103 protein-coding genes and 1 pseudogene (2 of these 104 cut by a window edge) are annotated in these 115,343 nt (G+C 72.7%); 75 read left to right on the top strand and 29 right to left on the bottom strand.

All coding sequences use genetic code 11. The annotated features are described in order from the left end of the window. On the top strand, positions 1–438 hold the final stretch of the coding sequence (locus tag DQE82_RS01565) for a serine hydrolase (protein ID WP_064447025.1). Its footprint begins 498 nt before the window's first position; the window shows 438 of its 936 coding nt (coding positions 499–936); its start codon lies beyond the left edge, outside the window; its stop codon occupies positions 436–438. Between the two features lie 83 nt (positions 439–521). Here DQE82_RS01565 and DQE82_RS01560 read toward each other — a convergent pair whose 3' ends face one another. Further along, positions 522–1,460, bottom strand: coding sequence for a hypothetical protein (locus DQE82_RS01560; protein WP_064447026.1), 939 nt, complete (start codon positions 1,458–1,460; stop codon positions 522–524). A gap of 249 nt (positions 1,461–1,709) precedes the next feature. Between DQE82_RS01560 and rsmD the strand changes: the two genes are divergently transcribed. The 9 genes from rsmD (at position 1,710) to DQE82_RS01515 (ending at position 9,434) form a co-directional block, all read left to right on the top strand. Further along, a complete protein-coding gene (gene rsmD / locus DQE82_RS01555; protein WP_064447027.1) occupies positions 1,710–2,273 on the top strand; it encodes a 16S rRNA (guanine(966)-N(2))-methyltransferase RsmD in 564 nt (187 codons plus the stop codon). After that, positions 2,270–2,746 carry a pantetheine-phosphate adenylyltransferase gene (gene coaD, locus DQE82_RS01550; protein ID WP_043325944.1) on the top strand — a complete coding sequence of 159 codons (477 nt, stop codon included), beginning with the start codon at positions 2,270–2,272 and terminating at the stop codon, positions 2,744–2,746. Before rsmD ends, coaD begins: the two co-directional genes overlap by 4 nt. A 141-nt stretch (positions 2,747–2,887) precedes the next feature. Next, entirely contained in the window at positions 2,888–3,385 is a 498-nt protein-coding gene (locus DQE82_RS01545) for a hypothetical protein (protein ID WP_043325943.1), read from the top strand. Positions 3,386–3,508: 123 nt separating this feature from the next. Beyond that, on the top strand, positions 3,509–4,072 hold the full coding sequence (locus tag DQE82_RS01540) for a DUF177 domain-containing protein (RefSeq protein ID WP_043325942.1): 564 nt from the start codon (positions 3,509–3,511) through the stop codon (positions 4,070–4,072). A gap of 5 nt (positions 4,073–4,077) precedes the next feature. Next, entirely contained in the window at positions 4,078–4,251 is a 174-nt protein-coding gene (gene rpmF / locus DQE82_RS01535; protein ID WP_030500827.1) for a 50S ribosomal protein L32, read from the top strand. Positions 4,252–4,383: 132 nt separating this feature from the next. Then, complete coding sequence (locus DQE82_RS01530; protein ID WP_176722757.1) at positions 4,384–5,343, top strand: phosphate acyltransferase PlsX; 960 nt, start codon at positions 4,384–4,386, stop codon at positions 5,341–5,343. Next, positions 5,340–6,128, top strand: a complete 789-nt coding sequence (gene rnc, locus DQE82_RS01525; protein ID WP_043325941.1) for a ribonuclease III — start codon at positions 5,340–5,342, stop codon at positions 6,126–6,128. Before DQE82_RS01530 ends, rnc begins: the two co-directional genes overlap by 4 nt. Next, entirely contained in the window at positions 6,121–6,978 is an 858-nt protein-coding gene (gene mutM, locus DQE82_RS01520; protein WP_113971825.1) for a bifunctional DNA-formamidopyrimidine glycosylase/DNA-(apurinic or apyrimidinic site) lyase, read from the top strand. Before rnc ends, mutM begins: the two co-directional genes overlap by 8 nt. 239 nt (positions 6,979–7,217) lie before the next feature. Beyond that, entirely contained in the window at positions 7,218–9,434 is a 2,217-nt protein-coding gene (locus tag DQE82_RS01515; RefSeq protein ID WP_113971824.1) for an MMPL family transporter, read from the top strand. Positions 9,435–9,659: 225 nt separating this feature from the next. Here DQE82_RS01515 and DQE82_RS01510 read toward each other — a convergent pair whose 3' ends face one another. Both DQE82_RS01510 and DQE82_RS01505 read right to left on the bottom strand, forming a co-directional pair. Next, positions 9,660–10,529: an endo alpha-1,4 polygalactosaminidase gene (locus DQE82_RS01510; RefSeq protein WP_113971823.1), complete on the bottom strand. Its 870-nt coding sequence runs from the start codon at positions 10,527–10,529 to the stop codon at positions 9,660–9,662. Between the two features lie 77 nt (positions 10,530–10,606). After that, the gene (locus DQE82_RS01505) at positions 10,607–11,791 is read right to left on the bottom strand and encodes a CAP domain-containing protein (protein ID WP_113971822.1); all 1,185 of its coding nucleotides are present in this window, start codon (positions 11,789–11,791) and stop codon (positions 10,607–10,609) included. Between the two features lie 373 nt (positions 11,792–12,164). On the opposite strand from DQE82_RS01505, the gene DQE82_RS01500 reads away from it, so the two are divergent. From DQE82_RS01500 to DQE82_RS01490, 3 genes are all read left to right on the top strand, one after another. Then, positions 12,165–12,359, top strand: a complete 195-nt coding sequence (locus tag DQE82_RS01500; RefSeq protein WP_013284566.1) for a hypothetical protein — start codon at positions 12,165–12,167, stop codon at positions 12,357–12,359. A 315-nt stretch (positions 12,360–12,674) separates the two neighbouring features. Next, complete coding sequence (gene smc / locus DQE82_RS01495; protein ID WP_113971821.1) at positions 12,675–16,274, top strand: chromosome segregation protein SMC; 3,600 nt, start codon at positions 12,675–12,677, stop codon at positions 16,272–16,274. After that, positions 16,271–16,888: an HAD-IA family hydrolase gene (locus DQE82_RS01490; RefSeq protein WP_043325934.1), complete on the top strand. Its 618-nt coding sequence runs from the start codon at positions 16,271–16,273 to the stop codon at positions 16,886–16,888. Before smc ends, DQE82_RS01490 begins: the two co-directional genes overlap by 4 nt. A 6-nt stretch (positions 16,889–16,894) precedes the next feature. Here the strand turns inward: DQE82_RS01490 and DQE82_RS01485 are convergent, their stop codons facing one another. The 5 genes from DQE82_RS01485 to DQE82_RS01465 all read right to left on the bottom strand — a co-directional run bounded on the left by DQE82_RS01485 (position 16,895) and on the right by DQE82_RS01465 (position 21,827). Beyond that, on the bottom strand, positions 16,895–17,422 hold the full coding sequence (locus DQE82_RS01485; protein WP_064447034.1) for a DinB family protein: 528 nt from the start codon (positions 17,420–17,422) through the stop codon (positions 16,895–16,897). A 62-nt stretch (positions 17,423–17,484) separates the two neighbouring features. Further along, a complete protein-coding gene (locus DQE82_RS01480; RefSeq protein WP_043325931.1) occupies positions 17,485–17,973 on the bottom strand; it encodes a universal stress protein in 489 nt (162 codons plus the stop codon). A gap of 2 nt (positions 17,974–17,975) precedes the next feature. Next, positions 17,976–19,565: an MDR family MFS transporter gene (locus tag DQE82_RS01475; RefSeq protein WP_069088753.1), complete on the bottom strand. Its 1,590-nt coding sequence runs from the start codon at positions 19,563–19,565 to the stop codon at positions 17,976–17,978. A 110-nt stretch (positions 19,566–19,675) separates the two neighbouring features. Next, complete coding sequence (locus tag DQE82_RS01470) at positions 19,676–20,101, bottom strand: MarR family winged helix-turn-helix transcriptional regulator (RefSeq protein ID WP_043325928.1); 426 nt, start codon at positions 20,099–20,101, stop codon at positions 19,676–19,678. A gap of 13 nt (positions 20,102–20,114) precedes the next feature. Then, positions 20,115–21,827 carry an alkaline phosphatase D family protein gene (locus DQE82_RS01465; RefSeq protein ID WP_069088767.1) on the bottom strand — a complete coding sequence of 571 codons (1,713 nt, stop codon included), beginning with the start codon at positions 21,825–21,827 and terminating at the stop codon, positions 20,115–20,117. Positions 21,828–21,975: 148 nt separating this feature from the next. Between DQE82_RS01465 and ftsY the strand changes: the two genes are divergently transcribed. From ftsY to DQE82_RS01425, 8 genes are all read left to right on the top strand, one after another. Further along, complete coding sequence (gene ftsY / locus DQE82_RS01460) at positions 21,976–23,157, top strand: signal recognition particle-docking protein FtsY (RefSeq protein ID WP_043325927.1); 1,182 nt, start codon at positions 21,976–21,978, stop codon at positions 23,155–23,157. 8 nt (positions 23,158–23,165) lie between these two features. After that, positions 23,166–24,029: an aminoglycoside phosphotransferase family protein gene (locus DQE82_RS01455; RefSeq protein WP_174537508.1), complete on the top strand. Its 864-nt coding sequence runs from the start codon at positions 23,166–23,168 to the stop codon at positions 24,027–24,029. A 227-nt stretch (positions 24,030–24,256) separates the two neighbouring features. Beyond that, positions 24,257–25,552, top strand: coding sequence for an ammonium transporter (locus DQE82_RS01450; RefSeq protein ID WP_231915538.1), 1,296 nt, complete (start codon positions 24,257–24,259; stop codon positions 25,550–25,552). Positions 25,553–25,577: 25 nt separating this feature from the next. Next, positions 25,578–25,916, top strand: a complete 339-nt coding sequence (locus DQE82_RS01445) for a P-II family nitrogen regulator (RefSeq protein WP_174537509.1) — start codon at positions 25,578–25,580, stop codon at positions 25,914–25,916. 17 nt (positions 25,917–25,933) lie between these two features. Continuing rightward, positions 25,934–28,198: a [protein-PII] uridylyltransferase gene (locus DQE82_RS01440; RefSeq protein WP_113971820.1), complete on the top strand. Its 2,265-nt coding sequence runs from the start codon at positions 25,934–25,936 to the stop codon at positions 28,196–28,198. A gap of 186 nt (positions 28,199–28,384) precedes the next feature. Then, positions 28,385–29,938 (top strand): signal recognition particle protein, encoded by a 1,554-nt coding sequence (gene ffh / locus DQE82_RS01435; protein ID WP_043325921.1) that lies wholly within the window; start codon positions 28,385–28,387, stop codon positions 29,936–29,938. Positions 29,939–30,004: 66 nt separating this feature from the next. Continuing rightward, positions 30,005–30,586 carry a Uma2 family endonuclease gene (locus DQE82_RS01430; RefSeq protein WP_113971819.1) on the top strand — a complete coding sequence of 194 codons (582 nt, stop codon included), beginning with the start codon at positions 30,005–30,007 and terminating at the stop codon, positions 30,584–30,586. 18 nt (positions 30,587–30,604) lie between these two features. Further along, complete coding sequence (locus DQE82_RS01425; protein WP_113971818.1) at positions 30,605–31,684, top strand: amidohydrolase family protein; 1,080 nt, start codon at positions 30,605–30,607, stop codon at positions 31,682–31,684. Between the two features lie 36 nt (positions 31,685–31,720). Here the strand turns inward: DQE82_RS01425 and DQE82_RS01420 are convergent, their stop codons facing one another. Then, positions 31,721–32,296 (bottom strand): TetR/AcrR family transcriptional regulator, encoded by a 576-nt coding sequence (locus DQE82_RS01420; RefSeq protein WP_064447041.1) that lies wholly within the window; start codon positions 32,294–32,296, stop codon positions 31,721–31,723. A 92-nt stretch (positions 32,297–32,388) separates the two neighbouring features. Here DQE82_RS01420 and proS point away from each other — a divergent pair, with 92 nt between their 5' ends. From proS to DQE82_RS01360, 12 genes are all read left to right on the top strand, one after another. Next, entirely contained in the window at positions 32,389–33,795 is a 1,407-nt protein-coding gene (gene proS / locus DQE82_RS01415; RefSeq protein ID WP_113971817.1) for a proline--tRNA ligase, read from the top strand. A gap of 76 nt (positions 33,796–33,871) precedes the next feature. After that, a complete protein-coding gene (locus DQE82_RS01410) occupies positions 33,872–34,519 on the top strand; it encodes a DUF402 domain-containing protein (RefSeq protein WP_043330560.1) in 648 nt (215 codons plus the stop codon). Positions 34,520–34,761: 242 nt separating this feature from the next. Further along, complete coding sequence (rpsP, locus tag DQE82_RS01405; RefSeq protein ID WP_113971816.1) at positions 34,762–35,217, top strand: 30S ribosomal protein S16; 456 nt, start codon at positions 34,762–34,764, stop codon at positions 35,215–35,217. Next, the gene (locus tag DQE82_RS01400; protein WP_199495906.1) at positions 35,192–35,452 is read left to right on the top strand and encodes an RNA-binding protein; all 261 of its coding nucleotides are present in this window, start codon (positions 35,192–35,194) and stop codon (positions 35,450–35,452) included. The genes rpsP and DQE82_RS01400 overlap by 26 nt, the downstream gene beginning before the upstream one ends. Then, a complete protein-coding gene (rimM, locus tag DQE82_RS01395; RefSeq protein WP_043325915.1) occupies positions 35,452–35,991 on the top strand; it encodes a ribosome maturation factor RimM in 540 nt (179 codons plus the stop codon). Before DQE82_RS01400 ends, rimM begins: the two co-directional genes overlap by 1 nt. A gap of 27 nt (positions 35,992–36,018) precedes the next feature. Next, on the top strand, positions 36,019–36,807 hold the full coding sequence (trmD, locus tag DQE82_RS01390) for a tRNA (guanosine(37)-N1)-methyltransferase TrmD (protein ID WP_043325913.1): 789 nt from the start codon (positions 36,019–36,021) through the stop codon (positions 36,805–36,807). 143 nt (positions 36,808–36,950) lie between these two features. Beyond that, positions 36,951–37,310 (top strand): 50S ribosomal protein L19, encoded by a 360-nt coding sequence (gene rplS, locus DQE82_RS01385; RefSeq protein ID WP_013284591.1) that lies wholly within the window; start codon positions 36,951–36,953, stop codon positions 37,308–37,310. Positions 37,311–37,478: 168 nt separating this feature from the next. Beyond that, positions 37,479–38,363 (top strand): signal peptidase I, encoded by an 885-nt coding sequence (gene lepB / locus DQE82_RS01380; RefSeq protein ID WP_043325911.1) that lies wholly within the window; start codon positions 37,479–37,481, stop codon positions 38,361–38,363. Then, positions 38,360–38,992, top strand: coding sequence for a signal peptidase I (gene lepB / locus DQE82_RS01375; protein ID WP_043325910.1), 633 nt, complete (start codon positions 38,360–38,362; stop codon positions 38,990–38,992). Before lepB (DQE82_RS01380) ends, lepB (DQE82_RS01375) begins: the two co-directional genes overlap by 4 nt. Positions 38,993–39,082: 90 nt before the next feature. Then, positions 39,083–39,550, top strand: a complete 468-nt coding sequence (locus tag DQE82_RS01370) for an NUDIX hydrolase (protein WP_113971815.1) — start codon at positions 39,083–39,085, stop codon at positions 39,548–39,550. Next, positions 39,544–40,419: a ribonuclease HII gene (locus DQE82_RS01365; RefSeq protein ID WP_064447045.1), complete on the top strand. Its 876-nt coding sequence runs from the start codon at positions 39,544–39,546 to the stop codon at positions 40,417–40,419. The genes DQE82_RS01370 and DQE82_RS01365 overlap by 7 nt, the downstream gene beginning before the upstream one ends. Beyond that, a complete protein-coding gene (locus DQE82_RS01360; protein ID WP_011905215.1) occupies positions 40,416–40,739 on the top strand; it encodes a DUF2469 domain-containing protein in 324 nt (107 codons plus the stop codon). The genes DQE82_RS01365 and DQE82_RS01360 overlap by 4 nt, the downstream gene beginning before the upstream one ends. A 24-nt stretch (positions 40,740–40,763) precedes the next feature. Here DQE82_RS01360 and DQE82_RS01355 read toward each other — a convergent pair whose 3' ends face one another. Together DQE82_RS01355 and DQE82_RS01350 are read right to left on the bottom strand one after the other, a co-directional pair. Next, a complete protein-coding gene (locus DQE82_RS01355; protein ID WP_113971814.1) occupies positions 40,764–41,870 on the bottom strand; it encodes a sulfite oxidase in 1,107 nt (368 codons plus the stop codon). Then, entirely contained in the window at positions 41,867–42,526 is a 660-nt protein-coding gene (locus tag DQE82_RS01350) for a bifunctional 2-polyprenyl-6-hydroxyphenol methylase/3-demethylubiquinol 3-O-methyltransferase UbiG (protein WP_113971813.1), read from the bottom strand. Before DQE82_RS01350 ends, DQE82_RS01355 begins: the two co-directional genes overlap by 4 nt. A 194-nt stretch (positions 42,527–42,720) precedes the next feature. Here DQE82_RS01350 and DQE82_RS01345 point away from each other — a divergent pair. After that, positions 42,721–43,257 (top strand): annotated as a pseudogene (locus DQE82_RS01345) (murein hydrolase activator EnvC); the annotation flags it as partial. 57 nt (positions 43,258–43,314) lie between these two features. Here DQE82_RS01345 and DQE82_RS01340 read toward each other — a convergent pair. Both DQE82_RS01340 and DQE82_RS01335 read right to left on the bottom strand, forming a co-directional pair. Next, positions 43,315–44,496, bottom strand: a complete 1,182-nt coding sequence (locus tag DQE82_RS01340) for an aminotransferase class V-fold PLP-dependent enzyme (protein ID WP_104113924.1) — start codon at positions 44,494–44,496, stop codon at positions 43,315–43,317. Between the two features lie 49 nt (positions 44,497–44,545). Next, on the bottom strand, positions 44,546–45,472 hold the full coding sequence (locus DQE82_RS01335; protein ID WP_199495954.1) for a tyrosine recombinase XerC: 927 nt from the start codon (positions 45,470–45,472) through the stop codon (positions 44,546–44,548). Between the two features lie 426 nt (positions 45,473–45,898). On the opposite strand from DQE82_RS01335, the gene DQE82_RS01330 reads away from it, so the two are divergent. Then, positions 45,899–46,240, top strand: coding sequence for a hypothetical protein (locus tag DQE82_RS01330; protein WP_043325899.1), 342 nt, complete (start codon positions 45,899–45,901; stop codon positions 46,238–46,240). A 33-nt stretch (positions 46,241–46,273) separates the two neighbouring features. Here the strand turns inward: DQE82_RS01330 and DQE82_RS01325 are convergent, their stop codons facing one another. The 4 genes from DQE82_RS01325 to DQE82_RS01310 all read right to left on the bottom strand — a co-directional run bounded on the left by DQE82_RS01325 (position 46,274) and on the right by DQE82_RS01310 (position 49,977). Continuing rightward, positions 46,274–46,660, bottom strand: a complete 387-nt coding sequence (locus DQE82_RS01325) for a hypothetical protein (protein ID WP_064447049.1) — start codon at positions 46,658–46,660, stop codon at positions 46,274–46,276. A gap of 260 nt (positions 46,661–46,920) precedes the next feature. Beyond that, on the bottom strand, positions 46,921–48,186 hold the full coding sequence (locus tag DQE82_RS01320) for a DNA-processing protein DprA (protein WP_370446782.1): 1,266 nt from the start codon (positions 48,184–48,186) through the stop codon (positions 46,921–46,923). After that, on the bottom strand, positions 48,096–49,616 hold the full coding sequence (locus DQE82_RS01315; protein ID WP_113971810.1) for a YifB family Mg chelatase-like AAA ATPase: 1,521 nt from the start codon (positions 49,614–49,616) through the stop codon (positions 48,096–48,098). Before DQE82_RS01315 ends, DQE82_RS01320 begins: the two co-directional genes overlap by 91 nt. Before the next feature lies 1 nt (position 49,617). Then, positions 49,618–49,977 (bottom strand): YraN family protein, encoded by a 360-nt coding sequence (locus DQE82_RS01310; protein ID WP_069088764.1) that lies wholly within the window; start codon positions 49,975–49,977, stop codon positions 49,618–49,620. Positions 49,978–50,220: 243 nt separating this feature from the next. On the opposite strand from DQE82_RS01310, the gene DQE82_RS01305 reads away from it, so the two are divergent. From DQE82_RS01305 to DQE82_RS01260, 11 genes are all read left to right on the top strand, one after another. Beyond that, positions 50,221–50,721, top strand: coding sequence for a hypothetical protein (locus DQE82_RS01305; protein ID WP_147265112.1), 501 nt, complete (start codon positions 50,221–50,223; stop codon positions 50,719–50,721). Between the two features lie 133 nt (positions 50,722–50,854). Beyond that, on the top strand, positions 50,855–61,612 hold the full coding sequence (locus tag DQE82_RS01300; protein WP_147265111.1) for a LamG-like jellyroll fold domain-containing protein: 10,758 nt from the start codon (positions 50,855–50,857) through the stop codon (positions 61,610–61,612). A 32-nt stretch (positions 61,613–61,644) separates the two neighbouring features. Further along, positions 61,645–61,977 carry a hypothetical protein gene (locus tag DQE82_RS30485; RefSeq protein WP_158559959.1) on the top strand — a complete coding sequence of 111 codons (333 nt, stop codon included), beginning with the start codon at positions 61,645–61,647 and terminating at the stop codon, positions 61,975–61,977. 289 nt (positions 61,978–62,266) lie between these two features. Continuing rightward, a complete protein-coding gene (locus DQE82_RS01295; protein ID WP_113971807.1) occupies positions 62,267–63,331 on the top strand; it encodes a hypothetical protein in 1,065 nt (354 codons plus the stop codon). Between the two features lie 323 nt (positions 63,332–63,654). Continuing rightward, positions 63,655–64,506, top strand: a complete 852-nt coding sequence (gene rpsB / locus DQE82_RS01290) for a 30S ribosomal protein S2 (protein WP_043325892.1) — start codon at positions 63,655–63,657, stop codon at positions 64,504–64,506. Between the two features lie 130 nt (positions 64,507–64,636). Continuing rightward, complete coding sequence (gene tsf / locus DQE82_RS01285) at positions 64,637–65,464, top strand: translation elongation factor Ts (RefSeq protein WP_064447054.1); 828 nt, start codon at positions 64,637–64,639, stop codon at positions 65,462–65,464. 191 nt (positions 65,465–65,655) lie between these two features. After that, positions 65,656–66,390: a UMP kinase gene (gene pyrH / locus DQE82_RS01280; protein ID WP_174533616.1), complete on the top strand. Its 735-nt coding sequence runs from the start codon at positions 65,656–65,658 to the stop codon at positions 66,388–66,390. Positions 66,391–66,477: 87 nt separating this feature from the next. After that, positions 66,478–67,035: a ribosome recycling factor gene (gene frr / locus DQE82_RS01275; RefSeq protein WP_043325889.1), complete on the top strand. Its 558-nt coding sequence runs from the start codon at positions 66,478–66,480 to the stop codon at positions 67,033–67,035. Between the two features lie 251 nt (positions 67,036–67,286). Continuing rightward, complete coding sequence (locus tag DQE82_RS01270) at positions 67,287–68,609, top strand: phosphatidate cytidylyltransferase (RefSeq protein ID WP_104113932.1); 1,323 nt, start codon at positions 67,287–67,289, stop codon at positions 68,607–68,609. A gap of 104 nt (positions 68,610–68,713) precedes the next feature. After that, complete coding sequence (rlmN, locus tag DQE82_RS01265; protein WP_104113933.1) at positions 68,714–69,859, top strand: 23S rRNA (adenine(2503)-C(2))-methyltransferase RlmN; 1,146 nt, start codon at positions 68,714–68,716, stop codon at positions 69,857–69,859. 22 nt (positions 69,860–69,881) lie between these two features. Beyond that, complete coding sequence (locus DQE82_RS01260) at positions 69,882–71,072, top strand: DivIVA domain-containing protein (protein ID WP_069089228.1); 1,191 nt, start codon at positions 69,882–69,884, stop codon at positions 71,070–71,072. Between the two features lie 69 nt (positions 71,073–71,141). Here DQE82_RS01260 and DQE82_RS01255 read toward each other — a convergent pair whose 3' ends face one another. After that, the gene (locus DQE82_RS01255; RefSeq protein WP_082931019.1) at positions 71,142–71,366 is read right to left on the bottom strand and encodes a hypothetical protein; all 225 of its coding nucleotides are present in this window, start codon (positions 71,364–71,366) and stop codon (positions 71,142–71,144) included. A 247-nt stretch (positions 71,367–71,613) separates the two neighbouring features. On the opposite strand from DQE82_RS01255, the gene DQE82_RS01250 reads away from it, so the two are divergent. After that, the gene (locus tag DQE82_RS01250; protein ID WP_113971806.1) at positions 71,614–73,182 is read left to right on the top strand and encodes a Rieske 2Fe-2S domain-containing protein; all 1,569 of its coding nucleotides are present in this window, start codon (positions 71,614–71,616) and stop codon (positions 73,180–73,182) included. Positions 73,183–73,289: 107 nt separating this feature from the next. Then, on the top strand, positions 73,290–73,928 hold the full coding sequence (locus DQE82_RS01245) for a TMEM175 family protein (RefSeq protein WP_199495952.1): 639 nt from the start codon (positions 73,290–73,292) through the stop codon (positions 73,926–73,928). Between the two features lie 56 nt (positions 73,929–73,984). On the opposite strand, the gene DQE82_RS01240 is transcribed toward DQE82_RS01245, so the two are convergent. Next, a complete protein-coding gene (locus tag DQE82_RS01240) occupies positions 73,985–75,595 on the bottom strand; it encodes an NAD(P)/FAD-dependent oxidoreductase (RefSeq protein ID WP_113971804.1) in 1,611 nt (536 codons plus the stop codon). Positions 75,596–75,661: 66 nt separating this feature from the next. Between DQE82_RS01240 and DQE82_RS01235 the strand changes: the two genes are divergently transcribed. Together DQE82_RS01235 and DQE82_RS01230 are read left to right on the top strand one after the other, a co-directional pair. Next, positions 75,662–76,081 (top strand): 50S ribosomal protein L7/L12, encoded by a 420-nt coding sequence (locus DQE82_RS01235; RefSeq protein WP_043325875.1) that lies wholly within the window; start codon positions 75,662–75,664, stop codon positions 76,079–76,081. Positions 76,082–76,185: 104 nt separating this feature from the next. Beyond that, positions 76,186–77,355 carry an alkaline phosphatase PhoX gene (locus DQE82_RS01230; RefSeq protein ID WP_113971803.1) on the top strand — a complete coding sequence of 390 codons (1,170 nt, stop codon included), beginning with the start codon at positions 76,186–76,188 and terminating at the stop codon, positions 77,353–77,355. Between the two features lie 9 nt (positions 77,356–77,364). Here DQE82_RS01230 and DQE82_RS01225 read toward each other — a convergent pair whose 3' ends face one another. After that, positions 77,365–78,207: a YhjD/YihY/BrkB family envelope integrity protein gene (locus DQE82_RS01225; protein WP_043325870.1), complete on the bottom strand. Its 843-nt coding sequence runs from the start codon at positions 78,205–78,207 to the stop codon at positions 77,365–77,367. A 51-nt stretch (positions 78,208–78,258) separates the two neighbouring features. Here DQE82_RS01225 and DQE82_RS01220 point away from each other — a divergent pair, with 51 nt between their 5' ends. The 5 genes from DQE82_RS01220 (at position 78,259) to ispG (ending at position 83,893) form a co-directional block, all read left to right on the top strand. Next, positions 78,259–78,804: a GNAT family N-acetyltransferase gene (locus tag DQE82_RS01220; RefSeq protein WP_043325869.1), complete on the top strand. Its 546-nt coding sequence runs from the start codon at positions 78,259–78,261 to the stop codon at positions 78,802–78,804. Positions 78,805–78,866: 62 nt separating this feature from the next. Next, complete coding sequence (locus tag DQE82_RS01215; RefSeq protein ID WP_113971802.1) at positions 78,867–80,120, top strand: PP2C family protein-serine/threonine phosphatase; 1,254 nt, start codon at positions 78,867–78,869, stop codon at positions 80,118–80,120. A gap of 129 nt (positions 80,121–80,249) precedes the next feature. Continuing rightward, positions 80,250–81,464: a 1-deoxy-D-xylulose-5-phosphate reductoisomerase gene (dxr, locus tag DQE82_RS01210; protein WP_113971801.1), complete on the top strand. Its 1,215-nt coding sequence runs from the start codon at positions 80,250–80,252 to the stop codon at positions 81,462–81,464. Continuing rightward, positions 81,461–82,708, top strand: a complete 1,248-nt coding sequence (locus DQE82_RS01205) for an RIP metalloprotease (protein WP_030504229.1) — start codon at positions 81,461–81,463, stop codon at positions 82,706–82,708. Before dxr ends, DQE82_RS01205 begins: the two co-directional genes overlap by 4 nt. A gap of 9 nt (positions 82,709–82,717) precedes the next feature. Further along, positions 82,718–83,893: a flavodoxin-dependent (E)-4-hydroxy-3-methylbut-2-enyl-diphosphate synthase gene (gene ispG / locus DQE82_RS01200; RefSeq protein WP_030504228.1), complete on the top strand. Its 1,176-nt coding sequence runs from the start codon at positions 82,718–82,720 to the stop codon at positions 83,891–83,893. Positions 83,894–83,950: 57 nt separating this feature from the next. Here ispG and DQE82_RS01195 read toward each other — a convergent pair whose 3' ends face one another. Beyond that, positions 83,951–84,625 carry a helix-turn-helix domain-containing protein gene (locus DQE82_RS01195; protein WP_043325864.1) on the bottom strand — a complete coding sequence of 225 codons (675 nt, stop codon included), beginning with the start codon at positions 84,623–84,625 and terminating at the stop codon, positions 83,951–83,953. A 129-nt stretch (positions 84,626–84,754) separates the two neighbouring features. On the opposite strand from DQE82_RS01195, the gene DQE82_RS01190 reads away from it, so the two are divergent. After that, a complete protein-coding gene (locus tag DQE82_RS01190; protein ID WP_113971800.1) occupies positions 84,755–85,573 on the top strand; it encodes a class I SAM-dependent methyltransferase in 819 nt (272 codons plus the stop codon). 48 nt (positions 85,574–85,621) lie between these two features. Here the strand turns inward: DQE82_RS01190 and DQE82_RS01185 are convergent, their stop codons facing one another. After that, on the bottom strand, positions 85,622–86,209 hold the full coding sequence (locus tag DQE82_RS01185; protein WP_113971799.1) for a PadR family transcriptional regulator: 588 nt from the start codon (positions 86,207–86,209) through the stop codon (positions 85,622–85,624). 121 nt (positions 86,210–86,330) lie between these two features. Between DQE82_RS01185 and DQE82_RS01180 the strand changes: the two genes are divergently transcribed. The 6 genes from DQE82_RS01180 to DQE82_RS01155 all read left to right on the top strand — a co-directional run bounded on the left by DQE82_RS01180 (position 86,331) and on the right by DQE82_RS01155 (position 95,610). Beyond that, positions 86,331–87,557, top strand: a complete 1,227-nt coding sequence (locus DQE82_RS01180; protein ID WP_113971798.1) for an MFS transporter — start codon at positions 86,331–86,333, stop codon at positions 87,555–87,557. A 76-nt stretch (positions 87,558–87,633) separates the two neighbouring features. Next, positions 87,634–88,473, top strand: coding sequence for a DUF4081 domain-containing GNAT family N-acetyltransferase (locus DQE82_RS01175; RefSeq protein ID WP_043325861.1), 840 nt, complete (start codon positions 87,634–87,636; stop codon positions 88,471–88,473). Between the two features lie 93 nt (positions 88,474–88,566). Next, positions 88,567–89,283, top strand: coding sequence for an ATP-binding cassette domain-containing protein (locus DQE82_RS01170; protein ID WP_113971797.1), 717 nt, complete (start codon positions 88,567–88,569; stop codon positions 89,281–89,283). Further along, positions 89,280–91,430, top strand: coding sequence for a YhgE/Pip domain-containing protein (locus tag DQE82_RS01165; RefSeq protein ID WP_113971796.1), 2,151 nt, complete (start codon positions 89,280–89,282; stop codon positions 91,428–91,430). Before DQE82_RS01170 ends, DQE82_RS01165 begins: the two co-directional genes overlap by 4 nt. Before the next feature lie 10 nt (positions 91,431–91,440). Further along, positions 91,441–92,034 (top strand): TetR/AcrR family transcriptional regulator, encoded by a 594-nt coding sequence (locus DQE82_RS01160; protein WP_113971795.1) that lies wholly within the window; start codon positions 91,441–91,443, stop codon positions 92,032–92,034. A gap of 90 nt (positions 92,035–92,124) precedes the next feature. Then, complete coding sequence (locus DQE82_RS01155) at positions 92,125–95,610, top strand: ABC transporter ATP-binding protein (RefSeq protein WP_113971794.1); 3,486 nt, start codon at positions 92,125–92,127, stop codon at positions 95,608–95,610. A gap of 82 nt (positions 95,611–95,692) precedes the next feature. Here the strand turns inward: DQE82_RS01155 and DQE82_RS01150 are convergent, their stop codons facing one another. From DQE82_RS01150 to DQE82_RS01135, 4 genes are all read right to left on the bottom strand, one after another. Beyond that, positions 95,693–96,760, bottom strand: a complete 1,068-nt coding sequence (locus tag DQE82_RS01150; RefSeq protein ID WP_113971793.1) for an NADH:flavin oxidoreductase/NADH oxidase — start codon at positions 96,758–96,760, stop codon at positions 95,693–95,695. A 72-nt stretch (positions 96,761–96,832) separates the two neighbouring features. Next, entirely contained in the window at positions 96,833–98,113 is a 1,281-nt protein-coding gene (locus DQE82_RS01145; RefSeq protein ID WP_181373726.1) for a dicarboxylate/amino acid:cation symporter, read from the bottom strand. Between the two features lie 136 nt (positions 98,114–98,249). Continuing rightward, entirely contained in the window at positions 98,250–98,918 is a 669-nt protein-coding gene (locus DQE82_RS01140; RefSeq protein WP_043325855.1) for a DUF998 domain-containing protein, read from the bottom strand. Beyond that, a complete protein-coding gene (locus DQE82_RS01135; RefSeq protein WP_043325853.1) occupies positions 98,911–99,876 on the bottom strand; it encodes a glutathione S-transferase family protein in 966 nt (321 codons plus the stop codon). The genes DQE82_RS01140 and DQE82_RS01135 overlap by 8 nt, the downstream gene beginning before the upstream one ends. An 87-nt stretch (positions 99,877–99,963) precedes the next feature. Between DQE82_RS01135 and pcaF the strand changes: the two genes are divergently transcribed. The 6 genes from pcaF (at position 99,964) to DQE82_RS01105 (ending at position 107,094) form a co-directional block, all read left to right on the top strand. After that, positions 99,964–101,169 carry a 3-oxoadipyl-CoA thiolase gene (gene pcaF, locus DQE82_RS01130; protein ID WP_113971791.1) on the top strand — a complete coding sequence of 402 codons (1,206 nt, stop codon included), beginning with the start codon at positions 99,964–99,966 and terminating at the stop codon, positions 101,167–101,169. Positions 101,170–101,284: 115 nt separating this feature from the next. After that, positions 101,285–102,103, top strand: a complete 819-nt coding sequence (locus tag DQE82_RS01125; RefSeq protein ID WP_113972339.1) for an SAM-dependent methyltransferase — start codon at positions 101,285–101,287, stop codon at positions 102,101–102,103. A gap of 4 nt (positions 102,104–102,107) precedes the next feature. Further along, positions 102,108–104,258, top strand: coding sequence for a bifunctional diguanylate cyclase/phosphodiesterase (locus DQE82_RS01120; RefSeq protein WP_043325850.1), 2,151 nt, complete (start codon positions 102,108–102,110; stop codon positions 104,256–104,258). A gap of 90 nt (positions 104,259–104,348) precedes the next feature. Further along, positions 104,349–104,849: a DUF456 domain-containing protein gene (locus DQE82_RS01115; protein ID WP_043325848.1), complete on the top strand. Its 501-nt coding sequence runs from the start codon at positions 104,349–104,351 to the stop codon at positions 104,847–104,849. Positions 104,850–105,111: 262 nt separating this feature from the next. Next, positions 105,112–106,686: an amino acid permease gene (locus DQE82_RS01110; RefSeq protein ID WP_113971790.1), complete on the top strand. Its 1,575-nt coding sequence runs from the start codon at positions 105,112–105,114 to the stop codon at positions 106,684–106,686. 30 nt (positions 106,687–106,716) lie between these two features. Further along, positions 106,717–107,094 (top strand): nuclear transport factor 2 family protein, encoded by a 378-nt coding sequence (locus DQE82_RS01105; RefSeq protein ID WP_064447071.1) that lies wholly within the window; start codon positions 106,717–106,719, stop codon positions 107,092–107,094. Between the two features lie 13 nt (positions 107,095–107,107). On the opposite strand, the gene DQE82_RS01100 is transcribed toward DQE82_RS01105, so the two are convergent. Both DQE82_RS01100 and DQE82_RS01095 read right to left on the bottom strand, forming a co-directional pair. Continuing rightward, on the bottom strand, positions 107,108–107,308 hold the full coding sequence (locus DQE82_RS01100) for a DUF397 domain-containing protein (protein WP_113971789.1): 201 nt from the start codon (positions 107,306–107,308) through the stop codon (positions 107,108–107,110). Next, the gene (locus tag DQE82_RS01095; RefSeq protein ID WP_051611197.1) at positions 107,295–108,044 is read right to left on the bottom strand and encodes a helix-turn-helix transcriptional regulator; all 750 of its coding nucleotides are present in this window, start codon (positions 108,042–108,044) and stop codon (positions 107,295–107,297) included. Before DQE82_RS01095 ends, DQE82_RS01100 begins: the two co-directional genes overlap by 14 nt. A 452-nt stretch (positions 108,045–108,496) precedes the next feature. On the opposite strand from DQE82_RS01095, the gene DQE82_RS01085 reads away from it, so the two are divergent. Both DQE82_RS01085 and DQE82_RS01080 read left to right on the top strand, forming a co-directional pair. Further along, positions 108,497–108,790, top strand: coding sequence for a hypothetical protein (locus tag DQE82_RS01085; protein WP_233514559.1), 294 nt, complete (start codon positions 108,497–108,499; stop codon positions 108,788–108,790). Continuing rightward, entirely contained in the window at positions 108,790–109,038 is a 249-nt protein-coding gene (locus DQE82_RS01080) for a flavin reductase (RefSeq protein ID WP_113971787.1), read from the top strand. The genes DQE82_RS01085 and DQE82_RS01080 overlap by 1 nt, the downstream gene beginning before the upstream one ends. A 31-nt stretch (positions 109,039–109,069) precedes the next feature. Here DQE82_RS01080 and DQE82_RS01075 read toward each other — a convergent pair whose 3' ends face one another. Continuing rightward, positions 109,070–110,242 carry a sorbosone dehydrogenase family protein gene (locus tag DQE82_RS01075; RefSeq protein WP_064447073.1) on the bottom strand — a complete coding sequence of 391 codons (1,173 nt, stop codon included), beginning with the start codon at positions 110,240–110,242 and terminating at the stop codon, positions 109,070–109,072. Positions 110,243–110,328: 86 nt separating this feature from the next. On the opposite strand from DQE82_RS01075, the gene DQE82_RS01070 reads away from it, so the two are divergent. From DQE82_RS01070 to DQE82_RS01050, 5 genes are all read left to right on the top strand, one after another. Next, entirely contained in the window at positions 110,329–111,693 is a 1,365-nt protein-coding gene (locus DQE82_RS01070; RefSeq protein ID WP_113971786.1) for a glutamine synthetase family protein, read from the top strand. A gap of 155 nt (positions 111,694–111,848) precedes the next feature. Next, positions 111,849–113,195 (top strand): aldehyde dehydrogenase, encoded by a 1,347-nt coding sequence (locus DQE82_RS01065; RefSeq protein ID WP_370446781.1) that lies wholly within the window; start codon positions 111,849–111,851, stop codon positions 113,193–113,195. Between the two features lie 5 nt (positions 113,196–113,200). After that, positions 113,201–113,968 carry a 3-oxoacyl-ACP reductase gene (locus tag DQE82_RS01060; protein WP_043330553.1) on the top strand — a complete coding sequence of 256 codons (768 nt, stop codon included), beginning with the start codon at positions 113,201–113,203 and terminating at the stop codon, positions 113,966–113,968. Then, positions 113,965–114,675 carry a gamma-glutamyl-gamma-aminobutyrate hydrolase family protein gene (locus tag DQE82_RS01055; RefSeq protein ID WP_043325834.1) on the top strand — a complete coding sequence of 237 codons (711 nt, stop codon included), beginning with the start codon at positions 113,965–113,967 and terminating at the stop codon, positions 114,673–114,675. The genes DQE82_RS01060 and DQE82_RS01055 overlap by 4 nt, the downstream gene beginning before the upstream one ends. A gap of 204 nt (positions 114,676–114,879) precedes the next feature. Continuing rightward, positions 114,880–115,343, top strand: partial view of a SpoIIE family protein phosphatase gene (locus DQE82_RS01050; RefSeq protein WP_113971784.1) — the 5' portion only. 3,205 nt of this gene lie beyond the right edge of the window; only the first 464 of its 3,669 coding nucleotides appear in the window; its start codon is at positions 114,880–114,882; the stop codon falls past the right edge of the window.

Raw genomic sequence — 115,343 nt, 5'->3', positions numbered from 1 at the left:
GCGCCGCTGGGCATGACCGGCAGCTTCGCCGGTTCCGGCGAGGGGCGGCCGGACGTGGCGACCGGGCACGAGGGCGGCCGGGCGGTGCCGTCCTGGGACCTCGCGACCGTGAGCATGGGCGCTGGTGACGTCTGGTGCACCGGGGCGGACCTGCTCACCTGGCTCGACGTACCGCGCCGGGGGCGGCTGCTCGCCAGGGCCTCGGTGGCGGCGATGACCGCGCCGCACGCGCCCACCGGACGGCCCGACGAGGCGTACGGCTACGGGTTCTTCGTCGGCCCGCTGGCCGGCCGGCGGGCGCTGCACCACTCCGGGGACAACGGTGGCTACAAGGCGTTCGCCGCCTGGCTGCCCGACTCCGACGAGCGGCTCGTCCTGCTGACCAACCAGGCCGAGGTCGACCCGGTCGCGGTCACGTCGGTGCTCGACGCGGTCTGACCGCCCGCGCGCCCTGTACCGGACCCGCGGCAGGCACGGCGAGGGCGCGCCGACCGGGTGGTCGACGCGCCCTCGGGTGCGGATCAGGCGGTGAAGCGGATCCGGCGGCGACGGGTCACCACGAACAGCACCGCGCCGGCGGTGAGCAGCAGCGCGGCGCCGCCGACGATGGCGCCGGCGGCCGGGCCGGTGACGGGCAGGCCGCCACCCTGGCCGGAGCAGTCGTCCGGCTGGGTGTACGGGATGGTCTCGGCGTCCTCGACCACGTCGTACTTCACGGTGACCTTGAGACCCGGGTAGGCGTCGAACTCGACCGAGCTGGTCTTGCCCGGCTCGGACGCGAGCGTCCTGGTGACGCCCTTCTCGGTGGTCAGCGTGGCGGTGAACGGCGCGCCCTGGGCCGGGTTCTCCACGACGAACGTCATCGAGTCGCAGTCCTGGTCCAGCTTGAAGATCGGCTCCGCCGGCGGGGCGGACGGCGACGGCGGGGTGGACGGGCTCGGCGGGAGGGACGCCGACGGCGTCGGGGTCGGCGAGGCCGGCGTGCTCGGCGTGGGCGTGGGACTCGGCGGCGTGCTGGGCGACGGCGACGGGCTCGGCGTCACGCAGTCGCGGGCCGGGCGGGCCGTCACGGTCCGCTCGCCCTCGTGCGACTTGCGGCCCCGGTCCCAGTGCGCCCCGACGGTCAGCTTCAGCTCCGGAATCGCGCCGGCGAACGTGTGGGTCTGGGTGCCGGTGAGCGTGCCCTTGCCGGCCGGCTTCAGCTCGGCGCCGACCGCCAGGTCCCCGCTGACCGGGCCGGGCACTGTGGACACGAGCTTGGTGATGCGGCCGGAGATGTCGGTCTCACTGCTGGTCACGGACCAGGTGACGGTGACCGCGCCGTTCGGGGTGGCGCAGTAGCTGCCGGACGGCTCGGGGTGGTGGGCGGCGGCCGGGCCGGCGACGGTGGCGACGCCCGCGAGGCCGAGCAGCGTGCCGGCGGTGAGGGCGGCGGCACGCCGGAGGTGGAGACGATTCACGCCTGCTCCTGACGAGGGGGAGGATGGGAGAGACCGGGCGGAGGGGCCGGAGCCGCGCGTCCGTCCGGCAATCGGGCCAGACCCTAGCGAGATCGACAGTGCGGGCGTTACCGAGATCGACGGGTCGTAAAGGGTCCGTTATGAATCCGAGATCATTGATGTACGTCGAGTCACCCGGCGTCACCTCGGGTGCTCGATCCACCTCGGCGCGCGGGTCGCGTAGCGTCGGGGCATGCGCAGGGAGCGACGGTGACCCGGATCGTGGCCGGCACGCTCGGCGGGCGGCGGATCGCCGCGCCGCCCGGCGCCGGCACCCGGCCCACCTCCGACCGGGTCCGGGAGGCGCTGTTCAGCGCCGTGCACTCGCACGTCGACCTGGACGGGGCACGTTTCGCCGACCTGTACGCCGGTTCCGGCGCGGTCGGCCTGGAGGCGCTGTCCCGGGGCGCCGCGCACGTGCTGCTCGTCGAGTCCGACGCGCGTGCCGCCCGGGTGATCCGGGACAACATCGCCGCGCTCCGGGCCGCTCCCGCCGCGCGTCTGGTCACCGGCAAGGTCGCCACCGTGCTGGCCGCCGGTCCGGCCGACGGCCCGTACGACGTGGTCTTCGCCGATCCGCCGTACGCGGTGCCGGACGCCGAGATCACCGCGATGCTGGCGGCGCTGGTCGACGGCGGCTGGCTCGCCCCGGACGCCCTGGTGATCGTCGAGCGGTCCAGCCGTTCCGGATCGGTCACGTGGGTGGAAGGTGTCACTCCGGAGCGCAGCAGACGTTACGGCGAGACCACTCTTTGGTACGGTCGCCGATCATGAGACGTGCGGTCTGCCCGGGCTCGTTCGACCCGGTCACCAACGGTCACCTCGACATCATCGGCCGGGCGAGCCGGCTGTTCGACGAGGTGATCGTCGGGGTGCTGGTCAACCAGTCGAAGCAGGGCCTGTTCACGGTCGAGGAGCGGATCGACATGCTCCACGAGGTCACCGCCTCGTACGACAACGTCCGGGTCGAGTCGTTCCGCGGTCTACTCGTCGACTTCTGCCGGGCGCAGCAGGCGAGTGTGCTGATCAAGGGCCTGCGGGCGGTGAGCGACTTCGACTACGAGCTGCAGATGGCCCAGATGAACATCGGCCTGGCCGGCGTGGAGACGTTGTTCATGCCGACCAACCCGCTCTACTCGTTCATCTCGTCCAGCCTGATCAAGGACGTGGCGAAGTGGGGCGGCGACGTCTCCGCCCACGTCCCCGACCTGGTCCGGGAGCAGCTGGCCACCCGCCTCCGCCCCTGACCCTCCGCCGGGGGTGGGCGACGCGCCGGGTGGGGCGGGTGGGGCGTGGGTGGCTCGGGCGCGACATGATGTGTGCAGCGCCGAAGCCGGGCGCAGGCCGCATCATGGAGGGCGGCCGACGAAGACAGGAGTGAGGTACCGGTGGACCCGCTCGATCGCATCGACGAACTGATCGCCATGGTGGAGCAGGCCCGCTCCGTCCCGATGTCGCGCAACAACTGCATGGTCGACCGGGGCGAGATGATCGCCGCGCTCGACGAGTTGCGCGCGGAGCTTCCCGCCGACCTGCGCCGGGCCGCCGCGCTGCTGGAGGAGCGGGACAAGATCATGGAGGCCGGCAAGCGCGAGGCCGACCGGATCATCAGCGAGGGTGAGGCGGAACACGCCCGGCTGGTCTCGGTCAACGAGATCACCGTCTCGGCCGAGCACGAGGGCGCGCGGATCATCGCCGAGGCGCGGGCCGAGGCGCAGCGCCTCCGCGAGGAGGTGGACGACTACGTCGACACCGCGCTGGCGAACTTCGAGCAGTTCCTCACCCGGGCGCTCGCCTCGATAGAGCGCGGCCGGGACAAGATGCACGCGCTGCGCGAGATCGGCACCTTCGCCGGGGACGAGCCGGACCGCCCGCTACCCTTCTGAGCGGCGCGCGGGCCGGTCGCCGACAGCCGGCTGCCGCCGAGCCGGAGGTCCGCCCCCGGTTCGACGGTCCGCCGCCAGGCAGGTAACCTTCTTTGTCGGCCTCTCATCGGCCGGAGTCTGACTATGCCCAAACACTCGCCAAGCACACTCGACCCCAGGTCGCCGCTGGTCCTCGACACGAGGGAACTGCCGCGCCGACCTGGCGCGTTGCGTACGCACAAGCGGGTCGTGCCGGCACCGGCGGACCTCGGCGTGGAGTTGATCAGTGTGCCGGAGGGCGCGGACCTCGACCTCGACCTGAGGTTGGAGTCGGTGTCCGAGGGCGTGCTCGTCTCCGGGACCGTCACCGGTCCCGTCAAGGGCGAGTGCGGCCGCTGCCTGCGCGAGATCGACGAATCGTTGGCCGTGACGATCCAGGAGCTGTACGCGTACGAGAACAGCACCACGGACGACACGACCGATGAGGACGAGGTGGGCCGGATGCAGGGCGATCTGATCGACCTGGAGCCGGCGTTGCGGGACGCGGTGGTGCTGGCGCTGCCGACGAACCCGCTCTGCCGGGAGGACTGCCCAGGCCTGTGCCCCGACTGCGGGGTGCACTGGGACGATCTGCCGGCCGATCACAGCCATCAGCAGGTCGACCCGCGTTGGGCGAGCCTGACGCAACTGACCCGTACAGAGGAGTAAGAACCGTGGCCGTCCCCAAGCGCAAGATGTCGCGCAGCAACACCCGCGCCCGCCGGGCGAACTGGAAGGCCTCGGCGGTGGCGACCGTGGCCTGCCCGCAGTGCAAGTCGGCCAAGCTGCCGCACGCCGCCTGCTCCGTCTGCGGCACCTACAACGGCCGTCAGGTCCTCGAGGTCTGACGCGGACGCCGAGTGACGTCCCCGACCACCGGTCGGGTGACGCGCGCACCAAGGCTCACGCCCGGTGCCCCGGCTCCCTCCACCGCCGACCGGCCCCCGGCCGGCGGGCCGGCGGAGCCGGGCACCGCGCGGATCGCCGTCGACCTCCTCGGCGGGGACGATGCTCCCGCCGTCGTGGTTGACGGCGCTCTGCGAGCGGTACGCACTGATCCCGCCCTGCACCTGATGCTCGTCGGCCCGATCGAGGTGGCCGGCGAGCTGATCGGTGCGCTCGACCCGGCGCAGCGAGCCCGGGTCACGGTCCGCCCGGTGCGGACCGCCGTCGGCATGGCCGACCATCCCACCGCCGCCCGCGGCGAGAGCACGGTACGCACGGCCGTGCAGGCCGTCCGCGACGGCCTCGCCGACGCCGTGGTCTCCGCCGGCTCGACCGGCGCCACAGTCACCGCCGCCGCGCTCGGCCTCGGCCGCTGGACCGGGATACGCCGCCCCGCGCTCGTCGCCACGCTGCCCGCCGTCGAGGGGCCCGTGGTGCTGCTGGACGTGGGCGGCACGCTCGAACCCGGCCCCGCCACGCTGACCCGGCACGCCGTCCTGGGCGCCGCCTACGCGGCAGTGGCGCACTCCGTCACCGCGCCCCGCGTCGGGTTGCTCTCCGTCGGGCACGAGACCGGCAAGGGCGACCGGCTGCGCCGCCACACCGATCCCGCGATCGCCGCCCTGGCGCTGCCCTGCGACGCGCGCTACGTCGGCCTGGTCGAGGGGTACGACATCTCCCTCGGCGCCCGCGCCGACGTGGTGGTGACCGACGGCTTCACCGGCAACGTCCTGCTGAAGGCCATCGAGGGCGCGTACGCGATGGCCGGTGGCCCTCCGCCCGGCGGCGGCGCGCCCCGCGCCGCCGCCCTGCTGGGGGTGGGCGGCACCGTGGTCGTGTGCCACGGCGCGGCCGGCTCCGAGGACGTCGCCTCGGGCATCGCCCTGGCCGCTCACCTGTGGCGCCGCGACGCCGCCGGAACGGTCCGCGCCCTGCTCGCCGACGTTGCGCACGAACCCGCACCTGACCGACACGACACCGAGGTAGCACCATGACCAACGACAAGCGGCGGCGTGCTCCCGTCGGCCACCTGGAGGCGGCCTTCGGAGTGTCGCTCGACCCGGAACTGCTGGAACGCGCGCTGACCCACCGCTCGTACGCGTACGAGAACGGCGGCCTGCCCACGAACGAGCGGCTGGAGTTCCTGGGCGACTCGGTGCTCGGCGTGGTGATCACCACTGCGCTGTTCCACAACCACCCCGACCTGCCCGAGGGTCAGCTGGCGAAGCTGCGCGCCAGCGTCGTCAACATGCGGGCGCTCGCCGACGTGGCGCGTGGCCTGGGCCCGGACGGGCTGGGCGCGTACCTGCTGCTGGGCAAGGGCGAGGAGGCCACCGGCGGGCGGGACAAGGCGAGCATCCTGGCCGACACGCTGGAGGCGCTGCTGGGCGCGATCTACCTCCAGTACGGCCTGGACACCGCGGCCATCGTGATCCACCGGCTCTTCGACCCGCTGATGGCCGAATCGGCGGGCCGGGGCGCGGCGCTGGACTGGAAGACCAGCCTCCAGGAGCTGACCGCGGCGCTGGGGCTCGGCGTGCCGGAGTACCGGATCGAGGGCACCGGACCGGACCACCTGAAGACGTTCACCGCCTGGGTGGTGGTCGCCGGCAACCGCTACGGCGGCGCGGAGGGGCGCAGCAAGAAGGAGGCCGAGCAGCGCGCCGCCGAGTCGGCCTGGCGGATGATCACCGAGCGGGCCGAGGCCGAGGCGGCGGGGGACGAGACGGCGGGGCAGGACGAGACGGCGGACGTCGAGGCGGGCGCCGGCCGTGCCTGAGCTGCCCGAGGTCGAGACCGTCCGGGTGGGGCTGGCCCAGTGGGTGATCGGCCGGCGGATCGCCGCCGTCGAGGTGCGCCACCCCCGGGCGGTACGCCGGCACGCGCCGGGCGGCGCGCACTTCGCCGACGTGCTCGCCGGGCGGACGATCACCGGCGTACGCCGCCGCGGCAAGTACCTCTGGCTGCCGCTGGACAGCGGTGACGCGGTGATCGGCCACCTCGGCATGTCCGGCCAGTTGCTGTTGCAGCCGGTCGGCGCGGCCGACGAGCTGCACCTGCGGGTCCGGTTCCGGTTCGCCGACGACGGGCCGGAGCTGCGCTTCGTCGACCAGCGCACGTTCGGCGGGCTGTCCGTCTCCGAAGGCGGGGCGGAGCTGCCGGCCGAGATCGCGCACATCGCCCGCGATCCGATGGACCCGGAGTTCTCCGACGAGGCGTTCGTGGCGGCGCTGCGCCGCAAGCGTACGGAGATCAAACGCGCGCTGCTCGACCAGACGCTGATCTCCGGGGTGGGCAACATCTACGCCGACGAGGCACTGTGGCGGGCGAAGCTGCACGGCGCCCGCCCGGCCGACGCGCTCACCCGCCCGGCCGCGCTGCGGCTGCTCGGGCACATCCGGGACGTGCTCGCCGAGGCGATCAAGCAGGGCGGCACCAGCTTCGACGAGCTGTACGTGAACGTCAACGGTGAGAGCGGCTACTTCGACAGGTCGCTGAACGCCTACGGCCGGGAGGGCGAACCCTGCCCGCGCTGCGGCGCGCCGATCCGGCGGGAGGCGTTCATGAACCGGTCCTCCTACAGCTGCCCGCGTTGTCAGCCGCGGCCCCGGGGCACCCTCCGGGGTTGACCCCGAGCCGATTCGGGGTTGCGCCGGTGTGCATCGCCGGACGGTCCCCGGAGACGCGCCGGAGCGTACCCGGAGATGCCCTTTTCCGCCCGGTCCGTGCGGCCGGTTCCGGCCGCGCGGACCGCGCCCGCCGGATCGGGGACGAGCGGGGGCCGTTCCCCGATGCCGGGGCCCCGCCTGCTGCCTAGCGTCATCTGGGGTCGGCGCAGGGCCGGCATCAGGAGGGTGGAACCCGGAACATGGGCAGGCGACCGGTGACCGTGCGGCTGGCACGGTGGAGTGCGGAGCATCCGTGGCGCGCGATCGCGTTGTGGGTGGTCTTCGTGGCGGTGTGTTTCGTGGGCGGCAGCGCCGCCGGGCTGAACGAGGCGACCGACGAGGATCAGGCGATCGGCGAGTTCGGACGGGCACAGCTGATCGTCGACAGTGGCGGGTTCGACCGGCCGGCGACCGAGAACGTGCTGATCACCGCCCGCTCGGGTTCGCTCGACCAGGCCGCGGCGAAGGCCGCCGCGCAGGACGCGGCCGACCGGCTGCGGCAGGTCGACGGCGTGGCGTCGATCGGTACGCCGATGCCGTCGCGCGACGGCAGCGCGCTGCTGGTGCCGATCACCATGTCGGGCGACCCGGGCACCGCCGGGGACCGGGTGCAGCCGCTGCGGGACACCACCGCGAAGGTGCAGGACGCGCACCCGCAGCTGCGGGTGGAGCAGGTCGGCGGCCCGTCGATCGACAAGGCGCTCGACGACACGCTCGGCAAGGACTTCAAGCGCGCCGAGCTGCTCAGCCTGCCGGTGACGCTGGCCATCCTGATCATCGCGTTCGGCGCGCTGATCGCCGCCGGCGTGCCGGTGCTGCTGGCGCTCTCCTCGGTGGCGGCCGCGATGGGCCTCTCCACGCTCGCCTCGCACCTGGTGCCGGCCACCGACACCACCGCCAGCGTCATCCTGCTGATCGGTATGGCGGTCGGCGTCGACTACTCGCTGTTCTACGTGCGGCGGGAGCGGGAGGAACGAGCGAAGGGCCGCTCCGGTCTGGACGCGGTGGAGATCGCGGCGGAGACCTCCGGGCACGCCGTGGTGGTCTCCGGCACCGCCGTGATCATCTCGATGGGCGGTCTGCTGCTCGCCCAGGACGCGATCTTCTCCTCGCTGGCCGTCGGCTCGATCCTGGTGGTGGCGGTCGCGGTGATCGGCTCGCTCACAGTGCTGCCGGCGCTGCTGGCGAAGCTGGGCCGCTGGGTGGACCGGCCGCGGGTGCCGCTGCTGTGGCGCCTCACCGCGCCGCGCACCGGTCAGTCGGCCCGGCCCCGGTTCTGGCCGGCGGTGCTCAAGCCGGCGCTGCGCGCGCCGGTGGCGACGCTGCTGATCTCGGTGGCGCTGCTGCTCGCGCTGGCCGCGCCCGCGCTCGGCATGAAGCTGAAGTTCCCCGGCCCGGAGGACGTGCCGCGCACCACCGCCGCCATGCAGGCGTACGACCGGCTCACCGCGGCGTTCCCGAGCAACGGCACCAGCCACACGGTCGCCGTGCGGGCGCCCGCCGAGCAGGCCGACCGGGTACGGGCCGCGCTCACCGACCTGGCCGGCCGGACCGCCACGGACCCGCTCTTCGCGCCGGCCGAGGCGGACGGCCCGGAGATCCAGGTGTCGGCGGACCGGCGGGTGTCGGTGCTGGAGGTGGCCACGCCGCACGCCAGCCGCTCCGACGAGGCGTCCCGGTCGCTGCACGAGCTGCGCGAGGACCTGGTGCCGGCCACGCTCGGCGGCATCCCGGGCGTGGAGTACGCGGTCGGCGGCGGCGTGGCCGCCAGCGAGGACTACGCCGCCCACATCTGGGCGAAACTGCCGATCGTCGCCGCGTTCGTGCTGGCGCTGACGTTCCTGGTGATGGCGTGGACGTTCCGGTCGGTGGTGGTGGCGCTGACCTCGATCCTGCTGAACCTGCTCTCCGCCGGGGCCGCGTACGGGCTGCTGGTGCTGGTCTTCCAGAGCACCTGGGCGGAAGGGCTGCTCGGCTTCACCTCGATGGACGCGATCGTCACCTGGCTGCCGCTGTTCCTGTTCGTGGTCCTCTTCGGCTTGTCGATGGACTACCACGTCTTCGTGGTCAGCCGGATCCGTGAGGCGGTCGACCGGGGCATGCCCAACCGGGAGGCGGTGGCGCACGGCATCACCTCCTCGGCCGGGGTGGTGACCAGCGCGGCGGTGGTGATGGTGGCGGTGTTCTCCATCTTCGCCACGCTCAGCATGATCGACTTCAAGCAGCTCGGCATCGGCCTGGCGGCGGCGATCCTGCTGGACGCCACGATCATCCGGGCGGTCGTGCTGCCCTCGGTGATGACGCTGCTGGGTGACGCGAACTGGTGGGCGCCACGCTTCATGCGCCGCCGTACGGTCGTCGCCCCGGCGGTGGAGCCGCCGCCCGCCCCGGCCCCGGAGCTGGTCGGCGCCCGCTGATTCCGGGTCCGGGCGCCGGTCCGCGCGGCATGTCCGTCGCGGCTTGACATCCGGTCCGGACCGTGCTGGCGGCTGAGACGGCATCCCCTAGTGAGCGATATACCTGAGAGTCATAATTATGACTCTCAGGTATATCGCTTTGCGTACACCCCTTGAGCCATGGCGTCACGCAGAGTGTCGGCACCTCCGTGGCCGTATCGGCCCAGGTGGCCGGGGACGGGGGCGTCACGGCAGTACGCAGGGGTCCCGCCAGGCGTCCAGTTGCCGGTCCTTGCGGATCGAGGCGAAGCCGTAGCCGACCGAGGTGACGCAGAAATCCGCCGGCTCACCCGTGTACTCGACGTGGAAGACCGGCTTGCCGGCGTCGACGAACGGCAGCAGCTTCGCGCACTCGCGGCGGCGTACGCACTCCTGGTTGACCGCGAAGTCGAAGTCGGGCGCCAGCGCGGCCACCTGCGCCACGTCGTCGACCAGGCCGGGGGAGAGGTCGAGCTTGCGGGCCAGCCCGGCCAGCCGCCGGTTGAACAGCAACTGGTCGTCGAAGTCCAGCGGGAAACCGGAGCGGTACCGGTAGCCGTCCGCGTCGGCCAGCGCCACCGCGCCGAAGCCCTTGCCCCGGCACAGCCGGAACCGGTCGGCCAGCACCGGTGACAGCGCGTCCCAGCGCCGTACGTCCAGGAAGCGGCTCCCCGGCCGTCCGGGCACGGCGGCGCCGCGTACGGCGGCGGGGAAGCGGGTGGCGTCCGGATCGTCGGCGGCGTACGTGCCGACCCGGACGTGGCAGACCAGCCGGCGGCCCCGCTCGCGCAGCGCGGCGGTCTCGGTCGAGGTGGTCGCCACCGGGTCGAGGAGGAAGACGTCGGCGTCGACGGTGACGTCCACCGGGGTGGTGAGCTGCCACTGCCACCGCCACCTGTCGGCCTGCGCGACCGGCCAGGGCGTGGGCGCGCCGGGCGGGGTGATCGGCCGCCGGCAGGCCGGCGCCGGGACGAGCAGCGCCGCGGTCAGCGCGAGCGCCACGCCCCGGCGCGGGCCACGTCGGCGGACGCGGGCCGGCCGGGCGCGCGGCACGGCCCACCCCGGCCGGATCCGCATCGACGACTCCCCGGACGCGGGCGGCCCGACGCCGCCCCCGACCGGTCAACGAGCGCCGGGCCCGTCACGACGCGCGGTCAGCGCGGCGTGCCGAAGACCTGCGTCCAGTACGGCCCGTTGCTGCGCGCCAGACCCATTCCGATCTGGGTGTACCCGCAGTTGAGGATGTTCTTCCGGTGCCCCTCGGATTTCATCCAGCCGTCCATCACCTCGGCCGCGCTCTGGTAGCCCCAGGCGACGTTCTCGCCCACCATGCTCCAGCTGTAGCCGGCGCGCTCCACCCGGTCCTTGGGCTCGCTGCCGTCGCTGCCGTTGTGGTCCATCTTCTTGTGGTCCGCCTGGTCCTGGCTGTGCCGCTGGGCGGCCAGGTTCAGCTTGGCGTTCACGGTCAGCGCCTTGCAGCCGGCCTTCGCCCGCTCCTGGTTCACCAGCGTGACGACCTTCTGGAGTTCCGCGCTCAGCGCGGTCGTGGCGGTGGCCTTGGTGGCCGCGGTGCCGCCGCCGCTCGGGGCGCTGCTGCGCTCCTGCTGCCGCGACGGCGCGGTGCTGCGGCTCGGCTTCGGGGTGGCCTTCTTGGACGGGCTCGGCGCGGCGGTGGTCGGTACGGCCGACGGGCTGGCCGACTCAGCAGCGAGCGTGTCCGCCGGGGTGTCCCCGGCGTCCTCTGGCGCCTGCGGCGCGGCGGCCACCGGAGCGTCGGCGGAGGTACGCTTGGTGCCCTGGTCGTCGCCGGGCAGCAGGACGGCGCCCACGCCGAGACTCACCACGAGTGTCGCCGCGGCGGCGGCCCCGCCGATCACGAGGGGCCGGGACAGGCGCCGCTTGCGGCGTCGCGGCTCGTCGGCCGGGATGTCGTCCGCCGGCTGCCACGTCGCCGCGGGCTGCTCCCAGCCACCGGCCGGCTGCTCCTGGCCGTGCCACGCCTGCTCCTGGCCGTGCCAGGCGGCCGTGGGCTGCTCGTGGCCGGTCCTGGCCGGCCCCTGGGCGTGCCAGGCATTGGCGGGCTGCTCCTGGCCGTGCCAGGCGGCGGTGGGCTGTTCCTCGCCGTTCCACCGGTCGCGGGGCGGCGGGTAGGAGCCGGCCGGCTCGGCGCCGTAACCGGCGGGGCCGTAGCCGGCGGGCTGCTGCTGCCCTCCGTCGCCGAAGAGGTACGACGACCGCGGCTCGGGCCGGTCGCTGAGCCACGCCGGACCCTCGTCGGTCGACGGCTCGGGACGCCGGCGGGCGCCCTCCGGTTCGATCGGGTCGTTCCAGCGGTACACGCCTGTCCCCTCCACGGGTTGGTTACGGGCCGGGGTGACGCTACGGGCGCGCTCGGAGCTGCGGCAACGTGGCTAAGAAAGAGTTAAGGCGAAGCAGCCGCCGAGGGTGAGGCGTTCACACATTTCCGGCGTACAGTAAAGGCGTCCGGACAGAGCGTGTCCGCGCCTTGTGGCAGCCCCCCGGCGAGTGGCCCGGCCGACGTGGAGATGATCTACGGCCTTGGTCAACTTGACGAAGGAGGGGGTTTCGGCTCAATATAGTGGTGTCGCCAGTCGCGCCCAGCCATGCCCCGATACAGCGGGAATGGTAGCCGCGAACATCATGGGCGCGCGTTGGCCGGCCTTTCCGGCAGCGCACATCAAGGAGTTCAGCATGGCGAAGGCCCTCTACGGCCACGTAAGCGCAGCGCCCGACCGGCGCCTGCTCGACGAGGTCACCCGTCTGCGTGCCAGGGTTCAGGCACTGGAGTTCGAGATCACGCGTCTGCGTGCCGACAACGATCGGCTCGCGGCGGCAGCGGCGGAGGCCGACGACCTCCTCCGTCTGGCCGAGCCCGCGCTGACCTGATCTCCAGTCGCCGGAAAACTGAATCGCACCACACCGAAAAGCGCGCCGACACTCAAGTGCCGGCGCGCAGCCATGTGCGTACCCTTTTTCGCCGTTCCCGCCGTGATTCTCGATCTTGCGAAACCGCCCGGAATTGCGTCCGGTAATTGTGATCATGCATTTCCGTTCCCACCGCGACGGCCGGGCGGAAAGCGGACACCGCAGGTGCCGGGTGGGTCGCGTGGCGGCGACGTCGCGGTCCCGGGTTAGTCTGCGGGTTCACCAGGTCCGCGCAGCCGGCGACGGTACGGCGGCCACCGGACGAGGATCGAGAAGGTGCATCTCAAGAGCCTGACGGTGAAGGGGTTCAAGTCCTTCGCCTCCGCCACGACGTTGAAGCTGGAACCCGGGATCACCTGCGTGGTGGGCCCGAACGGCTCCGGCAAGTCCAACGTCGTCGACGCCATCGCCTGGGTGCTCGGCGAGCAGGGCGCGAAGGCGCTGCGCGGCGGCAAGATGGAGGACGTCATCTTCGCCGGCACCGCCGGACGCGCACCGCTGGGCCGGGCCGAGGTCACCCTCACCATCGACAACACCGACGGCGCGCTGCCGATCGAGTACACCGAGGTCTCCATCACCCGCCGGATGTTCCGCTCCGGCGAGAGCGAGTACGAGATCAACGGCGACTCCTGCCGCCTGCTCGACATCCAGGAGCTGCTCTCCGACTCGGGCATCGGCCGCGAGATGCACATCATCGTCGGGCAGGGCCGGCTCGACGGCATGCTGCACGCCAAGCCGGAGGACCGACGGGCGTTCATCGAGGAGGCGGCCGGCGTCCTCAAGCACCGCAAGCGCAAGGAGAAGGCGCTGCGGAAGCTCGACGCGATGCAGACCAACCTCAACCGCCTGACCGACCTCACCGCCGAGCTGCGCCGCCAGCTCAAGCCGCTGGGCCGGCAGGCCGAGGTGGCCCGTCGCGCCGCCGCGATCCAGGCCAACCTGCGCGACGCCCGCCTGCGGTTGCTCGCCGACGACCTGCACACGCTGCGGACCACACTGGACAAGGAGATCGCCGATGAGACCGCGCTGCGCGAGCGGCGCGAGCTGATCGAGGCAGAGCACGGCGAGGTGCAGGGCCGCCTCGGCGAGCTGGAGGCGGCGCTGGCCGAGGACGCCCCGCTGCTCGCGGCGGCGCAGGACACCTGGTACCGCCTCTCCGCGCTCCAGGAACGGTTCCGCTCGATCGAGCAACTGGCCCGGGAACGGCTGCGTCACCTCAGCGCCGCCGGTGACGACGAGCGCCCCGGCCGCGACCCGGAACAGCTGGAGGCGGAGTCGCGGCGCGTGCGCGAGCAGGAGGAGGAGCTGCGCGCCGCGCTCACCGAGGACCAGATCCGGCTGGCCGAGGCGGTCGAGCACCGCCAGGAGCTGGAACGCCAGCTCGCCGCCGCCGAGCGGGAACTGGTCGCCGCCGCCAAGGCGATCGCCGACCGGCGCGAGGGACTGGCCCGCCTGACCGGCCAGGTGAACTCCGCCCGGGCCCGGACCACGAGCGCCGGCGAGGAGATCGAACGGCTCGCCGCCGCGCACACCGACGCGATGGGCCGGGCCGAGAAGGCTCAGGCCGACCTGGACGCGGTCGCCGAGCAGTCGACCGAGGCGGACCGGGACAACGCCGACCTGGACGCCCGGCACGACGAGGCGGTGGCCGTACACGAGCGGGCCCAGGCGGCGGTGCGCAGCCTGGCCGACGGGGAACGCGCCGCGGAGAAGGACGCCGCCACCTGGAAGGCCCGCGAGGAGGCGCTCGCGATGGGCCTGCGCCGCAAGGACGGCGCCGGTGAGCTGCTGGCCCGCGCCGACCAGGTTCCCGGCCTGCTCGGCAGCCTCGCCGGGCTGCTCACCGTCGCGCCCGGTGACGAGGCGGCGCTCGCCGCCGCGCTGGGCGGGCTCGCCGACGCGGTGGCGGTCAGCGGCGTGGACGAAGCGGTCGAGGCGATGCGGCTGCTCAAGATCTCCGACGCCGGCCGGGCCGGGCTGCTGGTCGGCAGCCCCGCCGGGCCGGGCATGGACGGCTCCGCGGACGCGCTGCGCCCGAAGCTGCCCGAGGGCGCCCGCTGGGCGCCCGACCTGGTGGAGTGCTCGGCCGAGATCCGGCCGGCCGTGCACCGGGCGCTGCGCGACGTCGCGCTCGTCGACGACCTGGCCGCCGCGTCCGCGCTCGTCGCCGCGAACCCGGAGCTGCGCGCGGTCACCCCCGACGGCGACGTGGTCGGGGCGTACGCGGCGGCGGGCGGGTCGGCAAAGGCGCCCAGTTTCATCGAGGTGCAGGCCGCCGTCGAGGAGGCGCGGGCCAACCGCGCCACCGCCGAACGGACCGCCGCCGAGCTGCGCGAACAGCTCGCCGAGGCGCGCGCCGAGGTGGCCGCCGCCAAGGAGGCCGTGCAGCACGCCGCCGCCGCCAAGCGGGAGGCGGAGAGCCACCGCAACGCCGCCGCGCGCCGCCTCGCCGAACTGGGCGCGGCCGCCCGGTCGGCGAAGGCGGAGACCGACCGGCTCGGCGAGTCCCGGGCACGCGCCGAGGCGGCCCGGGAACGGGACCTCGCGGCGCTGGCCGAGCTGGAGGAACGGCTGCGGCTGGCCGAGGCCACCCCGATCGACGCCGAACCGTCCACCGAGGAACGCGACCAGCTCGCCGCCATGGTGCCGCAGGCACGGCAGAACGAGATGGAGGTCCGGCTCGCGGTGCGTACCGCCGAGGAGCGGGTGGCCTCGATCGCCGGGCGGGCCGACTCGCTGGCCCGGCAGGCCACCGCCGAACGCGCGGCGCGGGAGCGCGCCGCGGCCCGGCGCGCGGCCCGCGCCCGCGGCGCCCAGATCGCCCGGGCCGTGGTCGGCGGCGCCCGCGAGGCGCTCACCCGGCTCACCGTCTCGATCGCCCGGGCCGAGGAGCACCGCGACGCCGTCGCCCGCGAACGCGCCGCCCGCGAGGCCGAGCTGTCCGAGGTACGCGGCGCGGCCAAGCGCCTCGCCGCCGAGCTGGAACGGCTCACCAGCCAGGTGCACCGCGACGAGGTGGCCCGCGCCGAGCAGCGGATGCGTATCGAGCAGCTGGAGGCCAAGGCGGCCGAGGACTTCGGCCTGGACGTGGCCACGCTCGTCGCCGAGTACGGCCCGGACCGGCTGGTGCCGCCCACCGACGCGGACGTGGCGCTGGCCGAGAAGGACGGGCGGCCAGTGCCGGAGCCAGTCCGCTACGAGCGGCCGGTGCAGGAGAAGCGGGCCGCCAAGGCGGAACGGGAACTGGCCCTGCTGGGCAAGGTGAACCCGCTCGCGCTGGAGGAGTTCGCCGCGCTGGAGGAGCGCTTCAAGTTCCTCTCCGAGCAGCTGGAGGACCTCAAGGCCACCCGGCGCGACCTGCTCACCGTGGTCAAGGACGTGGACGACCGGATCCTGGAGGTCTTCGCCAGCGCGTTCGAAGACACCGCGCGGGAGTTCGAGCAGGTCTTCACGGTGCTGTTCCCCGGCGGCGAGGGCCGGCTCGTGCTCACCGACCCGGAGGACCTGCTCACCACCGGCGTCGAGGTCGAGGCCCGGCCGCCGGGCAAGAAGATCAAGCGGCTGTCGCTGCTCTCCGGCGGGGAGCGGTCGCTGACCGCCGTGGCGATGCTCGTGGCGATCTTCCGCGCCCGGCCCAGCCCGTTCTACATCATGGACGAGGTGGAGGCGGCGCTCGACGACGTGAACCTGGGCCGCCTGATCACGCTGCTGGCACAGTTGCGGGAGAAGAGCCAGCTGATCGTGATCACGCACCAGAAGCGGACCATGGAGATCGCCGACGCGCTGTACGGCGTGACCATGCGCGCCGGTGTGACCCAGGTGATCAGCCAGCGGCTCAACCGGGCCGACGACGAGGAACAGGTGACGAGCGAGTGAGTCGGGAACGCGCCACGGCGCTCCTGGTGGACTTCGACGGCGTACTGCGCCGCTGGGATCCGGCGGTGGCCGCCGGCGTCGAGCGGGAGTACGGGCTGACCGAGGGCGTCCTCGGTGAGATCGCGATGTCCTGGGGTCTGCTCCAGCCGGTGCTGACCGGCCAGGTCAGCCACGCCCAGTGGATGGTGAGCGTGGCCGACGCGCTGACCCCCGCGGTCGGCGCGGACCGGGCCCGCGCGGCGGTCCAGGAGTGGCAGAGCTACCGCGGCGAGGTGGACCCGGAGGTGCTGGCGTTCGTCCGCGAGGTGCGGGCCGCGGGCATCCGGGTGGGTCTGGGCACGAACGCCACCGACCTGCTCGACGCCGACCTGGCCGCGCTCGACCTGACCGACGAGCTGGACGTGATCGTCAACTCCTCTGTCGTCGGCGTGCACAAGCCGGCGAAGGAGTACTTCCAGGCCGCCTGCGAGGCGCTGGAGACGCCACCGGGGCGGGTGCTGTTCGTCGACGACGAGGACCGCTCGGTGGCCGGCGCCCGGGTGGCCGGGCTGTCCGCCCACCGCTGGAGCGGCCCGGCCGACCTGCGCTACCTGCGGGCGGCGCTGGCGTACTGATCCGGCTCAGGCGCCGGTGACGCCGTCGATGCGTTCCCGGATCAGGTCGGCGTGGCCGTTGTGCCGGGCGTACTCCTCGATCATGTGGACGTAGACCCAGCGGAGGCTGACGTCGTTGACGGTGTCGCCCCGGCGATGGCGGAAGGTGTGCTCCAGCGGCAGGCCGGCGACCGCCTCCCGGGCCGCCTCGATCTCCGCGCGCAGCGTGGCGAACGCCTCGGCCGGGTCGGCGTCGGCGACGTCGTTGTGGTCGGCGTCCGGGTCCACGCTGTAGTCGTAGAGCGTCGGCACGTCCTGGCCGGCGGCGCGGATGCGGAACCACCACCGCTCCACGTCGGCCATGTGCCGGACCAGGCCGAGCAGCGTCAGCCCGGAGGGCTCGACACTGCGGGTACGCAGTTGCTCGGCGGTGAGTCCGGCGCACTTGTGCACCAGGGTGTCGCGATGGTGGTCGAGCCAGCCTTCGAGCATGGTGCGCTCGTCGGCGACGTAGGGCTCGTGGCGGCGGTCGATCTCAGGCACGGTCCAGGTCATGGGCGCAGATGTTAAGAGGGGCCCCCTGCACAACGCGAGGCGTTAACAGGGGGCCCTTCCTTTCAGGGCACCACGACGACGGGCCACCGGCCGGTACGGACCAGCCGGGTGGCGACCGAGCCGACCAGCTTGTGCCCGGCCTGCTCGGACGAGCCGACCACCACCATGTCGGCGCGGTGCTCGTCGGCGGCCCGGCACAGCTCGGTGTAGGCGTCGCCGCGCCGGCACAGGAACGTCACCGGCAGGTCCAGTTCCTCGGCCCCGCGCCGGCACTCCGCGCGCAGTTCGGCGGCCAGCTCGTCGTGGGTCTGCTGGACCGCGCCGGCCACCACGCCGGAGAGCATCGCGCTGTACGAGGCCGGCGAGCTGACGAACACCGCCACCAGCGTGGCGCCCTGCCGCCGGGCCAGTCCGGCGGCGTACGCGGCGGCACGCATCGAGGTGCGGCTGCCGTCCACGCCGACGAGCACCACCCGCGGCCCGTCCGTACCCCGCTCGTAGGGCGACGGCCGGGTCCGCGGGCCGTACCGTTCACGTTCCGCGGCGTCCATGGTCAGTCCCGCGTTCCGGCCGGGATCGCCGCGGCCTTCTCGGGCCCGGCGGGGACCGGCTCGGCGTTGGAGCGGCGCAGCGGGACCTCCCGGATGAGGACCACCGCGATCAGGGCGAGCAGCCCGAACGGGGCGGCGGCCAGGAAGATGTCACCGGCGGCGTGCCCGTACGCGGCCTCGACCACGTCCCGGATCGGCCCGGGCAGCGTGTGCACGTCGGGCAAGCCGCCGCCACCCGAGCCGGAGGCCGGGACGCCGAGGCGGCTCAGACCGTCGGCCAGGTAGCCGGTGACCCGGTGCCCGAGGATCGCGCCGAGCGCGCTCACGCCGATCGCGCCGCCGAGGCTGCGGAAGAAGGACACCACCGAGCTGGCCGCGCCGAGTTCGTCCGGGCGGACCGTGTTCTGCACGGCGAGCACCAGGTTCTGCATGCTCATGCCGACGCCGAGACCGATCAGCGCCATGAACACGGCCAGGCGCCAGTACGGCGTGTCGGCCCGCATGGTGCCCATGAGCGCGAAGCCGGCGGTGAGCAGCACCGAGCCGATGACCAGCCAGCTCTTCCAGCGGCCGGTGCTGGTGATGATCCGGCCGACCACCGTCGAGGAGACCAGCAGGCCGCCGATCATGGGCAGCGTCATCAGGCCGGACATGGTGGGGCTGGCGCCGCGGCTGATCTGGAAGTACTGCCCGAGGAACACCGAGGCGCCGAACATGCCGACGCCGACGGCGATGCTGGCGATCACGGCGAGCGTGATGGTGCGGTTGCGGAACAGCCGCGGCGGGATCATCGGGTCTGCGGCGCGCTTCTCGACCCGGACGGCGAGCGCGCCGAGGAGCGCGGCGCCGGCCACCATGGCGCCGCTGGTCCAGGAGATCCAGTCGTACTTGTCGCCGGCCAGGGTGATCCAGACCAGCAGCAGCGAGACGGCGGCGGTGATGAGGGTGGCGCCCCACCAGTCGATCTTCACGTCGCGCTTGACCACCGGCAGGCGCAGCGTCCGCTGGAGCACGATCAGGGCGAGTACGGCGAACGGCACGCCGACGTAGAAGCACCAGCGCCAGCCGAGCCAGGAGGTGTCCACGATCACGCCGCCGATCAGCGGGCCGCCGATGGTGCCGACTGCCATCACTGCGCCGAGGTAACCGCTGTACCGGCCGCGCTCGCGCGGGGCGATCATCGTCGCCATGATCACCTGGGCGAGGGCGGTGAGGCCGCCCGCGCCGACGCCCTGCACCACCCGGCAGGCGATCAGCTCGCCGGTGGTCTGGGCCTGCCCGGCGAGCACCGAGCCCAGCACGAAGACCACCAGGGAGATCTGGACCAGCAGCTTCTTGCTGAACAGGTCGGACAGCTTGCCCCAGATGGGCGTGGTCGCGGTGGTCGCCAGCAGCGTCGAGGTGACCACCCAGGTGTACGCGGACTGGCCGCCGCGCAGGTCCGTGATGATCCGCGGCAGCGCGTTGGAGACGACCGTGGAGGAGAGGATCGCGACGAACATGCCCAGCAGCAGGCCGGAGAGCGCCTCCAGGATCTGGCGGTGGGACATGTCGACGGCGGTCGCCCGCGCGGGCGCAGTCGCCTGGGTCATCGTGGATTGCCTCCGGAGCGGGGGAGAAAGGTTGCCTTGGGCAACCGTAGAAGCCGTTGCCTTGAGCAACAACTCTTGCCGGGTCGGGTTTGTTCCCCCTCGCCGGAAGATTAGAACGACTCGTTGAAGCGGTGCATCAGCCGGGCGAGGTCCGCCACGTCCTCTTTCGGCCAGCTCTCCAGCGAACGCCTGATCTGTCCGAGTCGCGCCGCCCGGGCCGCGTCGAACCGCCGGGTGCCCTCCTCGGTCAGGCTCAGCTGGGCCGCCCGGCGGTCGGTGGGGTCCGGGTCGCGGCGTACCAGGCCCAGCGCCTCCAGCCCGCCGATCTGCCGGCTCAGCGTGCCCTTGCCGATGCCCAGCTTGACGGCCAGGTCGGTGAGCCGGATCGACCCCGACCGCCGCAGCCAGAGCAGCAGGCCGTACGCGTTGGGCTCCAGGTTCGGGTGGACCTCGCGGGCGATCTCCCAGGACAGCGCCCGGCCCCTGCGCAGCAACGCGGTCAACTCGTGCTCCACGGCGCGCAGCGTCTCGTCCACGCTCAGAGGGTACTCAGTCCCCGTCGCTGAGTTGCTGTTGCGCCACCGGGCGCAGCTCGCCGTCGCTGGTCGTGCCCTCGATCACCACGGCGGCCTCACGGCCCCGGTGGGTGAGCGTGGCCACCGCGTTGCCGAAGTAGGGCCCGGCCAGCTTCCGCCAGCGCACCGGCGGGCGGCGTACCCCGGCCGCACGGGCCAGCGCCCGGGTCGCCCCGGCCGGGCCGGGATTCCAGCCCAGCGTCATCAGCGGGCGCATGCCGGCGGGCACCTGGTTGTGGATCGGTGAACAGGTGAGCTGGTGCACCGGCGTGCGGACGTCACGGTCGGCGAACCGGGCCCGCGCCACGTACGAGTGGTGCACGTCCCCGGAGAGCACGCTGATCGACGCCGGTCGCGCGTACGCCGGCCCGGCGCCCACCCGCGCACCGGTGCGCGGCGCGGTGCCGCTGCCCAGCCGCGCGAACAGCTCGCCCAGCGCCTCGAACGAGCGCCGGAACGCCGCCCAGTGCTCCAGGTCCAGGGCCCGGCGGATCTGCTCGGAGATCCGGGCCACCCAGGGCCGGCCGGAGTCGGCCAGGCGCTCGTTCCACGCCTCGACGTGGTGGATACCCGGTGGCAGCAGCCACGGCAGCGAGCTGCCCACCACCAGGTGGTCGTACTCGCCGTGCGCCTGGTCGAGGAACCACGACCACTCGCCCGGCGGCAGCATCGCCCGGCTGCCCGGCAGGAGCACCCGGCTGGACCGGTTGTCCAGCATCACCAGGCGGGTGCGGCCCAGGTCCAGCGCGTAGCTCCACTGGTACTGCACGGCCCGCCAGCGCTCGGTGTCGTGCGCCAGGTCGGCCTCCTTGTCGACCCGCTCGCCGAACTCGTGCAGCACGCCGGTGGCGTCCTCGGCGGCGATGACCTTCGCGTACACCGGGTCGGCGGCGATCTCGTCCGGGCTCAGGTTGCCCAGGTGCTGGTAGACCCAGTAGGAGGCGAGGCCACTGCGGATCCGCTCGGCCCACCACGGCTGCTCGCGCATGTCCGCGCGCCACGACTGCGAGGTGTTCCAGTCGTCGATCACCTCGTGGTCGTCGAAGATCATCACACTCGGCACGGTGGAGAGCAGCCAGCGGATCTCCGGGTCACGCCACGACTCCAGATAGAGCTTCGTGTACTCGTCGAAGCTCACCACCTGCGTCGCCGGGGCGTCCTTCGGCCGCTTGCGGCGGCGCTTAAGCAGCCGCCGCACGGTCGGCGAGGTCTCGTCCGCGTACACCTGGTCGCCGAGCAGCACCAGCAGGTCGGGCAGCACGGCCTGCTCGGGCGCGGCCATCACCCGCCGGGCGTACGCGTCGAGCGCGTCCGGCGGCAGCTTGCGCGCGGTGGAGTGCTGGGTGGTCTCCCGGCAGGAGCCGAACAGCAGCCGCACCGGCTGGTCGGCGTCGTCGAGCGCGCGGGTCCGGATCACGCTGGGCGGGAACGACGAGTCCGGCAGCGGCCACGCCACCTCGTCGTCGATCAGCACCTCGTAGGTGGTGGCGCTGTCCGGGGTGAGCCCGGTCACCACCACGATCGCGTAGTGGTGGTCGTACGCGGAGAAGGTGGGCGCGCTGCCGGTGGCGCCGTCGGCCGTGCGGACGGTGACCACGGCGGGCGAGCTGGTCTCCACCCAGACGGTCGCCCGCGTGTCGACGACCCGGCGCAGCAACGGGCCGATGAGCAGGCGGGAACCGGGCACGACATCCACCTCCGACAAGATCGTTTCGGCTGTTCCCTACCCGGCCGGCGGTTGCGGTACGCCTTCCGGTGTGAGCGTACCCGCAGGTTGTTCGCGTGCCGAGGCGGTGAGTGGGACGCCGTCGCCGGCATCTGACAGGATTTCGGGCATGACGGAATACCTCCTCGTCGCTCTCGCCCTGCTCGGCGTGCTGATCATCGGCGGCCTGAGCCTCGTGGTGCCCCGGCTGCGCCGGCGGCCGGAGCCTCCGCTGCCGCGCACGGAGGTCGACACCCGGGCCGAGGAGGATCTGGCCGGCCCGCCGGTCGAGGCTCCGGAGGCGGACCTCACCACCGGCGTGGTGGTCGAGGCGCCCCCGGTGGAGGCGCCCCCGGTCGAGGTGCCGGAGCCGACCGCCGGCCGGCTGGTCCGGCTGCGCTCCCGGCTGTCCCGCTCGCAGAACGTCTTCGGCAAGGGCCTGCTCGGCCTGCTCAGCCGCGACCGGCTGGACGAGGACACCTGGGAGGAGATCGAGGACAGCCTGATCACCGCGGACGTCGGCATCGACTCCACCCGGGAGATCGTCGACCGGCTGCGCGAGCGGACCCGGGTGCTCGGCACCCGCACCGGGGAGGAGCTGCGCGCGCTGCTCGCCGCCGAGCTGGTGAACGCGCTCGACCCGAGCCTGGACCGCTCGCTGCGGACCGCCCCGAAGGAGGGCGTCCCGGCGGTCGTGCTGGTGGTCGGCGTGAACGGCGCCGGCAAGACCACCACCTGCGGCAAGATCGCCCGGGTGCTGGTCGCGGACGGCCGCAGCGTGCTGCTCGGCGCGGCCGACACGTTCCGGGCCGCCGCCGCCGACCAGCTGGAGACCTGGGGCGGCCGGGTGGGCGCCGAGACGGTCCGCGGGCCCGAGGCCGCCGACCCGGCCAGCGTCGCGTTCGACGCCGTCAAGCGCGGCATCGACACCGGCGTGGACACCGTGCTCATCGACACCGCCGGCCGGCTGCAGAACAAGATCGGCCTGATGGACGAGCTGGGCAAGGTCAAGCGCGTCGTGGAGAAGCACGGCCCGATCGACGAGACGCTGCTGATCCTCGACGCCACCACCGGCCAGAACGGGCTGGAGCAGGCGCGGGTCTTCACCGAGGTGGTCAACGTGACGGGCGTGGTGCTGACCAAGCTCGACGGGACGGCCAAGGGGGGCATCGTGATCTCCGTGCAGCGCAAGCTCGGCATCCCGGTCAAGCTGGTCGGCCTCGGCGAGGGCAAGGACGACCTGGCCCCGTTCGACCCGGCCCAGTTCGTCGACGCGCTGCTCGGCACCGAGCCGCTCGCCCGGGACGCGTAACCTCTCCCGTGACGACTGACGATCGCGCCTACGCGGGGTGGCGCGACCCCAGCCACCCGTCGCCACGCCTCGGGAGACCGTACGTGACTTCGCAGGAGATCCCGCTGCACGGCGGGAACGTGAGCACAGTGGTCCGTGTCGGAGACACGGTCCGGCGCAACGCCGGCCCGTGGACGCCCTCCGTGCACGCGCTGTTGCGCCACCTGGAATACGTCGGCTTCACCGGCGCGCCCCGCGCGCTCGGCATGGACGAGCGCAACCGCGAGGTCCTGTCGTACCTGGAGGGGGAGTGCGGGGAGTACCCGCTGGCCCCGCACTGGGTCACCGACGAGGCCCTGGTCACGGTGGCCACCATGCTGCGGATGTTCCACGACGCGCAGTACGGCTTCACCCCGCCGCCCGGCGCGGTCTGGCGCTCGTTCGGGCCGCCCCCGCCGGACACCGAGGTGATCTGTCACCACGACGCCGCGCCGCACAACGTGATCTGGCGCCCGGACGGCACGCTCGGGCTGATCGACTTCGACCTCGCCTCGCCCGGCGCCCGCATCTACGACGTGGCGTACGCGGCCTGGACCTGGGTGCCGATCTTCTCCGACCGCGACTCGGTGACGCTGGGCTGGAAGCGCCCCGACCGGCCGCGCCGGCTGCGCCTGTTCGCCGACGCGTACGGGCTGATCCCGCGCGACCGGCACCGGCTCATCCGCACCATCCGCAAGCGCATCGTCGACCACGTCGAGGGCATCCGGCGGATGGCCGCCGCCGGTGAGCCGGCCTTCGTCCGGATCGTCCACAAGGGCCACCTGCGTCGCCCCATGCGCGACCTGCGGCTGCTCGACTACGAGCGGCACCAGTTGGAGTACGCGCTCCGCTGAGCAAGATCGGCGTTCTTCACACGCCGGAAACAACCCGTCACGTGTCGGAAATCGCGGGGTGTCGCTGAAGGAAACAGCCGGCGACAAAGCTTCCGCGCAACCGGCTGACGGGCGATGCTGCCAGGTCTTCAGTCGGAGGGAGGAATACGACAACGAGAGGAGGCAGCGTGGAGATCGACACCGGGAACACTGCCTGGTTGCTTGTCTCGACTGCCCTCGTGCTGCTCATGACCCCCGGTCTCGCGCTGTTCTACGGCGGCCTGAACCGGTCCAAGGGCGTTCTGAACATGATGATGATGAGCTTCTCGTCCATCGGGCTCGTCAGCATCCTGTGGCTTTTCTACGGCTTCACCGTCGCCTTCGGCGAGGGCGGCAAGTTCTGGGGTGACCTCGGTCAGTACCTGGGCACCAAGACGTTCGTCGGCGAGAACGACCTGTGGGGCGAGACCGGAATCCCGATCTACGTCTTCATCGCCTTCCAGATGATGTTCGCGGTCATCACCGTGGCGCTGATCAGCGGCGCGCTCTCCGACCGGGTGAAGTTCGCCGGCTGGCTGCTGTTCGCGTTCGGCTGGGCGACCCTGGTCTACTTCCCGGTCGCCCACATGGTCTGGGGCGGCGGGCTGATCGGCGGCGACATCGGCGCGCTGGACTTCGCCGGTGGTACCGCCGTGCACATCAACGCCGGCGCCGCGGCGCTCGCGCTGGTGCTCGTGCTCGGCAAGCGGGTGGGCTGGCCGCGCGAGAGCATGAAGCCGCACAACGTCCCGATGGTCGCCCTCGGCGCCGCGCTGCTGTGGTTCGGCTGGTTCGGCTTCAACGCCGGCTCCGAGCTGACCGCCGACGGGGTCACCGCGCTGGCGTTCATCAACACCCAGGTCGCCACCGCCGCGGCGCTGCTCGGCTGGATCGTGGTGGAGTGGGTGCGTGACGGCAAGCCGACCCTGGTCGGCGCCTCGTCCGGCGCCATCGCCGGTCTGGTCGCCATCACCCCGGCCTGTGCGTTCATCACCCCGGCCGCAGCGGTGCTGCTGGGCGTGGTGGCCGGTGCGGTCTGCGCCCTCGCGGTCGGTCTGAAGTACCGGCTCGGCTACGACGACTCCCTCGACGTGGTCGGCGTGCACTTCGTCGGCGGCTGGATCGGCTGCCTCTGGATCGGCCTGTTCGGCACCGCCTCGGTGAGCTCGCTGGTGGAGACCGACGGCCTGTTCGTCGGCGGCGACGCCAGCCTGCTCGGCAAGCAGGCGATCAGCGCGCTGATCGTCAGCGTCTACTCCTTCGTCGTCGCCTACGCTCTCGGCTTCGTGATCGACAAGACGATCGGCCTCCGGGTCTCCGCCGAGGCCGAGGTCGACGGCATCGACATCGCCGAGCACGCGGAGAGCGGCTACGACCTGTCGCCCACCACGGGCAGCGGCGGTGGCGCGTTCGCGATGGCCGGGATCGGAGCCGGCAAGCCCGGCGCGGAGCCCGCCGCCGAGTCGGACGAGTCCGCGCCGGTCAGCGAGAAGGTCGCCGGTTAACGTTCCTGGGATGGAGGGGTTGGACATGAAGCTGGTGACCGCGGTCATCAAGCCGTACCAGCTGGACGCGGTGAAGGAGGCTCTGCACGCCCTCGGCGTGGCCGGGCTGACGGTCAGCGAGGTCCAGGGCTACGGCCGGCAGAAGGGGCACACCGAGGTCTACCGGGGTGCCGAGTACACGGTCGAGTTCCTGCCCAAGATCCGGGTCGAGGTGCTCACCGACGAGATCGACGTCGACAAGATCGTGGACGCGATCGTCGGCGCCGCCCGGACCGGCAAGATCGGCGACGGCAAGGTCTGGGTGACCGGCGTCGAAGAGGTCGTCCGGGTGCGTACCGGCGAGCGCGGGCTCGACGCCCTCTGACGGCCGGACCTGCCGACGTGACCTCGTTGACCACGGCTGCCACCCTCACCGGGGACGGCGTGCCCGTGGTCAACGAGGTCGTCGGCGTACCCGGGGGCATCGGTGAGCCGGCCCGGAACGCGCGGGCCGAGGCGCTCGACGCCTGGCTGCGCCGGGCCTTCCCGGACCGGGACGGGGTGGCGCTCGTCGCGGTGGGCGGACTGGGCCGCCGCCAGTGCGCCCCCTACGGCGACCTCGACCTGGTGCTGCTGCACGCCGGGGTCCCCGGCATCGACGAGCTGGCCGCGTCGCTCTGGTACCCGATCTGGGACGCCGGACTGCGGCTGGACCACTCGGTACGCACCGTCGCCGAGGCGCTGTCGGTGGCCCAGGACGACGTCAAGGTCGCCCTCGGCCTGCTCGACGCCCGGCACGTGGCCGGCGACCCGGCGCTCACCGACCAGCTCGCGCGTACCGCCACCGACCACTGGCGGCGGACCGCGATCCGCCAGCTCCCCGGCCTGCGCGAGATCACCGCCGCGCGCTGGGAGGCGCACGGCGAACTGGCGTTCCTGCTCGAAGGCGACCTCAAAGAGGCGGCCGGCGGGCTGCGCGACGTGGGGATCCTGCGCGCCATCGCCACCGCCGGGGTCACCGACGCGCTCCGCCCGGCCGTGTACGCGGCGCACCGGCGGCTGCTGGACACCCGCGACGCGCTGCACCAGCAGGTGGGCCGCCGGGTCGACCGCCTGGTCGCCCAGGAACGCGACGGCGTGGCGCGGCTGCTCGGCGCCGAGGACGGCGACGCGCTGCTGCGGCTCGTGGCCGGCGACGCCCGCACCGTCAGCCATGCCCTGGACGACGCCTGGCGGGCCGCCGACCGGCTCCGCTCCGGCCGCCACCGGGCCGCCCCCGGCCGGCCGCTGCGCCGCCCGGTTGCGCGGGACGTGGTCGAGCAGGACGGGGAACTGGTGCTCGCCCGTACCGCCATCGGGGCCCGCCCCGACCCGAGCCTGTCGCTGCGGGTGGCCGCCGCGGCCGCCACCACCCGGCTGCCCATCGCGCGGGCCACCTGCGAGTGGCTGGCCGCGTACTGTCCGCCGCTGCCCGCGCCCTGGCCGCCGGCGGCACGGGCCGCGCTGATCACGCTGCTCGGCGCCGGTCCCGGCCTGGTGCCCGCCTGGGAGACCTGCGACAGGTACGGGCTGATCGACCGCTGGCTGCCCGAGTGGACCCGGATGCGCAGCCTGCCCCAGCACAACCCGGTGCACCGGTTCACGCTCGACCGGCACCTGGTGCAGACCGCGTACGAGGCGAGCCGGCACACCCGCGACGTGGAACGCCCCGACCTGCTGCTGCTCGGCGCGTTCCTGCACGACATCGGCAAAGGGCTGGAAGGAGATCACTCGACGGTCGGCGCGCCGCTGGCCGAGGCGGTGGCCGCCCGGGTCGGGCTGCCACCGGCCGAGGCGGAGCTGATCGGCACGCTGGTCCGGCTGCATCTGCTGCTGCCCGACGTGGCGACCCGCCGCGACCTGTCCGACCCGAAGACGGTCGCCGGTGTCGCCGAGCGGGTCGGCGACACCGCCACGCTGGAACTGCTGCACGCCCTGGTGCGCGCCGACGCCGCCGCCACCGGCCCGGCCGCCTGGTCGGCCTGGAAGGGCCGGCTGATCGCCGAGCTGGTGGCCCGGGTGCGCACCACCCTGGACACCGGCGTGGTGCCCGCTCCGCCGGCCCCCGACCCGGCGCTCGTGGCCGGGCCGCTGCCTGTCGTACACCTGGGGGAGGACCGGGTGTCGGTGGCCGCGGCGGACCGGCGCGGACTGCTCGCCACGGTCGCCGGTTGCCTGGCCCTGCACCGCCTCGAGGTGATCTCCGCGGACGCCGCCACCGTGGACGGCCGCGCCCTGGTGCAGTGCCGGGTGCAGCCGCGCTACGGGCTGGCGCCGAACCCGATCGCGCTCAGCGCCGACCTGCGCCGCGCGGTCGGCGGCGACGTCTCGGTGAATCAGCGGCTGCGTGGCCGGGCGCTCGCCGCCCGCAGCCAGGGCGCCGCCCCCCGGGTGGTTTGGCACCGGGAGGCGGCCACCGACGCGGTGCTGCTGGAACTGCGCGCCGCGGACGCGGCCGGGCTGCTGTACCGGGTCACCTGCGCGCTCGACGAGGCTGGCGCCCAGGTGCGGGCGGCCCGGATCTCCACGCTGGGCGGCGACGTGGTGGACGCCTTCTACCTGGTCGGCGGCTGGCCCTCGGACGAGGAACGAGCGCGCATCGAGGCCGCCGTGCTCGCCGCCGTGTAAGGAAGGGCCCCTTGTTAACGCCTCCGGTAGAGGAAGGGACCCCTGTTAACACCCGGCCGACGAGCGGCGCGGGCCCGTGGACGGCCGGGCCGGAGCGAGGGTGCGGGCGGCGGGCTACCCTAACGGTGGGCTGGACCATCGGCCCGCCAGCATGTGCCCGCCGAAAACGACAAACGGGATGTTCGCGTGTTTGACACCTTGAGTGACCGCCTGTCCGGGATCTTCACCAAGCTCCGCGGCAAGGGCCGGCTCACCGACGCCGACATCGACGCCACCGCGCGCGAGATCCGGATGGCGTTGCTGGAGGCCGACGTCGCCCTGCCGGTGGTCAAGGGCTTCATCGCGAACGTCAAGGAGCGGGCGCGCAGCGCCGAGGTCTCCCAGGCGCTGAACCCGGCCCAGCAGATCATCAAGATCGTCAACGAGGAGCTGATCAACGTCCTCGGCGGCGAGGGGCGGCGGCTCCAGTTCGCCAAGCACCCGCCGACCGTGATCATGCTGGCCGGCCTCCAGGGCTCCGGTAAGACCACGCTCGCCGGCAAGCTGGCCCGCTGGCTCAAGAGCCAGGGCCACCAGCCGCTGCTGGTCGCCGCCGACCTCCAGCGTCCCAACGCCGTCGGGCAGCTCCAGGTGCTCGGTGGCCGGGCCGGCGTCGAGGTGTACGCCCCGGCGCCCGGCAACGGCGTCGGCGACCCGGTGCAGGTGGCCCGCGACTCGATCGAGCACGCCCGCCGCGCCGCCCGCGACATCGTCATCGTCGACACCGCTGGCCGGCTCGGTATCGACGCCGAGATGATGCAGCAGGCCGCGAACATCCGCGACGCGGTCCAGCCCGACGAGGTCATCTTCGTCATCGACGCGATGGTCGGCCAGGACGCGGTCCGTACCGCAGAGGCGTTCCGCGACGGCGTGGGCATCACCGGCGTGGTGCTGTCCAAGCTCGACGGCGACGCCCGCGGCGGCGCCGCGCTCTCCGTCCGCGAGGTCACCGGCCAGCCCATCCTGTTCGCCTCCACCGGCGAGAAGCTGGAGGACTTCGACGTCTTCCACCCCGACCGGATGGCCAGCCGGATCCTCGGCATGGGCGACGTCCTCACTCTGATCGAGCAGGCCGAGGCGGCCTTCGACTCCGATCAGAAGGACAAGATGACCGCCAAGCTGATGGGCGGGGAGACCTTCACGCTGGAGGACTTCCTCGATCAGCTCATTGCGGTCCGGCGGATGGGCCCGATCGCCAACGTGCTGGCCATGATGCCGGGCATGGGGCAGATGAAGGACCAGCTCGCCGAGCTGGACGACAAGCACTTCGACCGGGTGACCGCGATCATCAGGTCGATGACCCCGGCCGAGCGCACCAATCCGAAGATCATCAACGGCTCCCGCCGGGCCCGGATCGCCAACGGTTCCGGCGTCACCGTCATGGACGTCAACCAGCTGCTCAACCGCTTCACCGACGCGCAGAAGATGATGAAGCAGATGGGCGGCATGATGGGCCTGCCCGGCGGTGGCCGGCGCAAGGCGACCAAGTCGCCGAAGAACAAGCGCAAGGGCACGAAGGGCGGCGGGCGGCCGCGTACCGGCGCCGGCATGCCGGGTGGCTTCCCGGGCGGGATGCCGCAGCTCCCGCCGGGCCTGGACCCGGGTGACCTGGCGGGTGGGCAGGGTCTGCCGCCGGGCTTCAAGCTTCCGAAGATCGACTTCAACAAGCTGGGCAAGGGCGGCGACAAGGGCCCCCGCTAGCGTGTCGGTGACGGTGGGCGATGTGATCATCACCTAGGGTCGGTTCGCCCCCTGGAAGGAGATGTCATGACCGCGGCGCCGATCCTGCCCGAGCGGCACGAGTGGACGGTCGACGACCTGGGCGACCTGCCCAAGGACCTTCCGTACGAACTGATCAACGGAAGGTTGATCGTGCCGTCGCCCACCGCCCTGCACCAGGAGATCTGCGTCGAGTTGCTGCTCGCGCTGCGCGTCAACTGCCCGCCTGAGTTCCTGGTGAGCATCGACCTGTCCATGCGGGTGGACCGCCGCAACGAGCCGCGCCCGGATGTGGTGGTGATCCGGCGCAAGCACGCCGGCCGGTCGCCGGTCCCGGTCGAGGACGCGCTGCTCGCCGTCGAGGTCGTCTCGCCGACGTCGCACTTCCGCGACCTGTACGACAAGGCGAAGGTCTACGCCCGCTCCAAGGTCCGCTCCTACTGGGTGGTGGATCCGCAGCACGAGCGGATCGCGCTGACCGAGTACACGCTCGACGGCGCCGCCCGCGAGTACGAGCAACTGGCACACACCGAGGACCTGTTCGTCACCGAGCGGCCCTGGAAGGTCTCGGTCGATCTGCCGGCGCTGACCGCGCGGCGCAACGACCTGCTCGCCGTCGAGGAGGACTGATCGGGTAGGACTGTGCACATGGCTCTGCACGTGCGCGGTGTGTTCCTTCCCGACGACGAGGTCCGGGACGTCTGGCTGGTCGGCGACCGGGTCACCTTCGAACCGGTGCCCGGCGCCGAGACGGTGGCCGACGGCGGCTTCGTGCTGCCCGGTCTGACCGACGCGCACTGCCACATCGGCATCGCCCGCGGCGGCAGCCCGATCACCTCGCTCGACCAGGCGCGGGAACTGGCCCGGATCGACCGGGACGCGGGCGTGCTGGCGATCCGCGACGCCGGGTCGCCGTACCCGTACCCCGAACTGGAGGACGAGCCGGACCTGCCGCGACTGGCCCGCGCGGGCCGGCACATCGCCCCGCCCAAGCGCTACCTGCGCGACATCGGCGTGGAGGTCGGCGCGGCGGAGGTCGCCGAGACGGTGGCCGCGCAGGCCGCGGCCGGCAACGGCTGGGTCAAGCTGGTCGGCGACTGGATCGAGCGGGGAGTGGGCGACCTGGCGCCGGCCTGGGACGCCGACACCATGACCGCGGCGGTCGCCGCCGCGCACGCCGCCGGGGTACGTGCGGCGGTGCACACGTTCTCCGAGTCGGCGGTGGAGATCATGGTGCGGGCCGGGGTGGACTCGGTGGAGCACGGCACCGGGCTGAGCCTCGACCTGATCGACCTGATGGCCCGGCAGGGCACCGCGCTGGTTCCCACGATGATCAACATCCGGACCTTCGGCCACATCGCGGAGCAGGCCCGGCCCAAGTTCCCCGGGTACGCCGACCACATGCTCGCCCTGCGCGACCGCTTCCCCGAGGTGGTGCGCGCCGCGCACGAGGCCGGTGTGCCGATCTACGTCGGCACCGACGCGGGCGGCGGCATCGACCACGGGCTCGCGGCCGAGGAGATGCTCCTGCTGCACGAGCAGGCCGGCATGTCCGCGCCGGACGTGCTGGCCGCCGCCTCCTGGCGGGCCCGGGAGTGGCTCGGCTTCCCCGGGCTGGTCGAGGGCGGCCTCGCCGACCTGGTGGTCTACCCCGAAGATCCGCGCCGTGACCTGCGCGTGGTCCGGACGCCCAGCCGGATCGTCCTGCGCGGCCGGGTCGTCCGCTGACGGGCCGGGTCGCCCGCTGACCGGCCGCCGTCGTCGCTAGCGCGCCGTCGCCGCCATCAGGAACAGGCGCACCGCCAGGTCGGCCAGCCGGTCGGCGGTCTCGTCGACCGGGCCGCCGGGCAGCACGATGTGGCTCACCACCAGGCGTACGACGCTGTCCGCCGCGAACGCCAGGGCCGCCGGATCGGCGTCGGGCAGGCGGTCACCCGTCCACTCCAGCAGCGCCGCCGCGGCCTCGGCGAGCACCAGCTCGGACCGGGTGGTCAGGTACGGCAGCAACTCCTCCGAGCCGCCCCGCGTGCTGGTCAGCACCGCCCGGACCAGCGGGTTCTCGGCGGCTGAGGCGAGCGTGCGGTGGATCGCCGCGTACGCCGCCGCCCGCACGTCGGAGTCGTGCTCGCCGAGCGCGGACCGGACCTGGCCGACGAACCGGTCCACCTCGTGCCGGGCCAGCGCCTCGCCCAGGCCCGCCTTGGTGCCGAACTCGTTGTAGACCGTCTGCCGGCTCACCCCGGCGGCGGCGGCCACCGCGCCCATCCGGACACGGTCCCACCCGAGGGCCACGGTCTGCGCCCGGGCGGCCTCCACGATCGCGTCCCGTGTCTCACCCATCGCCGTCGAAGTCTACGGCCGCGCCGGGCGACACGGCGCGGCCCGGCTCCCCGGCGAACCCCCGCCCCGCACGGCGCATAGGATGTGCGGTCATGGCACGCGTGCTCACTCCCCGTGCGGAGGACTTTCCCCGCTGGTACCAGGACCTGATCGCCAAGGCGAAGCTGGCCGACAACGGCCCGGTCCGGGGGACCATGGTGATCCGACCGGCCGGCTACGCCATCTGGGAGCGGATGCAGGCCGAGATGGACGCCCGGATCAAGGCGGCCGGCGCGGAGAACGCATACTTCCCGCTGTTCATCCCGGAGAGCTACCTCAAGCGGGAGGCCGAGCACGTCGAGGGCTTCTCGCCGGAGCTGGCGGTGGTCACGCACGGCGGCGGCAAGCAGCTCGCCGAGCCGGTGGTGGTGCGCCCCACCAGCGAGACGGTCATCGGCGAGTTCATGGCCAAGTGGATCGACTCGTACCGCGACCTGCCGCTGCTGCTCAACCAGTGGGCGAACGTGGTCCGGTGGGAGCTGCGCCCGCGGATCTTCCTCCGTACCAGCGAGTTCCTCTGGCAGGAGGGGCACACCGCGCACGCGACCCGTGAGGACGCCCGCGCCTACGCGCGGCGGATCCTGCACGAGGCGTACGAGGACCTGATGGTCAACGTGCTCGGCATCCCGGTCGTGGTCGGCCTGAAGACCGCCCGGGAGCGCTTCGCCGGCGCCACCGCCACGTACACGTGCGAGGGCATGATGGGCGACGGCAAGGCGCTGCAGCTGGGCACCAGCCACGAGCTGGGCCAGAACTTCGCCAAGGCGTTCGACATCAGCTACTCCTCGGCCGAGGGTGGCCGGGAGCACGCGTGGACCACCTCCTGGGGCACGTCCACCCGGATGCTCGGCGGCCTGATCATGTGCCACGGCGACGACAACGGGCTGCGGGTGCCGCCGAAGCTGGCGCCGGTCCAGGCGTACGTGATGATCGTCAAGGACGGCGACGGCGTGAGCCAGGCGGCGGCCAAGCTGTGCGACGCGCTGCGCGACGCCGGGGTGCGGGTGGCGCTCGACGACCGGACCGACACCGCGTTCGGCCGCCGGGCCGTCGACGCCGAGCTGCGCGGCTACCCGGTACGCGTCGAGGTCGGCCCGCGTGACCTGGCCGCCGGCAACGCGGTGGTGGTCCGGCGTACGGACGGTTCGAAGGCCCCGACCCCGGTGGCCGACGTGGTCGGCGCGGCTCTCGCCGCGCTGGAGGCCGACCAGCGGGCGCTGCACGACCAGGCGCTGGAGTTCCGCCGGTCCCGCACCGTCGAGGTGTCGACGCTGGCCGAGGCGATCGAGGCGTCCGCCACCGGCTGGGCGCGGGTGCCGTGGTCGGCGGTCGGCGTCGAGGGCGAGGCCGAGGCGAACGGGCAGGGCGTGACGGTTCGCTGCCTGGTGCGCGCCGACGGCTCGGTGCCGGACTCGGAGGACGAGCCCGACCTGGTGGCGATCCTCGCCCGCGCCTACTGAGGGTGTAAGGAAGGGCCCCTTCTTAACGCATTCTGCATAGGCGGGGGCCCTTGTTAACACGACGGCGGGGGTGAGCGTGCGGTTCGAGCCGGGGCGGCTGATCATGCACCGGAACGTGCGGCATGGCCGGATCGGGTGGGTCCGGTCGGCCCGCGTGGTCTCCGACGACGAGCGCGGCCTGCTGCTCTGGGTGGCGCGGACAGCGCCCGTCGCGCACGAGGTGAACGCCGCCGGCCTGGGCATGCGGGCCGTGCCGTTCGCCGAGTGGGTGACGTCGTCCTACCGGCTCGCGCAGGGCCGGTGGAACGGTCCGCCGGTGCTGAAGTTCCTGCCCACCGGCGCGGCCCACTCGGTCTGGTGGTTCCGCGACGCCGCCGGGCGCTTCCAGAACTGGTACGTCAACCTGGAGGAGCCCGGCGTCCGCTGGGACGACGGCGCGGTGGCCGGTGTCGACATGGTCGACCAGGACCTCGACGTGGTGGTGTACCCGGACCTGAGCTGGGAGTGGAAGGACGAGGACGAGTTCGCCGAGCGGCTGGCGTTCCCGGAGCACTACTGGGTGACAGACGAGAAGGCGGTACGCGCCGAGGGTGAGCGGGTGATCCGGATCGCCGAGGCGGGCGCGTTCCCGTTCGACGGCACCTGGTGCGACTTCACCCCGCCCGCGGAATGGGATGTACCGGACGAACTTCCGCCGGGGTGGGACCGCCCGCCGGTGCGCTGAGCGGGTGTCGTCCGTCACGGCCCGGCCCGCCGCGGGCGTGGTGTCCGGGTCCGGTGTGAGAGTTCCGGGGCGGATCTGGCAGAATGGTTCGCTGGTATCCGGCGCGCGTCCGGCGCCCTCTAACCCGGGCGCGTCGCCAGTTCACCGAGCAGTCTCCGGCCCAAACCCCACTGTGCCGGTCGGCGCTCACCCGCCACACCGCCCGTACGGGCCGGTGAGATCGCAACAGGAGCGAAACAACTGTGGCCGTAAAGATCCGGCTCCTGCGGATGGGCAAGATCCGCAACCCGCAGTACCGCATCGTCATCGCCGACTCGCGTACCAAGCGTGACGGTCGCGCGATCGAGTTCGTCGGTGTGTACCAGCCGAAGGAAGACCCTTCGGTGATCGAGGTCAAGTCGGAGCGGGTCCAGTACTGGCTCTCGGTCGGCGCCCAGCCGAGCGAGGCCGTGCAGCGCCTGCTGGAGCTGACCGGTGACTGGCAGAAGTTCAAGGGCCTGCCGGCCCCGCCGCCGCTGAAGGTCGCCCCCGAGCGGGCCGACCGCAAGGCGGCGTACGAGGCCGAGGCGAAGGCCGCCGCTGGCGTGGCGGACACCCCGGCCAAGCCGGCCAAGAAGGCCGCCGCCAAGGCGGAGGAGCCGAAGGCCGAGGCCAAGGCCGAGGAGCAGACCGGTGCCGAGTCCGGCGAGCTGGCCTGACATGCCGCTGCGTCCCGCTCTGGAGCACCTGGTCAAGGGCATCGTCGACCACCCGGACGACGTCCGGGTGCGGATGGTCGACTCCCGTCGGGGCAAGCGCCTCGAAGTCCGCGTGCACCCCGAGGACCTCGGCACGGTGATCGGGCGGTCCGGCCGGACCGCCAAGGCGCTGCGCCAGGTGATCGGGTCCATCGGCGGGCGTGGGGTACGCGTCGACATCGTCGACTCGTACTGATGCTTCTCGTCGTCGGCCGGATCGGTAAGCCGCACGGCATCCGCGGTGAGGTCACCGTGGAGGTGCGTACCGACGAGCCCGAAGCACGGTTCGCCCCCGGTTCGGTGTTGACCACCGAGCCGGGGGTCACCCCGTCGGAGCCCGGTGCCTGGCGGGTGCCGCCGACGCTCACCGTCGAGTCGGCCCGCTGGCACCAGGGGCGGCTGCTCGTCGCCTTCGAGGGCGTGCTGGAGCGCAACGTCGCCGAGGCGCTGCGCAACACGCTGCTCGGCGTGGACAGCGCCGACGTCGCCCCGCCGGAGGACCCGGAGGAGTTCCACGACCACCAGCTGGTCGGGCTCGCCGTGGTCACCCGCGACGGCGAGCACGTGGGCGAGGTGGCCCGCATCGACCACGCGCCCGCGTCCGACATGCTGGTGCTGCGGCGGCCCGAGGGGCGTACCGCGCTGGTCCCGTTCGTCAAGGCGATAGTGCCCGAGGTGGATCTGGCCGGCGGTCGCGTCGTCGTCGACCTGCCCGACGGCCTGCTCGATCTCTAGCTCTCGACCTCCGGCTGGAGCCACCGCATGCGCGTCGACATCGTGTCGATCTTCCCTGAGTACTTCGCCCCGCTGGACCTGTCGCTGATCGGCAAGGCCCGCGCGAACGGCACGCTGCGGCTGGCCGTACACGATCTGCGGACCTGGACCCACGACGTGCACCGCACCGTCGACGACACGCCCTACGGCGGCGGTCCCGGCATGGTCATGCGGCCGGAGCCGTGGGGCGAGGCGCTGGACGCGCTGGCCCCGGGCGAGCTGAGCCCGGACGGGCACACGCTGCCCCGGCTGATCGTGCCGTCCCCGGCCGGCGTCCCGTTCACCCAGGCCCTGGCGCACGAGCTGGCCGCCGAGTCGCACCTGCTGTTCGCCTGCGGCCGGTACGAGGGCATCGACCAGCGGGTGCTGGACCACGCGGCGACCCGGATGCCGGTGACCGAGGTCTCCCTGGGTGACTACGTGCTCTTCGGCGGCGAGGTGGCAGTGCTGGTGATCCTGGAGGCGGTCACCCGGCTGCTGCCCGGGGTGCTGGGCAACGCCGGCTCGCTGGACGAGGAGTCACACGCGCACGGGCTGCTGGAGGCCCCGCTCTACACGAAGCCGGCGACCTGGCGCGGGCTGGACGTGCCGGAGGTGCTGCGCTCCGGCGACCACGGCCGGATCGCCCGCTGGCGACGGGACGAGGCGCTGCTGCGCACGGCCGGGCGCCGCCCCGACATGATCGGCGCGCTGGCCCCGGAGACGCTCGACAAGCGGGACCGGGCGACGCTGGACCGGGGCGGATTTTCCCCGCCACCGGGGCATGTGGCAAAGTAGAGGGGTTGCCGCATCCGTCCACGCCGTGGGCGGCTGCGAGGACCCTCGACCGGGGCCGGTCTCGCCGGTCACCACCCGGGGGTCAGAATCACCCATCCGCGCATCGACTGACGATGCGCCGTGAGCCTCACGAGGACGCAGCGATGAACATCCTGGACGCCCTTGACGCCCAGTCGAAGCGTACCGACCTGCCCGACTTCCGTGCCGGTGACACCGTCAAGGTGCACGCGCGGGTCGTCGAGGGCAACCGCTCCCGGGTCCAGATCTTCCAGGGCGTCGTCATCCGCCGCCAGGGTGACGGCCTGCGTGAGACCTTCTCGGTCCGCAAGGTCAGCTTCGGTGTCGGCGTGGAGCGGACCTACCCGCTCAACGGCCCGGGCATCGACCGGATCGAGGTCGTGACCCGCGGTGACGTGCGTCGCGCCAAGCTCTACTACCTGCGCGAGCTGCGGGGCAAGAAGGCCAAGATCAAGGAGCTGCGGGAGAAGCAGCCGGCGAACTGATTCGCGTTCGCCACGCCGCCCGGCCTGCGCGGATGTCGTATCGACCAGACCGCATTACCCTGGTCGGTACGGGCGCAGCCGGACGGTGCGAAACGGTCCACTACCGCCCGTGGGGTCTCGAAGGAGACTCCCGGGCGGTAGTGTCGTTTCCGCGGACCGGAGAGTGGCATGGTGCAGATGGTTGACGAGGACGGCGCCGTCGATCCCTGGCGCCGGCGGGCCCGGCGCGGGCGTCGCCAGATGCCGCTCTGGCAGGAGCTTCCGCTGCTGCTCATCGTGGCGTTCTGCCTGGCGGTGCTGATCCGCACGTTCCTGCTCCAGGCGTTCTTCATCCCCTCCGGGTCGATGGAGAACACGCTGCTCGTCGGCGACCGGGTGCTCGTCAACAAGGTCGTCTACGACGTCCGCGACCCCGTCCGCGGCGAGGTGGTGGTGTTCCGCGGCACCGACCGCTGGGTCGCCCAGGAGGCGCCCGCGCCGCCCACCAACTTCGCCGGCCAGGTCAGCCGCACGCTCGGTGACCTGGTGGGCGTCAGCCGCCCCGGTGAGAAGGACTTCATCAAGCGGGTCATCGGCGTGCCGGGCGACAAGATCTGGTGCTGCGACGACGGCCGCGTGGTGGTCAACGGGGTGCCGCTTGACGAGCAGGCGTACGTCTCCGAGGACTCCCCGCTCGAGCTTCCGCCCAATCCGAAGGAATGCCGGTCCCGGCAGTTCACCGAGGTGGTGGTGCCGCCGGGGCAGATCTTCGTGATGGGTGACCACCGGCTGGTCTCGCAGGACGCCCGATGTCAGGGGCCGGTGCCGATCGAGAACGTGATCGGTCGCGCCTTCATGATCGTCTGGCCGTCGCAGCGGTGGACCACCCTGCCCGTACCGGAGACGTTCGCGGACGTGCCGCGCGCGGACGCCGCGGCCGCCTCCGGCCCGGTCCCGGTGGATCCCGACCCGGTGGGCGGAGTCGTCCTGATCGTGCCGGTCGTGGCGACGCTCACGGTTCTCGCGGGTTCGGGGCGACTGCGCCGCACCCGGGGACGTAGGCTCCTCCCGTGATCGACGAGCAGACCGAGAAGCCGCGCAACTCCTTCTGGAAGGAGCTGCCCATCCTCCTGGGTGTGGCGATCCTGGTCGCAGTGCTGGTTCGCGCCTTCGTGCTGCAGACCTTCTTCATCCCGTCGCCGTCCATGGAGAACACCCTCAAGATCGACGATCGGGTGCTGGTCAACAAGCTGGTCTACGACTTCCGCTCGCCGCACCGGGGCGAGGTGATCGTCTTCAAGGCGCCCACCGAGTGGAGCGGCAACCCCGACGGTGAGGACTTCATCAAGCGGGTGATCGGCGTCGGCGGCGATCACGTGGTCTGCTGCGACCGTACGGGCGGGCAGGACCGGCTGGTCATCAACGGCAAGCCGGTCGACGAGCCGTTCATCTTCCCCGGCAACAAGCCCGCCGACCAGGACTTCGACATCACCGTGCCGAAGGGCCGGCTGTGGGTCATGGGTGACCACCGGGAGGCCTCCGGCGACTCGCTGGAGCACTGGCAGCAGTCCGGCGAGGACATCACCGTCGCCACCATCCCGGAGGGCGAGGTCGTCGGGCGGGCTTTCACCATCTTCTGGCCGGTCAGCCGCGCCACCTGGCTCAGCGTGCCGAAGCAGTTCGAGGGGATCCCCAATCCCTGACCCGACGGCTTCCGCGCGCCCCCACGCCCACCCCCGGCCGCCGGCGGGAGGGCGTGGTCGTTCGTCGCAGCCGTCTGGCAGGCTGGTGCGGTGACCGTCTACACCCCTCGTCGCGCGGCCCGGGTGCTGCTGGTCGACGCGTCCGACCGGGTGCTGCTCTTCGAGGGCAGTGATCCGGCCCGGCCGGGTCACCGCTACTGGTTCACCCCCGGCGGCGGGCTGGACCCGGGGGAGGCCCCGGCCGACGGTGCGGCCCGTGAGCTGGCCGAGGAGACCGGCCTGCGGCTGGCCCCAGCCGAGCTGGGCGCGCCGGTCTGGTCGGAGACCGTCGAGTTCCCGTTCGACGGCGTCTGGTACCGCCAGGAGCAGCAGTTCTACCTGGTCCGGGTGGCGGGCTGGGAGGTCGACACCACCGGCTTCAACGACGTCGAGCGCGCGAGCGTGCACGGGCACCGCTGGTGGACGGTGACCGACCTGGCCGCCACCGCCGAGCGCTACTACCCGCCGGACCTGCCGGGCCGGCTCGGCGCCGCGCTGGTGGGAGGCGGCGAATGCTGACCCCGCCGCGCACGGTGGTGCGCCGCGACGGCGGCCTCTACGCGCTGGAGCGGGCCCTGCAACGGCGGGGCTTCCGCTACGTCGCGGGCGCCGACGAGGCGGGCCGGGGCGCCTGCGCCGGGCCGCTGGTCGCCGCCGCCGCGATCCTGCCCGAGGGGCGCCGGGGCGAGATCGACGAGCTGGCCGACTCCAAGCTGCTCACCCCGGCCGCCCGGGAGCGCGTCCACGACGAGGTGGTGGCGCGGGCCCTGGCGTACGCCGTGGTGGTCATCCCGGCCGAGGAGGTGGACGCCCGCGGGTTGCACGTGTGCAACCTCGCCGCGATGCGCCGGGCGCTCGCCTCGCTGACCACCCGCCCGGAGTACGTGCTGACCGACGGCTTCGGCGTCGACGGGCTCGACGTGCCGGGGCTGGCGGTCTGGAAGGGCGATCGGGTGGCCGCCTGCGTGGCGGCGGCCAGTGTGCTCGCCAAGGTCACCCGGGACCGGATCATGGTGGAACTGGACGGGCGGTTCCCCGGCTACGGCTTCGCCGAACACAAGGGCTACATCACCGCCGAGCACAGCGCCGCGCTGCGCGCGCTCGGGCCCTGCCGGGAGCACCGCTTCTCGTACGTGAACGTGGCCGCCGTCTCCGGACGGGACGGCCGGCCTCCCCGCGCCCGCCGCCCGGCGGGCGCCGACGTGGTGTCGCCCGAGCCCGTGGCCGGGCTGCCGGGACTCGGGGCCGGCGCGTTCGCCGGGCGCCCGGACGAGCCGATGGGGCGCTCCGGCGCGCCAGGGGGTACCGTCGGCGTGGCGTTGGGCGAGCAGCCGCGACCTCCGGCGTCGGTGGGGGAAGATGTGGTCATGGAAGGCGGAGTGCGATGAGCGCGGAAGATCTCGAGAAGTACGAGACCGAGATGGAGCTGCAGCTCTACCGGGAGTACCGCGACATTGTCCGCCAGTTCTCCTACGTGGTGGAGACCGAGCGCCGTTTCTATCTGGCGAACCAGGTCGACCTGCACGTCCGCAACTCGGACGGTGAGGTCTACTTCGAGGTCGAGATGCACGACGCCTGGGTGTGGGACATGTACCGGCCTGCCCGTTTCGTCAAGAACGTCCGAGTGATGACGTTCAAGGACGTCAATGTGGAAGAGCTCGAAAAGCCCGACATCTCGCTTCCCGCAGATTCCGGATTCGGGAGCTGATCCCCGGGCGGCCCGCCGCCCGGATCACCGCTCCGGCACCACCACTTCGACCCGCTGCACCAGGTTGTTCGCGAACCCGCCACGGTTCCACGGCTGCTCGACCGGCTGAGTGCGGCCCGAGGCGTCGGTCGCCCGGGCGCCCAGCACGTACCGCCCCGGGGTCGCCGTCCAGCTCACCGACCATCGACGCCACGCCCACTCGCCGCCGGCCGGCTCGTCCAGGACCGCCGGCGTCCACGTGCCGCCACCGTCCATCGTCACCTCGACCGACGTCACCGGCGCGTGCCCGGACCAGGCCCGGCCGTCCACCGTGCACGGCCCCGGCCGCACCACCCGGGTCCGGGACATGAAGTCCGGGAACCCGGGCGGGCGCACCAGGGCACGCGGTTCGATCCGGGTCACCGGCACGCCCGGGTCGTCGGCGTCGCGCCGCAACCGGTAGGCCACCGCGTTCTGGTAGCCGTCGAACGGCTCGGTCGTCACCGTGATGTCGCGCAGCCACTTCACGTGCGCCATGCCGTACCAGCCGGGCACGATCAGCCGCAGCGGCGCGCCGTGCTGCGGCAGCAGGGGAGCGCCGTTCATCTCGTACGCCAGCAGCACCTCCTCGCGCAGCGCGTCGGCCACCGGCAGCGCCCGCTGGTAGTCCTGCTCGACGCCGCGCTCGATCCCGTGGTCCGCCCCGGTGAACACCACGTCCACCGCGTCGCCGGACAGCCCGGCCTCGCGCAGCAGCGGCGCCAGCGGGGTACCGGTCCACTCGGCGTTGCCCACCGCCTCCACCAGCCAGGGCTGGCTCACCGGGCGGGGCCGCAGCAGCGCCCGGCCGTTGCCCGCGCACTCCAGCGTGACCCGGTGGGTCACCCGGGGCCGGTCGCGCAGCGCCGCCAGGTCCAGCCGCAGTGGACGCTGCACCGCGCCGGACACGCGCAGCGCGTACGCGGCCGGGTCGACGTCCGGGATGTCGTAGTGGATGAGCAGGTAGTGCAGGCCCGCCGGGGTCACGTCGTAGCGCAGCGCCTCCAACGGGATGCCGTGGTTGCGCGCGGCGAGCTGGAGCTCCTCGGCGCTGATCGCCTCGTCCGGCCCGGCGACCCGGGCGGGTCGGCTCGCGTCGTCCACTGTGGTCATTCCTGCTCCGTCCGCTCCAGCACGTCGTAGCCCACGAACGTGAACATCCGTGCACCCGGCACCAGCGGGCGCGGGGTGCCGGTGAAGCGGTGCGCGCCGACCCCCACACCGTCGGCCGGGCTGCCCACCGCGACCGGCTCGAAGCCCTCCTCGGCGAACCACTGGCAGATCACCGGCACCAGATCCGGCTCGCGCCGGTGCCGCGTCCACAGCACCATGCCGCCGGTGGCGCAGAGCGAGGCGCAGTGCCGCACCGTCGCCCGGATGTCGTCGTCGGTGATGTTGCCGAAGATGCCGCAGACCAGCACCAGATCGGCCGGGGCCAGATCGGCGTAGCCGTCGGTCAGCGCGGCGTCCCCGGTCACCACCTGCACGCCGGTGAGCCCCGCGTCGGCGGTGGCGCGGCGGGCCAGATCGGCGTTGCGCGGGTCCAGCTCGACCAGGCGGGCGGTCACGTCGGCGCCCCGGGGGTGAGCGGCCAGCACCGGGATCAGGTCACGGCCCTGACCGGCGCAGAGACTCAGCGCGCGCAGCGGACCGGGCGGCGCGGCGTCGAGGGCGTCGGCGACACGCCGCCGCACCTCGGCGAGCCGCCGGGCCAGTGCGGACTCGGGCTGGTCGTAGTCGCGGTGCCAGGCGTACCAGTCCTTCGTCACCCGGCCAGCATAGGCGTCCCGGCCGTAGCAGATCCGCCCCGATTTCGGCGCTCGTCCACAGTGGGGGCGTCGTCCACAGGACGACCGCGTGGCGCACGCGGGGCAGCGCGCGGACGGTCAGGGTACGCGGTGTGCGTATCCCCATCGGTCGGGCCGGCAGGGGCCTGCTGCTTGTGCTCGTGCTCGCCTTCTGGTTGCCGGGCGTCCCCGCGGCGAGCCTTGACGGGCCGGTGGCGGCGGGCGGCTCGGCGGCGGTCCTTGACGGGCCGGACGTCACGACGGGATACCGGGGCGCGCCCGGCGGGCCGGCGACCGCCGGACGGTTCCGGTGGCCGCTGCCCGGTCCACCCCGCGTGGCACGCGGGTTCGACCCGCCGCCGCAGCCGTGGATGTCCGGGCACCGGGGCGTGGACCTGGCGGGCGCGCCCGGCGCGCAGGTCCGCTCGGCCGGCGCCGGGACCGTCCTGTTCGCCGGCTCGGTCGCCGGCCGGCCGGTGCTCACCGTCGGCCACCACGACGGGCTGCGCACTACCTACGAGCCGGTCCGGTCCCGGGTCACCGCCGGCACCCGGGTGGACGCCGGCACCCCGATCGGTGACCTGCTCGCCGGGCATCCCGGCTGCGTGGACGCGGCCTGCCTGCACTGGGGGCTGCGACGCGGCGCCGAGTACCTGGATCCGCTGGCGCTGCTCGGGCTCGGCCGGGTCCGGCTGCTGCCGCTCGACCCGGGAGCCGACGCCGGTCCCCTGAGTCGTGGCGCCGCCGCCGGCTTCGGCCGGATGCGCCGCTCAGCGCTGGGCGAGCAGCGTGGGCAGCCGGACGGCCAGGCGGTCGTACTCGTCGGGGGTGTTGTAGACCTGGCCGCACAGCCGCAGGTAGCCGCGCCCGTTCCAGCCGGCCACCGACACCTCGGCGGAGAGCCGGTCGGCGATCCGGGCACGCAGCTCCCGGGCCGCGTCCAGGGTCGTCGCGACACCCGGCGGCAGCGGCACCAGACGCATGGCGACCGCCGGTCCGCCGGGCTCCGGCAGCCGCTCGGGCGCCACCCCCAGCGCGTCCCCGACGACCCGTTGCCCGTACGCGGCCAGCGCCGCGTTGTGCGCCCGTACCCGGTCGACGCCGAGGCTGCGCAGTGTGAACAGGCCCACCGGGGCGGCCAGCCAGCCGGTGTAGTCGAGCGTGGCCTGCCATTCCACCCGGGTCGGGAAGCCGCTGTCCTGCTCCCACGAGACGACGAGCGGCTGGATCTTCTCCCGCCACGACGGCGCCACCACGAGCGCGGCGGTGCCGCGCGGCGCGTACGCCCACTTGTGCAGGTTGCCCACCCAGAAGTCGGCGCCGATCGACGCGACGGTGGCCGGCAGCATGCCCGGCGCGTGCGCGGCGTCCACCAGCACCGGCACGCCCTGCTCCCGGGCCACCGCGACGAGCGCGGCGGCCGGAAACAGCCGGGCGGTCGGCGAGGTCAGCTGGTCGACGATGAGCAGCCGGGTACGCCCGGGGCGCAACCCGGCGCGGACGATCTCGACCACCTCCTCGTCGGTGGCGGTCAACGGCACCGGCAGGGTGCGCGACACCGCCCCGGTGCGGGCGCACTCCCGCGCGATCGACAGGGCCACTGCCCCGTACCCGTGGTCGGTGGTCAGGATCTCGTCGCCGGGGCGCAGCGCCAGCGACTGCAACACGACCGCCGCGCCGGCGGTGACGTTGCCGACCAGCGCGGTGCCGTCCGGGTCCGCGCCGAGGAACGCGGCCAGGTGCCGCCGGGCGTGGGCGATCCGGTCGACCAGGCCCTGGGTGAAGAACCGCAGCGGGTTGGCCTCCATCTCGTCGCGCAGGCGCTGCTGGGCGCGCTGCACGGCGATCGGCACGGCGCCGAACGAGCCGTGGTTGAGGTGGCTGACGGAGGGATCGAGGGAGAAGAGCAGCCGAGCACCGGGAATCGGCTCGGGCGGCTGCGGCACCGTCATCCATCGATCCTAGCCCGAGATGGATCATCACCCGGCCGGATTCCGCCGGTCAGGCGCGGGGGTGCGCCTGCCGGTACGCCGCGCGCAGCCGCTCCACCGACACGTGCGTGTAGATCTGCGTGCTCGCCAGCGACGAGTGCCCGAGCAACTCCTGCACCGCCCGCAGGTCCGCGCCGCCTTCGAGCAGGTGGGTGGCGGCCGAGTGACGCAGCCCGTGCGGCGTCACCCGGGGCACCCCGGCGGCCTCGGTCCAGTCGGCCACGATCCGCCGCGCGGTGGTCGGGTTGAGCCGCCCGCCCCGCGCCCCGAGCAGCAGCGCCCGGCCCGAGCCGGGCGTCGCCAGCGTCGGCCGCCCGACGCTCAGCCACGCATCGAGCGCCCGCTGCGCCGGCACCCCGTAGGGCACCGACCGCTCCCGGCCGCCCTTGCCGAGTACGCGCACCACCCGGCGGCCCTGGTCGACGTCGGTCACGTCCAGGCCGCACGCCTCGCTGATCCGTACCCCGGTGCCGTAGAGCAGTTCGAGCAGCAGCCGGTCACGCAGCAGCACCGCCTCGGGCGTATCCGCGCCCGGTGCTTCCCCGGGTTGCGGGGCGTCGGCGGGCCGGGCGGCCTCCATCAGGGCGGCGGCCTGGTCGGCCCGCAGCACGGTGGGCAGTTCGCGCCGGGCCCGAGGGCTCGCCAGCGGCGCGGCGATGTCGTCGGCGAGCAGGCCGGTGCGGTGCGCCCAGGCGCTGAACGTCCGGGCCGCGGCGGCGCGGCGGGCCATCGTCGTCCGGGCCGCGCCCATGGTCCGCTGTTTCGCCAGCCAGCTGCGCAGCACGGCGAGGTCCAGCTCCGGCAGCTCGGCGCAGCCCATTCGGACCGCGTGGTCGAGCAGCGACACGAGATCCGTGACGTACGCGCGGACGGTGTGGACGGACCGGTTGCGCACCCGCGACAGGTGGTCGGCGAAGTCGTCCACCGCCTCCCGCATCGACGCGGGCAGCTCCTCGTGCGCGTCTCGGGTGCCGCGCTGCCGCTTGCTCACCGCGGCGCCCCGACCTGGCGCACGCGGTCGTAACGGAGGCGGACAGCGATCACCGGTCCAGCGTACGGCCGGAGCGCCGCCGCGCGCTGAGCCGCCGCACGCCTTCACCGCGCCGGCCGGGCCGTCGGCGCCGCCGTGGCCGCGGTGTGCCGTGCGCCGCCGCGCCAGTGCCTTCCGGCGTGACGATCGCGCCGCGCCGAGCAGGGTGGCTAAACCGGGCCTGGACAGAGGAAACTCATGCTGCGGCCAGGCACAGGGCGGCAACCGGACGGCAGCGTGGCTGAGCCGGCGCGCCCCACGGGTGGCCGATCCGGCCGCGATCGGACAGCCGCGTCCCGCGACGGTGACGCCCGGTACGAAAAGGGGCCGACAGTGGGAGTGGACGCGGTCCTCTACCGACAGATATCGGCGGGCAGCAGTCGTCGCCGGCCCGCGTACGTCTCGATCGAGGTCGTCGCGGATCCGCAGGACGTGCTGCTCGGCCTGCTGGCGCGGGTCCGCGGCGGCGGCCGGACACCGCTGCTGGATCGCGTCGATCCCCTCGGCGAGCTGACCGTCGACACCGATCGGATGTCGCAGCTGCTCGCCGACCTGCGGTGCCTGGCCGAGGTGGCCGGGGCGCCGGCGGAGGCCGACCACATCCGCCGGCTGGCCCGGCTGGCCCGCCGCTGCGCGGAGCGCCGAGACACCGAGATCCGGTTCGAGGGCGACTGACGATCGCGCGTCCCGTCGCCGGGCCGTGCCGGCTCAGGCTTCGGCCGGCTGCCGCGTGGCCCGGATCCGGCGCGTGCCCCACACGATCAGCAGGACTCCGGCCACGAACAGCGCCGGACCGGCGACGAAGCCGATGTCCCGGATCATCAGGTCGATGTCGTGCTGCTTCTCCGCCTCGGCCTTCTGCGCCTCGTAGGAACCGTCGCCCGCGCCGAACATGCACCGGTCCCGGGGCGTCATCACATCCTCGCCGCACATCGTCGGGCCGTTCGGGTCGTAGTCGCCGATGTCGCGGTGGGACAGGATCGCGAAGAACACCACGAAGAGGCTGACCACGACCAGCATGCCGCCGAACGCACGACGCCCCGACCCGGGTGGGCCGGCCGCCGGGTTGCGGCGCGAGGTCTCCTGCGTGCTCATCGGCCGCCTCCGCGCGTCGGCGGGATGGCCGACGTCGGCCCGGCGAGCCGCACCTCGGCGCCGGACTCCGACCATTCTGGACATGTGCGACGGTTCGCTGCCCCAGTCATCCTTCTCCCCGTGACGGCGCCCGGCGTCCGGCCGGGGCGCGATCGTTCCCGCAACGGCTTCCGCCGCGCGCGAAATGGTGATCCTAGAAGACCGGGGCCGGTCCCACGGCCCCGTCGCCGGGCGGTTGCGAGGGGGTACGCGCCCGCCTGTCACGTCGGGCCGGCCGCCGGCGGGGCGAGCGCGTAGCCGCCGTCGCGACGAACCACCATCGTCAGTTCCTCCAGCAGGGACAGCTTGCGCATCGCGGTACGCAGGTCCACGCCGGCCCGGGCGGCGACGCTCTCCAGATCGAGCGCCCGGCGACGGGGCAACGCCTCCAGCACCTGGGCGGCCTCCTCGTCGAGCCGGTCCCGTGGGCGCTCGGGCGCACGGGCCGGCGGAGCCAGGTCGTAGCCGATCCGTCCCACCTCCTCCAGCACGTGCGCGAGGCCGGTGACCAGCCGCGCGTCCGGCCGCTCGCGCAGCACCTCGTGCCCGCCGACCGACATCGCGGAGGTGACCGGCCCGGGAACCACCATGGCGTGGCGCCGGAGGCCGAGCGCCCGGTTGAGCGTCTGGGTGGCGCCGCTGCGCGCCGCCGCCTCCACCAGCACCGTGCCGCGTGTCGCCGCCGCTATCACCCGGTTGCGGATGAGGAACCGGGGCCGCAGCGGCTCCGCGCCCGGCATCCACTCGCTCACCAGCAGGCCGGTCTCGGCGATCCGGTCGAACAACGCGGCGTTGCCCATCGGGTACGGGCGGTCCACCCCGCACGCCAGCACGGCGACGGTGCGCCCGCCCGCTGTCAACGCGCCGCGATGGGCGGCGGAGTCGATGCCGAACGCCCCGCCCGACACCACAGTCCACTCCCGGTCGGCCAGGCCGTAGCCCAGCTCGGTGGCGATGTGTGAGCCGTAGGGGGTGGCCGCCCGGGCGCCGACCACCGCCACCGAGTGCGCCAGCGTCTCGCCGAGCGGCCACGCCCCGCGTACCCAGAAGCAGAGCGGCGGGTCGGTCTCCACATCGACCCGGCGGGTGGCGCCGGGCAGCGCGAGTCGCCGGAGGTCACGGACCTGGGTCGGCCACTCGTCGTCGTCCGGGGTGACCAGCCGGGCGCCCAGCCGCTCGCCACGGGCCAGCGCCTCGGCCGCGACCGCGCGGGCGTCACCTGCAGCGGCCCGCGCCGCCACGGCCGAGCGCAGGGTCCGCTCCGGTGCGCCGCCGGACAGCAGCAGGTCGAGCGCGGCGACCGGGCCGATCCGCTGCACCAGGGCGTACACGGATCGGGTGCCGGGCTCGGCGAGCCAGGTGAGCGCGACCCGCGCCAGCTTCGTCTCGTCGGTGCTCACGCGGCCTCTCCCGTCCGCAGTTGGATGGCCTCCGCCACGTCGTCGTGGCCGGGGCGGTCCCGCCCGTCCAGGTCCGCGATGGTCCAGGCGAGCCGCAGTACGCGGTCGTAGCCGCGCGCGGACAGCGAACCGGTGTCGAGCCGGTGCCGCAGGTCCGTCGTGACCCGGGCGGGCAGGTGCCACGGCGGACGGCGCAGGTGCGGGCCGGGGACGTCGGCGTTGACCCGGTGCCCGGTGGCCGCCCAGCGGTCGGCGGCGGCTCGTCGTGCGGCGGCGACCCGGGCGGCGACGGTGGCCGAGGACTCGTGCGCGGCGTCGGTCCGCAGCAGCTCCGCCGCGCGTACCGCCTGCAGCCGGACCTGCACGTCCACCCGGTCGAGCAGCGGCCCCGACAACCGGCCCAGGTAGCGTCGCCGGGCCAGCGGTGTGCACTCGCAGTCGACGTCGCCGGACGGCTTCGCGCAGGGGCAGGGGTTGGCGGCCAGCACCAGTTGCGTGCGGGCCGGGTACTCGGTCGCGCCGCGCGTGCGTGCCACACGTACCCGGCCGCTCTCCAGCGGCTGCCGCAACGCCTCCAGCGCGCCCTTGCCGAACTCGGGCGCCTCGTCGAGGAACAGAACCCCGCGGTGGGCCAGCGACACCGCGCCGGGACGGGCCAGCCCGGAGCCGCCACCGACGAGGGCGGGCACCGTGGCGGTGTGGTGGGGCGCCTGGAACGGGGGACGGCGCAGCAGCCCGCCGCCGGGCGGCAGCAGGCCGGCGATCGAGTGCAGCGCGGTCACCTCCAGGGCGGCCTCGTCGTCCAGCTCGGGCAGCACCGACGGCAGCCGCTCGGCGAGCATGGTCTTGCCGGCGCCGGGCGGGCCGAGCAGCGCGAGGTGGTGACCGCCGGCGGCGGCGATCTCCAGCGCGCGCCGCCCGAGCGGCTGGCCGGCCACGTCGGCGAGATCCGGCCCGGGTGGGGTCCCGGCCGGGGCCGGAGCGGGCGGGGCGAGCAGTGGCGCGCCGGTGCGGACGTGTGCGACGAGCCGGTGCAGCGTGTCGACGGCGTGCACCCGTACGCCGGGGATGACCGCCGCCTCGGCGGCGTTGCCGGCGGGTACGACGACCCGGGTGTGCCCGGCGCGGGCTGCGGCGGCGACCATGGGCAGCGTGCCGCGTACCGGGCGCACCGCGCCGTCGAGGCCGAGTTCGCCGAGCACGACAGTGGCGTCCAGGGCGACGGGCGGCAGCTCACCCGAGCCGGCGAGCACGGCGACGGCGATGGCCAGGTCGAACGCCGAGCCGTACTTGGGCAGGGTGGCGGGGAGCAGATTGAGGGTGATCCGCCGGTTGGGCCACTTCTGGCCGGAGTTGACGATCGCGGCACGGACCCGGTCGCGCGCCTCGTGCAGCGCGGTGTCGGGCAGACCGGAGATGATCACGGCGGGCAGGCCGGGGGCGAGGTCGGCCTCGACCTCGACGAGGTGACCGGCGACTCCGGCCAGGCCCACGCTCAGCACTTTCGCGTACCCCATGTCAGAACGCGCCGCGCAGGTGCTCGACCCGGGCGGGGCCGGTGAGCGGGAGCCGGACGGACAGCACGTCGAAGCGGACCTCGTCGGCGGTGGTGCCGGTCTCGGCGAGCCACCGGGCGGCCAGGCCGCGCAGCCGGCGGGCCTTGGCCGGGACGACGGCCTCGGCGGGGGAGCCGAACTGCTCGCTGCGGCGGGTCTTGACCTCGCAGATGGCGAGGACCGGGCCCTCCCAGGCGATGATGTCGATCTCGCCCTCGGGGCAGCGCCAGTTGCGGGCGACCGGGCGCAGGCCCGTCTCGATCAGGTGCCGCAGCGCGCACCGCTCGCCGTACGCGCCGACGGCTCGGTTCCGGTTCGTCATGCCGGCCAGGATGCGTGCGGCGGGTCCGGCGGAGGGGATGCGCGGATTCGGCCTGTGGACGAGGACCGTTCTGTGGACGGGCTCACGATCATGCGCCCGACGTGCTACGGCTGCGTCTGCGACCCGCTGCCGCCAGGTATACGGCGGTCCTGTTCCTGGGCGACCGGGCCCCGGCCCGGGGCCGCGCGCCGTATCTTGCTCCCGCCGGGTGTCGCAGCCGGCAACGGCGGAGGGAGTCTCGCGGTGTTCGCAGTGGACAGGCGGTGGCGGTTGGTAGCGGTGGTGACGGCGGGCCTGTTGGCCGTCGCGGCGCTTGCGTGGCTGCTCTGGCCCGAGCCCGCCCCGCCGCCCCGGGAACGGCAGTACCGGGCGTTCACGGCCTGCATGCTGACCGACGACCGGGGTCTGGCAGGGCCCGAGGCGGCGGCCAGCTGGCAGGGGATGCAACGGGCGTCGTCGGCCACCTCGATCAAGATCCAGCATTTGGCGGTGGTCGGAAAGCAGACGCCGGAGAATGCCGAGGGTTTCTTCAACACGCTCGGCGTCCAGCGCTGCCGGATGGTGGTCGCGGTGGGCGCAGCCCCGGTCGCGGCCCTGGTCGCGGGGCACAAGCGCTTCCCCGACGTGCAGTACCTCGTGGTCGGCGTGTCGCCGGACCCGGCCGTTCCGGCGGTGTCCGGCGAATCGGCCGAGGATCTGGCGGCGGGCGTGGAGCGCCAGGTGGCCTCCGCCACCGATCGATGATCTTCAAGATTGACCATTGCTTTTTCAGTAAACGTCCAGGAAGCTTCCGCTGGGTTCGATTACCACGGGGGAGGCTGCCATGGGCGGTCAATACGATCCTGCCCTGCGCCCGACGGCGGCCAGGCAGATCTCGGTGCGAAGCGGCGTGCGCCGAGTCGCGACAGTGCTGATCCTGGCGCTGGCGCTGCTCACCGCAGCACCACGTGAGCCGCTGCCGCCGATCGCCGGAGACGGATGGCCGACCAGTTGGCTCACCGACATGCTGTCGCTGCGTCCGTCGTGGGGCGCCGAACCGCCCACCCCGAAGCAGAAAGCGGGCCGGGCGCCCGGCGGGCACTACGTCGCTGCGGCGCGCGACCGCGCCCGGCCCAGCGGCGAGCGGGCCAAGGGGGAGCTGCCCCGTTTCCAGCCCCACCGGCCGGCCGGACAGGTGCGCCAGACCGGTCCCGGACGGCAGGGTTACCAGCCCCGTACCAGCAAGCGGTTGCCCGCGGCGTCGACCACCACATCGGACGTCTTCCAGAACGCCGACGGGTCGGTCACCCGGCGCGTCTACCAGCGGCCGGTCAACTGGCGCGACGCCGACGGCACCTGGCGCTCCATCGACCCGGCGATCGTCCGGCGGCCCGACGGGCGCTTCACCGTCAAGGCGCATCCTCTCGGCGTCACCTTCGCCGCCGCCGGTGAGCCCGGGCAACCCCTGGTCGACCTGAGGCTCGACGACGACCGCAGCCTCGGCTTCGACCTGGCCGGCGCCGTTGCGCCCACCGCCCGGGTGAACGGCAACGAACTCACCTACGAACGCGCGTTGCCGGACGTGGACGTCACGATGGCCGTGACCGGAACCGACGTCAAGGAAACGCTGGTCCTGCACTCGGCGAAGGCACCCACCAAGTACGTCTATCCGCTGCGCCTGCGTGGGCTGACCGCCGGTATCGACACCGACGGCGACGCGGTTTTCCTCCGGGCGGACGGCACCGAGGCGGCCCGGATGCCGGTCGGCTACCTGGAGGACGCGACCGTGGACGCGTCCGGCACGGGTGCGATCTCGCACTCGGTGCACTACACCCTCGTCCCGCACGGCACCGGGCAGGCGCTGAAGGTCACGATCGACGGCGCGTGGCTGCGCGACCCGAAGCGGAAGTTCCCGGTGCTGCTCGACCCGTCCACCGGCACGATCAAGACGGCGACCGGTGACACGTACGTGCAGTCCGACGTCACGGAGACCCAGCGCTCCGGCGAGGACAACGTGGCCGCCGGCACCTTCGACGGCACCGCCACCGGCAAGGCGCGGGCCCTGCTGCCGTTCTCCACCTTCGGCAGCACCTACGCGGGCAAGAGGCTCAGCGCGGCCGACCTGAACGTCTTCATGAGCTACCAGGGCGTCGGAACCGGCTGTGTCGCCCGCCGGTTCGACGTCTACCGGGTGACGCAGAACTGGGCCGCCTCCACCGTCAAGTTCGGCACGTTCCCCACCCTGTCCGCCTCGATCGGCAACGCCTCACCCTCGAACACGGCTGCCTGCGGGAACACCGCCAAGACCCGGAACGTGGGCACGTGGGTCTCGGTGCCGCTGAACGCCGCCGAGGTCAACGAGTGGGTCACCGGCGCCGGCACCTACGGGCTGGCGATCAAGGCCAGCGAGACCGACTCCACGGCCTGGAAGCGGTTCACCTCGGCGAACTCGCCGTTGAACTGCGCGCACTCCACGTACGGGACGATCTCCTGTACGCCGTTCATCGACGTCACCTACACCGACAACGTCGCCCCGCAGATCGACGTGCGCTATCCGGCGGACAATTACACAGTCTCCACGCTGACCCCGGAGCTGGCCGCGAGCGGCCGCGACTCGGATGCCTGGCCGAACAAGGGGCTGCGCTACACCTTCGTGGTGAAGGACTCCGCCGGCACGCAGGTGGCCGCTTCCGGGTGGGTGACGAGCGGGGTGTGGAAGGTACCCGCCGGGGCGCTGTCGTGGGGCAAGACCTACACGTACACGGTTCAGGTGAACGACTGGTCCTCCACGGCACCGGCCACGCCCGTGGCGTACGCGTTCACCACTGCCGTTCCGCAACCGATGATCAGCGCGGACCTCGGCCAGAACGGCGGCAAGGGGTTCGAGCCGAGCACCGGCAACTACACCACCTCGGACAGCGACGCCGAGGTCGCCACCGCCGGTCCGGCACTGTCGATCACGCGGGACTACAACAGCCGCGACGTACGGGCCGACAGCGCGTTCGGTCAGGGCTGGTCGTCGCTGCTGGACATGCAGGTGCGGGAGCAACCCGACGCCTCCGGCGCGGTGCAGACCGTCGCGGTCCGCTATCCCTCCGGTGAGGAGGTCGCGTTCGGGCGCAACGCGGACGGCGTCTTCGTTCCCCCGTCCGGCCGATTCTCGGTGTTCAAGCCGATCACCGGCGGCTACTCGCTGACCGACAAGGACGCCACCGCGTACGAGTTCACCCGCTCGGTCGGTGGTGGCGTCTACCGGCTGACCCGGATCGCCGACTCCTCCGGGCGCGCGGAGACCCTGCGGTACGACGCGAACGGGCTGGTCGACCTGCTCACCTCCGTCTCGTCCGGTCGGACGCTGGCGGTCAGCTGGTCGACCCCGGCCGACGCGGGGTATCCGCACGTCACGCAGGTGACCTCCGACCCGGTGACGGCCGGCGATGCGACCACTCGCCTGACCTGGCAGTACAGCTACGACAAGGATCTGCTGAGGACGGTGTGCCCGCCGGGCACGACGACCGACTGCACCCGGTACGACTACACCACCTCCTCGCAGTACGAGGCGACCACGCTCAACGCCGGGCCGTACTCGTACTGGAGGCTGAACGAGCAGGCCGGCGCGAGCAGCGCGATGAGCACGGTGCTGTCGAACGACGGCGCGGACAACGCCGCGTACACGAACGTCACCCTCGGCTCGCCGGGCCCGCTCGCGGGTTCGTCGGCGACGGCGGCCGGGTTCAACGGCACCACCTCCAGCGTGCAGTTGCGGCAGAAGGCGATCAACGAGGCGTCGTACCAGTCGGTCAGCCTCTGGTTCAAGACCAGCACGGCCGGTGGGGTGCTGCTCGGCTACTCCGACGATCTGGTCACGCCGGGCGCCACGACGACGAAGGCGTACGTCCCGGCGCTGTACATCGGTACCGACGGCAAGCTGCGCGGCGAGTACCTGGTGAGCCCGGCGTCGGCGATGGCCTCGGCGGCGGTGGTCACCGACGACCGCTGGCACCACGTGGTGCTCGCCGGCAACGGCGGCAGCCAGACGCTGTACCTGGACGGCGCCGTCGCCGGCACGCTGACCGGTGCCATCAACATGGCCTTCACCGGTGTGCCGAACGTCTACGTGGGTGCCGGGTTCCTCGGCGGCGCGTGGCCCGCGCAGCCGAACACCACGGGTACGGCCTCGTTCTTCAACGGGTCGGTCGCCGAGGTGGCGATGTTCAACACCGCGGTGACCGCGAGCACCGTGACTGCGATGTGGAACAGCGGCCGTACCGCGGCCCCCTCGATGTCGAAGATCACCAGCGAGGCCGGCCGGGTGCAGGCGCAGGTCACATACGACCCGGTTTCCGGCCGGGTCAGCCAGGTCACCGACGAGAACGGCGGCACCTGGAAGATCGGTGTGCCGCAGGGCATCTCGTCCAGCCAGGGCTACGTTTCCGCCGTCCTCGGCACCCGCCCGCGCGACTACTTCCGCCTCGGTGACATCGACGCCCCGGCCCAGGCGGTGAACGAGGTCGTCGGCGGCTCGATGCAGTACCACAACGTCACGTTCGACACCTCGCAGCCGAACACCACGAGCCCGTTCCCGGACCGGTTCGGCGCGAGGTTCAACGGCACCTCGTCGTACCTCAGCGGCACCGGCACCACCGCGGCCGGAACCGTGGAGTTCCCCGCGTCGGTGGAGATGTGGTTCCGGATCCCGGCGGGCACCACCAAGAGCGGCGTGCTGTACAGCATCGACAGCACGCCCACCGGATCGTCGAACATCCCCGCCTTGTACGTCGGCTCGGACGGTGTGCTGCGCGGCGGCCTGGAGCAAATCGGAGCCGCCATCACGATGACCTCGGGCACCACCAAGGTCAACGACGGCAAGTGGCACCACGTCGTGCTGGGCAAGCACTGGCCCAACGGGCAGGCGCTTTTCCTGGACAACAAGCTCGTGGCGACCAAGAACGAGGGATACCAGGGCGGCTTTCGTCCGGCCTACATCGGCGCCGGCTATACCTCAGGGCTTCCGGGGTCGTCCGGCGCGACGAGTTACTTCACCGGTGAGATCGCCGAGTTCGCGTTCTACGACAAGCTGCTCACCGCGGCCCAGGTCAACGCCCACTACGAGGCGTCGAAGGCGGTCGGGTCGCCGACTGCTGACACCACCGGCCCGACCTTGACCCCGGTCTCCAAGGTCACCGTGACGGATCCGGGCAACAAGGTCTCCAGCCGCTACTTCGACCTGGTGAACGGTAACCGGCTGATCGCCGAAACCGACGTGCTCGGCAACACCACGAGCTACGGCTACGACGTGGGCGGCTTCGCCTCCATCGAGTACGACCCGCTGGGCCAGCTCACCGAGTCGGGCAAGGACGTGCGGGGCAACACGATCCGCTCGACCACCTGCGCGCGACCGCACGACGACTGGCTCAGCGAGTGCGACACCACCTACTACAGCTACTGGCCGGACGCGACCACCACCCAGCTCACGCCGGACGCGCGCAACGACCAGATCACCGACATCCGGGATCCGCGCTCGCGCAACGACAAGGACGAGCGCTACCGCACGAAGTTCACCTACGACACCGCCGGCAACCGCACCTCGATGGTGTCGCCGCCGGTGGCCGACTTCCCGGCCGGTCGTACCGTGTCGATGACGTACACGACGGCTACCACGCCCGCGGTGGGCGGCGGCGTCACCCCGCCCGGACTGCCGCTCACCACCACCTCGGCCGCCGGGTCGGTCCAGCGGACCGAGTACAACGCCGCCGGCGACGCCGTCAAGATCACGGATGCGGCGGGGCTGGTCACCGAGTTCGCGTACGACGGTCTCGGGCGTGCGACGAGCCGCAAGGTGATCTCGGACGCCTACCCGGCCGGGCTGGTCACCACGTTCCGCTACGACGCCGACGGGCAGGTGACGGAGTCCACCGAGCCGGCGGTGACCAACCGGGTGACCGGCGCGGTGCACACGCTGCGCACCGTCGACACGTTCGACGCCGACGGCAACGTGCTGACCCGCACCCAGCAGGACCTCACCGGCGGCGACGCCAGCCGGACCGTGACGAACAGCTACGACGAGCGCGGTCGGCTGGTCAAGGTGGTCGACCCGGTCGGCGTCGTCACGCTCCAGGAGTACGACGCCTACGGCAACCAGACCACCGAGACGACCTGTGACAGCAACCCCGCCCCGTCGTCTCAGTGCCCCAGCGGTGACGTGCTGCGCCGGCTGCGCACCACGTACGACGGCGAGGGCCAGGTTCTCACCGCCACGCTGACCGGCAAGGACGGCACCACCACGCAGATCCTTTCCCGCGCCTACTACGCCAACGGCGACCTGGCGTCCGAGACGGACGCGATGAACTGGACCACGAAGTACGACTACTACAGCGACGGCAAGCTGAAGAAGGTCAGCCGCACGGACGGCACCACCACTCAGGTGTTGGAGGAGAACACCTACGACGAGGCCGGCAACCTCGCCGTCAAGAAGGAGAACAACGGCGCCACCACCACCAGTTACCTCTACGACCCGGCCAGCCGGGTGGTCTCGTCGACGGTCAGCCCGGACGGCGTCGACCGGATCAGCACGTACGCCTACGACGGCGACGACCGCGTCACGGCGACGCGCACCATGTCGGGTGCGAAGCGCACGGTGCTGAGCACCACCCGCACCGGCTACGACCCGATGGGCCGGCCCACGTCGAGCAGCGTGGGCCGCAGCGCCGACAGCGGACCGGCGGGCTGGTGGAAGCTCGACGAGACCAGCTACAACGACAACGCGGGCTTCCTCGCCCTGCGCCCGTTCATCAGCTACGACTCCTCCCCGTCGCACAACGACATGGAGTTCCGCGCATCCGACGTGACCACGAGCGGTGGCGTGGCGACGTTCACCACCGCCGGATACATGCAGACCCCGAACAAGGTGCTCGACACCACCGCCTCGTACTCGGTGTCGGCCTGGGTCCGGGCCGGGAACCTGACCGCCACGCAGACCGCGCTCGGGCAGGGCGGCACCAAGAACGCCGCGTTCTCCCTCCAGTACAACAGCAGCCTCGCGAAGTGGGCGTTCAGCGCTCCGGCCACCGACGTCGCCTCGCCGTCGACCACCTATTCGGCGACGTCGGCGACCGCTGTCGCCGCGAACACCTGGGTGCACATGGTGGCGGTGTTCGACGCCCCGACCAAGCGGATGTCGCTGTACGTCAACAACGTCGCCGGCACCTCGGTCACCAATCCCACCCCGTTCGCCTCGGCCACCGGAATGACCATCGGTGGCAACTCCTGGAGCACCGGCGGCAGCACCTTCGTCGGTTCGGTCGACAACGTGCAGGCGTACCAGCGGGCGTTGTCGACCGCCGAGGTGTCCACCCTCTACAACGGCGGCAACGGCCGGACCGCGGCGGCGCTGTGGACCAACGAGATGACCACCGTCAACACGGTCGACAAGCGCGGTCTCACCACCGCGGTCAAGGACCCGCTCAACAACGTCACCAACTACGACTACGACGAGGCGGACCAGGCCGTCCAGACCGTCGCGCCCACCGTCACCACGGAGTCGTACGGCGCCGAGACGGTCAACTCCCGCCCGGTGAGCCGGATCGGCTACAACACCTTCGGCGAGCAGGTCGAGGTGCAGGACCCGCTCGGCAACGTCACCCAGAGCCGGGTCGACGCGCTGGGCCGCCCGCACCAGATGATCCTGCCCGACTACACGCCGCCCGGCGGCGGCGCGCCGATCGTGGGCGCCCGCACCGTGACGACCTACGACAAGCTGGGCCAGGTCATCGCCAGCACCGACCCGCTCGACAAGACCACCGCCTTCGAGTACGACATGTTCGGCAACGTCACGAAGGTGACCGGGCCGACCGGCCGCTCCACGACCGCCCTCTACGACAAGGTCGGTGACCTGCTCGAATCGGTCGACGCGACGGGCGCGAAGACCACCGCCACCTACGACATGCTCGGTCGCACGCTGACCAGCAGCGAGGTGGTCCGCCAACCCGCCCCGGCCACCAACACCAGCGTCAACGACTACGGCACCGGCGCGTACGGCACCGGTCCCTGGCTGCAGAAGACCACCACCCCCGAGGGCGTCGTCACCTCGTACGGCTACAACTCCGCCGGTGAGACGATCAGCGTCAAGGACGGCGCGAACAACGTCACGCTGCTGGAGTACGACGGCCTCGGCCAGGTCGTCAAGACCACCAACCCGGACTCCAGCAAGCAGGTCGTCACGTACGACGCGGCGGGCCGGCAGACCCGGGTGCAGCGCCTCGACCCGGCCAACGCGGTGCTCACCACCCAGTCGGCGGGCTACGACGACAACGGCAACCTCACCTCGGCCACCGACGCCCGCACCACCACGACCACGTTCACGTACGACGCGATGGGGCGGATGACCGGCGAGAACCAGCCGACCACGCCCACCACGTCGATCCAGACCTCGTTCGGCTACGACGCGGCCGGCAACCGCACCAGGTTCACAAACGGCCGGGCACTGGCGTTCTGGACCACGTACAACTCGTGGGGCAAGCCGGAGTCCCAGATCGAGCCGGCCACCCCGGCGTTCCCGGACGCGGCCGACCGCACCTTCAGCCTGGTCTACGACGCGGCCGGCCGGGTGACCGACCAGCTTGCGCCGGGCGGCGTGCGGGTGCACAACGACTACGACGACCTCGGCCGGCTGACCGGTCAGACCGGTACCGGCGCCGAGGCGGCCACCGCGAGCCGCAGCTTCGGCTACGACGACGCGGGCCGGATCACGTCGCTGTCGGTTCCCGCCGGCACCAACACCATCACGTACGACGACCGCGGCCTCCCGCTGTCCATCACCGGCCCGCAGGACAACGTCTCGTACGCGTACAACCGCGACGGCAACGTCACCTCGCGCAGCGACGCGGCCGGCGCCACCACGTTCGGCTACGACGGCGCGGGCCGGCTGCGGACCGCCGCCAACACCACGACGGGCGTCAACCTGACGGTCGGCTACAACGCCATGTCGCAGATCGCCACCATGACCTACGGGTCCGGCAACGTGCGGACGCTGGGCTACGACTACCTGCAACGGCTGAAGACCGACACGCTCAAGAACGCAGCGGGCACCACGACGCTGGCCTCCATCACGTACGGCTACGACAACAACGGCAACGAGACGTCGAAGGTGACCACCGGCTTCGCCGGGTCGGGTTCGAACACCTACACCTACGACCTGGCCGACCGGCTGACGTCCTGGAACAACGGCAGCACCACCATCGGGTACGCCTACGACGGCGCCGGCAACCGGACCCAGGCCGGTTCCCGGACCTTCACGTACGACGCCCGCAACCAACTGGCGACGGCCAGCGACGGCGCGACGTACGCCTACACCGCGCGGGGCACCCTCCGGCAGACGTCATCCGGCGGCGGCGTCCTCACCACCGTCGCGGACGCGTACGGACAGGTGCTGTCGCAGCAGTCCGCGACCGGGACCAGCACCTACACCTACGACGCGCAGGGCCGGGCGATCCAGCCCGGATTCCGCTACAGCGGCCTCGGCAACGACCTGGCCCAGGACTCCGGGACCACCTACACCCGCGGGACGAACGGCGAGTTGCTGGCCACCGGTGCCGGCAACGGCGCGAACTCCGTCTACACCTGGACCGACCAGCACGACGACGTGGTGGGGCAGTTCACCGCCACGGGCACGGCGCTGAGCGGCTCCCGGACCTACGACCCCCTGGGTACTGTCGTCGCCGGCTCCGGGCTGCTCGGCAACCTCGGCTACCAGTCCGAGTGGACCGACTCGGCCACGGGCCGGGTCAACATGCTGGCCCGCTGGTACAACCCGGCGACCGGACAGTTCGACACCCGGGACACCGCGGCCAACGACCCGGTCCCGGACTCCGTGGCCGCCAACCGCTTCCAGTACGGCGACGGGAACCCGCTGACCACCACCGACCCGACGGGTCACTGGGGCCTGCCGAGTTGGAAGTCCGTGGTCAACGTGGTGACCCGTCCGGTCGCGGCCGCGCAACAGGTCGTCAACTACAGCTACAAGGCAGCCGTCAGCACGTACCGCGCGACGGTGAACACCTACCACTACGTCGCTTCCGGCAAGGCGTGGAAGGACGTCAAGAAGGGCGCCAAGAAGGTCCAGAAGAAAATCAAGAAGGCCGGAAAGGTCGCCTGGGACTCGACCAATCGCTGGGCGAAGAAGAAGGTCCAGAAGGTCGCCGACGCCTACAACGCCACGAAGAAATGTTTGAAGAAGGGCACCTCCAAATGTGTGCGGGAGGCTGCCAAGAAAACGGTGAAACGCGCCGTGGCGAGCGTGAAGTCCACGGTGGCGGCGATCAAGAAGGATCCGTGGAAGTTCGTCGCCACGGCAGCGGTGGCGGTCGCGGCCACGGTCGCGGTCGGCGCGCTCTGCGCCACCGGGGTCGGCTGCCTGATCCTGGCCGGCGCGGTCGCCGGGGCCATGTCCTCCGGCGCCGGCTACATGGTCGACGTCGCCCGGGGTGACGAGGAGTTCTCCTGGAGCGGCCTGGCCGGGACCATGATCGAGGGCGGCCTGGACGGCGCGCTGTCGGCCGGCATCAGCAAGTTCACCGGCGGCGCGAGCAAGATGCTCGCCGGCGGGGCCAGCCGCGCCCCGGGTCTAGGCGGGAAGTTGCCGTCGCTGGGCCGCGGCAATGACCTGCACGGCGCGGGCGGACCGAACCCGGCCGCCCGGCCGCGCTCGAGCACCGAGGAACGGGCCTCCTCGTCCGGTGGGTCGCCGGGCTGCCGCACCAGGCACAGCTTCGACCCGGAGACCCGGGTGCTGATGGCAGACGGGTCCAGCAAGGCGATCAAGGACGTCGCCCTCGGGGACAAGGTCGCGGCGACCGATCCGGAGGCCGGACAGACGGCGGCGAAGCCGGTCACCGCCCTGCACCAGAACCGGGACCGCGACCTCACCGACGTCACCGTCAAGGACAGCGCCGGCAAGACGACGGTGCTGAAGACCACGCAGCACCATCCGTTCTGGGACGCTACCGACAGCGCGTGGGTGGACGCCGCCAAGCTCGCCGTGGGCCACCGGCTGCTCGTCCACGACGACAAGCGGCTGGAGGGTGACGGTACCGGCGCCGGAATGGGTGGTGGTGGACCTGGACGCGAGGTCGCCGTCGTCGCGGTCGACAACTTCGCCGGCGACGAGGAGATGCGCGACCTGACGGTCGCGGACATCCACACGTACTACGTGCTCGCCGACGACGAGCCGGTTCTCGTACACAACGTTGATCTAGGTGCACTGAATTCTTGCCCCGTTTCGCCCACAACTCACTGGGCGGACGTGACCGTAACGGATTCTAAGGGAAAAGTCGTCCACGATTACTCAATACGTAGTGGCGCGCAGCGGCCGTCGGAGGCGGCCATTGGTCGAGGCGGGGAGACGCTGAGTCATACCGAAAACCGCGTGGCGAGAATGTCTGGTGGTGTTCCGAGTTACGGTTTGCGGGTTATTCGTGATGATGAGTTCTTCATGGAGAAGCCAGTGCCACTGGATGGGCATGTGGTGATCCAGGGTACGAGGGCGCCGTGTTCGAGTTGTCAAGGCGCGATGAATCGTGCAGCGGAGGATGCCGGCGCAACCTTTACGTACTTCTGGGAGCATGAAGGTGAAGTCCGAGTGTGGCAGAGCACCAGATAGACTGCGCCAGAACAACTGTTCGGAGGCGGGATATGACTAACGAGAGCCGTGTAGATCCGGTAGAGATTCTGGCCCGGGTTGGAGGGGTCCTGCCCGGTATCGGTGGCAGCGAGAGAGCGTTTGAAGTTGTGCTGGACAAGATTCGTAAGGCGGGGTGGGAGTTAGCTGAATCAAGCTATCGCGATCCTCGCGGCTCCACTGAGTGTGGATCTGTCTTTATCGAAGGAATCAAGTATTCTGTCCATTATGGCCTGCGGGTGCGCCGAGACTTGATCGATGATTCGGAGGGTGAACTCAAGCAGCGCCCGATCCTTGGGTATGCGGCGTGGGTGGAACCCAGTCTCAGCGAATATGTTGTTGAATAAAGACTGTCCGATCGCCGCCTTCATTCTTTGGGCGGGCTACCCCGCTCCTTGGGTTCGCTCGGAAGGTCGAGCCCTGTCAGGTCTCACGACTCGTTGAGGACGGTCGGCGCGACCACGTGTGAGCGGTGTTCGTGTCGATGACGGCTCGTGTTCGAGCCTTACGGGCTGCTCCTGAGTCTGTTGCTTGATCCGCAACGGACGCTGGGTGGGGGCCTTCTGGCGGCGTAGGCGCTGACCTGCGTCGACGGCCCCCCGACCCGAATGGCGCGGCTGGAGCCGGTCGCATACCGTGCCCGTCGTGGACGGACGACGGAGCTATCCCGAGGATGAGCAGGGGTCGCGATGGGGCGACCGCGGATACGAGTCGGACTGGCGCGCCGCGGGTGAGCCCCGCTACCGCGACGACGACTACCGCACGCCGGAGCAGCGCGCCGGTGAGAGCCGGTACGCCGAGCCGGGCCGGTACTCCGCCGCCGACCCGCTGGTGGACGACACGAGCAGTTGGCGGTCGCAGCGGCCGGACGACCCGGAGGTCTCCGGTGAGCTGCCCGGGTCACGTGCCGGGCGGCGGGCGGCCCGCGAGTCCGCGGACGATTCGCTCGCCGCGGTGTCCCGCAGCGGTGTGGACGCGCTCGGCACCGCCGCGCACGGCAACCCGCTGAGCGCGGCGCCGGCGAGCCCGCTCGGCACCCCGGCCTCCGACGGCGCGTCCCGTACCGGCGGCGACCCGTACGGCCTGGCCGCTCACCACGCCGATCCGCGCGGTGGCGGTAACGCGCTGGCCCTCGGCGGCGCTGCCGGCCAGGCCGGTCCGGGCCCGCTCGGCGGCTACCCGATCGTGGACACCGGCCGGTCGGCCGAGCCGCCGGTGACCGGTGGGACGGACCCGTCGGCCGCGGCGCGGCTCAACCCCGGCGAGGCGACTCCGCTGCGGATCGGTGAGCGCCCGGCCGGTCCGGCCGAGCCGGCGGCGACCCCGAATCCGCTGGAGATGCCGACCGGCCCGATGCCGGCACTCATGCCCCGGCCGGACGGTCCGCCGCCCGGTGACGGCGTCTACCGGACCCGGCGTCCGGCGCTCGCGGTGCTGCTGGCGGTGATGGTGCTGGTGCTGGAGGTGCCGGCGGTACGGGTGTTGCTGCACGGCCTGTTCGGCGACCCGGTGTCGACGTCGCACGTGGTGGTGGGCATGTTCCTGACCGTCGGGCTGCCGATCTTCGGCACCGGCCTGTACGGGCTGCGTACCGGCGGGCTGGCGCTGGCCGACGGCAGCCGGGGCTGGCTGCGCCCGCCGACGGCGTACCTGACGGTCGGGCTGGTCCTCTTCCTCGCCGCAGCCCTCGCGGCGGGCTGAGCGGGGAAACGCCCATCCACCCCGAAGTGGCGGTGTCACAGGCAGGTTGACACCGCCACTTCGCCGTACCGGAGTCGATCAAGGTTTGAGCAAGGCCGCCTCCCGCACCCGAGGGCCGTGCGGCGGACAGGGCGCGTACACTGGTCGACTGGCGACCGCCTCGCGCGGTCGACCTCGCGTGCCCTTTCCACGGTCTCCTCCGTGGGGCGACGGCCTCCCTGGTCCCGGTTCTTCACCCGGGCCCACCCCGGCCGCCGACCGGGCGCCAGGCGTCCGGCCGCCGGCCGGACGGACAACCAGGGACACAGTAGGAGTAACCCACCATGGCCGTCGTGACCATGCGTCAGCTGCTGGAAAGCGGTGTGCACTTCGGGCACCAGACCCGGCGCTGGAACCCGAAGATGAAGCGCTTCATCTTCACCGAGCGCAACGGTATCTACATCATCGACCTGCGCCAGACGCTCGACTACATCGAGAAGGCGTACGAGTTCGTCCGCACCACCGTCGCCGGTGGCGGCAGCATCCTGTTCGTCGGCACCAAGAAGCAGGCCCAGGAGGCCATCGCCGAGCAGGCGACCCGGGTCGGCCAGCCGTACGTCAACCACCGCTGGCTCGGTGGCATGCTGACCAACTTCCAGACCGTGTACAAGCGGCTGCAGCGGATGAAGGAGCTGGAGGCCCTGGGTGACCTGAGCGGCACCGCCGCCGGTTACACCAAGAAGGAGACGCTCCAGCTCTCCCGCGAGAAGATCAAGCTCACCAAGACCCTCGGTGGTCTGCGGGACATGCAGAAGCTCCCGGCCGCGGTCTGGATCGTCGACACCAAGAAGGAGCACATCGCCGTCGACGAGGCCCGCAAGCTGGGCATCCCGGTGATCGCCGTGCTCGACACCAACTGCGACCCGGACGAGGTCGACTTCCCGATCCCGGGCAACGACGACGCCATCCGCTCGGCCGAGCTGCTGACCAAGGTCGTCGCCGCCGCCGTCGCCGACGGTCTGATCGCCCGCTCCGGCCGTAACCGGGGCGCGGACGAGAAGCCCGAGGCCGGCCAGGTCGCCGCCGACGAGCCGCTGGCCGAGTGGGAGCGTGAGCTGCTCGAGGAGCCGAAGAAGGCCGACGAGCAGCCCGCCGCCGCCGCTGCCGAGCAGCCGGCGACCGCCGCCGCCGAGTGATCTCGCCGTCGCGTCCCCACCGTCGGCGATTCCCGGCGGTGGGGCGCGACGGGTACGCCGGGCGGCAGCACCGGCCCGGAACCGGGTAACCAGCACCCCAGACCACCTCACTGACACCGAAGAGAGAGTCATGTCCAACTTCACCGCCGCGGACGTCAAGAAGCTCCGCGACCTCACCGGCGCCGGCATGATGGACTCCAAGAAGGCGCTGACGGAGGCCGAGGGCGACTTCGACAAGGCCGTCGAGATCCTGCGCGTCAAGGGCGCCAAGGACGTCGGCAAGCGGGCCGGCCGCACCGCCGCCAACGGGCTCGTCGCCCACTCCGGCCAGGCGCTGCTCGAGCTCAACTGCGAGACGGACTTCGTCGCCAAGAACGACGCCTTCATCGCGCTGGCCCAGCAGCTCGTCGAGCACGGCGTGGCCAGCGGCGCCACCAACGCCGAGGAGCTGCTCGCCAGCAGCATCGACGGCAAGAGCGTGGCCGACCTGATTCAGGAGCAGTCCGCCAAGATCGGCGAGAAGCTGGTGCTCAACCGCTTCGCCAAGCTCGACGGCACCACCGCGGTCTACCTGCACCGCAAGAGCCAGGACCTGCCCCCGGCGGTCGGCGTGCTCGTGGAGTTCACCGGCAAGAACGACGAGGCGGCGGACGCCGACGCGCGCGCCGTGGCCATGCAGATCGCCGCGATGCGGCCGAAGTACCTCACCCGCGACGAGGTGCCGGCCGAGACCGTCGAGTCGGAGCGGCGCATCGCCGAGCAGACCGCCCGCGAGGAGAACAAGCCCGAGGCGGCGCTGCCGAAGATCGTCGAGGGCCGGGTGAACGCCTTCTTCAAGGACTTCGTCCTGCTGGAGCAGGCGTCGGTCGCCGACAACAAGAAGACCGTCAAGCAGGTGCTGGCCGACGCCGGCATCGAGGTGACCCGCTTCCTGCGGTTCGAGGTCGGCCAGGCCTGAGCCGCCGCGCCGGGCCTTCCGGGCCCGGGCACAGGGGAGAACGTCGACGAGGAGGCCGCCGGTGTACGTGACAGGCACCGCGGCCTCCTCGTCACATAGGGTCGGCAAGGGCACGTACGCGACGCCCGCGCTATGCGCGGGGAGAAGGGGCGGGGCGGATGACGCAGGTTGTGAGTGACCGGAGCCTGGCGATGGAGGATCCGACCGCGCCTCCTCCCGGTCGGTCCCGCCGGGTGGTGCTGAAGCTCTCCGGTGAGGTCTTCGGCGGCGGCGCGATCGGTGTCGACCCCGACGTCGTGCAGGGCATCGCCCGGCAGATCGCCACCGTCGTACGCCGTGGTGTGCAGGTCTCCGTGGTGGTCGGCGGCGGCAACTTCTTCCGCGGCGCCGAGCTGCAGAAGCGGGGCATGGACCGGGCCCGCGCGGACTACATGGGCATGCTCGGCACGGTCATGAACTGCCTGGCCCTCCAGGACTTCCTGGAGAAGGAGGGCATCGAGACCCGGGTGCAGACCGCGATCACCATGGCCCAGGTCGCCGAGCCGTACATCCCGCTGCGGGCGATCCGGCACCTGGAGAAGGGCCGCGTGGTCATCTTCGGCGCGGGCGCCGGCATGCCGTACTTCTCCACCGACACGGTGGCCGCCCAGCGGGCGCTGGAGATCCGCGCGGACGTGGTGCTGATGAGCAAGAACGGCGTGGACGCGGTGTACACCGCCGACCCCCGGATCGACCCGACCGCGAGCAAGCTCGACTCGATCACTTTCTCCGAGGTGCTGCGCCGTAACCTGCGGGTGGCCGACGCCGCCGCGTTCAGCCTCTGCATGGAGAACGGCCTGCCGATGCTGGTCTTCGGCGCCCAGGGCGACGACACCATCGTCCGGGCCGTCGCCGGTGAGAAGATCGGCACCCTGATCACCGCCTGACCGGCCCGCCGGATCGACAAGCGGTCCCTCTGCCACGGCGGCACCCGCACTACCCACGACGAGCGACAGAAGGAGGCGAGGAGACCGGTGATCGACGACACCCTCCTCGAGGCGGAGGAGAAGATGGAGCGTGCCATCGAGCACGCCAAGGAGGAGTTCGGCGGGATCCGTACCGGTCGCGCCAACGCCGCCATGTTCTCCCGGATCGTCATCGACTACTACGGCAGCCCGACCCCGCTGCCGCAGATGGCCTCCATCGCGGTGCCCGAGCCCCGCATGGTGATCATCAAGCCGTACGACAACTCGCAGCTGGGCGCCATGGAGAAGGCGATCCGCGACTCGGACCTCGGGGCCAACCCGAACAACGAGGGCAACCAGCTCCGCATCGTCCTGCCGCAGATGACCGAGGAGCGGCGCCGGGAGATGATCAAGGTCGCCCGGCAGAAGGGCGAGGAGGCCAAGGTCGCCGTCCGCAACATCCGCCGCAAGGCCAAGGAGGAGCTGGACCGCCTGGTCAAGGACGGCGAGGTCGGCGAGGACGAGGGCCGGCGCGCGGAGAAGGAGCTGGACGACCTGACCCAGCGTTTCGTCGCTACCGTCGACGAGCTGGTCAAGCACAAGGAGAACGAGCTGCTCGAGGTCTGAGCGCGCGCGTACCCCGCACGGCACCGCCGCCGTCGCCCGCACGGGCGGCGGCCCGGTGCCGTCGTCGTGCCCGGCGGCGCAGACCCTCGGGGCTCCGGCGGGTGCAGTAGGCTCGGCACGATTCCCGGCCACCACGGGGTGAACGGCGGGGGTCGCCCGGCCGTCGGTCGGTCAACAGAAGTCTCACGCCGGTAGGGGATGGTTTTGGTCTTGCGTCATGTGGTGGCTCTCGTACCGGCTGCCGGTGCGTGATGTCCCACCCCGACCCCTACGGCAGCACCGAGCCGCGTGGCTGGGACCGTCCGGCCCCCGCTCTGCCCTGGCCGGACACCGATCTGGAGCCGGGCCCCTGGCGGCCCGCCCCGGCGGCGCCCACCCACCCGACCGAGCCGGGCGGCTACGCCCGCCCCGGCGCCGCCCCGGACACGTACGCCGCCCCGGACACCTATGCCGGCCCGGACACGTACGCCGGGCCGTACCCGAACAGCGGTCGGCGCCACGACGGACCGGGCCGGTACGACGGACCGCCGGCCGGCGACCGCGGCCGGCCCGACGGGCCGGAGCACCGCGGCCCGTGGGGTGAGCCGGCCCGCGACGACGAGTACCCGACCGCGCAGATCGCGCCGGTGCGCGACGAGCCCACCGACCAGATCCCGGCGGTACGCGACGAGCCCGAGCCCGAGCCGCCGCCCGGTCGCCGGGGTCGGGGGCGACGGCGGGCGAGCGCCGAGCGTCCGCCGACCACCACGCCGACGACGTCCCGGGCGGGGCGCAACCTGCCGGCCGCGATCGGCGTCGGGGTGGCCCTCGGCGCCGCGGTGGTGGTGCCGCTGTTCTTCTTCATGCCGGCGTTCCTGGCCGTGCTGGCGACCGCGGTCGGGATCGGCATCTGGGAGATGGCCCGGGCGGTGCGCCGCAGCGGCGCCCACCCGCCGCTGGCGCCGCTGGTCGCCGGTGGCGTGATCACGGTGGGCCTGGCGTGGTTCGCCGGCCCGGACGCGCTCTGCCTCGGCCTGCTGGTCACGGTGCTGGGCACGATGATCTGGCGGCTGGGCGACGGGCCGGGCAACTACCAGCGCGACCTCACCGCGGCCACCCTGATCGCGGTGTACGTGCCGTTCCTCGCCGGGTTCGCGGCCATGCTCGCGGCGGCGCCGGGCGACGGGCACCTGCGGGTGCTGGTGACGCTCGTCGCGGTGGTGCTCTCCGACACCGGCGGGTACGCGGCCGGCGTGTCGTTCGGCAAGCACCCGATGGCGCCCACGATCAGCCCGAAGAAGTCCTGGGAGGGCTTCGCCGGCTCGGTGACCGCCGCGGCGGCGGGCAGCGCGGTGCTGCTGTGGGTGTTGTTCGACGTGGCGCCCTGGTGGGGGGCGCTGTTCGGGATGGCGATCTCGGTCTCCGCGGTGCTCGGCGACCTCGCCGAGTCGATGATCAAGCGGGATCTCGGCGTCAAGGACATGAGCAACCTGCTGCCCGGGCACGGCGGTCTGATGGACCGGCTCGACTCGATCCTGTTCGCGGTGCCGGTGGCCTACCTTCTGCTCGCCGTGTTCGTCCCGGTGGTGAGCTGAGGTATGCGTCACGGCGGAGACCCGCGGCGGGCCGGGCGGCCGGGGGCGATTCGACACGTACGGACGGGTGCGTCCGGGCGGGAGCGTGTCAGACTGGACGCGCCATGACGAGTCTCCCGCTGATCTCCGTAGACCCCGACGCCCGCGGCCGCCGACCCTCGATGCCTCCGCGCCACCTCGCCGACCTGGACCTGTCCGGCCGGCAGGCGCTCGTCACCGAGCTGGGCGAGCCGGCGTTCCGCGCCAAGCAGGTCTCCAACCACTACTTCGGCCGCCTGGTGCGCGACCCGGAGCGGATGACCGACCTGCCGGCGGCGACCCGGGAGCGGCTGGCGGGTGAGCTGCTGCCCACCCTGCTCACCCCGGTACGCGAGCTGGCCTGCGACGACGGCGCGACCCGTAAGGCGCTCTGGCGGCTGCACGACGGCTCGCTCGTGGAGAGCGTGCTGATGGGCTACCCGGACCGGGTGACCGTCTGCATCTCCAGCCAGGCCGGGTGCGGCATGGCCTGCCCGTTCTGCGCGACCGGCCAGGCCGGGCTGACCCGCAACCTGTCCACCGCCGAGATCGTCGACCAGGCGGTCTACCTGGCCGGGGTGGCCGCCTCCGGCGCGGTGTCCGGCTCGCCGCCGCGGCTGTCGCACGTGGTGTTCATGGGCATGGGCGAGCCGCTGGCCAACTACTCGCGGGTGGTGGCGGCGATCCGCCGGCTGGTCGCTCCGGCGCCGGAGGGCCTGGGCCTGTCGCAGCGGCACATCACCGTCTCCACGGTCGGGCTGGTCCCGGCGATCCGGCGACTGGCCAGCGAAGACCTCTCCGTGACCCTTGCGTTGTCGCTGCATGCCCCCGATGATGAGCTGCGCGACGAACTCGTCCCGGTCAACCAGCGCTGGAAGGTGTCCGAGGTGCTGGACGCGGCGTGGGACTACGCGGCCACGACGGGGCGTCGCGTGTCCATCGAATACGCGATGATCAAGGACGTGAACGACCAGCCGTGGAGAGCAGATCTGCTCGGGCGGCTGTTGGCCGGCAAGCTGGCCCACGTGAACCTGATCCCGCTCAACCCGACTCCGGGCAGCCGCTGGGACGCCAGCCCGAAGCCGGTCGAGCGGGAGTTCGTCCGGCGGTTGCGCGACGCCGGGGTGTCGACCACCGTGCGGGACACCCGGGGACGCGAGATCGACGGGGCGTGTGGCCAGCTCGCCGCCGCCGGGGACACGGACGGCGACTCACGCGCGGCAACGGCGTAGCGGTACGAGACCAGGAGACATAGTGGCGAGTCAGGGTCAGCGTTTCCGGCGTAAGGCGCTCCGCCGGGGATACAAGGTCGACGAGGTCGACGCCTTCCTGGACCGGGTCGAGGCGACACTCGCCGGTCAGCCGGTCGGCGCGCCCGTGGCCTCCCAGGAGGTCCACGACGTCGTCTTCCGGGTCCGCTTCAACGGCTACGACGAGTGGCAGGTGGACCTGCACCTCGACCGGGTCGAGCGGCAGCTCGCCGAGCTGGAGGAGCGCGGTGGCGCCCCCGCCGGGCGCGGTGGCGACCCCCGGATTCCCGACCGGCTCGGCCCGCCGATGCGCGACGACAGGGGCATGTCGCCGGTGCCGCAGCCGCCGATGCCGCCCCGGCAGATGCCGGCCCAGCCCGGCCCGCCCGCCGACCGCTACGGCAGCCGCTACGACGAGCCGACCGGCGCGTTCGCCGGCGGGTACGACGGCCCGCGCGGTGGCTACGACGGCCCGCGTGGCCCGGGCGGCCCCGGCCCGATGGGCCCGGGCGCGCCGATCGGGCACGGCGGCCCGCCGCCGCGCGGCCTGCCGCCCGGCCCCGGCGGCTACGGCCAGGACAGCGGCCCCGGCGGGTACGGCCAGGACACCGGTCCGGGCGGCTACGGCCAGGACAGCGGCGGGTACGGCCAGGACAGCGGCCCCGGCGGGTACGGCCAGGAGGAGCGCTTCGACGGCTTCGAGGCCGGCCGGCGTGGGCGTGCCGACATGACCGCCGAGATCCGCATGCCCGAGCGTGAGCTGCGTGGTCGTGGCCCGGGTGGCCCGCCCGCGCTGCCGCAGCAGGGCTACGGCGCGCCGGAGCCCGGTTACGGGCCGCCGGACCAGGGTTACGGCCCCGGCCCTTCGATGACCGGCCCGCCGCTGGTGACCCCGCCGGTCGCCGGTCCGCCGATGGTGGGCCCGCCGATGGCCGGCCCGCCCGGCAGCGACCTCTACCGGGTCGACCAGATCCGGCGCAGCTTCCAGGTCCGCCGGTTCGGCAGCGGGTACGACCCGGACCAGGTCGACCGGTTCTTCGACACGCTGCTCGGCGGCATGCAGGGCCGCAACCCGATGCCGGTGAACCCGAAGGACCTCGACACGCTGCGTTTCGGGCTGGTGCCCGGCGGCTACTTCGAGGCCGAGGTCGACGCCGCGCTCAAGGACGTGCAGGACATCCTGCTCGGCCGCTGACCCGCACCCGACGACGAAGGGCCCACCCCGCGAGGGGTGGGCCCTTCCGCGTACCGTTTGCGCCGCTCGTCAGGACCGCAGGCCGTTGCGGCGCAGCACGGCGTCGCCGATGACGATGGCGACCAGCAGCCCGGCGATCCCGAACAGCCAGATGTGCTCCACCCGGCCCTCCTCGATCCCGCAGAGCGCCATCAGAACCAAGACCAGCGCCGACAGCAACGCGCCGATCCGTCCGGACTTGCGGTGCCCGGGCTTGTGCTGATCTGGCGCGGTTACCGGCTCGTCTCCTGCCACTGTCGGTCCTTCCCTCGCGATCGGATCTCCGATCAGTCTGGCACGCCCTCAACCGGCCCCGGCGCAGGGTCCGGCCTCCGGTGCGCTTGATGACCCGGGCGGGCGACAGCGTGGTTGTCGCATGACCCGGGCCGTAGGTCCCGTCCGGGTCGGGGCGGTTGGGCACTACCGGCGTCGCGGGACGGCGAGCACACTGCCTCCGGTAGCGTCTTGACGTACACCTGATGCCTTTTTGAGGGGGACTGCGGTGCGAGTGACCGGTACGGGCCACGCCAGCATGCGGATCGACACGGCCGCGGGCAGCATCCTGTGCGACCCGTGGGTCAATCCCGCCTACTTCGCCTCGTGGTTCCCCTTCCCGGACAACTCCCTGCTCGACTGGGAGAGCCTCGGCCAGGTCGACTACCTGTACGTTTCGCACCTGCACCGGGACCACTTCGACGCCAAGCACCTGCGCGACTTCGTGTCGAAGGACGCCACCGTCCTGCTCCCCGAGTTCCCCACCTCGGAGATGGAGGACGAGTTCCGGGAGCTGGGCTTCACCAAGTTCCTCAAGGCCCCGAACGAGCAGGTCGTGGAGCTGCCCGGCGGCCTGAAGATCATGATCCAGGCGCTGACCAGCCCGACCGACGGCCCGATCGGCGACTCCTCGCTCTGGGTCGAGTACGACGGCGTCCGGCTGCTCAACCAGAACGACGCCCGCCCGACCGACCTGAGCGTCTTCGCCGAGCTGGGCCACGTGCACGCGCACATGCTGCAGTTCTCCGGCGCGATCTGGTACCCGATGGTCTACGAGCTGCCGCAGGCGGCGAAGACCGCGTTCGGCAAGCAGAAGCGGGACCGGCAGTTCGACCGCACGTGGCGCTACATCGACGACCTGAAGGCCGACCACGTCTTCCCGATCGCCGGCCCGCCGTGCTTCCTCGACGACGAGCTGTGGCAGTTCAACGACATCTTCGGCGACGAGGGCAACATCTTCCCCGACCAGTCGGTGTTCCTGTCCGAGTACGCCAAGGTCGGCGGCACCAACGGCATCGTGCTGCTGCCGGGCAGCGTCTCGGAGATCACCACCGAGGGCGCGACCACCACGCACCCGGTGCCGGTGGAGGAGTTCTTCGCGAACAAGGTCGCCCACCTGGAGGAGATGCGGGAGCGCAAGCGCGGCGTCATCGAGGCCGAGAAGGCGTCCTGGCGGCACCCCGAGGTCAACGTGCTGGGTGAGATGAAGCGCCGGATCGAGCCGCTGCTGGACGAGTCGATCTACCTGGCCAAGGGCGTCGGCGGGCCGGTCCGCTTCGACCTGGTCGGCTACGACGGCTCCGAGGTCGAATCCATCGTGGTGGACTTCCCGGGCAAGGAGGTCCGGCCGTACGCGGACGAGAAGGTCCGCTACCGCTTCCGTACCGAGCGGGCGCTCATCGAGCACCTGCTGCACATCGGCGAGGTCGACTGGGTCAACTCGCTGTTCCTGTCGTGCCGCTTCTCGGCGGCCCGCATCGGCCAGTACAACGAGTTCGTCTACGCCTTCTTCAAGTGCCTCTCCGAGGAGCGCCTCCAGTACGCCGAGGGCTGGTACGACGAGCACGAGCGGGCCGTCGACGCCGAGGACATCACGCTCGACGGCTGGGTGGTGCAGCGGCGCTGCCCGCACCTGAAGGCGGACCTGAGCCGGTTCGGCATCGTCGACGGCGACCAGCTGACCTGCCAGCTGCACGGCTGGAAGTTCGACCTGGCCAGCGGCCGCTGCCTGACCAGCGTCGGGCACAAGATCCGGGCGCACCGCGCGGACGCGGAGACCTCGACGCCGGCCGTCTGACGGTTTCGCCCCGCACGCCGCCCCCGGCACGCGACCATCGGTCGTGAGGGGGCGGCGTGACGGGTGCGGACAGGGAACCGGTGTACCGGTTCGGGCGCGGCAGCGAGATGGCGCGGGACGCCTCCCGGGTGGAGGCGTTCAGCGACGCGGTGATCGCCATCGTGCTCACCCTGATGGCCGTCGAGCTGCTGGCGTTCGACCCGGACCTGCCGCAGGACGACGGGCTGGCCTCGGTGCTCGTGCAGGAGTGGCGGGCCTACCTGGCGTACGTGATCACCTTCGCCATCGTCGGCCAGGTCTGGCTGACCCACCACAACATGTGGCGCTACGTCCGCCGGGTCGACCAGATGCTGCTGGTGCTGAACCTGCTGCTGCTGATGTTCGTGGCGGCGATCCCGTTCACCGCCGACCTGCTCGCGGACAACCTGCGCGGCACCGTGCGCGACCAGCGGCTGACCGCCGCGCTGTACGTGGGCGTGGTGCTCGGCGAGGCGCTCTTCTTCAACCTGAGCTGGTGGTGGGCGCGCCGCCGCGGGCTGCTGCACGCGGATCTGGACCCGAGGCTGGCGAGCGCGGTGGCCCGCCGGTTCCGGCTCGGCCCGCTGCTCTACCTGGTCGCGTTCGCCATCGTGTTCATCGACCCGCTGCTGAGCCTGCTGGCGTACCTGCTGCTGGTCGGCGTCTACCTGGTGCGCGGTCCGGGCGATCTCCCGCCCGCCGGCCAGGAGGCGCCCGACACGCCGTGAGCGGTTGTTAAGAAGGGGCCCTTCCTCTACCGGAGGCGTTAATAAGGGGCCCTTCCTTACATGTCGGCGAGGATGCGGCGGGCGGCGTTGTGCCCGGCCGCGCCGATCACGCTGCCCGCCGGGTGGCAGCCGGCGCTGCCCGCGTACACGCCGTCCACACCCGTCGCGTACGGCATCCGGTCGGTGAACGACACCGTGTTGTCGACGTGGTGGATGTGCCCGCCGGTGATGCCGAAGTGCGCCTCGATGCCGGGCGGCGGCAGCGGCACCGCGTCCGCGACCAGGTCACCGGCGCCCGGGGCGTACCGTTCGCAGATCGCGAGCAGCCGCTCCACGTAGCCGGGCAGCGCCGCGTCCCAGGTGGTGCCGGCCAGCTCGTAGGGGACCGACTGGACGAACAGCGCCGACGAGTGGTGCCCCGCCTCGTCGGACAGCGACGGGTCGACTGTGGTGTGCAGGTACCACTCGATCGTCGGCTCGTCCGGCAGCCGCCCGGCCCGCACGTCCGCCCACATGCCGCGCAGCGCCGCCATCGGCGACTCGCCGCCGTCGCCGACGAGCGAGGCCGAGCCGGGCAGCAGGTGGATGGTCGACCCGAACGGGCTCGGCGCGTCCGCCGGCAGGCAGGAGAAGCGGGGCAGCCCGGTCAGCGCCAGGTTGAGCTTGAGCGTGGTGCCGGGGCGGCGGACCGCCGCCATCCGCGCGCCCAGCTCCGCCGGGAGCGCGCCGTCGGGCAGCAGCTCCATCAGCCGGTACGGGTCACAGGCGCCGAGCACCACCGGGGCGTCCACCTCCCGCCCGTCGGCCAGTGTCACCCCGGCGGCGGCACCCCCGGTCAGCCGGATGGCGGTGACCGGCGCGTCGGCCACGATCCGCGCGCCCGCGCGCACGGCGGCCTCGGCGAACGTGCGCGACACCGTGCCCATGCCGCCCCGGGTGATCATCCAGGTGCCGTCCGCGCCGGGCAGCCGGCACATGTTGTGCACCAGGAAGTTGTGCCCGGTGCCGGGGTCGTCCGGGCCGGCGTTGAGCCCGGACAGGCCGTCGGTGACCGCGTACATGCTGACCAGCAGCTCGGAGCGGAAGTCGAAGCGGGCCAGGTGGTCGGCCACCGAGCCGCGGACCAGGTCGACGAAGACCTGCCGCAGCGCGGGCCGCACGTAGCGCTCGGCGGTCTCCTCGACCGGCAGCGGCTCGGCCAGCCACGCCGGGGCGAGATCCTCCCGCAGCTGGGCCAGCTCGGCGTGCAGCGCGTCGTCGGCTGCCACGTCGGCGGGGGAGAACATCTCCGCGAGCTGCCGCCGGCTCGCCGCCACGTCGCTGCCCGCCAGCAGGTACGGCGAGCCGAGCCCGCCCGGCGTGGGCAGGAAGTAGTGCGGGTCGCGGCGCAGTACCGGGATGGTCACGTCGAGCGTGGCCAGCAGCTCCGGGGGCATCAGCCCGAGCAGGTACGACCCGGTGGAGTGACGCAGCCCCGGCACCTTCGGGAACGGGTTCTCGGTGCGGGTCGCGCCGCCGATCACCCCGGACGCCTCCAGCACCAGCACGTCCAGGCCGGCGCGGGCCAGCAGGATCGCCGAGACCAGGCCGTTGTGCCCGGCGCCGACCACCACGACGTCGGCGCGGGACGGCAGCTCACTCGCGTCGCTCCCGGTGCGTTCGCTCATGCCGCGACCCTAGCGGCGGCCGGGCACGGGCGGGAGGGTTCGCAGCGGGGCGCTACCGTTCCCGGCATGTCTCCGGCTGTCCAGATCGCGCTCGCGGTGGCGCTCGTCGTGGTGGTGTTCCTGCTCCTGCTCGTGCTGCGGCGCGACCGCCCCCGGGACCTGGTCGCCCCGGATCGCCCGGCCGGCGGCGGGCAGGCCGAGGTGCTCCGCCTGATCCACGCGGGGCGCCGGGTCGAGGCGGTCAAGGTGCTGCGTGAGCAGACCGGCCTGTCGCTGCTGGAGGCGAAGCAGGCGGTGGACGCGCTGGCGGCCGGCGGGTCCTGGTCGCCCGGCCCTCCGGCGCCCGGAAAGGGCGTCGACGACGCGGTGCGGGCCGAGGCCGCGCGGCTGCTGCACCGGGGCGAGAAGATCCAGGCGATCAAGGTGGTACGCGAGCACACGCACATGTCGCTCGCCGACGCGAAGCGGTACGTCGAGGGCCTCTGACGCCGGACGGCCGTCACCGGGCGTTCACCCTATAGTGGCAGTTGTCGATGTATTTCCGTCCTACCGTCGACGGGACACCCACCGCCTCCGGGAGGTAACCCCCGATGGATCGTCGTACCGTCCTGCGTGCCACAGCCGTCGGCGGCGCCGCCGCTTTCGCCGGTGGTCTCTGGGCCGCCGCGGCCGCACCGGCCCAGCCCGCCCAGCCCGGCCCCGGCCCGTACGGCGACCTGCTGGCCGCCGACGTCAACGGTCTCCAGTTGCCGGCCGGCTTCACCAGCCGGGTGATCGCGCGTTCCGGGCAGCGGGTCGCCGGCACCTCGTACACCTGGCACCCGGCGCCGGACGGCGGCGCCTGCTTCCCGTCCGGCGACGGCTGGATCTACGTCTCCAACTCGGAGGTGCCGCTCGTCGGCGGCGCGTCGGCGGTGCGGTTCGCCCCCGACGGCGCGATCGCCGCCGCGTACCGGATCCTCGGCGGCACGAACGTCAACTGCGCCGGTGGGCCGACCCCGTGGGGGACGTGGCTGTCCTGCGAGGAGGTGCCGCTGGGCCGGGTCTTCGAGACCTGGCCGGAGGGCGGCCGGGCCGGCGAGGAGCGGACCCGGATGGGCCGCTTCAAGCACGAGGCGGCGGCCTGCGACCCGCGGCGGCGGGTGGTCTACCTGACCGAGGACGAGTCGGACGGCTGCTTCTACCGGTTCGTGCCGGACACCTGGGGTGACCTGCGCACCGGCCGGGTCCAGGTGCTCTGCGCCCCGGACGGCCAGGTCACCGGCCCGGTGACCTGGCGGGACCTGCCGGACCGGGACGGGTTCCCGGTGCCCACCCGCCACCAGGTGGGCGCCGCGCAGACGTTCGACGGCGGCGAGGGCTGCTGGTACGCCGACGACACCTGCTGGTTCACCACCAAGGGCGACAACCGGGTGTGGGCGTACGACGCGGTGAACCAGCGGCTCGACCTCGCGTACGACGACTCGCTGGTGCCGGCCGGCGCCGCGCCGCTGACCGGCGTCGACAACATCACCGGCACCGCCGGCGGCGACTTCTACGTGGCCGAGGACGGCGGCAACATGGAGATCAACGTGATCACGCCCGCCGGTGTGGTGACCCCGTTCCTGCGGCTGCTCGGGCAGTCCGAGTCGGAGATCACCGGGCCGGCGTTCTCCCCGGACGGCAGCCGTCTCTACTTCTCCTCCCAGCGCGGCACCAGCGGCGCCCGGGCCGGCACCGGCGGCATCACGTACGAGGTGCGCGGCCCGTTCCGGCGCTGACGCCGCCCGTCAGGCGCGGGCCGCCTCCCGGGCGGCCCGCCACCGGCTCGCCGCCAGCGTCGCGGAATAGCCGGACAGCACGATCACGTGGAACAGGTACAGCCACAGCAGCACCGCCACGCCGCCGCCGATCTCGTCGAAGCCGCCGAACGGCACGCCCAGGTCCAGCGGCAGCGAGCAGAACAGCACGAAACCGTGCAGGAAACCGGACAGGTTCGCCGCCGTGAACGAGCCCAGGACGACGGTGGCGAGCCAGTCCGGGGAGGCCGGGCCGACCACCCGGAACACCCAGATCAGCACCGGCGTGAGCACCAGCCACACCGCCAGGAACGACAGCACGACGCCGAGCGCGCCGATCCAGCCGCCCTGGCGTACCAGCCGGGTGGTCAGCGGCAGCCCCAGCAGGATCGACAGCAGCAGCGCCGGGGCGGGCGCCAGCAGCGGGAGCAGCAGCAGCCGGCCCCGCCAGCCGACCAGCGCACCGGACTCGGCGCGCGGCTCGGCCACCGAGACGAACGCGCGGCGCAGACCTTCGCCGTACAGCGAGGCCGGCAGCAGCGAGGCCAGCGCCAGCAGCGGAGTCAGCCCCAGCCCGGCCTCGACCAGCGCGGCCGCCGCCCGGTGCGCGCCGATCTCGGTGGGCAGCGTCTCGATCGCGTACCCGGTCAGCCGCCGCACCCGGTCCGCCCCGGCGAGCAGCCCGGTCAGCCAGATCGCCAGCAGCGCCACCGGCACCACGGCGATCGCGCCGTAGAACGTGATCGCGGCGGCGTGCAGGGAGAGATCCCGGCCGCGGACCGGCCGGAACGCCGCAGCCGTGATCCGCTTCGCCCGATCCCACCCGTCGCCCATCGCCCTCTCGTTCCCCGTACGGCCCCGCGCCACGCATTACGATCCGGCGGCATGACGATCGCCACGACCGACCGGCTGGTGCTCCGGGACTGGACCGAGTCCCCGGACGACCTGGCCCGGATCTACGACATCTACTCCCGGGACGAGGTGATGCGCTGGCTGGGCGGCGGCAAGGGCCGGATGACCGACCCGTCCGAGGCGCGCGAGCGGGTCCGGTCCTGGCACGAACGCTGGGCGCCGTACGGCGGCCGCTGGGGCCTGTGGGCGATCGAGCCGCGCGCCGGCGGGCCGGTGGCCGGGAGCATCCTGCTCAAGCCGCTCCCGGGACGCGACGGCGTCACGCTGACCGACGACATCGAGGTCGGCTGGCACCTGCACCCCGACGCCCAGGGCAACGGCTACGCCACCGAGGCGGCCCGCGCGGTGCTGGAGCGCGAGTTCGCCACCGGCACCCCGAGGGTGTACGCGGTGGTGATGGCCGGGAACGACCCGTCGATGGCGGTGGCCCGGCGCCTCGGCATGACGCACGTGGGCGTGCGCACCGACTGGTACGGCGGTGCCGAGGTTGAAACGTTCGTCCTGGAACGTCCGGCCTGAGCCGTGCCGTTGGCAGTTCGCCCTCGGCCTCCTACGGTGGTGGGGATACGGGGGAGGCACTGATGGTCGACGGTGGCGACGCAGCGCGTTGGCTGCACCTCCACGCCGCCCGGGGCGGCCCGGACGACCTGTCGCTCCTGGTGAACCGGGTCGCGCCCGCCATCGGGGCCACCGACATCGTGATCTACCTGGCCGACTACACGCAGTCCTCGCTCGTACCCCTGGTCGGCGCGGGCGCGCCTCGGGACGAACTCACGATCGAGACGACGCTGGCCGGCCGGGCGTTCACCTGCCTCCAGGTGCAGCGCGCTCCCGACCGCCCGGACCGGCTCTGGGTGCCCCTGCTGCTCGGCTGCGAACGGCTGGGGGCGCTGGAGATCGTGTCGTCGCGCGCCGGCGACCCCGCGCTGGACCGGCCGGCCTGGGAGGTGGCGGTCGCCGTCGCTCAGGTCCTGGTGAACCGCCGGCTCTACGGCGACGTCGTGGAACGGATTCGCCGCCGCCTGCCGATGCAGGTCGCCGCCGAGACCGTGTGGGGGCTGCTGCCGCCGCTGACCTTCGCGACGGACGAGTTGGTGATCACCGCCATCCTCGAACCGTGTTACGACGTCGGCGGGGACATCTTCGACTACGCGCTCAACGGTGACGTGCTCAGCGTCGGGCTCTTCGACACCTGCGGGCACGGGATCAAGGCGAGCGCGATGGCCTCGCTCGTGGTCAGCGCGTACCGCAACGCCCGGCGTACCGGTCTCGACCTGGTCGACACGGCGATCAGCATCGACAGGTGGGTCCGCTCCGAACACCCCGGCCTGTTCGCGACCGCGCTGCTCGCCGAACTCGACCGGCGGACCGGCGTGCTGCGGATCATCAACGCCGGCCACCCCGGCGCCATGCTGCTGCGGGACGGCAAGGCCGTCCGGGCACTGCCCGGACCGACCGCGCTGCCGCTCGGGCTGGGCAACCTGTCGACGCGGCGCCCGCGGGTGCACGAGGAGGCGCTGCACCCGGGCGACCGCGTCCTCGCGTACACCGACGGCATCACCGACGCCCGGGGCGACGACGGGGAACGGTTCGGGCTGGACCGGCTCGTCGACTTCGTCGAGCGTGCCCTCAACGACCGGCTGCCCAGCCCCGAGACGATGCGCCGGCTGGTGCGGGCCGTCCTCGCCTACCAGCAGGACCAGCTCGACGACGACGCCACCGCGCTGTTCCTGGAGTGGCAGCCCTCGCACCTGCCGTTGGCGCACCTGGAGCACCTCACCGCGCCAGACGGGACGATCGTGTCCCGTAGCGTCGAGGAGGCGATCGAGGCGTGATCGACACCAGTTCGCCGAAGTGGTGGCATCGCGGCGCGTGGGATGCCACCACCTCGGCGAAGTGGAGTCGATCATGCCGCCGGGCACTCCGGGACGAACCGGGGTGAGGCGCTGGGGAACAATGGTCCGGTGACCACTCCCCGAGATCTCGTGCTGCTCGGTTCGACCGGCTCGATCGGCACCCAGGCCATCGACATCGTCAAGCGCAACCCGGACCGCTTCCGGGTGGTGGCCCTCGGCGCGGGTGGCGGCAACGTGGAGTTGCTCGCCGCGCAGGCGCTGGAGCTGGGCGTGGAGGCGGTCGGCGTGGCCCGCGCATCCGCCGCGCAGGACCTTCAGCTCGCGTTCTACGCCGAGGCGAGCAAGCGCGGCTGGGCCACCGGCGACTTCAAACTGCCCAAGATCGTGGCCGGGCCGGACGCGATGACCGAGCTGGCGCAGTGGCCGTGCGACGTGGTGCTCAACGGGGTGGTCGGCTCGCTGGGCCTGCCGCCGACGCTGGCCGCGCTGCACGCCGGGCGTACCCTCGCCCTGGCCAACAAGGAGTCCCTCGTCGCCGGCGGCCCGCTGGTCAAGGCCGCCGTCTCGCGACCGGGGCAGATCGTCCCGGTGGACTCCGAGCACTCGGCGCTGGCGCAGTGCCTGCGCGGCGGCGCCCGGGGTGAGGTGCGGCGGCTGGTGGTCACCGCCAGCGGCGGCCCGTTCCGGGGGCGGCGGCGCGACGAGCTGACCGCCGTCACGCCGGAGCAGGCGCTGGCGCACCCGACCTGGAACATGGGCCCGGTCGTCACGATCAACTCCGCCACGATGGTCAACAAGGCGCTGGAGGTGATCGAGGCGCACGAGCTGTTCGACGTGCCGTACGCCGACATCGAGGTGATGGTCCACCCGCAGTCGGTGATCCACTCGATGGTCGAGTTCACCGACGGGTCCACGCTCGCCCAGGCCAGCCCGCCGGACATGCGGCTGCCCATCGCGCTGGGCATCGGCTGGCCGGACCGGGTGCCCGAGGCGGCCGCCGCGGTCGACTGGACCACTGCCCACACCTGGGAGTTCTTCCCGCTGGACGACGCGGCGTTCCCGGCGGTCGCGCTGGCCAAGGCGGCGGGTGAGGCCGGGCGCTGCCGCCCGGCGATCTACAACGCGGCGAACGAGGAGTGCGTGGCCGCGTTCGTCGCGGGCCGGCTGCCGTTCCTCGGGATCGTCGACACCCTCCAGCGGGTGCTGGAGGACGCACCCGATTTCGACGAACCAGGTACCGTCGAAGACGTGCTCGCCGCCGAGTCGTGGGCACGGGCGCACGCCCAGGAGATCATCGTCGGGTCGGTGGAAGGAGCTCGATGAGCTATCTGCTCGGGGTGGTGCTGTTCGCCCTGGCGATTCTCATCTCGGTGAGCCTGCACGAGGCGGGGCACATGCTGACCGCCAAGGCGTTCGGGATGAAGGTCACCCGCTACTTCGTCGGCTTCGGCCCGACGCTGTGGTCGTTCAAGCGGGGCGAGACCGAGTACGGCATCAAGGGCATTCCGCTCGGCGGGTTCTGCAAGATCGTCGGCATGACGCCGCAGGACGACGACGTCGAGCCCGGGGACGAGAAGCGCGCGATGTGGCGCTACCCGGTCTGGAAGCGGACGATCGTGATGTCCGCCGGCTCGATCACCCATTTCGCACTGGCCCTGATCGCGCTCTGGATCATCGCGATCACCGCCGGCCTGCCGAACCCGAAGTTCCCCTCCACCGAGGACGGCTTCAAGGCGGAGCCGGCCGTGATCGCGCTGGCCCCCTGCGTCGTGGTGGAGAACGCGGCCCGCGCCTGCCAGGCCGACGACCCGGCCAGCCCGGCCGAGAAGGCCCAGCTCAAGGACGGCGACCGGATCACCGCGGTGAACGGCCGGCCGGTCTCCACCTGGGGCGACATGCTCGACGTGGTCCGGGCCACCCCGCCCGGCGCGGCCACCGTCACCTTCGAGCGCGACGGCCGGTCGCAGGAGGCCCGGGTCGACCTGGCCGCGGTGCAGCGCCCGCCGCTGGACGACCCGAAGGGCGCCACCTCGTCGGTCTCCGCGCTCGGCGTGGCCCTGCGGCCGAGCACCCCGCCGCGGGTCGAGTACGGCCCGATCGCCGCGTTCGGCGCCACCGCCGACTTCACCGGCACCATGGCGGTGCAGACCGCGCACGCCATGCAGCGCATCCCGCAGAAGGTGCCCGCGCTGTGGAGCGCGATCACCGGCAGCGAGCGCGACATGGACACCCCGATCAGCGTGGTCGGCGCCACCCGGCTCGGCGGCGAGGCCGTGGAGAACAACGCCTGGCTGGTGTTCTTCATGCTCTTCGTGTCGCTGAACTTCTTCATCGGCGTGTTCAACCTGCTGCCGTTGCTCCCGCTGGACGGCGGGCACATCGCCATCGCCTGGTTCGAACGGGCGCGCTCCTGGCTGTACGCGCGCATCGGCCGCCGGGATCCCGGCCGGGTCGACTACCTCAAACTCATGCCGTTCACGTACGCGGTGATCCTGATCGGTGGCGCGTTCACGCTGCTGACAGTCACCGCCGATGTCATCAACCCCATCACGCTCTTCTCAAGGTGAGTGCCTGAAGTGACCGCTGTCAGTCTCGGTATGCCCCCCGTACCGCCGCCGCCGCTGGCCCCGCGCCGGGCCAGCCGCCAGATCATGGTCGGTTCGGTGCCGGTCGGCGGCGGCGCGCCGGTCTCGGTGCAGTCCATGACCACCACCCTCACCGCCGACGTCAACGCCACGCTCCAGCAGATCGCCGAGCTGACCGCGTCCGGCTGCCAGATCGTCCGGGTCGCCGTGCCGTCGCAGGACGACGTGGAGGCGCTGCCCGCGATCGCGAAGAAGTCGCAGATCCCGGTGATCGCCGACATCCACTTCCAGCCGAAGTACGTCTTCGCGGCGATCGACGCCGGCTGCGCCGCGGTGCGGGTGAACCCGGGCAACATCCGGCAGTTCGACGACAAGGTCAAGGAGATCGCGCGGGCCGCCGGCGACGCGGGTGTGCCGATCCGGATCGGCGTCAACGCGGGCTCGCTCGACAAGCGCCTGCTGGCCAAGTACGGCAAGGCCACCGCCGAGGCGCTGGTGGAGTCGGCGCTGTGGGAGTGCTCGCTGTTCGAGGAGCACGGCTTCCGGGACATCAAGATCTCGGTCAAGCACAACGACCCGGTGGTGATGATCCGGGCGTACCGGCTGCTGGCCGAGAAGTGCGACTACCCGCTGCACCTCGGCGTCACCGAGGCCGGCCCGGCGTTCCAGGGCACGATCAAGTCGGCGGTGGCGTTCGGCGCGCTGCTGGCCGAGGGGATCGGCGACACCATCCGGGTCTCGCTGTCCGCCCCGCCGGTCGAGGAGATCAAGGTCGGCGCCGCGATCCTGGAGTCGCTGGGCCTGCGCGAGCGCGGCCTGGAGATCGTCTCCTGCCCGTCCTGCGGGCGGGCGCAGGTCGACGTCTACAAGCTGGCCGAGGAGGTCACCGCCGGTCTGGAGGGCCTGCCGGTGCCGCTGCGCGTCGCGGTCATGGGCTGCGTGGTGAACGGTCCGGGTGAGGCCCGCGAGGCCGACCTGGGTGTGGCCTCGGGCAACGGCAAGGGCCAGATCTTCGTCAAGGGCAAGGTCGTCAAGACCGTGCCCGAGGCGCAGATCGTGGAGACGCTGATCGAGGAGGCGCTGCGGATCGCCGACGAGATGGGCGCCGAGATCCCCGAGGAGCTGCGCGACCTGGTGCCGGGCGGCGCCACCGTCACCGTGCACTGATCTGCTTTTCGCGTCGCCGTGCGGCCGTCCCCGTCGGGGGCGGCCGCACGCGCCGTCTCAGGGGCGGGGCACGGCGGCGAACGGGGAGAGAGTGAACCAGCCGGGCGCGGCACGCCGCAGCGCCTCCGGCCCGCTCACCTCCACCGCGCCGCCGCGCAGCGCCGCCGCCCACCCCAGGTCGCCCATCCAGACCTGGACCAGGGCACGCAGGTCCGCGGTGACGGTCACCGTCACGTCGTGCCCGGGGTCGATGTCGCAGACGTCGGCTTCGCCCGCGGCGATCACCAGCCACCAGTCGCGCTGCGCCGCCGGCACGTCCCGGAAGCGGAACCGCACGACGGTACGCCCCGGCGGGACCGCGTCGTGGTCGACGTGCCGGTGCATGTCCCACAGCAGCAGCTTCGGGTCCAGGTCGGCGTCGCCCAGCTCGCCGATCCAGCGCACGCCCCAGGCGCCGAGCGCCTCCAGCACGGGCCGCAGCTCCCGCCCGGCGGCGGTCGGGACGTAGCGCACGTCGGCGCCGTCGACCCGCCGTTCCACCACCCCGGCGCGGACGAGCTGGTGCAGCCGGCGCGACAGCAGCGTGGGCGACATCCGGGGCAGGCCCCGGCGCAGCTCGTTGAAGCGTTCCGAGCCGCTGACCAGCTCCCGGACCACGAGCAGCGTCCACCGCTCGTCGAGCAGTTCCATGGCCTTCGCCACGGGGCAGAACTGGTGGTAGGAGGCCCCCATGGCGGGCACGCTACGCCCGGCCCGGCGGCCCGGCCAGGCGCCTGTCGGGAGCGGTACAGATCTCGTACTGGGGGCCGTGTCGTCCGCTGCCTAGCGTCCTGTGCAGGGACGACAGCTGAGGAGCGACAGATGATCGAGGAACGGGAACAGGACGCGGCGGTGAAGGCCCGGCACCGCGCGATGTGGGCGCTGGGCGACTACTCCGCAGTGGCCGCGCAGGTGATCCCGCAGTTGGGGGCGACGCTGGTCCGGGCGGTGGGGGTGGGACCGGGCATGCGGGTGCTGGACGTGGCGGCCGGGACCGGCAACGCGGCTCTGCCGGCTGCCCGGACCGGCGCGCAGGTGGTGGCTGGGGACCTGACCCCGGAGTTGCTGGCGATCGGGCGGGCGGCGGCCGAGCGGGAGGGCGTGACGCTGACCTGGGAGGAGGCGGACGCGGAGGCGCTGCCGTACGCCGACGGCGCGTTCGACGCGGTGCTGTCCTGTGTGGGCGTGATGTTCGCGCCCCGGCACCGGGTCGCCGCCGACGAGTTGCTGCGGGTGTGCCGGCCGGGCGGGACGATCGGCCTGGTCAACTGGACCCCGGAGGGCTTCGTGGGCCAGTTGTTCGCGGCCATGCGGCCGTTCGCGCCGCCACCGCCGCCGGGCGCGCAGCCGCCCCCGCTCTGGGGCGACGAGAACCACGTCCGGGAGTTGTTCGGCGACCGGGTCGACGCGCTCACGCTGGGGCGCGACGCCGTGGTGGTGGACCGGTTCGCCACGCCGGAACAGTTCCGGGACTTCTTCGCGACCCACTACGGGCCCACCGTGGCGGCCTACCGCGCGAACGCGGGCGACCCGGAGCGTATGGCCGGGCTCGACCGCGCGCTGACCGACCTGGCCGCCCGGCACCTGGACGGCGGCGTGATGCGCTGGGAGTACCTGCTCGTCACCGCGCGCCGGGCCTGACGGCACGCCGGTCGTGGTCCGGCCGGCGTGCCGTCGCGGCGGCGGCGCTCACTCGGACTCGGCGAGGATGGCGTAGAGCTTGCGCCGCGTCTCGTCGAGCACCTGCGCGGCGCGGGCGCGCTGGTCGTCGGTGCCGGTGGTCATCACCTGCCGCAGCGCCTGCATGGCCTGCGCGCCGGCGTCGCGGATGTCGTGCCAGCTGTTTACCGTCTGCTCGGCGAACTCCGCCCAGGGCGGGGTCTGCGCAGCGGCGGTCGCCTCGGCCTGGCCCTGTTCGGTGAGCGCGAAGCGTTTGCGCCCGCCCTCGGAGTCGGCGGCGGTCGCGATGACGCCCTCGTCCTCCAGTAGTTGCAGCGTCGGGTAGATCGAGCCGGGGCTGGGCCGCCAGGCCCCGCCGGTGCGGGAGTCGATCTCCTGGATCATCTCGTAGCCGTGCATCGGACGTTCGGTGATCAGGGCCAGCACGGCGCCGCGCACGTTCGGCCGCCGGCCTCGTCCGCGCCCGCCGCGGCCCCGCCCGTGGCCGTGCGGTCCGGGCGGGAAGGGCGGCGGACCGGGGGGTACGGGCGGGAAGCCGAAGCCGCCCCGGCGGCGCATCTCGTCGTGCATGGCGTGCATGCGCCGGTGGAAACCCATCAGGGCTCTCCTTCTGTCGTCGTATCACTGATGCATCAACGATATATCGGCAATGCATCGCCGACAAGACGCAGATGAAACTCGGCTGCAAACCGTACGTTCGTACTGTTAGGCTGCCGGCGTGCGCCTGCTTCCCGAACCGGGCCCGTCCCGGACCCTCGCCCTCTCCACGCTCGTCAACACCGTCGGGCGGGGCACCTGGCTCACCGCCAGCGCGCTCTTCCTCACCCGCTCGGTCGGGCTCACGGTGGCCGAGGTCGGCGTGGCGCTCACCCTCACCGCGCTGGTCAGCCTGGTGGCGAGCACGCCGATGGGCTACCTGGCCGACCGCCTCGGCCCGCGCGGGCTCCAGATGGCCGCGCTGCTCGCCTCGGCCGGGTGCACCGCCGCGCTGGTAGCGGTGCGCTCGTTCCCCGGCTTCCTGGCCGTCGGCGTGCTGATGGCGCTCGCCGACGCGGGCACCCGGGGCGCCCGGGGCGCGCTGATCGCCGGCGCCGTCCCACCCGACCAGCGGGTCCGCACCCGCGCCTACCTGCGCGCGGTCACCAACGTCGGCATCTCGGTGGGCACCGTGCTGGCCGGGTTCGCGCTCGCCGCCGACACCCGCGGCGCGTACGTCACGCTGATCCTGCTCGACGCCGCGACCTACGTGCTGGCGGCGGCGGTGCTGCTGCGGCTCCCGCCGGTCCCGCCGGTGCCCGCCCCGGCGCACGGACCGCGGCTGATCGCGCTGCGGGACCGCCCGTTCCTCGCCTTCACCGTGCTGGACGGGCTGATGTCCATGCACTTCTCGCTGATCAACATCGCCCTGCCGCTCTGGATCGCCGGGCACACCACCGCGCCGAACTGGCTGATCTCCGTCTGCCTGCTCGTCAACACGGTGGTGGTGATCCTGTTCCAGGTCCGCGCCTCGCGGGGCACCGAGGACCTGACCGGCGCGGGCCGGGCCGCCCGCCGGGCCGGCGTCCTGCTCGCCGGCGCCTGCGCGCTGTTCGCCGCCGGTGGCGGCGTACCGGTCGCGGTGGCGGTGCCGCTGCTGCTGGCCGGCGCGCTGGTGCACGTGGTGGGGGAGTTGTGGCACGCGGCGGCCGGCTGGGGCATCTCGTTCGGGCTGGCCCCGGCGCACGCGCACGGCCAGTATCAGGGGGCGTACGGGATGGGCATGCAGCTCGGCTCGATGGTCGCCCCGGTGGTGGTGACCACGCTCGCGATCGGCTGGGGCGTGCCCGGCTGGCTGGTGCTCGGCGGGGTGTTCCTGCTGCTCGGCGCGCTCGTCCCGCCGGTGGTGCGGTGGGCCGCCCGGACCCGGCCGCCCGTGCCCGAATCGGCGCCCGTGACGGTCGGCTGAGCCGCCGCTCACCGGAGCGGTCCGGGGTGCCCGGTCGGCCCGCGCGCCCCGGCGCGGATCTGGCAGGCTGGTAACCGTGCTCACGATGCCGGTACGCCAACTCGGGGAGTCGGAGCGCCGCGCGGTCGAGCGGCTGCTCGACCTCGACCCGTACGCCGGCGCGCAGGTCGCCGAGCGGGTGGCGGCGCGCGGGCTGGCCTGGTGGCGGGCCGAGGCGCGGATCCTCGGCTACGGCTCCCGCCGCAACCTGGAGTCGATCTGCTGGCTGGGTGGCAACCTGACGCCGGTGCTCGCGTCCGAGCCGGCGGTGACCGCGTTCGCCGAGCAGTTGAGCGGGCAGGAGCGACTCTGTTCCTCGATCGTGGGCCGCGCCGACGCCGTACTCGGGCTCTGGGACCGCCTCTCCGCGTACTGGGGGCCGGCCCGGGACGTACGCCCGAACCAGCCCTTGCTGGCGACTGACGCGCTGCCCGCCGTGGCGCCCGACCCGGACGTGCGGCGGGTGCGCGGCAGTGAGGTCGACCGGCTGTTCCCGGCCGCGGTGGCGATGTACACCGAGGAGGTCGGGGTGTCGCCGCTGGCCGAGGACGGCGGGCGCGGCTACCGGCGCCGGGTGACCGAGCTGGTGCGCGCCGGCCGCGCCTACGCCCGTTTCGTCGACGGGCGGGTGGTCTTCAAGGCGGAGCTGGCGGTGGTGACCCGCCGGACCGCGCAGGTGCAGGGCGTCTGGGTAGCGCCCGAGTGGCGGGGCCGGGGCATCGCCACCGCCGCGATGGCCGCTGTGGTGCGCGACGCGCTGGACCGGGTCGCGCCCACCGTGAGCCTCTACGTGAACGACTTCAACCTGCCCGCCCGCCGGGTCTACGAGCGCTGCGGCTTCCGCCCGGTCGGCACGCTCGCCACAGTGCTGTTCTGAGGATCACGTCCCGCCGGAGGTCCCGAACCGGACACCCGGCGCTAGGCTGGGCATGTTTTTATACTGACTAGTCAGTTCGGAATTCGGGGTCTGATGAACATCGTCGAGACCAGGGGCCTGGGGCTGCGGACGCGCCGCGGCTGGGTCTACCGGGACGTCGACCTCACCGCCGCGAGCGGTGAACTGGTCGCGGTCACCGGCCCGCCCGGCAGCGGACGCACCTCGCTGCTGCTCACGCTGGCCGGGCGCTTCCCGCACAGCCACGGCGAGCTGCGCCGCCGGGGCCCGGCCGCGCTCGGCCAGGTGGCCGGCGTGCACGAGCCCGACCCGACGCTCACCGTCGCCGAGCACATCACCGAACGGCTGCTGCTGCTCGGCCCGGTACCGCGCCGCCGTCGGCGCCTGGTGCCGGTGGCCGCCGTGCGGGCCCGCCGGGCCTACCGCCGCGACGCCTACGCCGCCGCCGTCGCCGGCGCCGGCCTCACCGACGCGCCACTCGACCCCGACCGGTACGGCAGAGACCTCACCCCCGTCGAACGGCAGGTGCTCGGCCTGGTGCTGGCCAGCCTCGGCGGCCCCAGCCTGATCGTCGCCGACGACGTGGACGCCGGCGCCGACCGCCCCGAGCGGGAGTGGATGTGGGGCGCGCTGGAACGCCTCGCCGATCAGGGGTACGCGGTGGTCGCCAGCGCCCGCGCGGTCGAACCCGGCGTCGCCGCCACCGTGCACCGCATCGGCGACCCGGCAGTGCCCGCCCCCGCCCTTCCCGCCGAGCCCGCTCCCGACCGTCCCGCCGAGGTGCCCGCATGAGCGTCCTGCGACTTGCCCTGTTCGAGCTGCGCCGGATGACCCGGGGCCGGCTGCCGCGCGCCGCCCTGGCCGTGCTCACCATCGTCCCGCTGCTCTACGGCGCGCTCTACCTGTACGCGTTCTGGGATCCCTACGGGAAGATGGACCGCATCCCGGTCGCCCTGGTCAACGCCGACCGCCCGGCCACCGCCGGCGACGGCAGCGAGGTGCACGCCGGGCGCGACCTCACCGAGAAGCTGCTCGACCGCAAGGTGTTCGGCTGGACCGTCACCGACCAGGCCGACGCCACGAACGGGCTGCGCGACGGCCGCTACCACCTGGTCTTCTCCATCCCGGAGGACTTCTCCGCCTCGCTCGCCGCCGCCCCGGAACCGGACCGCCCGGCCCGGCAGGGTGAGCTGAAGGTCGTCAACGACGACGCCACCAACTACCTCTCCGGTCTGCTCGCCCGGTCGGCGTTCAGCGAGATCCGGGCCGCCGCCGCGCAGAGCACCGCCGCCACGTACTTCGACCGGATGCTGATCGGCTTCACCGACGCCAAGGCCGAGACCGGCCGCGCCGCCGACGGCGCCGGAAAGATCGCCGACGGGCTCGGCAGCTCCCAGCGGGGCGCCGATCAGCTCGCCGACGGGCTCGGTGACGCCTCGGACGGCGCCGGGCAGCTCACCGGTGGACTGAACCAGTCCGTCCAGGGCGCGGACAAGCTCGCCAAGGGCCTCGACCAGTTGCGTACCGGCGCCGCCCAGCTCGCCGACGGCGCCGGGCGCGCCGCCACCGAGACCAAGGCCGCGGCGGCGACGGTGAACGCCGCCGCCGACAAGTACGAGCCGGTGCTGCGCCGCAACGCCGACAAGATCGAGAAGGCGGCCACGCTCGTCGCCGGCGGCGCGCAGCAGCTCGCCGCCGGGCTGGACGCGCTCCCCGGCAAGGCCGCCGAGGTGGTGGCGACCGCCGAGGAGATCCGTGACCGGCTCGACGCGGTCGCGAAGGAACACCCCGAATTGGCGGACAACCCCGACTTCGCCGCCGCCCGTAAGGCCGCCGACCGGGCCGTCACGCAGGCCCGCTCCGTGGTGGCCGAGCTCGACGAGACCGACATGGCCACGCTGCGCAAGCAGATGACCGACGTGGCGAAGACCGCCCGGGAGGTCGCCGCCGCCGCGCCGCACCTGGCCGACGACGTCGCCTCCGCCCGCGCCAAGGTCAACGAGCTGGCCGGCGGGCTCGCCACGCTGGCCCAGGGCAGCGCCAAGCTCCGCGACGGCCTCGGCGACGCGTCGACCGGCGCGACCGAGCTGCGCGGCGGCCTCTACCGGCTCGCCACCGGCGCCCGCCAGCTCGACGGCGGCCTGGCCCTGCTCGGCAGCGGCAGCAACCGGCTGGTCGACGGGCTGACCCGGCTGGAGGGCGGCGCCGGCGACCTCGCCGACGGGCTCGCCGCCGGGGAGCGGAAACTACCCGGGTACGACGACGCGACCACCCGCGCCGGCGTCCTCGGCGACCCGGTCGGCCTGATCCGCGACTCGCAGAACCCGGCCGGCTCGTACGGCGTGGGCTTCGCCCCGTACTTCCTGTCGCTGGCGCTCTGGGTCGGCGCGATGATCACGTACATGCTGTTGCGGCCGGTCAACCGGCGGCACGTGATGTCCGGCGCTCCCGGCTGGCGGGTCGTGCTCGCCGGGTGGCTCCCGGCCGCGGGCATCGGCCTGGCCCAGGTCACCGTGCTCTACACGGTGGTGACGCTGGCGCTCGGGCTCGACCCGCGGCACGGGGCGGCCACGTTCGGGCTGCTCGCGCTCACCTCGCTGGCGTTCACCGCGATCATGCAACTGCTCGGCGTGGCGCTCGGCCCGGCCGGGCGGCTGGCCGCGCTGGCGCTGCTGATGCTCCAGCTCACCTCGTCCGGCGGCACCTACCCGGTGCAGACGTCGCCCGGCTTCTTCCAGGCGATCCACCCCTGGCTGCCGATGACGTACGTGGTGGACGGCCTGCGGCACACCATCAACGGCGGCACCACCGCCCCGGTGGTCACCGGCGCGCTGGTGCTGCTCGCGTTCGGGCTGGGCGCCATGGCGCTCACCGTCGGCGCGGCCCGCCGCTCCCGCCGGCTGACCCCGGCCAAGCTGCACCCCGAACTGACCATGTGAGGATGAGCCGGTGACGGACGGACGGACACGCCGGCGCGAGGACACCCGCCAGCGCCTCTTCGTGGCGGCGGTGGACCTCATCGCCGAGCAGGGATTCTCGGCCACCACGGTGGACGACATCGCGGCCCGGGCCGGCGTGGCGAAAGGGACCGTCTACTACAACTTCGAGTCCAAGACCGTCCTGTTCGAGGAGCTGCTGCGGCACGGCATCGGCCTGCTCACCGCCGAGTTCCGGGCCGCCGTGGACAAGCTGCCGCCGCTGGAGGCGCTGGGCGCGCTGGTCCGCGCGCAACTGGAGTACATCCGCCGCTACCGCGCCTTCGCCCAGCTGCTGCTCTCGGAGATGTGGCGGACCAACCGGGAGTGGCAGCAGACGCTGCGGCTGCTGCGCGGCGAGGCCATCGCGGTGATCGCCGACACGGTGCAGGCCGGCGTGGACAGCGGCGACCTCCCGGCCGACCTGGACGTGCGTACCGCCAGCTCGGCGCTGTTCGGCGTCGGGCTGGTGGTGGCGGTGGACTGGCTCGTCTTCTCGCCGGACCGCTCGATCGACGAGGTGCAGGAGTCGCTGCTCGGCATCGTCCGGCGGGTCGCGCGGACCTGACCAGCGGTCGGTAATTCGGTTGATTCCGGGCCGCCGGAAGGGTGAGGGTGAGGTCACCGCCCCCACCGATCCGAGTCCGGAGGACCTTCCATGCGCCTGCTCCGAGATCTCTGGGCCACGGCGCCCCGGCGGATGGCGGCGGTCCTGCTGCTGATCGTGCTCGGGGCCGGTGGCCAGGCGGCCGCGTCCGCGCTGGCCGGGCCGGTGCTGGTGCACCGTTCGTCCGGCTGGTTCGTCGCGCTCGCGGTGGCGCTCGTCGCCGCAGTCGTCACCGACCTGCTGATCGGCCTGATCATGGCGCGGCTCACCGCCGACTGGTCGGCCGACGTGCGGCGGCGGCTCTGCCGGGTCGCGCTCGGCCAGGACCTGCCCACCCTGGAGACCACGCCGGTCGGCGAGTTGCTCGACCGGATCGACAACGACGTCTACCAGGTCGCCGCCGAGATGCGGAACACCGGCGTACGGCTGGCGCAGGGCCTCGCGGTCTGCGTCCTCGCGACGGTGAGCGCGCTGATCGTCTGGTGGCCCGCCGGTGTCGGCATGATCGTGCTCACCTCCCTGCTCGCGGTGACGCTGCGCCGCCCGACCGCCCGGATCGCCCCGGCCCGGATGGCCGAGGAGGAGGCGTGGTCGGACCTCGCGGCGGTGATGGAGGAGGCGGTGCACGGGCAGGACGACGTGCGCACCAGCCTCGCCCGGCCGTACGTGCTGCGCCTCTACGCCCGCCGCGCGGCCGAGGTGATCGCCCGGTGCGTCCGGGTGTTCCGGCTCTCCGCCCGGGTCACCGCGGCCGCCGCCGGCGCGGTCCGGATCGGCATCGCCGGTGTGGTGCTGGGCGGCGCGTGGGCGCTCGCCACCGGCCGCGTCGACGCCGCCCGGCTGACCGGGATCTGGCTGCTGGCCATCGCGTTCGGCGCGACTGTCGAGCACATCGCCCGCTGGGTGCCGCACCTGCAGCAGGCGTTCGGCGCGTGGGGCCGGGTGCAACTGCTCGCCGGGTCGCCGCAGGAGCCGGAGGGCGGGGCCACCCCGGTCGACGGCGACCTGACCGTGCGCGGGCTCACCTACCGCTACCCGGCCGGCGGGGACGAGCGCGGGCCGGCGCTGCGCGACGTGCGCCTCGACTTCGTCCGGGGCCGCTCGTACGCGCTCGTCGGGCGTACCGGCTCGGGCAAGTCGACGCTGGCAAAGGTGCTCACCCGGGCGGTGGACGTGCCCCGCGGCACGGTGTTCCTCGGCGACACCGACCTGGTCGACCTGGACGTCGAGGAACTGCGCCGGTGGATCGCCGTGGTGCCGCAGCGCACCGAGATCCTGGCCGGCACGCTCGCCGAGAACGTGGCGCTGTTCGACCCGGAGCTGCTGGACGCTGCCGAGCGGGCGCTGGCCGAGCTGGGCCTGTCCGGCTGGATCGCCGAGTTGCCCGACGGCGTGCACACCCGGCTCGGCGACGGCGGCTACGTGCTCTCCGCCGGGCAGGAGCAGCTCGTCGCGTTCGCCCGCATCCTGGTCCGCGACCCGCACGTGGTGATCCTCGACGAGGCCACCGCGCGGCTCGACCCGGTCACCGAGAACCGGGTACGCGAGGCCACCGAACGGCTGCTCACCGACCGGATCGGCATCGTCATCGCGCACCGGCTCTCCTCGGTGCGCCGCTGCGACGAGGTGGTCGTGATGGCCGACGGCACCGTGCTGGAGGCCGGTCCGCTGCGCGAGTCGGCCCGCTTCGCCGAACTGCTCGCCACCAGCCACGCCGGGGCGTACGCCGGGGTGGGCGCCCGGCGCGGCGGCGTCGACCTGCTCGACGCGCCCGCCTGGGACGACGCGCCCGCGACGCCCACCGCGCCCGCGACGCGGCCGGCCGCCGTGCCGCGCGCCGACCCGCCACCCGCGCCGCCCGCGCCCCCCGCGCGGACCATGCGCGAGATCCTCCGGCTGGGCCTCAACGACCCGCGGTACGGCCTGATCTCGGTCGGCCTGTTCATCGTGATGACTGTGCTCGGGATGGACGGCGCGGTGCTGCCCTGGCTCTGGGCCGACCTGGTCGGCGGCGGCGACCCGTGGCTGCCGGCGCTGGGCATCGTGGCAGCGCTGCTCGTGGTGCTGCCGCTGCCGTACCTGACGAACCTGTGGTTCCCGCAGTGGTGGATCCGGCAGATGCTGCGGATCAGCGCCCGGCTGGTGCACGGGCAGACCGGCGCGCGCCGGGTCAGCGGGCACACCCCGGCCGAGGTGGTGGCCCAGGGCGGTGACACCGACCGGGTGGTGCACCTGGCCGACAACCTGATGGACCAGTTCATCTCGCTGGTCATCGTGGTCACCATGACGCTGGTGACCGGCAGCTTCGTACCGGCGTTGTTCTTCGTCGGCACGATGGTGGTCTCCGGGCTGGCGGCGACGCTGTTCGGGCCGAGGCTGGAACGCACCGCGGCCGGCACGGTGAAGGCGCGCGCCGCGTTCGCCACCGCGCTGGTGTCCGCGCTGTCCGCCGCCCGTACGGTCAAGCTGGCCGGCGCCACCCGCCCGGTGCTGCGGCACCTCGCCCGGCTCGACGAGGTACGCAGCGAGCGGCAGCGGCGTGAGATCGCCATGCAGGTGTGGGCCCGGTCCACGCCGTCGGTGGCCAGCGGCCTGCTGCCGATCGGCGCGTGGGCGCTCTACCTGGCCGGCGGGCTGTCCGCCGGCGCCACGCTGGTGGCCGTCTCCACGCTCGGCGCGGCCCGCTGGTTCGCGTGGACCACCGCGTCACTGGTCTCGCAGTACCCGTCGGCGCGGGTGTGGACGAAGCGGACGGTGGCGATGACCGGCGAGGCCGTGTACGCGGCGCCGGTGCCCGGCCTGGATCTGGTCGCGGGCACCGCGCCCGCGCCCGAGCCGCCGCCCCGGCACCCGCTGCGCCGCCTGGAACTGGCCGGCTTCGGCGCGCTGCACTCCGACGGCACGCTGGCCGTGCGCGACGTCGACCTGGTGGTCGAGCGCGGGCAGCTGGTGCTCGTCGTCGGCCCGGTCGGGTCCGGCAAGTCGTCGCTGCTGCGCGCGCTGGCCGGGATCGTGCACCACGTCGGCGAGCTGCGCTGGAACGGCGACCCGGTGACCGAGCCGGAGATGTTCCTGCGCCCCAACCAGGTCGGGTACGTGGGTCAGCTGCCCCGGGTGCTCTCCGGCACGGTGGCCGACAACATCGCGCTCGGGCACCAGGTGGACGCCGCCGGTGCGGTCTCGACCGCCCAGCTCGAACACGACCTGGCCGCCGCGGGGGGCGGGCTCGGGTTGCTGATCGGGCACAAGGGCACCCGGCTCTCCGGTGGGCAGCTCCAGCGGCTGGCGCTGGCCCGGGCGCTCGCGCCGCGTACCGAGCTGCTGGTGGCCGACGACGTGTCGTCGGCGCTGGACGTGAGCACGGAGCTGGCGTTGTGGGCGGCGCTGCGCGAGCACGGGGTGACTGTGGTCGGCTCGACCGCGAAGCGGGCCGCGCTGGTCCGGGCCGACCACGTGGTGGTGCTGATCGACGGCACGGTGGCCGACCAGGGCGCCTGGACCGACCTGGAACCCCGCTGGAGCCACCTGGCCGGCTGACCGCGTTCTCCCGGTTGATCATGAAGTTGGCGGCGACAAAACGGACGCGGAACGCCGCCAACTTCATGATCGACGCGCACGGTCAGAAGGCGCGGGCGTACTGGTTGGGCCAGGCGGGGGTGGCGTTCAGCTTGGCGGCGGCGCGGCGCGGCCAGTACGGGTCGCGCAGCAGTTCCCGGCCCAGCAGCACCAGGTCCGCCTCGCCGCCGGCCACGATCTGCTCGGCCTGCTCGGGCTCGACGATCAGGCCCACCGCGCCGGTCGGCACCCCGGCGTCGCGGCGGATCCGGGCGGCCAGCGGCACCTGGTAGCCGGGTCCGACCGGGATGGACGCCCGGACCGCCGCGCCGCCGGAGGACGTGTCGACCAGGTCCACTCCGGCGGCGGCCAGCTCACCGGCGAGCACCACGCTGTCCTCGACGGTCCAGCCGTCGTCGGTCCAGTCGGTGGCGGAGATCCGGGTCAGCACCGGCACCGACTCGCCGACGGCGGCGCGTACCGCGCGGGCCACCTCCAGCGTGAGCCGCATCCGGGCGGCCCGGTCGCCGCCCCAGCCGTCGGTGCGTCGGTTGGTCAGCGGGGACAGGAACTCGTGCAGCAGGTAGCCGTGCGCGGCGTGGATCTCCACGGCGGCGAACCCGGCGTCGAGCGCCCGCCCGGCGGCGGTGGCGAAGGCGTCCACCACTGCGGCGATGCCCGCCTCGTCCAGCGCGGTGGGCGTGCGGTACTCCGGCACGAACGGCTGGTCGCCCGGGCCCACCGGGGTCCAGCCGCCTTCGGCGTCCGGCACGCCGCCGCGCGCCGGCGCCCACGGCCGGTACGTGGACGCCTTGAACCCGGCGTGCGCGAGCTGCACGGCCGGCACCGCGCCGTGGTCGGCGACGAACGCGGTGATCGGCCGCCAGGCGTCGACGTGCGCGCCGGACCAGAGGCCGGTGTCCTGCGGGCTGATCCGGCCCTCGGGCACCACAGCTGTCGCCTCGGTGATCACGAGCCCGGCCCCGCCGACCGCGCGGGAGCCGAGGTGGACGCGGTGCCAGTCGGTGGGCAGGCCGTCGGGCCCGGCGCTGTACTGGCACATGGGCGCCAGCGCGATCCGGTTGGGCAGCGTGACGCCGCGCAGGGCGAGCGGGGTGAACAGGGCGCTCATTGTCGAAGATCCTCCGGTCATGGCTTCGGGTGCGCCTCCCGCTTTCGGAAGACGCACCCGAAGAAGTGTGGATCAGGCGGGTACGGGGTCGAGCCGCTCGGTCTCGACCGGCTCGATCAGGTCGCGCTTGCCGGCCGAGTCGTACGCGGCCCGGTCGAGCGTGCCCTCCCGGGCGGCCACGATGGTCGGCACCACCGCTTGACCGGCCACGTTCGTGGCGGTGCGGATCATGTCCAGGATCGGGTCGATGGCCAGCAGCAGGCCGGCCCCGGCCAGCGGCAGGCCCAGCGTGCTCAGGGTCAGCGTGAGCATGACGATCGCGCCGGTCAGGCCGGCGGTGGCGGCCGAGCCGACCACCGAGACGAACGCGATCAGCAGGTAGTCGGTGACGCCCAGGTTCACGCCGAACACCTGCGCCACGAAGATCGCGGCGAGCGCCGGGTAGATGGCGGCGCAGCCGTCCATCTTCGTGGTGGCGCCGAACGGCACGGCGAAGGAGGCGTACTCGCGGGGGACGCCGAGGCGCTCCACCGAGCGCTGGGTCACCGGCATGGTGCCCACCGAGGAGCGGGACACGAACGCCAGCTCGATGGCGGGCCAGGCGCCGGCGAAGAAGCGCAGCGGGTTGAGCTTGCCGGCCACCGCGAGCAGCACCGGGTAGACCACGAACAGCACCAGCGCGCAGCCGACGTAGACGGCCGTGGTGAACTTCGCGAGCGGGGCCAGCAGGTCCCAGCCGTACGAGGCGACGGCGTTGCCGATCAGGCCGAGCGTGCCGATCGGGGCGAGCCGGATGACCCACCAGAGCGCCTTCTGCACGATCGACAGCAGCGAGCGGTTGAGCGACACGAACGGCTCGGCGGCGTCGCCGACGAGCAGCGCGGCGGCACCCACCACCAGGGCGAGGAAGACGATCTGCAGGACGTTGCCCTCGACGAACGCGCCGACCGGGTTGGTCGGGACGATGCCGGTGAGGAAGTCGATCCAGGAGCCGGTGGTCTTCGGCGCGGTGGCGCCGGCCGGGTCCAGGTTGACGCCGCGGCCGGGGTCGGTGAGCAGGCCGAGGCCGATGCCGATGCTCACCGCGATGAGCGCGGTGACGGCGAACCAGAGCAGCGTCTTGACGGCGAGCCGGGCGGCGTTGGCGACGCCGCGCAGGCTGACCACGCTGACCACGATGGCGGTGAAGACAAGCGGCGGCACGGCCAGCTTGAGCAGCTGGACGAAGAGGCCGCCGACGGTGTCGAGCGTGCTGGTCAGCCAGGCGAGGTCGGCGGCGCGGGCGAGGAAACCGAGCGCCACACCGAGCACGAGGCCCAGCAGGATCTGGACGGAGAAGGGAATTCTGCGCAGGGCGGAAGCCATGAGGACGGGTCCAAGGTCTGGAGAGGGAAGGCGGGCGTCAGGGCGTGGAGCTACGCCGGACAGACGCCGCTGGCCTGCCGTCGCAGATCGACGTACAGGCGCTCGGTGAGGCACCAGACATTGGTCATCGTCGCGACACGTTACTCCCGTCGCGGGTGGGAACGGAAGGACCGTCGCCGGTGAGGCTCCTTACAGCCAGGTATCCGGAGGTGACCAGTCCCCAGGCGGCGACCACGACCAGCAGCACCCGCTCCGACAGCCCGAGCAGCGTGCTGCGGCCGACCAGCAGCAGCGCCAGCGCGACCACGACGGCCACCGGCAGCGCCACCGCCGCGCCGACCGCGGCGATCCGCCGCAGCCCCTGGTCCGCCGCCCGGGAGAACAGCACCACGAGCATGGCGAGCACCACAGCGGCGGTCGCCGCGATGCTGGCCCCGCCGTGCACCAGGTCCGCCACCGTGGGCGCCTCGAACGGCGGCAACGGACAGCCCTCGCTGCACGTGACAGCGCCGGACAGCACAGTCGCGACCGCGCCGATGCCGAGCAGCCCGGCCGCCGCCCGCAAACCCGGCGGCAGCGCCCCGGCGAGCAGCAGCAGCGACGCGGCCACTGAGAAGATCCCGATCCGGTACGCCCCGGCGTACCCGCTGTCCGCGATGCCCGCCTCACTCACGTACGCGACGGGTCCGGGACCGGGACCGGCGACCACCGCAACAGTCACCGCAGCCGCGCCGGCGGCCAGGCAGACGGCGGCGAACGCGGCGGAGATCCGGCGGCCGGTGTCCTCAGCCACGTCCGTGCGGGGTGGTCCAGCCGGACAGGTCGGGGCCGAGCGGCACGATCCGGGTCGGGTTGATCATGTCGTGGGTGGCGTAGTAGTGCCGCTTGATGTGGTCGAAGTCCACCGTCTCGCCGAAGCCCGGCGTCTGGAACAGGTCCCGCGCGTACGCCCAGAGCACCGGCATCTCGGTCAGCTTGCGCAGGTTGCACTTGAAGTGCCCGTGGTACGCCACGTCGAAGCGCACCAGCGTGGTGAACAGGCGCACGTCCGCCTCGGTGATCGCGTCGCCCATCAGGTAGCGCCGGCCGGCCAGCCGCTCGCTCAGCGCGTCGAGGCGGGCGAACAGTGCGGTGAACGCCTCGTCGTACGCCTCCTGGGAGGTGGCGAACCCGCATCGGTAGACGCCGTTGTTGACGTCCCGGTGGATCTCCGCCATCAGCGCGTCCATCTCCGGGCGCAGCTCGACCGGGTACAGATCGGGGGCGTCCGGCGCGTGGAACCGCCGCCACTCGGTCGAGAAGTCGAGCGTGAGCTGCGGATAGTCGTTCGTGACCACCCGTCCGGTGAGCGTGTCCACGAGCGCCGGCACGGTCACCCGGCCGGTGTAGTCCGCGTCGGTGGACAGGTACGCCTCGGAGAGGAAGCCGATGCCGAGCACCGGGTCGAAGCCGTCCGGGTCGAGCGCGAACCGCCAGCCCCGCTCGTCCCGGATCGGGTCGACGGTGCCCAGCGAGATCACCTCGTCCAGCCCGAGCAGGCCGCGCACGATCCGGGCCCGGTGCGCCCACGGGCAGGCCCGGCACCAGATCAGCCGGTAGCGGCCCGCCTCCAGCGGCCAGCGCCCCTGATCGTCCGGCCCGCCGCCCTCCGGGGAGGTGGAGTGCGGGGTGACCCGGCCGGTGAACCGGTTGGGCTGGCGGACGAACGCGCCGCCGCCGCTTGTCTCTGCGCTGAACTGGGCCCCGGACATGCGGCAAACCTATCCGCTCCGGTCACGGATATCCTGGCGCCGGGTACCCCCACCGACCCCTTCCCACCCCCGAAGGACGTACGCGCGATGACAGTGGCCTATCTCGTTGCCGGAGTCCGCACCCCGATCGGCCGGTACGCCGGCGCCCTGGCCGGGGTCCGCCCCGACGACCTGGCCGCGCACGTCGTCCGCGAACTGGTGGCCCGCCACCCGTCGGTCGACTGGGCGCGTACCGACGACGTGATCCTGGGCTGCGCCAACCAGGCCGGCGAGGACAACCGCAACGTGGCCCGGATGGCCGCGCTGCTCGCCGAGCTGCCGGAGGAGGTGCCGGGCAGCACCGTCAACCGGCTCTGCGGATCCGGCCTGGACGCGCTCGCCTCCGCCGCCCGCGCGATCGTCGCCGGTGAGGCCGACCTGGTGGTGGCCGGCGGCGTGGAGAGCATGAGCCGCGCGCCGTTCGTCATGCCGAAGGCGGCCACGCCGTTCGCCCGCACCGCCGAGGTGTACGACACCACCATCGGCTGGCGGCTGGTCAACCCGCTGATGCGCAAGGGCTGGGGCGTCGACTCGATGCCGGAGACGGCGGAGAACGTGGCAGCCGAGTTCGGCGTGGACCGGGCCGCGCAGGACGCCTTCGCGTACCGGTCGCAGCAGCGGGCCGCCAAGGCGCAGGCCGACGGCCGGCTGGCCGAGGAGATCGTCCCGGTGACGGTGCCCGCCGGCAAGCGCGAGACGAAGCTGGTCGAGGCCGACGAGCACCCGCGCGAGACGACGCTGGCGAAGCTCGCCTCGCTGCCCACCCCGTTCCGTGAGGGCGGCACGGTGACGGCCGGCAACTCCTCCGGCGTCAACGACGGCGCGGTCGCGCTGCTCGTCGCCTCCGCGGCCGCCGTCGAACGCTACGGCCTCACCCCGCTGGCCCGGGTACGCGGCGCGGCGGCGGCCGGCGTACCGCCGCGGATCATGGGCGTCGGCCCGGTGCCGGCCACCCGCAAGCTGCTCGACCGGACGGGCCTGTCGCTCGCCGACGTGGACGTGATCGAGCTGAACGAGGCGTTCGCCGCGCAGGCCGTGGCGGTGCTGCGCGAGCTGGGCCTGCCGGAGGACGCCGAGCATGTCAACCCGGGCGGCGGGGCGATCGCGCTGGGCCACCCGCTCGGCGCCAGCGGCGCCCGGCTGGCGCTGACCGCCGCGCTGGAACTGCGCCGCCGTGGCGGCCGCCGGGCGCTCGCCACCATGTGCGTCGGCGTCGGCCAGGGCATCTCGCTGCTGCTGGAGTCGGCCGACTGACGCCGGCCGGCAGCATCGCCCGTTGTGGATCTCCCATACCTGGCCGTACCGGCCTAGAGTGGTCTGCACCACACGACCCGCCAGCGACGGCGGCGACGACCTGGGGGACCGAGCGATGCAGACGCCGGACGGCGTGCCCACCGAGATCGACCTGAGTCGGCCGAGCGCCGCCCGGGTCTACGACTACTTCCTCGGTGGGGCCCACAACTTCGAGATCGACCGGCAGCTGGCCGAGCAGATCGCGGCCATGACACCGAACCTGGCCGCCACCATGCGCTCGGGCCGGGAGTTCCTGCGCCGGGCGGTACGGGTGCTGCTCGACGCCGGCATCGACCAGTTCCTCGACATCGGCTCCGGCATCCCCACCGTCGGCAACGTGCACGAGGTCGCCCAGGCCGCGAACCCGGACGCCCACATCGTGTACGTCGACATCGACCCGGTCGCCGTGGCGCACAGCCACGAGCTGCTCGCCGGCAACGAGCGCGCCACCGCGGTCCTGGCCGACCTGCGTGAGCCGAAGCTGATCCTGGACCACGCCCGGTCCAGCGGGCTGATCGACTTCGACCGGCCGCTGGGCATCCTGCTCGCCGGCGTCGTGCACTTCGTCCCGGACGCCGACCGCCCGGCCGACATCCTGGCCACCCTGCGGGCGGCCGCCGCCCCGGGCAGCTACCTGGTCATCTCCCACTCCACGTTCGAGGACCAGCCGCAGGAGATGCTGGACGCGCAGCGGCTGTCCGCGCGTACCGCCACCGAGATCACGCTGCGCTCGCGGGCCGAGATCACCGGCTTCTTCGGCGACTGGACGATCCTCGAACCGGGCGTGGTGCACATGCCGCTGTGGCGGCCCGAGTCACCGTCGGACGTGGACGAGCACCCGGAGCGGTTCGGCGCCTTCGGCGGCGTCGCCCGGCACGACCGCGCCCTCGGCTGATCCCATGCGCGCCCCGGACATCGACGGGGGAGACGTCAGCCGGCCCGGCGCCGTCGCGTACGCCGCCGAGTGGGCTCGTGCGGTGCGCCGCATCGGATTCGTGCCGCTGACCGCGGCCGAGACCGAGCGCCTGCTGGTGCCGCTCACCGAACGGCTCGGCGAGGCCCTGCTCGCCCCCACCTTCTCCGCCCGCCCGGCGGAGGAGGTGGGACGGGCCCTGGTGCAGGCGCATCTCACCGAGCCCGGCGTGCTCGACTGGTCGGTGCAGGCGCTCGGTGACCGGTTCCTGCAGTGGGTGCTGCCCGGCCGGGCGGAGTCACCCGAACTGCGCGAGCGGGTCGCGCTGCTGCAGGGCGCGTTCGCCGCCGGGTTCGCCCGCGCGTTGCGCGACCGGGTGTTCAGCCAGCAGGAGCGGATCTCCCGTTCCGCCTGGCAGGCGCGGGACACCGTCGAGCAGGCGCTGCGGGACAGCGAGGCCCGCTTCCGGGCGGTCTTCACCGGCGCCGTCATCGGCATCGGCATCGCCGGTGTGGACGGGCAGATCATCGAGGTCAACCAGTCCTTCGCGGACATGCTCGGCTACACCGTCGCGGAGATGCGGCGGATGAACGTGTCGGCGCTGGCCTACGCCGACGACGCGGCCGGCATGTGGGAGCTGTACCAGGAGCTGATCGAGGGCAAGCGGGACAGCGCGCGGGTCGAGAAGCGCTACTACCGCAAGGACGGCAGCGTCGTCTGGACCGACCTCGCGGTCTCGCTGATCCGGCACGACGACGGCCGGCCCCGGTTCACCGTCGCCATGGTCGAGGACATCACCGAGCGGTACGAGCTGCAGCAGCGGCTGCGCTTCCAGGCGCTGCACGACCCGCTGACCGGCCTGCCCAACCGGACGCTGTTCTTCGAGACGCTCGGCACCGTCTTCGACGGGGCGGGCGACGACCAGCGCGTCGGGCTCTGCTTCATCGACCTGGACGGCTTCAAGGCGATAAACGACAGCCTCGGCCACGACCTGGGCGACCGGCTGCTCAAGGTGATCGCCCGCCGGCTCAGCGACTGCGTGGCCGGGCGCGGTCACCTGGTGGCCCGCATGGGCGGCGACGAGTTCGTCATCCTGGTCGACTCCGACGGCGGCATCGACGACGCGGTGGAGGTCGCCGAACTGGCCCTGGCCGCCGTCTCCGCGCCGGTGCACGTCGCCGACCAGCAGCTCGCCGTGTCGGCGAGCATCGGCATCGTGGAGTGCCCGGCGGCGGAAACCAGCGTCGGTGACCTGATGAAGGCCGCCGACACCACGCTGTACTGGGCCAAGGCGGAGGGCCGGGGACGCTGGGCGGTGTACGACCCGGAGCGCAGCGCCGCCGACATCGCCCGCTCGGCGCTGGCCGCGAACCTGCCCGCCGCGCTGGACCGGGACGAGTTCGTGCTGCACTACCAGCCGATCGTGTCGCTGCTGGACGGCACGATGGTGGCGGTCGAGGCGCTGGTGCGCTGGCAGCACCCCGAGCTGGGCCTGATCGGGCCGGACCGGTTCATCGGGCTGGCCGAGGAGACCGGCCTGATCGTCCGGCTCGGCGCGTGGGTGCTGCGTCAGGCGTGCCGCGACGCCGAGTCGTGGCGGCGCGCGTACCCGGAGACGTCGCTGGTGGTCAGCGTCAACCTGGCCGCCCGGCAGGCGGACGACCCGGCCATCGTGGAGACGGTCGCGGAGGCGTTGCAGCACACCGGCCTGCCGGCCGAGCTGTTGCAGCTGGAGCTGACCGAGAGCGCGGTCATGGGCAGCGCGGGTGAGCCGCTGCGGACCCTGCACCAGCTCGCCGACCTGGGGCTGCGGCTGGCCATCGACGACTTCGGCACCGGGTACTCGAACCTGGCGTACCTGCGGCGGCTGCCGATCCACTGCGTGAAGCTGGCGGGCCCGTTCGTCGAGGGGATAAAGGGTGACGGCGGGGACGCGGTCGCCGACCACCGGGACGAGCGGATCGTGGACGCGCTGGTCCGGCTGGCGCACGCGCTGGAGCTGTCGGTGACGGCCGAGGCGGTGGAGACCGAGGTGCAGGCCGAGCGGCTGCGGGCGCTGCGGTGCGACACCGGGCAGGGCCGCCTGTTCGGCGCCCCGATGCCCGCCGACGGCATCCGCGCCCGCCTGGGCGGGTAAGGAAGGGCCCCCTGTTAACGCCTCCGGTAGAGCAGGGGGCCCCGCTTAACACCTCCCGCTCACGCGGCGGCAGGCGAGGAAGGGAGAACGGTGAGCCTCACCGATTCGCAGGCCGTGGTGTCGGTGGTCGCCGCGCTGGCGATCATCGCCGGGCTGGCCGGAGTGGTAGTGCCCGGGCTGCCGGCGCTGCCGCTGTGCTGGGGCGGCGTACTGGTGTGGGCGCTGTTCGGCGGCGCCGGGCCGGGCCGCTGGGCGGTGCTCGCCGCCGCCACAGTGATCGCCGCCGGCGGCACCGTGCTCAAGTACCTGTGGCCCGGGCGGAACCTGAAGCGGACCGGCGTGCCCACGTCGTCGCTGCTGGTCGGCGGGCTGCTCGGGGTGGTCGGCTTCTTCGTGATCCCGGTGGTCGGGCTGCCGATCGGCTTCGTCGGCGGGATCTTCGGCGCGGAGCGGCTGCGGCTGGGCGACACCCGGCTCGCCTGGCCGGCCACCGTGCAGGCGCTGAAGGCGGCCGGGCTGTCCATGCTGCTGGAGTTCATGGCCGGCCTGATGATCGCCGCGCTCTGGGTCGCCGGGTTGCTGTTCGTCTAGAGGTGCGGCGGCGCGGGGCGTCCGGAGGGTACGGCCGATCGCCGTACTTCAGTGAGAGAGAGGTGGACGCCGCGCGCCGCCGCGGACCGGGCGTTGCCGAGCGCCCGGCGCCGGCCCGTCGGGTCGGGCCTGGTCACGCCCACAATGATGCCCCCGGTGGGATCCGGCGACAACGCAATTACCGGGGTACGTATTGACCACCTTGATCGGCCGGGAGCACACTGCGAGCACTCGCACGAGCATCGCCTCGAGGAGGTGTGCAGTGGCCACGACGCCCGCGCCGACCGCCGAGCAGCCGATGGACGATGACGCCCGACGACTCGCCGAACTCGGCTACAAACAGGAGTTGCGCCGCAAGTGGAGCGGCTTCTCCAACTTCGCGATCTCGTTCTCCATCATCTCGATCCTGGCCGGCTGCTTCACCACGTTCGGCCAGGCGTGGAACAACGGCGGCCCGGTGGCGATCTCCTGGGGCTGGCCGCTGATCTCGCTGTTCATCCTGATCATCGGCTTCTGCCTGGCCGAGCTGGTCTCCGCGTACCCGACGGCGGGCGGGATCTACTGGTGGGCGGCGACCATGGGCCGGCCGGTGCACGGCTGGTTCACCGGCTGGCTCAACCTGATCGGGCTGGTCGCGGTGACCGCCTCTGTCGACTACGGCTGCGCCACGTTCCTCAACCTGACGCTGTCGGCGCTGTTCGACGGCTGGGCCGGCACCGGGCACCAGACGTTCGGGCTGTTCGTGGTGATCCTCGCGCTGCACGGTCTGATCAACATCTACGGGCACCGGATCATCGACGTACTCCAGAACGTCTCGGTCTGGTGGCACGTGGCCGGCGCGGCCGCCGTGGTGCTGATCCTGGTCCTGGTCCCGGACAACCACCAGAGCTTCCAGTTCGTGTTCACCGAGCGGTTCAACAACTCCGGCTTCGGTGACGGCGACACCGGCGGGCTGGCGTTCTGGTTCTACGTGCTGCCGCTGGGCTTTCTGCTCACGCAGTACACGATCACCGGCTTCGACGCCTGCGCGCACGTCTCCGAGGAGACCCGCGGCGCGTCCAAGGCCGCCGCGCAGGGGCTGTGGCGGTCGATCTTCTACTCGGCGGTGGGCGGCTGGATCCTGCTGCTGGCGTTCCTGTTCGCGGCCACCGACGTGGACGCGATAAACGAGGCGGGCGGCTTCTCCGGGGCGATCTTCGAGACGGCGCTGACGCCGTTCTTCTTCAAGGCCGTCATCATCATCTCCACCATCGGGCAGTTCTTCTGCGGCATGAGCTGCGTGACGTCGATGTCGCGGATGGCGTACGCGTTCAGCCGCGACCGGGCCGTGCCCGGCTGGCGGCTGTGGTCGACTGTCGACCGCAACGGCACGCCTGTGAAAGCCATCATCGGCGCGACGCTGGCCGGGCTGGTGCTCACGCTGCCCGCGCTCTACCAGCGCGGCGGCATCCCTGTCGCGTTCTACGCGGTGGTGTCGGTGGCGGTGATCGGGCTGTACCTGTCCTTCATCATCCCGATCTTCCTGCGGCTGCGGATGGGCGACCGGTTCACCCCGGGCCCGTGGACGCTCGGCCGCCGCTACAAGCTGCTCGGCTGGATCGCGGTGGTCGAGATCGCCGTCATCTCGATCTACTTCGTGCTGCCGATCGTCCCGGCGGGGGTGCCCGGCAACCCCGACTTCAGCTGGACGGCTGTCAACTACGCGCCGATCGCGATCGGTGGCGTGCTGCTCGGCGTCGCCATCTGGTGGTACGCCTCGGCCCGCAGGTGGTTCACCGGCCCGCGCCGTACCGTCGAACAGGCCGATCCGGAGCCGGAGCCCGCCGAGCCGTCGTAGCTGTCGGTGGGGCCTGCCATGATCCGGCCCATGAATGCGGAAGCGGTGGTACGCGCGCTGTGGGATCGCATGCAGGCCCGCGACTGGGCCGGCGTCGGCGAGCTGCTGGCCGACGACGTGGTGGTGGAGTGGCCGGCCAGCGCCGAGCGGATCGTGGGTCGCGACAACTACGTGAAGATCAACGCCGAGTACCCGGAGGGCTGGTCGATCCGGGTGCTGCGGGTGGTGGCGTCGGGCGAGACGGTGGTGTCCGAGGTGGAGGTGCCGCACGAGGGGATGGGCGTGCACCGGGTCGCGTCGTTCTGGACCGTGCGCGACGGGCGGATCGTCGAGGGCCGGGAGTACTGGACCAGCCTCGGCCATGACCCGTCTCCGCAGTGGCGAGCCGCCTGGGTCCAGCCGATGTGAAGTGGCCTGTTGGTCAGGCTGCGGGTCCGGTCTGCTTGGCCAGGGCGATGAATGACCGCCACGAGGACGGGGTGACGTGGAGGGTAGCGCCGTCGCGGTCCTTGCTGTCGCGTACGAGTACGACTCCCGGCAGGTTGTCGGCCACCTCCACGCAGTCACCACCGCTCGTGCCGCTGCGGGTGGACTTCTTCCAGATCGCGCTACTGAGGTCCATGCTGACTCTCTACTTCCTTTATCAGGGCGACCGACAGGGTCTGCGGCAAGGCTACGCTGCGGACGCCTTCCCACCGTGCCAGGAGCGTCGCCATCGCATCCTCGCCATCGACGACCAGACCCGCAAGCTGGTTCTCCAGGTGCCCCACCCAGCCGCCTTCCGCCGAGTGGGCCAGCGCCAGCGGCCCGGAAAGGCCGACGTGATGACCGGCATCGGCTGGAATAACGTGTAGTTGGACGTGCGGCAGTTCGGCCATGTGCAGCAGGTGCGCGAGCTGCTCGGCCATGATGGCGTCACGGCGGCGGAGCGCTGACTCATCAGTCACTGCGATGACGAGCGGGGGACGGTCGCGAAGCAAGATCTCCTGCCGCTCCAATCGTGCAGCTACCTGCTTCTCCACTTCCTCGTGGGGTCTCGTGCTGTCGAAGCGCAGCACCATCCGGGCATAGTTCGCCGTCTGAAGCAGGCCAGGGATCAGGGACGGATTGAAATACCGAAGCTGACGGGCCGAGCGCTCGGCCTCCAGCCAGGGACGGAACCACGAAGGCTGGCTCTCCCGTTCGGCCATCTTCAGCAGCGTTGTCAGCAGGTCGCCGGTCTTCAGCGCCTCATCTGCTCGCGCAAGGAACACGCGATCCAGCGGACGGGCCCCAGTCTCCACTGCCGAGACCATGGACGCGGAGTAGTGCAGAAGCCTGCCGAACTCCTCCTGACTGAGACCGGCGGCGGAGCGCATCCGGCGGAGGTGCGATCGGATGAGATCGGCTGTCGGTTCCTCCACAGTTCCTCCACAGTCCGTGCGTGAACTTCATTCGACATCCGCCGACCGGCCCGGTGCTTCACTGGTGCGCCGTGACCAGGCTCGATGCCTTCCGACCGTAGCGATGTCCTCACCAGACTGTCACGCATGCGGATTCGCTCGTCGCAGGCGAGCACGGGCGGATTCCAGCCCGGGGCCGCCCGGTCCCGACGATGCCGGGCGGCCCCCTCCATCAACGAGGAGGCCGATGTGCGTGTCCGATGGTTCCGGTGCCGTACCCGGGAGCTGCCCACCCTGCCGAAGCGAGACCCCGGCAGCAACCTGCCGGCGTGGATGCGCGAGCCGACCCGGGTGTTTCCCACGGTTCGCCCGGGCAGCCCAGGTCGTCTGACACCGGCGCAGGAGTGGCGGGCGAACGGGGGCCGCTGGTGACGGCTCTGGTCGGTGTCCTCAGCGCCATCGGGCACGTCGGGTATCAGCCGGACTGGACATGCGAGCGCTGCCGGGAGCCGTGGCCGTGTCCCACCCTGCGTCGCATTCCGCGCGATCAGCTCGATACGGCTGCGCTCATCCGGATGATGGCGTTCCTCGTACGCGGCGCGATCCGGGATCTGCGTGGCCGCGTCGAGGGGCCGGAACCGCCCGAGATCGTCCGGCGGTTCTTCTGGTTCCTTCCGCTCAGCGACGACGAGGCGCGTGCGATCGCCCGAAGGCTGCGGTGATGGGCCGGTGCGTGGTTCCGCACCTGCCTGTGCGCCCGCTCTGGCGGTGCCGCAACTGCGGGGCGGAGTGGCCCTGCCAGCCGGCCCGGCTGTCGCTGCTCGTCGAGTACCGGGAGGACCGCACCGCGTTGCTGCTCTATCTCGGCGGGCTGATGACCGAGGCGCGGGAACAACTCGCCCAACTGAATCCCGACCACGCGCCGGACCTGCACAGCCGATTCCTGGCCTGGGCGCGGGTTCGTGGCTGACGCGGCGCGGGCTGTCCGCGTACCCCAGGGGTCAGATCGTGGGGCGGCGGTGGGTGAGCGGGAAGCGCAGGATGCGGTCGTCGCCGGCCGCCGGGGTGCCGCGGCCGTCGCGGTTGCTGGTCGCGACCCAGAGCGCGCCGTCGGGGGCCACCTCGACGGTACGCAGGCGGCCGTACGTGCCGGCCAGCTCCGCCACCGGTACGCCGACGCGGCCGGCGGCGTCGACGGGCACCGCCCACAGCCGGGCGCCGCGCAGCGCGGCGACGTAGAGCGTGCCCCTGGCGAAAGCGGCGCCGCTCGGGGACGCCTGGGCGGGCGGCCAGACGACGACCGGGTCCCGGAACCGGGGATCACCGGCGACGCCCTCGACGACCGGCCAGCCGTAGTTGCCGCCGGGCACGATCCGGTTCACCTCGTCCCAGGTGCTCTGCCCGAACTCGGTGGCGAACAGCCGGCCGTGCCGGTCCCAGGCGAGGCCCTGCACGTTGCGGTGGCCGTAGCTGTAGACGAGCGAGCCCGGGAACGGGTTGTCCGCGGGCGTCCGGCCGTCCGGGCGGAGCCGCAGGATCTTGCCGTTGCGGCTGGTCAGGTCCTGCGCGCGGGCGGCCACCCCGGCGTCGCCGATCCCGGCGTAGAGCATGCCGTCGGGGCCGAACGCGATCCGCCCGCCGGCGTGCACCGAGCTGCGGGCGATGCCGCTGACCAGCACCCGGGGCGCGCGGGACGAGCCGAGGCGGAACCGGACGATCCGCAGATCCGTGGCGGTGGTGTAGGCGGCGTAGACCCACCGGTCCCGGCGGTACGTGGGGGAGACCGCCAGCCCGAGCAGGCCCGTCTCCCCACCGGCGACCACGTCGGCGATCCGCGCCACCTCGCGGGCCGGGCGTCCGGGGCGTACGCGCAGGATCGTGCCCCGGTCCCGCTGCGCGACCAGGGCGCTGCCGTCGGGCAGGAAGCCCAGGCCCCACGGCGCCTCCAGGCCGGTGGCGACGACGTGCGGGCGGCTCAGGTCGTAGCCGGACCAGCCGGAGCGTCCGTCGAAGCCGCGCAGGTCGAGCATGACCGGTCGCGCGTCGGCGGTCGCCGGCCGGTCCGGCCCGGCGGCGGGTCGCCCCTCGGCGGGTCTGCGGTCGGCGTGCGCGTCGGTGGCGGCCAGCACGATCGCGAGGACGGCGGCGACGACCGCGACGGTACGACGGCGCATGTGCTCTCCCCGGTTTCGCACCCGGCCTCGCCGGGGCATTGACGGTGATCCGGTTTGCCAGTAGACCTTGGTGATGGAGGCCCCTGATGAAACCAACGCCGCTCTCGCTGGAACAGTTGCGGGTCGCCGTCACCGAGGGTGAGATCGACACGGTGGTGCTCGCCCTCACCGACATGCAGGGGCGCTTGCAGGGCAAGCGGTTCCACGCGCCCTACTTCCTCGACCATGTGGTCACGCACGGCAGCGAGGGCTGCAACTACCTGCTCGCCGTGGACGTCGACATGAACACCGTCGACGGGTACGCGATGTCGAGCTGGGAACGCGGCTACGGCGACTTCGCCATGCGCCCCGACCTGGACACGTTGCGCCGGATGCCCTGGCAGCCCGGCTCCGCGCTGCTGCTGGCCGACCTGGAGTGGCTGGACGGCTCCGGCCCGGTGGTCGCCTCGCCCCGGCAGATCCTGCGCAAGCAGCTGGACCGGCTGGCCGCGCACGGGCTGACCGCGTACGCCGGCACCGAACTGGAGTTCGTGCTCTACCGCGACTCGTACGAGGAGGCGTGGCGGCGCGGCTACCGCGATCTGACGCCGGCCAACCAGTACAACGTGGACTACTCGCTGCTCGGCACCGCCCGGGTCGAGCCGCTGCTGCGCCGTATCCGCACCGAGATGGCCGGCGCCGGGCTCACCCCGGAGAGCGCGAAGGGCGAGTGCAACCTCGGCCAGCACGAGATCGCCTTCCGGTACGACGAGGCGGTGCGCTGCGCCGACCACCACGTCATCTACAAGAACGGCGCGAAGGAGATCGCCGCCCAGGAGGGCATGGCGATCACGTTCATGGCGAAGCCGAACGAGCGGGAGGGCAACTCCTGCCACATCCACTTCTCGCTGCGTGACGCCTCCGGCTCGTCGGCGATGCTGGGGGACGGGCCGGCGCACCTGAGCGTCACCGGTCAGCGGGTGCTGGCCGGGCTGCTCGCCACGATGCGCGAGTTCAGCCTGTTCTTCGCGCCGAACATCAACTCGTACAAGCGCTATCAGCCGGGCTCGTTCGCGCCGACCGCGCTGCGCTGGGGCACCGACAACCGCACCTGCGCGCTGCGGCTGGTCGGGCACGGGCAGGGGATGCGGGTGGAGAACCGGGTGCCGGGGGCCGACGTCAACCCGTACCTGGCGATCGCCGCACTGGTGGCCGGGGCGGTGCACGGCATCGAGAACGAGCTGGAGCTGGCGGACGAGTGCACCGGCAACGCGTACGACGACCCGGACGCCGAGCGGGTGCCAACCACGCTGCGTGACGCGCTGGACCTGTGGCAGCGCTCCGAGGTGGCCCGGGAGGCGTTCGGCGACGAGGTGGCCGACCACTACGCCAACCAGGCGAAGGTCGAGCTGACCGCCTTCGACGCCGCGGTGACGGACTGGGAGCTGACCCGTGGCTTCGAACGCCTCTGACCCGCCGCCCTCCCTCGCCCCCGCGCCCGCCCTCGCGCTCCCGCTGTCGACGCCGATCTTGCACTTACAGCCCTCGACGCGGGCGTTGTGCGGCTTTCGCCGGGGCAGCAACTACAAGATCGCCGAGCTGAGGGGAGGGGGACCGCGTGGGTGAGGTGATCTCGCCTGTTGACGGGGCGGGGATCGGGGTCGTTCCGGGGTGCTCCGTTGAGGACGTGGATGCGGCTGTCGCGCGGGCTTCCGCGGCGTTCGAGACGTGGCGTCGGGTGGCGCCGGGGGATCGGGGGCGGCTGCTGCGGCGGTTCGCGGCCCAGGTCGACGCGCACCTTGAGGAACTGGCTCTGCTGGAGGTGCGCAACGCCGGGCACACCATCGGCAACGCGCGCTGGGAGGCGGGCAACGTCCGCGACGTGCTCGACTACTACGCGGGCGCGCCGGAACGGCTGACCGGGCACCAGATCCCGGTGCCCGGGGGGCTCGACGTCACGTTCCACGAACCGCTGGGCGTGGTCGGCGTGATCGTGCCGTGGAACTTCCCGATGCCGATCGCCGGCTGGGGGTTCGCCCCGGCGCTCGCCGCCGGCAACACGGTCGTGCTGAAACCGGCCGAGCTGACCCCGCTGACCGCGCTGCGCCTCGCCGAGCTGGCCCGCGACGCCGGGCTGCCCGACGGCGTGTTCACAGTGCTGCCCGGTCAGGGCAGCGTGGTCGGCGAGCGGTTCGTCACCCACCCGGCGGTCCGCAAGATCTGCTTCACCGGCTCGACCGAGGTCGGCACGCGGATCATGGCCGGCTGCGCCGCCCAGGTGAAGCGGGTGACGCTGGAGCTGGGCGGCAAGTCGGCCAACATCGTCTTCGCCGACGCCGACCTGGAGAAGGCGGCGGCCACCGCGCCGTACGCGGTCTTCGACAACGCCGGCCAGGACTGCTGCGCCCGCTCCCGCATCCTGGTCCAGCGTCAGGTGTACGACAGGTTCCTGGACCTGCTCGAACCGGCCGTACGGGCGGTGCGGGTGGAGGACCCGGCCCGGGACACGGCCGAGATGGGCCCGCTGATCTCCGCCGCGCACCGGGACCGCGTCGCCGGGTACGTCGACGGCGCGGACGTCGCGTTCACCGGCTCCTGCCCCGACGGCCCCGGCTTCTGGTACGCCCCGACGGTGCTGCTCGCCGGCTCCCCGGCCGACCGGCACTGGCGGGAGGAGGTCTTCGGCCCGGTCGTCTCGGTGCTGCCGTTCGACGACGAGGCGGACGCGATCCGGCTCGCCAACGACACCGAGTACGGCCTCTCCGGCTCGATCTGGACCCGGGACGTCGGGCGGGCGGTGCGGGTGGCCCGCGCGGTCGAGGCCGGCAACCTCAGCGTCAACTCGCACTCCTCGGTGCGCTACTGGACCCCGTTCGGCGGGATGAAGCGTTCCGGCCTGGGCCGGGAGCTGGGTCCGGACGCGCTGCACGCCTTCACCGACGTCAAGAACGTGTTCATCGGCACCGAGGAGTGATCACAGTGCAGGGACGGCTTTCCGACCGGGTGGCGGTCGTGACCGGCGCGGGCAGCGGCATCGGGCTGGCCACCGTACGGCGTTTCGCCGCCGAGGGCGCCCGGGTGGTGTGCGTGGACATCGACGCCGACGCCGGTACCCGGGCCGCGCAGGAGGTGGACGGCGAGTTCGTCGCCGCCGACGTGGCCGACGAGACGGCGGTCCGCGACCTGTTCGACGGGGTGGTGCAGCGCCACGGCCGGGTGGACGTGTCGTTCCACAACGCGGGCATCTCGCCGCCGGACGACGACTCCATCCTGGAGACCGGCCTGGACGCCTGGGAACGGGTGCTGCGGGTGAACACCACGAGCGTCTACCTGTGCTGCAAGTACGTCATCCCGCACATGCGGCGGCAGGGCAAGGGCTCGATCATCAACACCGCGTCGTTCGTGGCGCTGATGGGCGCGGCGACGTCGCAGATCGCGTACACGGCGAGCAAGGGCGGGGTGCTGGCGATGACCCGGGAGCTGGGCGTGCAGTTCGCCCGCGAGGGCATCCGGGTCAACGCGCTGTGCCCCGGTCCGGTGGCCACGCCGCTGCTGCTGGAGCTGTTCGCCAAGGACCCGGAGCGGGCGGCCCGGCGGCTGGTGCACGTGCCGATGGGCCGATTCGGCGATCCCACCGAGATCGCCGCCGCGGTGGCGTTCCTCGCCAGCGACGACGCCTCGTTCATGACCGCCGCGCAGTTCGTCGTCGACGGCGGCATCACCGGCGCCTACGTCACACCGCTATGAGGCCGGTCATCGGCATCACCGCGTACGTCGAGCCGGCCGGCTGGGCGGTGTGGCGGGACGTGCCGGCGACGCTCGTGCCGCACGCGTACGTCCGGGCGGTCACCGCGGCGGGCGGCCGGGCCGTGGTGCTGCCCCCGGACGACGCCGACGCGGACGTGCTGGGGATGCTGGACGGGCTGCTGCTGGCCGGCGGCGCGGACGTCGGCCCGGAGCGGTACGGGCAGCCGCCCGACCCGCGCACCGAGAGCCGGCCGGAGCGCGACGCCGGGGAGACGACGCTGCTGAGCGCCGCGCTCGCCGCCGACCTGCCGGTGCTGGGCGTGTGCCGGGGGATGCAGCTGCTCGCGGTGGCGTACGGCGGCCTACTGCACCAGCACCTGCCGGACGTGGTCGGGCACGACGGGCACCGTCCCGCGCCGGGCGTGTACGGGTCGCACCCGGTGCGCTTCGCCGCCGGCAGCCGGACCGCCGAGGTGATGGCCGGGGTGGACCGGGTCAACTCGTACCACCATCAGGCGGTGGCCGACCCCGGCGGCCTGGCGGTGACCGGCTGGGCCGACGACGGGGTGATCGAGGCGGTGGAGGATCCGGCGCGGCGCTTCGTGCTCGGGGTGCAGTGGCATCCGGAGAACGAGCCGGACCCGCGACCGGTGGCCGCGCTGGTCCGGTCCGTGGTGTCGGCCAGATCACACACTCACATTTCGTAGGTGGGGACAGCCGAATCTCCGGCCTGGTCATCCCGGCCGGACCGCCCGAGTCGCCCCGGCCCGTCTGTTACGCCAGGATGAGGCGGAGGTAACCAGCGTCGAACGGTGCGGGTGCGTTACGTTGCTCGTCCGTCGGGGTAGTAGGCGGGGACGGTCGGCGTGACAGCGCCGACCGTCGTGATCATGGCCGGAGCGGGAGGCTGCATGGGCTCGGCCCAGGGGGGCGGGGGCGACAGTCGTTCGTCCCCGGCGGCCGGCGAGGCGTCACTGTCGCCGCTGCTCGCCGCGGCGTTCGCGGCCGGCGGCGAGATGGGCGAGCGGCTGCGCGCCTTCGACTGGGCCGCCACCCCGCTCGGCAGCCCGGACCGCTGGCCCGCCGCGCTCTCCCACGCGATGAGCACCATGCTGTCGTCCCGCGCCCAGATGGTGGTGTTCTGGGGCGAGCAGCACCTGGCCTTCTACAACGACGCCTACCGGCCGACCATCGGCGACAAGCACCCCGCCGTGATCGGGCAGGCCGCGCACCGGCACTGGGCCGAGACCTGGGACGTGCTCGGCCCGCTGCTGGACGGGGTGCGCCGCACGGGCGTGCCCTACCGGGGTGAGAACCATCCCTTCGTGCTGAACCGGCACGGCTTCCTGGAGGACGTCTACTTCGACGTCTCGTA

The sequence above is a fragment of the Micromonospora sp. LHW51205 genome, assembly GCF_003315815.1.
Taxonomy (GTDB): domain Bacteria; phylum Actinomycetota; class Actinomycetes; order Mycobacteriales; family Micromonosporaceae; genus Micromonospora; species Micromonospora chalcea.
This window is presented reverse-complemented; position numbering and strand designations above follow the sequence as displayed.

Bases quoted from the DNA above. Each gene is read 5' to 3' on its own strand.
- DQE82_RS01155 (WP_113971794.1), top strand. From the start codon at position 92,125: ATGCGCCTGCTCCGAGATCTCTGGGCCACGGCGCCCCGGCGGATGGCG.
- DQE82_RS01080 (WP_113971787.1), top strand. From the start codon at position 108,790: ATGGGCCGGTGCGTGGTTCCGCACCTGCCTGTGCGCCCGCTCTGGCGG.
- DQE82_RS01195 (WP_043325864.1), bottom strand. From the start codon at position 84,625: ATGGGGGCCTCCTACCACCAGTTCTGCCCCGTGGCGAAGGCCATGGAA.
- tsf (WP_064447054.1), top strand. From the start codon at position 64,637: ATGTCCAACTTCACCGCCGCGGACGTCAAGAAGCTCCGCGACCTCACC.
- rpsB (WP_043325892.1), top strand. From the start codon at position 63,655: ATGGCCGTCGTGACCATGCGTCAGCTGCTGGAAAGCGGTGTGCACTTC.
- DQE82_RS01215 (WP_113971802.1), top strand. From the start codon at position 78,867: ATGGTCGACGGTGGCGACGCAGCGCGTTGGCTGCACCTCCACGCCGCC.
- ftsY (WP_043325927.1), top strand. From the start codon at position 21,976: ATGACGGAATACCTCCTCGTCGCTCTCGCCCTGCTCGGCGTGCTGATC.
- DQE82_RS01325 (WP_064447049.1), bottom strand. From the start codon at position 46,660: ATGAGCACGCAGGAGACCTCGCGCCGCAACCCGGCGGCCGGCCCACCC.
- DQE82_RS01225 (WP_043325870.1), bottom strand. From the start codon at position 78,207: ATGGGCGACGGGTGGGATCGGGCGAAGCGGATCACGGCTGCGGCGTTC.
- DQE82_RS01315 (WP_113971810.1), bottom strand. From the start codon at position 49,616: ATGGGGTACGCGAAAGTGCTGAGCGTGGGCCTGGCCGGAGTCGCCGGT.
- DQE82_RS01510 (WP_113971823.1), bottom strand. From the start codon at position 10,529: ATGCGGATCCGGCCGGGGTGGGCCGTGCCGCGCGCCCGGCCGGCCCGC.
- DQE82_RS01075 (WP_064447073.1), bottom strand. From the start codon at position 110,242: ATGCGCCGTCGTACCGTCGCGGTCGTCGCCGCCGTCCTCGCGATCGTG.
- DQE82_RS01220 (WP_043325869.1), top strand. From the start codon at position 78,259: ATGACGATCGCCACGACCGACCGGCTGGTGCTCCGGGACTGGACCGAG.
- DQE82_RS01230 (WP_113971803.1), top strand. From the start codon at position 76,186: ATGGATCGTCGTACCGTCCTGCGTGCCACAGCCGTCGGCGGCGCCGCC.
- rlmN (WP_104113933.1), top strand. From the start codon at position 68,714: ATGACGAGTCTCCCGCTGATCTCCGTAGACCCCGACGCCCGCGGCCGC.
- DQE82_RS01335 (WP_199495954.1), bottom strand. From the start codon at position 45,472: ATGCGGGAGGCGGTGGACGACTTCGCCGACCACCTGTCGCGGGTGCGC.
- DQE82_RS01270 (WP_104113932.1), top strand. From the start codon at position 67,287: ATGTCCCACCCCGACCCCTACGGCAGCACCGAGCCGCGTGGCTGGGAC.
- DQE82_RS01450 (WP_231915538.1), top strand. From the start codon at position 24,257: ATGACCCCCGGTCTCGCGCTGTTCTACGGCGGCCTGAACCGGTCCAAG.
- lepB (WP_043325911.1), top strand. From the start codon at position 37,479: ATGGTGCAGATGGTTGACGAGGACGGCGCCGTCGATCCCTGGCGCCGG.
- trmD (WP_043325913.1), top strand. From the start codon at position 36,019: ATGCGCGTCGACATCGTGTCGATCTTCCCTGAGTACTTCGCCCCGCTG.
- DQE82_RS01170 (WP_113971797.1), top strand. From the start codon at position 88,567: ATGAACATCGTCGAGACCAGGGGCCTGGGGCTGCGGACGCGCCGCGGC.
- DQE82_RS01240 (WP_113971804.1), bottom strand. From the start codon at position 75,595: ATGAGCGAACGCACCGGGAGCGACGCGAGTGAGCTGCCGTCCCGCGCC.
- DQE82_RS01445 (WP_174537509.1), top strand. From the start codon at position 25,578: ATGAAGCTGGTGACCGCGGTCATCAAGCCGTACCAGCTGGACGCGGTG.
- DQE82_RS01430 (WP_113971819.1), top strand. From the start codon at position 30,005: ATGACCGCGGCGCCGATCCTGCCCGAGCGGCACGAGTGGACGGTCGAC.
- DQE82_RS01515 (WP_113971824.1), top strand. From the start codon at position 7,218: ATGGGCAGGCGACCGGTGACCGTGCGGCTGGCACGGTGGAGTGCGGAG.
- pcaF (WP_113971791.1), top strand. From the start codon at position 99,964: ATGACAGTGGCCTATCTCGTTGCCGGAGTCCGCACCCCGATCGGCCGG.
- DQE82_RS01245 (WP_199495952.1), top strand. From the start codon at position 73,290: ATGGCGCGGGACGCCTCCCGGGTGGAGGCGTTCAGCGACGCGGTGATC.
- DQE82_RS01480 (WP_043325931.1), bottom strand. From the start codon at position 17,973: ATGGACGCCGCGGAACGTGAACGGTACGGCCCGCGGACCCGGCCGTCG.
- DQE82_RS01185 (WP_113971799.1), bottom strand. From the start codon at position 86,209: ATGGGTTTCCACCGGCGCATGCACGCCATGCACGACGAGATGCGCCGC.
- DQE82_RS01365 (WP_064447045.1), top strand. From the start codon at position 39,544: ATGCTGACCCCGCCGCGCACGGTGGTGCGCCGCGACGGCGGCCTCTAC.
- DQE82_RS01100 (WP_113971789.1), bottom strand. From the start codon at position 107,308: ATGGACCTCAGTAGCGCGATCTGGAAGAAGTCCACCCGCAGCGGCACG.
- DQE82_RS01105 (WP_064447071.1), top strand. From the start codon at position 106,717: ATGAATGCGGAAGCGGTGGTACGCGCGCTGTGGGATCGCATGCAGGCC.
- DQE82_RS01475 (WP_069088753.1), bottom strand. From the start codon at position 19,565: ATGACCCAGGCGACTGCGCCCGCGCGGGCGACCGCCGTCGACATGTCC.
- DQE82_RS01425 (WP_113971818.1), top strand. From the start codon at position 30,605: ATGGCTCTGCACGTGCGCGGTGTGTTCCTTCCCGACGACGAGGTCCGG.
- DQE82_RS01235 (WP_043325875.1), top strand. From the start codon at position 75,662: ATGTCTCCGGCTGTCCAGATCGCGCTCGCGGTGGCGCTCGTCGTGGTG.
- DQE82_RS01070 (WP_113971786.1), top strand. From the start codon at position 110,329: ATGAAACCAACGCCGCTCTCGCTGGAACAGTTGCGGGTCGCCGTCACC.
- DQE82_RS01360 (WP_011905215.1), top strand. From the start codon at position 40,416: ATGAGCGCGGAAGATCTCGAGAAGTACGAGACCGAGATGGAGCTGCAG.
- DQE82_RS01205 (WP_030504229.1), top strand. From the start codon at position 81,461: ATGAGCTATCTGCTCGGGGTGGTGCTGTTCGCCCTGGCGATTCTCATC.
- DQE82_RS01310 (WP_069088764.1), bottom strand. From the start codon at position 49,977: ATGACGAACCGGAACCGAGCCGTCGGCGCGTACGGCGAGCGGTGCGCG.
- DQE82_RS01150 (WP_113971793.1), bottom strand. From the start codon at position 96,760: ATGAGCGCCCTGTTCACCCCGCTCGCCCTGCGCGGCGTCACGCTGCCC.
- DQE82_RS01095 (WP_051611197.1), bottom strand. From the start codon at position 108,044: ATGCGCTCCGCCGCCGGTCTCAGTCAGGAGGAGTTCGGCAGGCTTCTG.
- DQE82_RS01500 (WP_013284566.1), top strand. From the start codon at position 12,165: ATGGCGAAGGCCCTCTACGGCCACGTAAGCGCAGCGCCCGACCGGCGC.
- DQE82_RS01165 (WP_113971796.1), top strand. From the start codon at position 89,280: ATGAGCGTCCTGCGACTTGCCCTGTTCGAGCTGCGCCGGATGACCCGG.
- DQE82_RS01135 (WP_043325853.1), bottom strand. From the start codon at position 99,876: ATGTCCGGGGCCCAGTTCAGCGCAGAGACAAGCGGCGGCGGCGCGTTC.
- DQE82_RS01125 (WP_113972339.1), top strand. From the start codon at position 101,285: ATGCAGACGCCGGACGGCGTGCCCACCGAGATCGACCTGAGTCGGCCG.
- DQE82_RS30485 (WP_158559959.1), top strand. From the start codon at position 61,645: ATGACTAACGAGAGCCGTGTAGATCCGGTAGAGATTCTGGCCCGGGTT.
- proS (WP_113971817.1), top strand. From the start codon at position 32,389: ATGGCACGCGTGCTCACTCCCCGTGCGGAGGACTTTCCCCGCTGGTAC.
- DQE82_RS01120 (WP_043325850.1), top strand. From the start codon at position 102,108: ATGCGCGCCCCGGACATCGACGGGGGAGACGTCAGCCGGCCCGGCGCC.
- coaD (WP_043325944.1), top strand. From the start codon at position 2,270: ATGAGACGTGCGGTCTGCCCGGGCTCGTTCGACCCGGTCACCAACGGT.
- DQE82_RS01340 (WP_104113924.1), bottom strand. From the start codon at position 44,496: ATGACGGTGCCGCAGCCGCCCGAGCCGATTCCCGGTGCTCGGCTGCTC.
- rnc (WP_043325941.1), top strand. From the start codon at position 5,340: ATGACCAACGACAAGCGGCGGCGTGCTCCCGTCGGCCACCTGGAGGCG.
- pyrH (WP_174533616.1), top strand. From the start codon at position 65,656: ATGGAGGATCCGACCGCGCCTCCTCCCGGTCGGTCCCGCCGGGTGGTG.
- DQE82_RS01420 (WP_064447041.1), bottom strand. From the start codon at position 32,296: ATGGGTGAGACACGGGACGCGATCGTGGAGGCCGCCCGGGCGCAGACC.
- rplS (WP_013284591.1), top strand. From the start codon at position 36,951: ATGAACATCCTGGACGCCCTTGACGCCCAGTCGAAGCGTACCGACCTG.
- rimM (WP_043325915.1), top strand. From the start codon at position 35,452: ATGCTTCTCGTCGTCGGCCGGATCGGTAAGCCGCACGGCATCCGCGGT.
- DQE82_RS01355 (WP_113971814.1), bottom strand. From the start codon at position 41,870: ATGACCACAGTGGACGACGCGAGCCGACCCGCCCGGGTCGCCGGGCCG.
- DQE82_RS01485 (WP_064447034.1), bottom strand. From the start codon at position 17,422: ATGACCTGGACCGTGCCTGAGATCGACCGCCGCCACGAGCCCTACGTC.
- DQE82_RS01190 (WP_113971800.1), top strand. From the start codon at position 84,755: ATGATCGAGGAACGGGAACAGGACGCGGCGGTGAAGGCCCGGCACCGC.
- DQE82_RS01055 (WP_043325834.1), top strand. From the start codon at position 113,965: ATGAGGCCGGTCATCGGCATCACCGCGTACGTCGAGCCGGCCGGCTGG.
- DQE82_RS01540 (WP_043325942.1), top strand. From the start codon at position 3,509: ATGCCCAAACACTCGCCAAGCACACTCGACCCCAGGTCGCCGCTGGTC.